The organism is Mesorhizobium sp. M0040 (assembly GCF_040323505.1).
Taxonomy (GTDB): Bacteria; Pseudomonadota; Alphaproteobacteria; order Rhizobiales; family Rhizobiaceae; genus Mesorhizobium.
This window is the reverse complement of sequence record NZ_JAMYVA010000005.1, coordinates 110,556-222,149: the sequence shown is the minus strand read 5'-3', so window position 1 is coordinate 222,149 and position 111,594 is coordinate 110,556. Positions and strand designations below refer to the sequence as shown.

At 61.9% G+C, this 111,594-nt stretch carries 111 protein-coding genes, 1 tRNA gene, 1 other RNA gene and 4 pseudogenes (2 of these 117 running past the window's edge); 75 read left to right on the top strand and 42 right to left on the bottom strand.

The annotated features are described in order from the left end of the window. On the top strand, window positions 1–978 hold the 3' portion of the coding sequence (gene recQ / locus NKJ91_RS07270; RefSeq protein ID WP_352455001.1) for a DNA helicase RecQ. 858 nt of this gene lie to the left of the window's left edge; 978 of the gene's 1,836 nt are visible here — the last part of the coding sequence; its start codon lies off the left edge, out of view; it ends in the stop codon at window positions 976–978. Between the two features lie 45 nt (window positions 979–1,023). Here the strand turns inward: recQ and NKJ91_RS07265 are convergent, their stop codons facing one another. Then, window positions 1,024–2,109: a DUF1186 domain-containing protein gene (locus NKJ91_RS07265; RefSeq protein ID WP_352455000.1), complete on the bottom strand. Its 1,086-nt coding sequence runs from the start codon at window positions 2,107–2,109 to the stop codon at window positions 1,024–1,026. 54 nt (window positions 2,110–2,163) lie between these two features. On the opposite strand from NKJ91_RS07265, the gene NKJ91_RS07260 reads away from it, so the two are divergent. After that, window positions 2,164–3,312, top strand: coding sequence for a hypothetical protein (locus NKJ91_RS07260; RefSeq protein ID WP_352454999.1), 1,149 nt, complete (start codon window positions 2,164–2,166; stop codon window positions 3,310–3,312). Here the strand turns inward: NKJ91_RS07260 and NKJ91_RS07255 are convergent. Continuing rightward, window positions 3,309–3,527: a hypothetical protein gene (locus NKJ91_RS07255; RefSeq protein ID WP_352450887.1), complete on the bottom strand. Its 219-nt coding sequence runs from the start codon at window positions 3,525–3,527 to the stop codon at window positions 3,309–3,311. The genes NKJ91_RS07260 and NKJ91_RS07255 overlap by 4 nt on opposite strands. A 210-nt stretch (window positions 3,528–3,737) precedes the next feature. Next, window positions 3,738–4,655: an alpha/beta fold hydrolase gene (locus NKJ91_RS07250; RefSeq protein WP_352454998.1), complete on the bottom strand. Its 918-nt coding sequence runs from the start codon at window positions 4,653–4,655 to the stop codon at window positions 3,738–3,740. A 723-nt stretch (window positions 4,656–5,378) separates the two neighbouring features. Here NKJ91_RS07250 and NKJ91_RS07245 point away from each other — a divergent pair. The 3 genes from NKJ91_RS07245 to NKJ91_RS07235 all read left to right on the top strand — a co-directional run bounded on the left by NKJ91_RS07245 (window position 5,379) and on the right by NKJ91_RS07235 (window position 7,258). Beyond that, on the top strand, window positions 5,379–5,975 hold the full coding sequence (locus NKJ91_RS07245) for a TetR/AcrR family transcriptional regulator (protein ID WP_352454997.1): 597 nt from the start codon (window positions 5,379–5,381) through the stop codon (window positions 5,973–5,975). Between the two features lie 77 nt (window positions 5,976–6,052). Beyond that, a complete protein-coding gene (locus NKJ91_RS07240) occupies window positions 6,053–6,628 on the top strand; it encodes a DUF308 domain-containing protein (protein WP_352454996.1) in 576 nt (191 codons plus the stop codon). Between the two features lie 453 nt (window positions 6,629–7,081). Beyond that, window positions 7,082–7,258, top strand: a complete 177-nt coding sequence (locus NKJ91_RS07235; RefSeq protein ID WP_352454995.1) for a MerR family transcriptional regulator — start codon at window positions 7,082–7,084, stop codon at window positions 7,256–7,258. 324 nt (window positions 7,259–7,582) lie between these two features. Here NKJ91_RS07235 and NKJ91_RS07230 read toward each other — a convergent pair whose 3' ends face one another. Genes NKJ91_RS07230 through NKJ91_RS07195 form a run of 8 tightly spaced genes read right to left on the bottom strand, consistent with a single transcriptional unit; the run spans window position 7,583 to window position 14,195 of the window. Continuing rightward, complete coding sequence (locus NKJ91_RS07230) at window positions 7,583–8,275, bottom strand: amino acid ABC transporter permease (RefSeq protein ID WP_352454994.1); 693 nt, start codon at window positions 8,273–8,275, stop codon at window positions 7,583–7,585. An 18-nt stretch (window positions 8,276–8,293) separates the two neighbouring features. Beyond that, window positions 8,294–9,010, bottom strand: coding sequence for an amino acid ABC transporter permease (locus NKJ91_RS07225; protein ID WP_352454993.1), 717 nt, complete (start codon window positions 9,008–9,010; stop codon window positions 8,294–8,296). 59 nt (window positions 9,011–9,069) lie between these two features. Next, window positions 9,070–9,897, bottom strand: coding sequence for a transporter substrate-binding domain-containing protein (locus NKJ91_RS07220; protein WP_352454992.1), 828 nt, complete (start codon window positions 9,895–9,897; stop codon window positions 9,070–9,072). Window positions 9,898–9,921: 24 nt separating this feature from the next. Further along, window positions 9,922–10,662 carry an amino acid ABC transporter ATP-binding protein gene (locus NKJ91_RS07215; RefSeq protein WP_352454991.1) on the bottom strand — a complete coding sequence of 247 codons (741 nt, stop codon included), beginning with the start codon at window positions 10,660–10,662 and terminating at the stop codon, window positions 9,922–9,924. A 56-nt stretch (window positions 10,663–10,718) separates the two neighbouring features. Next, entirely contained in the window at window positions 10,719–11,282 is a 564-nt protein-coding gene (locus tag NKJ91_RS07210; RefSeq protein ID WP_352454990.1) for a peroxidase-related enzyme, read from the bottom strand. After that, window positions 11,279–11,764: a CMD domain-containing protein gene (locus NKJ91_RS07205; RefSeq protein ID WP_352454989.1), complete on the bottom strand. Its 486-nt coding sequence runs from the start codon at window positions 11,762–11,764 to the stop codon at window positions 11,279–11,281. Before NKJ91_RS07205 ends, NKJ91_RS07210 begins: the two co-directional genes overlap by 4 nt. Further along, the gene (locus tag NKJ91_RS07200) at window positions 11,758–13,227 is read right to left on the bottom strand and encodes an NAD(P)-binding domain-containing protein (protein ID WP_352454988.1); all 1,470 of its coding nucleotides are present in this window, start codon (window positions 13,225–13,227) and stop codon (window positions 11,758–11,760) included. The genes NKJ91_RS07205 and NKJ91_RS07200 overlap by 7 nt, the downstream gene beginning before the upstream one ends. After that, window positions 13,224–14,195, bottom strand: coding sequence for a LysR family transcriptional regulator (locus NKJ91_RS07195; protein ID WP_352454987.1), 972 nt, complete (start codon window positions 14,193–14,195; stop codon window positions 13,224–13,226). Before NKJ91_RS07195 ends, NKJ91_RS07200 begins: the two co-directional genes overlap by 4 nt. 215 nt (window positions 14,196–14,410) lie before the next feature. Between NKJ91_RS07195 and NKJ91_RS07190 the strand changes: the two genes are divergently transcribed. After that, entirely contained in the window at window positions 14,411–15,481 is a 1,071-nt protein-coding gene (locus NKJ91_RS07190; RefSeq protein ID WP_352454986.1) for an NAD/NADP octopine/nopaline dehydrogenase family protein, read from the top strand. Between the two features lie 147 nt (window positions 15,482–15,628). On the opposite strand, the gene NKJ91_RS07185 is transcribed toward NKJ91_RS07190, so the two are convergent. From NKJ91_RS07185 to NKJ91_RS07175, 3 genes are all read right to left on the bottom strand, one after another. Then, on the bottom strand, window positions 15,629–16,417 hold the full coding sequence (locus tag NKJ91_RS07185) for a hypothetical protein (protein ID WP_352454985.1): 789 nt from the start codon (window positions 16,415–16,417) through the stop codon (window positions 15,629–15,631). A 12-nt stretch (window positions 16,418–16,429) separates the two neighbouring features. Then, window positions 16,430–17,086, bottom strand: coding sequence for a HupE/UreJ family protein (locus NKJ91_RS07180; RefSeq protein ID WP_352454984.1), 657 nt, complete (start codon window positions 17,084–17,086; stop codon window positions 16,430–16,432). Window positions 17,087–17,215: 129 nt separating this feature from the next. Continuing rightward, complete coding sequence (locus tag NKJ91_RS07175; protein ID WP_352454983.1) at window positions 17,216–17,548, bottom strand: hypothetical protein; 333 nt, start codon at window positions 17,546–17,548, stop codon at window positions 17,216–17,218. A 155-nt stretch (window positions 17,549–17,703) separates the two neighbouring features. On the opposite strand from NKJ91_RS07175, the gene NKJ91_RS07170 reads away from it, so the two are divergent. From NKJ91_RS07170 to NKJ91_RS07130, 9 genes are all read left to right on the top strand, one after another. Beyond that, window positions 17,704–17,985, top strand: coding sequence for a metal-sensing transcriptional repressor (locus NKJ91_RS07170; protein WP_352454982.1), 282 nt, complete (start codon window positions 17,704–17,706; stop codon window positions 17,983–17,985). A gap of 8 nt (window positions 17,986–17,993) precedes the next feature. Continuing rightward, a complete protein-coding gene (locus NKJ91_RS07165) occupies window positions 17,994–19,322 on the top strand; it encodes a cation diffusion facilitator family transporter (RefSeq protein WP_352454981.1) in 1,329 nt (442 codons plus the stop codon). A 66-nt stretch (window positions 19,323–19,388) separates the two neighbouring features. Beyond that, a complete protein-coding gene (locus tag NKJ91_RS07160) occupies window positions 19,389–20,711 on the top strand; it encodes an MFS transporter (protein WP_352454980.1) in 1,323 nt (440 codons plus the stop codon). A 9-nt stretch (window positions 20,712–20,720) separates the two neighbouring features. Continuing rightward, the gene (locus tag NKJ91_RS07155) at window positions 20,721–21,161 is read left to right on the top strand and encodes a YqaA family protein (protein ID WP_352454979.1); all 441 of its coding nucleotides are present in this window, start codon (window positions 20,721–20,723) and stop codon (window positions 21,159–21,161) included. A 162-nt stretch (window positions 21,162–21,323) separates the two neighbouring features. After that, window positions 21,324–22,886, top strand: a complete 1,563-nt coding sequence (locus tag NKJ91_RS07150) for an ABC transporter substrate-binding protein (RefSeq protein ID WP_352454978.1) — start codon at window positions 21,324–21,326, stop codon at window positions 22,884–22,886. Window positions 22,887–22,914: 28 nt separating this feature from the next. Beyond that, a complete protein-coding gene (locus tag NKJ91_RS07145) occupies window positions 22,915–23,856 on the top strand; it encodes an ABC transporter permease (RefSeq protein ID WP_352454977.1) in 942 nt (313 codons plus the stop codon). Between the two features lie 4 nt (window positions 23,857–23,860). Then, on the top strand, window positions 23,861–24,772 hold the full coding sequence (locus tag NKJ91_RS07140; RefSeq protein ID WP_352454976.1) for an ABC transporter permease: 912 nt from the start codon (window positions 23,861–23,863) through the stop codon (window positions 24,770–24,772). Next, on the top strand, window positions 24,769–25,782 hold the full coding sequence (locus NKJ91_RS07135; protein ID WP_352454975.1) for an ABC transporter ATP-binding protein: 1,014 nt from the start codon (window positions 24,769–24,771) through the stop codon (window positions 25,780–25,782). The genes NKJ91_RS07140 and NKJ91_RS07135 overlap by 4 nt, the downstream gene beginning before the upstream one ends. Then, window positions 25,775–26,758, top strand: a complete 984-nt coding sequence (locus tag NKJ91_RS07130; RefSeq protein ID WP_352454974.1) for an oligopeptide/dipeptide ABC transporter ATP-binding protein — start codon at window positions 25,775–25,777, stop codon at window positions 26,756–26,758. Before NKJ91_RS07135 ends, NKJ91_RS07130 begins: the two co-directional genes overlap by 8 nt. Window positions 26,759–26,951: 193 nt before the next feature. Here NKJ91_RS07130 and NKJ91_RS07125 read toward each other — a convergent pair whose 3' ends face one another. Beyond that, window positions 26,952–28,853 carry a heavy metal translocating P-type ATPase gene (locus NKJ91_RS07125; RefSeq protein ID WP_352454973.1) on the bottom strand — a complete coding sequence of 634 codons (1,902 nt, stop codon included), beginning with the start codon at window positions 28,851–28,853 and terminating at the stop codon, window positions 26,952–26,954. A gap of 541 nt (window positions 28,854–29,394) precedes the next feature. Between NKJ91_RS07125 and NKJ91_RS07115 the strand changes: the two are divergent. Then, window positions 29,395–29,838 (top strand): annotated as a pseudogene (locus NKJ91_RS07115) (YqaA family protein). Window positions 29,839–30,043: 205 nt separating this feature from the next. Here the strand turns inward: NKJ91_RS07115 and NKJ91_RS07110 are convergent. The 4 genes from NKJ91_RS07110 to NKJ91_RS07095 form a co-directional block, all read right to left on the bottom strand. Then, window positions 30,044–30,817: a sulfite exporter TauE/SafE family protein gene (locus NKJ91_RS07110; RefSeq protein WP_352455035.1), complete on the bottom strand. Its 774-nt coding sequence runs from the start codon at window positions 30,815–30,817 to the stop codon at window positions 30,044–30,046. Window positions 30,818–31,032: 215 nt separating this feature from the next. Next, complete coding sequence (locus NKJ91_RS07105) at window positions 31,033–31,920, bottom strand: DUF1259 domain-containing protein (RefSeq protein ID WP_352454972.1); 888 nt, start codon at window positions 31,918–31,920, stop codon at window positions 31,033–31,035. A 39-nt stretch (window positions 31,921–31,959) separates the two neighbouring features. Continuing rightward, window positions 31,960–32,430 (bottom strand): chromate resistance protein ChrB domain-containing protein, encoded by a 471-nt coding sequence (locus NKJ91_RS07100; RefSeq protein WP_352454971.1) that lies wholly within the window; start codon window positions 32,428–32,430, stop codon window positions 31,960–31,962. Continuing rightward, the gene (locus tag NKJ91_RS07095; protein ID WP_352454970.1) at window positions 32,427–33,401 is read right to left on the bottom strand and encodes a Fe-Mn family superoxide dismutase; all 975 of its coding nucleotides are present in this window, start codon (window positions 33,399–33,401) and stop codon (window positions 32,427–32,429) included. The genes NKJ91_RS07100 and NKJ91_RS07095 overlap by 4 nt, the downstream gene beginning before the upstream one ends. Window positions 33,402–33,511: 110 nt before the next feature. Here NKJ91_RS07095 and NKJ91_RS07090 point away from each other — a divergent pair, with 110 nt between their 5' ends. The 4 genes from NKJ91_RS07090 to NKJ91_RS07075 all read left to right on the top strand — a co-directional run bounded on the left by NKJ91_RS07090 (window position 33,512) and on the right by NKJ91_RS07075 (window position 38,289). Then, window positions 33,512–34,489 carry a chromate resistance protein ChrB domain-containing protein gene (locus NKJ91_RS07090; protein ID WP_352454969.1) on the top strand — a complete coding sequence of 326 codons (978 nt, stop codon included), beginning with the start codon at window positions 33,512–33,514 and terminating at the stop codon, window positions 34,487–34,489. A gap of 15 nt (window positions 34,490–34,504) precedes the next feature. Continuing rightward, window positions 34,505–35,920: a chromate efflux transporter gene (gene chrA, locus NKJ91_RS07085; protein WP_352454968.1), complete on the top strand. Its 1,416-nt coding sequence runs from the start codon at window positions 34,505–34,507 to the stop codon at window positions 35,918–35,920. A gap of 101 nt (window positions 35,921–36,021) precedes the next feature. Beyond that, complete coding sequence (locus NKJ91_RS07080; RefSeq protein WP_352455034.1) at window positions 36,022–37,239, top strand: MFS transporter; 1,218 nt, start codon at window positions 36,022–36,024, stop codon at window positions 37,237–37,239. Window positions 37,240–37,761: 522 nt separating this feature from the next. Beyond that, on the top strand, window positions 37,762–38,289 hold the full coding sequence (locus NKJ91_RS07075) for a hypothetical protein (protein ID WP_352454967.1): 528 nt from the start codon (window positions 37,762–37,764) through the stop codon (window positions 38,287–38,289). On the opposite strand, the gene NKJ91_RS07070 is transcribed toward NKJ91_RS07075, so the two are convergent. After that, window positions 38,290–38,871, bottom strand: a complete 582-nt coding sequence (locus tag NKJ91_RS07070) for a TetR/AcrR family transcriptional regulator (protein WP_352454966.1) — start codon at window positions 38,869–38,871, stop codon at window positions 38,290–38,292. It abuts the gene before it with no gap. A gap of 211 nt (window positions 38,872–39,082) precedes the next feature. On the opposite strand from NKJ91_RS07070, the gene NKJ91_RS07065 reads away from it, so the two are divergent. The 5 genes from NKJ91_RS07065 to NKJ91_RS07045 all read left to right on the top strand — a co-directional run bounded on the left by NKJ91_RS07065 (window position 39,083) and on the right by NKJ91_RS07045 (window position 43,569). Beyond that, window positions 39,083–39,907 carry a class I SAM-dependent methyltransferase gene (locus tag NKJ91_RS07065; protein ID WP_352454965.1) on the top strand — a complete coding sequence of 275 codons (825 nt, stop codon included), beginning with the start codon at window positions 39,083–39,085 and terminating at the stop codon, window positions 39,905–39,907. Window positions 39,908–40,022: 115 nt separating this feature from the next. Beyond that, the gene (locus NKJ91_RS07060) at window positions 40,023–40,667 is read left to right on the top strand and encodes a DUF1007 family protein (protein WP_352454964.1); all 645 of its coding nucleotides are present in this window, start codon (window positions 40,023–40,025) and stop codon (window positions 40,665–40,667) included. Window positions 40,668–40,688: 21 nt separating this feature from the next. Next, window positions 40,689–41,402: a HoxN/HupN/NixA family nickel/cobalt transporter gene (locus NKJ91_RS07055; protein WP_352455033.1), complete on the top strand. Its 714-nt coding sequence runs from the start codon at window positions 40,689–40,691 to the stop codon at window positions 41,400–41,402. Window positions 41,403–41,876: 474 nt separating this feature from the next. After that, window positions 41,877–42,026, top strand: a complete 150-nt coding sequence (locus tag NKJ91_RS07050) for a hypothetical protein (protein WP_352454963.1) — start codon at window positions 41,877–41,879, stop codon at window positions 42,024–42,026. A 196-nt stretch (window positions 42,027–42,222) separates the two neighbouring features. Beyond that, window positions 42,223–43,569: a hemolysin family protein gene (locus tag NKJ91_RS07045; RefSeq protein ID WP_352454962.1), complete on the top strand. Its 1,347-nt coding sequence runs from the start codon at window positions 42,223–42,225 to the stop codon at window positions 43,567–43,569. A gap of 94 nt (window positions 43,570–43,663) precedes the next feature. Here the strand turns inward: NKJ91_RS07045 and NKJ91_RS07040 are convergent. The 5 genes and pseudogenes from NKJ91_RS07040 to NKJ91_RS07020 all read right to left on the bottom strand — a co-directional run bounded on the left by NKJ91_RS07040 (window position 43,664) and on the right by NKJ91_RS07020 (window position 49,008). Continuing rightward, window positions 43,664–44,394 (bottom strand): annotated as a pseudogene (locus NKJ91_RS07040) (amino acid ABC transporter ATP-binding protein). A 67-nt stretch (window positions 44,395–44,461) separates the two neighbouring features. Further along, the gene (locus tag NKJ91_RS07035; RefSeq protein ID WP_352454961.1) at window positions 44,462–45,553 is read right to left on the bottom strand and encodes an amino acid ABC transporter permease; all 1,092 of its coding nucleotides are present in this window, start codon (window positions 45,551–45,553) and stop codon (window positions 44,462–44,464) included. Window positions 45,554–45,555: 2 nt separating this feature from the next. After that, window positions 45,556–46,671: an amino acid ABC transporter permease gene (locus NKJ91_RS07030; RefSeq protein ID WP_352454960.1), complete on the bottom strand. Its 1,116-nt coding sequence runs from the start codon at window positions 46,669–46,671 to the stop codon at window positions 45,556–45,558. Between the two features lie 65 nt (window positions 46,672–46,736). After that, window positions 46,737–47,777: a transporter substrate-binding domain-containing protein gene (locus tag NKJ91_RS07025; RefSeq protein ID WP_352454959.1), complete on the bottom strand. Its 1,041-nt coding sequence runs from the start codon at window positions 47,775–47,777 to the stop codon at window positions 46,737–46,739. A 22-nt stretch (window positions 47,778–47,799) separates the two neighbouring features. Next, window positions 47,800–49,008, bottom strand: a complete 1,209-nt coding sequence (locus NKJ91_RS07020) for a trans-sulfuration enzyme family protein (protein WP_352454958.1) — start codon at window positions 49,006–49,008, stop codon at window positions 47,800–47,802. 79 nt (window positions 49,009–49,087) lie between these two features. Here NKJ91_RS07020 and NKJ91_RS07015 point away from each other — a divergent pair, with 79 nt between their 5' ends. The 3 genes from NKJ91_RS07015 (at window position 49,088) to NKJ91_RS07005 (ending at window position 53,112) form a co-directional block, all read left to right on the top strand. Then, window positions 49,088–49,984, top strand: a complete 897-nt coding sequence (locus tag NKJ91_RS07015) for a LysR family transcriptional regulator (RefSeq protein WP_352454957.1) — start codon at window positions 49,088–49,090, stop codon at window positions 49,982–49,984. Between the two features lie 757 nt (window positions 49,985–50,741). Beyond that, a complete protein-coding gene (locus NKJ91_RS07010; protein WP_352454956.1) occupies window positions 50,742–52,316 on the top strand; it encodes a hypothetical protein in 1,575 nt (524 codons plus the stop codon). Between the two features lie 505 nt (window positions 52,317–52,821). Continuing rightward, window positions 52,822–53,112, top strand: a complete 291-nt coding sequence (locus NKJ91_RS07005) for a hypothetical protein (RefSeq protein ID WP_352454955.1) — start codon at window positions 52,822–52,824, stop codon at window positions 53,110–53,112. A gap of 373 nt (window positions 53,113–53,485) precedes the next feature. Here the strand turns inward: NKJ91_RS07005 and NKJ91_RS07000 are convergent, their stop codons facing one another. After that, entirely contained in the window at window positions 53,486–53,692 is a 207-nt protein-coding gene (locus NKJ91_RS07000) for a hypothetical protein (RefSeq protein ID WP_352454953.1), read from the bottom strand. A 659-nt stretch (window positions 53,693–54,351) separates the two neighbouring features. Between NKJ91_RS07000 and NKJ91_RS06995 the strand changes: the two genes are divergently transcribed. The 4 genes from NKJ91_RS06995 to NKJ91_RS06980 all read left to right on the top strand — a co-directional run bounded on the left by NKJ91_RS06995 (window position 54,352) and on the right by NKJ91_RS06980 (window position 58,375). Continuing rightward, on the top strand, window positions 54,352–54,753 hold the full coding sequence (locus NKJ91_RS06995; protein ID WP_352454952.1) for a hypothetical protein: 402 nt from the start codon (window positions 54,352–54,354) through the stop codon (window positions 54,751–54,753). A gap of 430 nt (window positions 54,754–55,183) precedes the next feature. Beyond that, on the top strand, window positions 55,184–56,770 hold the full coding sequence (locus NKJ91_RS06990) for an AAA family ATPase (RefSeq protein WP_352454951.1): 1,587 nt from the start codon (window positions 55,184–55,186) through the stop codon (window positions 56,768–56,770). After that, window positions 56,767–57,543 carry an ATP-dependent metallopeptidase FtsH/Yme1/Tma family protein gene (locus tag NKJ91_RS06985; protein WP_352454950.1) on the top strand — a complete coding sequence of 259 codons (777 nt, stop codon included), beginning with the start codon at window positions 56,767–56,769 and terminating at the stop codon, window positions 57,541–57,543. The genes NKJ91_RS06990 and NKJ91_RS06985 overlap by 4 nt, the downstream gene beginning before the upstream one ends. A 454-nt stretch (window positions 57,544–57,997) precedes the next feature. Further along, a complete protein-coding gene (locus tag NKJ91_RS06980; protein ID WP_352454949.1) occupies window positions 57,998–58,375 on the top strand; it encodes a hypothetical protein in 378 nt (125 codons plus the stop codon). Window positions 58,376–58,516: 141 nt separating this feature from the next. On the opposite strand, the gene NKJ91_RS06975 is transcribed toward NKJ91_RS06980, so the two are convergent. Continuing rightward, window positions 58,517–60,373, bottom strand: a complete 1,857-nt coding sequence (locus NKJ91_RS06975; RefSeq protein ID WP_352454948.1) for a site-specific integrase — start codon at window positions 60,371–60,373, stop codon at window positions 58,517–58,519. Between the two features lie 139 nt (window positions 60,374–60,512). Further along, window positions 60,513–60,602, bottom strand: a tRNA-Ser gene (locus NKJ91_RS06970). A gap of 338 nt (window positions 60,603–60,940) precedes the next feature. Between NKJ91_RS06970 and NKJ91_RS06965 the strand changes: the two genes are divergently transcribed. From NKJ91_RS06965 to NKJ91_RS06955, 3 genes are all read left to right on the top strand, one after another. Then, the gene (locus NKJ91_RS06965) at window positions 60,941–61,648 is read left to right on the top strand and encodes a 50S ribosomal protein L21 (protein WP_352454947.1); all 708 of its coding nucleotides are present in this window, start codon (window positions 60,941–60,943) and stop codon (window positions 61,646–61,648) included. 98 nt (window positions 61,649–61,746) lie between these two features. Beyond that, a complete protein-coding gene (gene rpmA / locus NKJ91_RS06960) occupies window positions 61,747–62,016 on the top strand; it encodes a 50S ribosomal protein L27 (protein ID WP_023678077.1) in 270 nt (89 codons plus the stop codon). Window positions 62,017–62,131: 115 nt separating this feature from the next. Then, window positions 62,132–62,719, top strand: a complete 588-nt coding sequence (locus NKJ91_RS06955) for a GNAT family N-acetyltransferase (RefSeq protein ID WP_352454946.1) — start codon at window positions 62,132–62,134, stop codon at window positions 62,717–62,719. A gap of 10 nt (window positions 62,720–62,729) precedes the next feature. Here NKJ91_RS06955 and NKJ91_RS06950 read toward each other — a convergent pair whose 3' ends face one another. After that, window positions 62,730–63,599 (bottom strand): endonuclease/exonuclease/phosphatase family protein, encoded by an 870-nt coding sequence (locus tag NKJ91_RS06950; protein WP_352454945.1) that lies wholly within the window; start codon window positions 63,597–63,599, stop codon window positions 62,730–62,732. A gap of 171 nt (window positions 63,600–63,770) precedes the next feature. Here NKJ91_RS06950 and obgE point away from each other — a divergent pair, with 171 nt between their 5' ends. The 5 genes from obgE (at window position 63,771) to NKJ91_RS06925 (ending at window position 69,639) form a co-directional block, all read left to right on the top strand. Then, window positions 63,771–64,802: a GTPase ObgE gene (obgE, locus tag NKJ91_RS06945; RefSeq protein WP_352454944.1), complete on the top strand. Its 1,032-nt coding sequence runs from the start codon at window positions 63,771–63,773 to the stop codon at window positions 64,800–64,802. A 2-nt stretch (window positions 64,803–64,804) separates the two neighbouring features. Beyond that, the gene (gene proB / locus NKJ91_RS06940; RefSeq protein ID WP_352454943.1) at window positions 64,805–65,959 is read left to right on the top strand and encodes a glutamate 5-kinase; all 1,155 of its coding nucleotides are present in this window, start codon (window positions 64,805–64,807) and stop codon (window positions 65,957–65,959) included. A 13-nt stretch (window positions 65,960–65,972) separates the two neighbouring features. Further along, the gene (locus NKJ91_RS06935) at window positions 65,973–67,259 is read left to right on the top strand and encodes a glutamate-5-semialdehyde dehydrogenase (protein ID WP_352454942.1); all 1,287 of its coding nucleotides are present in this window, start codon (window positions 65,973–65,975) and stop codon (window positions 67,257–67,259) included. A gap of 250 nt (window positions 67,260–67,509) precedes the next feature. Continuing rightward, window positions 67,510–68,097 carry a nicotinate-nucleotide adenylyltransferase gene (locus tag NKJ91_RS06930; RefSeq protein WP_292664887.1) on the top strand — a complete coding sequence of 196 codons (588 nt, stop codon included), beginning with the start codon at window positions 67,510–67,512 and terminating at the stop codon, window positions 68,095–68,097. Window positions 68,098–68,349: 252 nt separating this feature from the next. Continuing rightward, window positions 68,350–69,639 carry an MFS transporter gene (locus NKJ91_RS06925; protein WP_352454941.1) on the top strand — a complete coding sequence of 430 codons (1,290 nt, stop codon included), beginning with the start codon at window positions 68,350–68,352 and terminating at the stop codon, window positions 69,637–69,639. Window positions 69,640–69,668: 29 nt separating this feature from the next. Here NKJ91_RS06925 and NKJ91_RS06920 read toward each other — a convergent pair whose 3' ends face one another. After that, a complete protein-coding gene (locus NKJ91_RS06920) occupies window positions 69,669–70,526 on the bottom strand; it encodes a mechanosensitive ion channel family protein (protein WP_352454940.1) in 858 nt (285 codons plus the stop codon). A 240-nt stretch (window positions 70,527–70,766) separates the two neighbouring features. On the opposite strand from NKJ91_RS06920, the gene rsfS reads away from it, so the two are divergent. The 8 genes from rsfS (at window position 70,767) to NKJ91_RS06880 (ending at window position 79,008) form a co-directional block, all read left to right on the top strand. Beyond that, the gene (gene rsfS, locus NKJ91_RS06915; RefSeq protein WP_023678068.1) at window positions 70,767–71,144 is read left to right on the top strand and encodes a ribosome silencing factor; all 378 of its coding nucleotides are present in this window, start codon (window positions 70,767–70,769) and stop codon (window positions 71,142–71,144) included. Window positions 71,145–71,205: 61 nt separating this feature from the next. Then, entirely contained in the window at window positions 71,206–71,688 is a 483-nt protein-coding gene (gene rlmH, locus NKJ91_RS06910) for a 23S rRNA (pseudouridine(1915)-N(3))-methyltransferase RlmH (RefSeq protein ID WP_352454939.1), read from the top strand. A gap of 151 nt (window positions 71,689–71,839) precedes the next feature. Further along, window positions 71,840–73,183 carry a murein hydrolase activator EnvC family protein gene (locus NKJ91_RS06905; RefSeq protein WP_352454938.1) on the top strand — a complete coding sequence of 448 codons (1,344 nt, stop codon included), beginning with the start codon at window positions 71,840–71,842 and terminating at the stop codon, window positions 73,181–73,183. After that, window positions 73,184–74,509 (top strand): S41 family peptidase, encoded by a 1,326-nt coding sequence (locus NKJ91_RS06900; protein WP_023678065.1) that lies wholly within the window; start codon window positions 73,184–73,186, stop codon window positions 74,507–74,509. 203 nt (window positions 74,510–74,712) lie between these two features. Then, window positions 74,713–75,909 (top strand): divergent polysaccharide deacetylase family protein, encoded by a 1,197-nt coding sequence (locus tag NKJ91_RS06895; protein WP_352454937.1) that lies wholly within the window; start codon window positions 74,713–74,715, stop codon window positions 75,907–75,909. A gap of 1 nt (window position 75,910) precedes the next feature. After that, complete coding sequence (locus NKJ91_RS06890; protein WP_352454936.1) at window positions 75,911–76,432, top strand: RNA pyrophosphohydrolase; 522 nt, start codon at window positions 75,911–75,913, stop codon at window positions 76,430–76,432. A gap of 29 nt (window positions 76,433–76,461) precedes the next feature. Further along, window positions 76,462–77,613 carry an alanine racemase gene (gene alr, locus NKJ91_RS06885; RefSeq protein WP_352454935.1) on the top strand — a complete coding sequence of 384 codons (1,152 nt, stop codon included), beginning with the start codon at window positions 76,462–76,464 and terminating at the stop codon, window positions 77,611–77,613. 138 nt (window positions 77,614–77,751) lie between these two features. Continuing rightward, window positions 77,752–79,008: a D-amino acid dehydrogenase gene (locus tag NKJ91_RS06880; protein WP_502903560.1), complete on the top strand. Its 1,257-nt coding sequence runs from the start codon at window positions 77,752–77,754 to the stop codon at window positions 79,006–79,008. Window positions 79,009–79,046: 38 nt separating this feature from the next. Here the strand turns inward: NKJ91_RS06880 and NKJ91_RS06875 are convergent, their stop codons facing one another. Next, window positions 79,047–79,928, bottom strand: a complete 882-nt coding sequence (locus tag NKJ91_RS06875; protein ID WP_023678060.1) for a LysR family transcriptional regulator — start codon at window positions 79,926–79,928, stop codon at window positions 79,047–79,049. Window positions 79,929–80,306: 378 nt separating this feature from the next. On the opposite strand from NKJ91_RS06875, the gene NKJ91_RS06870 reads away from it, so the two are divergent. The 3 genes from NKJ91_RS06870 (at window position 80,307) to NKJ91_RS06860 (ending at window position 83,115) form a co-directional block, all read left to right on the top strand. Continuing rightward, window positions 80,307–81,803, top strand: coding sequence for a CoA-acylating methylmalonate-semialdehyde dehydrogenase (locus NKJ91_RS06870; RefSeq protein WP_023678059.1), 1,497 nt, complete (start codon window positions 80,307–80,309; stop codon window positions 81,801–81,803). Between the two features lie 397 nt (window positions 81,804–82,200). Beyond that, entirely contained in the window at window positions 82,201–82,497 is a 297-nt protein-coding gene (locus NKJ91_RS06865) for a hypothetical protein (RefSeq protein WP_352454934.1), read from the top strand. A gap of 303 nt (window positions 82,498–82,800) precedes the next feature. Then, window positions 82,801–83,115: a hypothetical protein gene (locus NKJ91_RS06860; protein WP_023678057.1), complete on the top strand. Its 315-nt coding sequence runs from the start codon at window positions 82,801–82,803 to the stop codon at window positions 83,113–83,115. A gap of 13 nt (window positions 83,116–83,128) precedes the next feature. Here NKJ91_RS06860 and NKJ91_RS06855 read toward each other — a convergent pair whose 3' ends face one another. Then, on the bottom strand, window positions 83,129–83,719 hold the full coding sequence (locus NKJ91_RS06855; protein ID WP_502894516.1) for a GntR family transcriptional regulator: 591 nt from the start codon (window positions 83,717–83,719) through the stop codon (window positions 83,129–83,131). Between the two features lie 166 nt (window positions 83,720–83,885). Here NKJ91_RS06855 and NKJ91_RS06850 point away from each other — a divergent pair, with 166 nt between their 5' ends. From NKJ91_RS06850 to NKJ91_RS06790, 13 genes and pseudogenes are all read left to right on the top strand, one after another. After that, window positions 83,886–84,779, top strand: coding sequence for a dihydrodipicolinate synthase family protein (locus NKJ91_RS06850; RefSeq protein WP_352454932.1), 894 nt, complete (start codon window positions 83,886–83,888; stop codon window positions 84,777–84,779). Between the two features lie 48 nt (window positions 84,780–84,827). After that, on the top strand, window positions 84,828–86,078 hold the full coding sequence (locus NKJ91_RS06845) for an NAD(P)/FAD-dependent oxidoreductase (protein WP_352454931.1): 1,251 nt from the start codon (window positions 84,828–84,830) through the stop codon (window positions 86,076–86,078). A 28-nt stretch (window positions 86,079–86,106) separates the two neighbouring features. Continuing rightward, window positions 86,107–87,108: a 4-hydroxyproline epimerase gene (locus NKJ91_RS06840; protein WP_352454930.1), complete on the top strand. Its 1,002-nt coding sequence runs from the start codon at window positions 86,107–86,109 to the stop codon at window positions 87,106–87,108. A 333-nt stretch (window positions 87,109–87,441) separates the two neighbouring features. Beyond that, window positions 87,442–88,344, top strand: coding sequence for a branched-chain amino acid ABC transporter permease (locus NKJ91_RS06835; RefSeq protein WP_352454929.1), 903 nt, complete (start codon window positions 87,442–87,444; stop codon window positions 88,342–88,344). Window positions 88,345–88,348: 4 nt separating this feature from the next. Then, window positions 88,349–89,977 carry a high-affinity branched-chain amino acid ABC transporter permease LivM gene (gene livM / locus NKJ91_RS06830; RefSeq protein WP_352454928.1) on the top strand — a complete coding sequence of 543 codons (1,629 nt, stop codon included), beginning with the start codon at window positions 88,349–88,351 and terminating at the stop codon, window positions 89,975–89,977. After that, window positions 89,977–91,137, top strand: a pseudogene (locus NKJ91_RS06825) (ABC transporter ATP-binding protein); the annotation flags it as partial. The gene livM and the pseudogene NKJ91_RS06825, both read left to right, overlap by 1 nt. A gap of 8 nt (window positions 91,138–91,145) precedes the next feature. Further along, the gene (locus NKJ91_RS06820; protein ID WP_352455032.1) at window positions 91,146–91,874 is read left to right on the top strand and encodes an ABC transporter ATP-binding protein; all 729 of its coding nucleotides are present in this window, start codon (window positions 91,146–91,148) and stop codon (window positions 91,872–91,874) included. A 19-nt stretch (window positions 91,875–91,893) separates the two neighbouring features. Beyond that, a complete protein-coding gene (locus NKJ91_RS06815; RefSeq protein WP_023678048.1) occupies window positions 91,894–92,241 on the top strand; it encodes a DUF6867 family protein in 348 nt (115 codons plus the stop codon). A gap of 138 nt (window positions 92,242–92,379) precedes the next feature. After that, window positions 92,380–93,510, top strand: coding sequence for a branched-chain amino acid ABC transporter substrate-binding protein (locus tag NKJ91_RS06810; RefSeq protein ID WP_352454927.1), 1,131 nt, complete (start codon window positions 92,380–92,382; stop codon window positions 93,508–93,510). Window positions 93,511–93,741: 231 nt separating this feature from the next. Continuing rightward, complete coding sequence (gene pyc, locus NKJ91_RS06805; RefSeq protein ID WP_352454926.1) at window positions 93,742–97,200, top strand: pyruvate carboxylase; 3,459 nt, start codon at window positions 93,742–93,744, stop codon at window positions 97,198–97,200. Between the two features lie 160 nt (window positions 97,201–97,360). After that, on the top strand, window positions 97,361–97,621 hold the full coding sequence (locus NKJ91_RS06800; RefSeq protein ID WP_023719653.1) for a DUF2312 domain-containing protein: 261 nt from the start codon (window positions 97,361–97,363) through the stop codon (window positions 97,619–97,621). A gap of 61 nt (window positions 97,622–97,682) precedes the next feature. Further along, the gene (locus NKJ91_RS06795) at window positions 97,683–98,123 is read left to right on the top strand and encodes a hypothetical protein (protein ID WP_352454925.1); all 441 of its coding nucleotides are present in this window, start codon (window positions 97,683–97,685) and stop codon (window positions 98,121–98,123) included. A gap of 71 nt (window positions 98,124–98,194) precedes the next feature. Next, window positions 98,195–98,509 (top strand): hypothetical protein, encoded by a 315-nt coding sequence (locus NKJ91_RS06790; RefSeq protein ID WP_023678043.1) that lies wholly within the window; start codon window positions 98,195–98,197, stop codon window positions 98,507–98,509. A 3-nt stretch (window positions 98,510–98,512) separates the two neighbouring features. Here the strand turns inward: NKJ91_RS06790 and msrB are convergent, their stop codons facing one another. The 5 genes and pseudogenes from msrB to NKJ91_RS06765 form a co-directional block, all read right to left on the bottom strand. Then, a complete protein-coding gene (gene msrB / locus NKJ91_RS06785) occupies window positions 98,513–98,917 on the bottom strand; it encodes a peptide-methionine (R)-S-oxide reductase MsrB (protein ID WP_352454924.1) in 405 nt (134 codons plus the stop codon). Window positions 98,918–99,026: 109 nt separating this feature from the next. Further along, entirely contained in the window at window positions 99,027–99,848 is an 822-nt protein-coding gene (locus tag NKJ91_RS06780; protein WP_352454923.1) for an MBL fold metallo-hydrolase, read from the bottom strand. Then, window positions 99,849–101,038, bottom strand: a pseudogene (locus tag NKJ91_RS06775) (vWA domain-containing protein). An 8-nt stretch (window positions 101,039–101,046) separates the two neighbouring features. Then, on the bottom strand, window positions 101,047–101,493 hold the full coding sequence (locus tag NKJ91_RS06770; RefSeq protein WP_352454922.1) for a GNAT family N-acetyltransferase: 447 nt from the start codon (window positions 101,491–101,493) through the stop codon (window positions 101,047–101,049). A gap of 116 nt (window positions 101,494–101,609) precedes the next feature. Then, window positions 101,610–102,449, bottom strand: a complete 840-nt coding sequence (locus NKJ91_RS06765; protein ID WP_352454921.1) for an AAA family ATPase — start codon at window positions 102,447–102,449, stop codon at window positions 101,610–101,612. A 175-nt stretch (window positions 102,450–102,624) separates the two neighbouring features. On the opposite strand from NKJ91_RS06765, the gene ssrS reads away from it, so the two are divergent. The 6 genes from ssrS to NKJ91_RS06735 all read left to right on the top strand — a co-directional run bounded on the left by ssrS (window position 102,625) and on the right by NKJ91_RS06735 (window position 105,862). Next, a non-coding RNA gene (gene ssrS, locus NKJ91_RS06760) (6S RNA) lies at window positions 102,625–102,780 on the top strand. A gap of 141 nt (window positions 102,781–102,921) precedes the next feature. Continuing rightward, complete coding sequence (locus NKJ91_RS06755) at window positions 102,922–103,509, top strand: 5-formyltetrahydrofolate cyclo-ligase (protein ID WP_352454920.1); 588 nt, start codon at window positions 102,922–102,924, stop codon at window positions 103,507–103,509. A gap of 81 nt (window positions 103,510–103,590) precedes the next feature. After that, window positions 103,591–104,415, top strand: coding sequence for a TIGR00282 family metallophosphoesterase (locus NKJ91_RS06750; RefSeq protein WP_352454919.1), 825 nt, complete (start codon window positions 103,591–103,593; stop codon window positions 104,413–104,415). Window positions 104,416–104,485: 70 nt separating this feature from the next. Next, the gene (locus NKJ91_RS06745; RefSeq protein WP_352454918.1) at window positions 104,486–105,253 is read left to right on the top strand and encodes a TerC family protein; all 768 of its coding nucleotides are present in this window, start codon (window positions 104,486–104,488) and stop codon (window positions 105,251–105,253) included. A 53-nt stretch (window positions 105,254–105,306) separates the two neighbouring features. Beyond that, window positions 105,307–105,594, top strand: a complete 288-nt coding sequence (locus NKJ91_RS06740; protein ID WP_352454917.1) for a BrnT family toxin — start codon at window positions 105,307–105,309, stop codon at window positions 105,592–105,594. Further along, a complete protein-coding gene (locus NKJ91_RS06735; RefSeq protein WP_352450852.1) occupies window positions 105,575–105,862 on the top strand; it encodes a BrnA antitoxin family protein in 288 nt (95 codons plus the stop codon). The genes NKJ91_RS06740 and NKJ91_RS06735 overlap by 20 nt, the downstream gene beginning before the upstream one ends. Before the next feature lie 42 nt (window positions 105,863–105,904). Here the strand turns inward: NKJ91_RS06735 and NKJ91_RS06730 are convergent, their stop codons facing one another. The 3 genes from NKJ91_RS06730 to NKJ91_RS06720 are packed head-to-tail and all read right to left on the bottom strand — an operon-like array spanning window position 105,905 to window position 107,266. Next, window positions 105,905–106,372 carry an SRPBCC family protein gene (locus tag NKJ91_RS06730; protein WP_352454916.1) on the bottom strand — a complete coding sequence of 156 codons (468 nt, stop codon included), beginning with the start codon at window positions 106,370–106,372 and terminating at the stop codon, window positions 105,905–105,907. A 32-nt stretch (window positions 106,373–106,404) separates the two neighbouring features. Then, window positions 106,405–106,767: a VOC family protein gene (locus NKJ91_RS06725; RefSeq protein WP_352454915.1), complete on the bottom strand. Its 363-nt coding sequence runs from the start codon at window positions 106,765–106,767 to the stop codon at window positions 106,405–106,407. A 16-nt stretch (window positions 106,768–106,783) separates the two neighbouring features. Beyond that, window positions 106,784–107,266, bottom strand: a complete 483-nt coding sequence (locus NKJ91_RS06720; protein WP_352450849.1) for an SRPBCC domain-containing protein — start codon at window positions 107,264–107,266, stop codon at window positions 106,784–106,786. Between the two features lie 51 nt (window positions 107,267–107,317). Here NKJ91_RS06720 and NKJ91_RS06715 point away from each other — a divergent pair, with 51 nt between their 5' ends. From NKJ91_RS06715 to NKJ91_RS06705, 3 genes are all read left to right on the top strand, one after another. Next, the gene (locus NKJ91_RS06715; RefSeq protein ID WP_023678030.1) at window positions 107,318–107,641 is read left to right on the top strand and encodes an ArsR/SmtB family transcription factor; all 324 of its coding nucleotides are present in this window, start codon (window positions 107,318–107,320) and stop codon (window positions 107,639–107,641) included. Between the two features lie 237 nt (window positions 107,642–107,878). Further along, a complete protein-coding gene (locus tag NKJ91_RS06710) occupies window positions 107,879–108,628 on the top strand; it encodes a YebC/PmpR family DNA-binding transcriptional regulator (RefSeq protein ID WP_023678028.1) in 750 nt (249 codons plus the stop codon). Continuing rightward, window positions 108,625–108,936: an Rdx family protein gene (locus tag NKJ91_RS06705; RefSeq protein ID WP_352454914.1), complete on the top strand. Its 312-nt coding sequence runs from the start codon at window positions 108,625–108,627 to the stop codon at window positions 108,934–108,936. Before NKJ91_RS06710 ends, NKJ91_RS06705 begins: the two co-directional genes overlap by 4 nt. 27 nt (window positions 108,937–108,963) lie before the next feature. Here the strand turns inward: NKJ91_RS06705 and NKJ91_RS06700 are convergent, their stop codons facing one another. Next, complete coding sequence (locus NKJ91_RS06700) at window positions 108,964–109,443, bottom strand: anthrone oxygenase family protein (protein WP_352454913.1); 480 nt, start codon at window positions 109,441–109,443, stop codon at window positions 108,964–108,966. A gap of 142 nt (window positions 109,444–109,585) precedes the next feature. On the opposite strand from NKJ91_RS06700, the gene NKJ91_RS06695 reads away from it, so the two are divergent. Continuing rightward, window positions 109,586–110,227 (top strand): TetR family transcriptional regulator, encoded by a 642-nt coding sequence (locus tag NKJ91_RS06695; protein ID WP_352454912.1) that lies wholly within the window; start codon window positions 109,586–109,588, stop codon window positions 110,225–110,227. A 68-nt stretch (window positions 110,228–110,295) separates the two neighbouring features. Here the strand turns inward: NKJ91_RS06695 and rpmE are convergent, their stop codons facing one another. Next, complete coding sequence (rpmE, locus tag NKJ91_RS06690) at window positions 110,296–110,517, bottom strand: 50S ribosomal protein L31 (protein WP_006327661.1); 222 nt, start codon at window positions 110,515–110,517, stop codon at window positions 110,296–110,298. A 204-nt stretch (window positions 110,518–110,721) separates the two neighbouring features. Between rpmE and NKJ91_RS06685 the strand changes: the two genes are divergently transcribed. Next, window positions 110,722–111,594, top strand: partial view of an ABC transporter transmembrane domain-containing protein gene (locus tag NKJ91_RS06685; protein ID WP_352454911.1) — the beginning only. The gene runs 930 nt beyond the window's last position; 873 of the gene's 1,803 nt are visible here — the first part of the coding sequence; its start codon is at window positions 110,722–110,724; its stop codon lies beyond the right edge, outside the window.

Genomic DNA, 111,594 nt, shown 5'->3' with positions numbered 1-111,594 from the left:
GGCGTGGTGATGGTGGCGACCATCGCCTTCGGCATGGGGATCGACAAGCCGGACGTCGCCTATGTCTTCCATACCGACCTGCCGGGCAGCTTGGAGGCCTATTACCAGGAAATCGGGCGGGCGGGCCGCGACGGGCGGGCGGCCGAGGCACATTTGCTCTTCGGTCTCGGCGATATACGCATGCGCCGGCTTTTCATCGAAGACGAGAATGCGCCGGCTGAGCACAAAAGGCGCGCGCATGGCCGGCTCGAAACGCTGATCGGTTATTGCGAGACGACGCAGTGCCGCCGTCAGATCCTGCTTGGCTATTTCGGCGAAAGTGCTTCGCCTTGCGGCAATTGCGACAACTGCCTCGACCAGGCGCCGCATGCGGATGGCGAGGCGGAGGCGCGGATCATCCTGGCGGCGATCGCACAGACCGGCGAGCGCTTCGGCGTCGCCCATGTCGTCGATATCCTGCTCGGCCATGAGACCGAGAAGGTCCTGGACAGGAACCACCACAGGCTTGCCAGCTTCGGCACCGGTGTGGCGCATAAAAAGAGTTTCTTGCTGTCGCTGCTCCGCCAACTCGTCGCGGGAGGGTTCCTGACATTGGACTCAGCCGGCCATGGCGGCCTCGCCATTGCCGAGAAGGGCCGTGCGCTGGCTCGGGGCGAGGCTTCGTTCCGGTATCGCGTGGACGCGCGCCAGTCATCGCGAGGCAAGATACGTCCTGAGGATACCGCAGCGGGCACGGAAGGTCTGGATTCGGTGCTGCTGGCCGCGCTCAAGGCTGTACGGCTGCGTCTTGCCCGAGAACGCCAGGTGCCGGCCTTCGTGATCTTTTCGGATCGTACACTGATCGATATGGCCGAACGCTGCCCGCGTGATCTGGACGCCTTCGCCGCGGTCAACGGCGTCGGCGCCGCCAAGCTCAAGGATTTCGGCGAGATATTCCTCGGCGCGATCGCTGCGCATCAATCCGCTGGATCGGCGTGAGGGTAGCCAAAAATCAAACTCGCAATTGCGCGACACTGCAACAGGTTAGTTTGCCAGGCAGCATTTCTTTGCTTTCTTGCCGCTTCCACAGGGACACGGATCATTGCGTCCGACATGGCGCCAAGGATTTGTGACCGGCGCTGTCAATCTCGACAACTCGTCGAGCCAAGTTTGTTCCGGCAAGGGCGATTGCCAATCTTCCTCGCCAAAATACTCAAGGTGGCTGGTCCATTCCAACGCTTCAAGCACGTCGTCGATATAGCCGAGAGCGGCGCGCTCGAATCGATCGATGTCGTTTGGGCTTTGCTCGGCGGCCAGGAGATCGTCTTCGAAATCGCGGCGATCGATTACCCCTTCGGGGATGCGGCCGTCGTTCCATGCGCTGTGAACAAGTGACGCCAGATCGCGCAAGCCAAGCAGGGCGATCGCCCCCAGCCAGGCGATCCAGGCGAAATCGTCGTCATCGGCCAGCCTCTCGGTGTGGAATCGCTCGAGAAAATCTCGCATTCGTTCACGCTCGATGCGGCCTTCCCAGGTCAGGAAGGTCGCTGCGCCCAAAACTGCATCGCGGACGAATTCATCGACGGAGCGGTCGCTGATCAAGCTGAACAAAGCGTCGGCGTCGCCATCAAATACGCCGGCGACGATACGCGCCATGCTCTCGGTCACCACGTCGCCGAGCAGGTCATCGAGGTCGCGTCCCGGCCGGCGCAGCAGGCGCAACAAGGGCCCGAACGTTCTAGTGTCGCGAGCGCCGCCCAGAATGTAGATGCCTCGCAAGAGCAGCATCTGATCATCCCGCGACAGAGCCTCTCCTTCGGCCGCTCTTGTGACGACGGCACGCAGCGCGGGAGCCGATTCTTCAATCCTCGCTATGCAGTGAATGATTGCGACATCCGGCAATTGCTGCTCGTTTGCCACGGCATGTAGTTGATCTTCTATCGGACCGAGATCGAAGCCGGGCTTGCCCCGTCCAAGGACGGAGTCCAGTTCTTCCTTCTTCATGGCATCCTCGCTGCCGTTCGCGCTTGCCAAATCTACGACAGGCCGGCTGCCTTTCAACAGTTCATCCGCACAGACGGCAAATTCCTGTGCAGAAAGTGCCAGACGGGGCGAGTTCGATCTCGACACAGCTCTATCCTGAACTGACCTGTGGGACGAGGATCGGCCAGCAGCCAAGCAACCATGAGCGAATATCAATACTACGAGTTTCGGGCGGTCGACCGCCCACTCAGCGAAGCGGATCGCCGGGACTTGCGCGATGTGTCGACGCGGGCGCGGATTACGGCCACGAGCTTCACGAATTTCTACGAGTGGGGCGACTTTAAAGGCGATCCGGTCGCGTTGATGCGGCGTTGGTTCGATCTTCATCTCTATTTGGCGAATTGGGGCACCCACCGGCTGATGATCCGGTTTCCAGCGCGATTAATCGACCGGCAGCGTCTCGAGGGATTCCTGCATGCGGTCGATTGCCTCGAGATCAGCACGTCCGGCGAGAACCTGATCGTCGACATCCTGTGCGAAGAACTGGAACCTGCGGACGATTGGGATAATTGGGACGACGACTCGCACTGGCTCGAAGCACTGGCGCCGCTGCGCGCCGACGTGCTCGGCGGCGATCTGAGGCTTTTCTACCTGCTGTGGCTGAAGGCGGCCGAGATCGGTTCCGTCAAGCCGGACGAGGCGGAGCCTTTGCCGGGGATCGGCCCGATGACGCCCGCGCTCGACGCTTTCGCGCGCTTCTTTCAGCTCGACGCCGACCTCGTCGCTGAGGCGGCCGAGCGTCCCGCCGGCACGACAACGGAATTGTCGCCGGATATGGTCCGGCGTTCAGTCGGCGCCTTGTCCGATCATGAAAAGACGACGCTGCTCGTTCGTCTCGTCGACGGCGATCGGCATGTTGAAAACGAGCTTCGGGCGTTCGTCCGGAATCGCTCGATGTTGAAAGTCTCTGTTGGAAGCCCCATGGCCACTGTTCCGCGCTCGGCCGGCGAACTGCGAGCCCGTGCCGAGGCGATCCGTCAGGCCCGCGAGCGCGCGCAGGAGGAGCAACGAGAGGCTGAAAGAAAACGGCAGGCGGCGGAAGAGGCGCGCGCTCGCCGTATTCGGCTCGATGCGCTCTCGCGACGCGGCGAAAGCGTCTGGCGTGAGGTGGAGAGCGAGATCGAACGCCGCAACCCTCCCGGCTACGATGAGGCCGCCAGCCTTCTGCTCGACCTCAAGGCAATCGCCGAGGAATGTGGCACGACCCACGATTTTGCTCGCAGGCTGCAGGCGATCCGCGATCGGCATATCCATAAGAGGCGTTTTATCGAACGGCTAAGAGACGATTAGCACCGGCTTCGTCTCGCCGCGGCAATCGCAGCCTCCTGCTGCCGCAAGCGCTCGATCTTCGCACTCTGGCGGGCAGCCACGGTCGAGGCGACACGCTGCCCTCCCAGCAGCCAGCCCGGAATGTTGGTGTGGACGACTTTGCCACGAGCGATGGCTGTCGCCGACATTTCGTCGGCGACAGCGCCGATCGCCACGTTGAGCTCGACGCAACTCATCTTGTCGTATTTCGCAGCATCAAAGGATGCCGGCAAAGGCGATGCGCAACTTCCGACAAACATGAGGCTGCATATCAGAGGCGTGGACGTGGAGATCGCCTTCATTCCCTTATCAAGCACATTGATGCCGGACGGGCGGATTTTCGGAGGGTTCTCGATCTAGGGCCGCGAAGCACTCGCGAGGTTCCGCGTAACTGAAGCATGTGACCTCTACAATACTCTGTGCTGACCGACCTGTTTGTCTTCGAAGAATTCCGAGAGAGCCGCTGCCGTCTTGTCGGGGTGCTCTTCCGGGAAAAAGTGCCCGCCTTGGACAGCGCATCCTGCCACTCTGTCGGCCCATTTCCTCCAGATGGCCAGCGGCCCGCCTTCTTGCGCATACCAGTTCTCCAGGGCGACTTCGCCACTCCATAGCGCCAGTAGCGGACACTCGATGCGACGACCGTTTGCGCGGTCCAGCGCGTCATGTTCACGATCGATCGTCGCAGCGGCGCGATACTCTTCGCAGATGGCATGAATATGCGCGGGATCGCGAAGCGCATCAACATAGGCGTTCCTGACCTCTTTGGAGACCATTTTCGCCGACGATCCCCAGTGCGTAATTGCATCGTCGACGACAGCATCGGGAGCCGCGCCGATCAGACGCTCCGGCAGGGGCTCCGGCTGCGCAAGAAGGCTCCAGGGCCAGAAGCCGAGCGCCAGTCTGGCATCCGCCCGATCCCACGTTGCGGCGGTGGGGATGATGTCGAGGACGGCGATTTTGAGCACTTTGTCGGGATGGTCGAGCGCCAGGCGATAGGTAACCCGCCCGCCGCGATCATGCCCGGCAACCATGAACCGCTCAAACCCCAGCTGCTTCATGGCCTGAACCATGTCGCCGGCCATGGCGCGTTTGGCGTATGGGCTATGATCGGCAGAGGAAATCGGACATCCGCTTTGCCCATAGCCTCGAAGGTCGGCGGCGACCACCGTGAAGCGGAGCGCCAAGGCTGCGGCGATATCCCTCCACATCAGATGCGTTTCTGGAAAACCGTGAAGAAGCAGCAGCGGCGGACCGGTGCCTCCGACCCTTGCGAAAATCGTCGTATCGTCCAGTCGTAGGCTGGTGGCTCTGAACCCTGCAAACACCGTCAGCTTCCTCCGCGCCCTTAGGAAAGCTCTCTAAGGGCGCTAACGGCCGCCTGGGGCGAAAACCCCGGCCGCGATGGCCAGGGTTCAAGCCGGCCAGTTGCTAGAATCGAAACCAGACCCAGACGCGCCTGCGGAAGCACCGCCTGCGCCGATAGCCGTTTCGCCAGTAAACGCGACAGACCCTTCTCCAGGCGCGCCGGCGGCGCCGGCGCGGCATGTGCCACCGGCGATGATAGACTGGTTGCAACTCTGCTTGAGTTTCGTCGTCGTCGAAGGTCTCGACATCCGGCGCCTCGAGTTCATCGAGAATGCCGCTTCTGGCAGTTGGAACGCCGGCCACTGCGTTGATTGGCCGAACTGTGCTTGCAAGGGCCGCGGCCCCGGCAATGCCAAACATTCCTGTCAAAAATAGTCGCCGATCCATGGAAACCTCCCAGTCTTCAACCAGCGATAGAACAAGCTAACGATGGTGAGATAGCGCAGTCGGTGCAAACGCCTAGTGCCGCACGGCGATTGGCGGTGGTCCGGTCGGCCGGAGGGTGTTGCCTCGTCCTCGAAGTGGGATGGCTACCTCGATCGACAAACACCGGAGCTGTCTGAATGGATGGCGGGCCGAGATCAATTAAGATCGAATGACGTCTACGCCATAGCCACGCAATTTCACGCTACTCGCGTTGCAAGGAGGCTTGACTGCCATCCTACCAGAAGGTAGGTAAAAGCGTGAGCAACTTGTCTACCACCTCTGATGACATCCTAGCTTGTGCACGTTCACTGATCGTCGCTGGCGGCTACAACGGTTTCAGTTATGCCGACATTGCTGAAGTGGTCGGGATCCGTAAGGCGAGCATCCATCACCATTTCCCAAGCAAGGTCGATCTGGTTCGGACGCTGGTTGCGCGGTATCGCGAAGAAACTGAAGCGGGGATGGCGAATGTCGAACTTCACGAATCCGATCCGCTCGAACAGTTGCGGATCTATGCCGGGTATTGGGAAGCCTGCATCGCGAACGCCAGCGCCCCGTTTTGTATCTGCGCGCTGTTGGCAAGCGAGCTCCCCGTGCTGCCCGAGGAAGTTGGCCTTGAGGTCCGGGCGCATTTCCGCTCGCTGTCAGCGTGGCTGACATCGGTGCTGGACCGCGGTGCGCGGCACGGCCAATTTCGACTGATGAGTACCCCTCGTGCCGAGGCTGAAGCGTTCATGGCGACCGTTCACGGCGCGATGCTTTCAGCACGGGCCTATGGCGATCCGAAGGCATTCGCCGTCGTGACGGGCCCGCTCCTGGAGCGGCTCCGCGCTTCCCCCCGGATGCGGGCCTAGATCTCAACTAACCATAATAGCAATCACTCTGCGACGTTCGTCGAGAGTCCCTACCTACTAGTCGAAAGGACGATCCAATGACGGTTCACAGTGGCGATCTTTCCCGCGCCAGCCAGGAACAATGGCTCAAGCTTTATTACTTCGCTCGGACGGCGTTCTCGGCTGTCTGGGTGGCGGCTGCCTTTACGATGGGACAGCATTCCGGGGTGGTCGCGGCGGTTTTGCTCGTGGCTTATCCTGCATGGGATGCTCTCGCCAATTTTGTCGACGCATCGCGCAGCGGAGGATTGGGACAGAATCGCACCCAGACCATCAACGTCGTGGTCAGTGTGGCGACAACGCTCGCGGTCGTTTTTGCGCTGAAGATGAGCATGAATTGGGTGCTGGGCGTGTTCGGCCTATGGGCCATCCTGTCCGGCCTGCTTCAACTCGGCACCGCCGTCCGCCGTTGGAAGAGCTCTGGTGCGCAGTGGGCGATGGTCCTGAGCGGAGGGCAATCAGCACTGGCAGGCACGTTTTTCATCGCGCAGGCGCGGATGCCGATGCCGCCATCGATCACCAACGTGGCCGGCTATGCCGCAGTAGGCGCCCTCTACTTCCTGGTTTCGGCGGTGTGGCTGAGCGTGAGCCAATTGCGGCGGAAGGCTGCATAGGCCCGCGATCTTAAGCCATTACCGGCGCGATGAGAGATGCTGTTACCTATGGGTCCGGAATGGACCATTCCGAAGTGGCGGAGAGGGAGGGACTCTAACCCGCATTCGGGCAAAACACCGGATTCCCGCCAGTTTCCAGGCGGCTGGCCCTTCCAGCGATACAATCAGCGATGCATAGCACGATACATGGCTCCTGGGAGCCCGGTTTCTCACAGCAAGCGATCGCCGCCATTCGGTGCTGCTGTCTAACGTTGCCCCGCGCGACACGACGTACGGGCGGCCGGCAACGCTCGACGAGTTCGAGGAATGATTGAGCGTGTGAGTGATCAGCACTTGCGTCGATCGCGCTGCTGTGATGTGCGCGGGGGTCAAACGTCTCGATGGCGAGACACGCCGCCTCGTCCTCTTGGACGGAGTCGCAAACGTGATGTGCTAACACGATGATGAGAGGCAATGTTTGCCTACGCATGGGTCATTGCGAAAGCCAAGCTCATTGGGATCGACAGGAAGATCGCCGAACTGATCGAATTGCGCGGCCTGATTCATCACCTGGTCGAGCACTGCCACGGCGACGAGCGGCCGGATTGCCTGATCATCGACGAGTTGGCAGGACAAGGCATGGCCCAGTGAGGCGAACAACCGCCCCAGCGGTGCTGTCGCTTGTTGCGCCTCCGGCACCGTCCGGCTGCCGACGTTGGACTAGCCTACGAAGCCACAGAGGGCGACACGAGCGGTTTCGAAGGCAGCGGCGAACGTCTGTGCGAGCATGCACATCGTAGCGTCGTCGGGCGGAATGGTGATAGCGGGGGACCGCTGTCTATGGAATCGCGTCAAATCACCGGTACATACATCGGCTATTTGAGGTTCGCCTCAAGCTTTTCATCCCCAAAAGAATTGTCTCCCAGGTGCGGCTCGATATCCGAAGCTTGGCGATCCTGTTCCACATACTTGCCCTCACGTCCGTACCCTCAGCGCCTGCTCCAGCCTGTCGGCAATCTGGGTGACGATATAGGCAATCACCATGTAGATCACGACGGCAATCACGAAGGCTTCGAGGTAGTAGTAGTTCAGCGCGGCGGTCAACTGGGACTGGGCGAAGATATCGACAACCTCGATGGCGAATCCGAGAGAAAGCGCCTTCATGATGACCATCATCGAGGTTGTGAGGTCGGGAATTGCCGTGAGAGCCACCTGGGGAAACAGAATCCGTCGGAACAATTGGCCGTTCGTATAGCCAAGCGAATGGGCGGCGTCTGATTGACCGGTGTCGAAGGCGTTCAAGGCTCCCTTGATAATCTCGGATTGGAACGCAGCGATACAGCCTGTGACCGCAATAATAAGTATGACCGAGTTGGGTGTTTCATGGGCGTTGAAGTTGACCCCTAGCAACGAGAGCAGGAACTGGAATGCCGGCGGCAGACCGAAATAGGCGAGGAAAATCACGATGACCATCGGAACGCCCTTGAAGACGATCTTGTAAGCCATGATGAGCTCTCGCAGCACCGGAACTCGTCTATATTCGACGAGTGCGAAAATACTGCCGACTATCGTCGACAAGACGAAAATCGTGAGCGCCATTCCAAGCGTTACAGGTACGGCGCCCAGAATTTCCTGGGTGTCCTGGAGCAAAATATCGGTCTCGAACATGGTTGAATACCCTTTAGGTCAGACGCTGGCGATGGCCGCGTTCTTGATCTGAGCTGTTGTCGTGGCCTCAGGCGCCTGCATCGGCGAGCGAAGCTCGAACAAGTGCACGATGAACCAGGCAATCAGGCACATCAGCGCATAGACGACAGCCAGGACGAGGTATGTTTCGAACTGGTACTGGTTATAGTCGCGCTCCATGATCAAGTGCGCGGTCGCCATCACGTCGGCCGCCCCAATGTACATGACCAGCGCAACGTTATGGATCAGGTAGATGATGGAGTTTCCATAGCCCGGCAATGCGAAGTGCACCGCTTGCGGGCCCACGATGCGGGTGATCTTCTGGCGAAAGGTATATCCGAGACTGTCGGCTGCATCATGCTGGCCGCGATCGACGGCCAGGTATGCGGGCCGCAGGACTTCCGACAGATAGCCGCCATGGTAAAAGCTCAGTCCGACCATCGCAGCGATCGTCGGCGAGAAGAAATCTGCGGAGCCGAACAGCGCCACCAATAGGGGGAGCCCGTAGAACGCGACGAACAACTGGAGGACGACGGGAACGCTGCGGGCATAGGATACGTAGAGGTCGGTGAGGTGGCTGACCACTGGTATCCTGCGAATCCGCAATGTTGTCGCAACGAGCGCCAAGCAAAAGCCGACCAACATGGCGGTAAACGTGATAGCGAGCGTCAACGGCAATGCCGAGAGCAACTCGGGAATCATAGCAGAAACATCCACTTTGAAACACTCCTTCTTGCAATTCAGCCTCGCCGCTGACGATATCTACTCAGATCGCATCATTTCATATACTTGACGATGCCTTCGCCAAACCACTTCTGCGAGAGCTTTTCGATCGTGCCGTCGTCTTTCAACTCCTTGAGAACTTTGTTCACGTCATCGACCAGAACCTTGTTTTCATCTGACCTGTGAATAAGCATATAGGTGTTGTTGCTGAAGACTGGTTCGGACGCCACGACGTCGAGCTTCTTTTCATCGATGACGGTCTGCTCACCAAGATTTGAAGGCAGGACCAGCGCGTCGAACTTGCCGTTCTGAACCTCATCCAAACGGTTTGGATACGGGATTCCGGCGCTCGACGCCGTGACGTCAAGCTTGTATTGCGGATTTTCTTTTTGCCAGTTCATGATGAACTTATAGGTTCCGCCGCCAGCCGTGGTCGGAACGATCCTCTTGCCGACCAGATCTTTCATTTCTTTGATGCCGCTGCCTTTTTTGCTGTAGATCTTCATCAGGCTGGCGCCCATGGGGTTTTCCGGAATGAAGAACTGCTTGGCGCGCTCGGGTGACTTGTAGTAACCACCGACCGCGATGTCGTATTTGCCTGTGGCCAGACCGGTTTCCTGCGCGATGTCGGAGACACCTTCCATTTCGAACTTGTATTGCGGCAGCTTTGCGTTGATCGCCCTCAGCAGATCGGGTTCATACCCTTGCGGCTCGACGCCGAGCGCGCCCCAAGCCAATGGCTTGGATTCGGCAGAGGTCGCGATCTTGATTGTCCGAACGGTCTGACCATAACTGATCCCTGCTGTCGCAAGGGCAATTGCGATGCCGCCGGCGACGGCCAGGCCATAACGACGCGAAAAACTGGATTTGATTACAGACATTTCTTGGGTTCCCTTCTTGTTGGATTATTGAAAAGCGAGTTCAGACTGCAGGAATTGAGCAAGTCGTGGGCTGGAAGGCGCATCGAAGATCTCAGCCGGACTGCCGTCGGCGGCAACCACGCCACGATCCATGAAGACGATCCGGTTCGAGATGTTCTTTGCGAATTGCATCTCGTGGGTCACAAGCAGCGAGGTGATGCCGGACGACGTAACGTCCTTGATCACCTTCAGGACTTCACCGACCAGTTCGGGGTCCAGCGATGATGTCGGTTCGTCGAAGAGCATCACGTCCGGCCGAACCGCCAGCGCACGTGCGATGCCTGTACGCTGGAGCTGGCCACCTGAGAGCTGGGACGGATAGCTGTCCCGCTTCGCTGAGAGGCCGACCCTTTCGAGCTCTCGCAGCGCGATTTCACGCGCCTCGTCCGTGGACTTGCGTTGCACGACGACCAGCGGATCCATGACGTTCTGGAGGACGGTCATGTTCTTGAAGACGTTGAATTGCTGAAAGACCATCGCTGTCCGGAGCCGGATCGCCTGGATGGCTGCCTTGTCGGCGCGCTGATAGTCCATCCGAATCTGGTCGAACGCGATGGTTCCAGATGCAGGCTTAACCAGGTAGTTGATGCATTTCAGCAGGGTGGTCTTGCCGGTGCCGCTTGGGCCGATGATTGACACAACGTCACCTCGCTTTACCGAGAGATTGACACCGTTCAGGACCTGCGTGCTTCCGTAGGACAGCTTTATATCTTTGAGTTCAAGCATTCTGATTGGTGCCCTTCAGAGTGTGGGACGGAGTGCCTTGATCGCATGCGAAATCATCACCCGCTCTCCGCATGGCCGAGAACGTGCATGAGCCGGTTTGCCCAGCCGAAGATCGATATGGCGTGGATCAGGTCGATGATCTCGCGGTCATCCATGCCGACTGATCGAAGCCGGGCGATATCGTCTGCCGTCGCTTCCGGCGGTGCCGCCGACAGGCGGCGGGCAAAGCTGTAGATTGCCGCATCGCGTTCGCTGAGCGCTTCAGGTTTGTCGAGATAAAGTGCGGTGACCACTTGGTCGCTCTTGGTCAGCTCTGCATGCCTGCGGGCGTGGACAACGGCACAGAATTTGCAGCCATTGACGATCGAGGCCCCCAATGCGCCAAGTTCGCGATCGGGACGGGCGAGCCCACCCTCGACGTACATGATCGCGTTGAACAAGATGGTGCGGGCAAGATAGCTTTCCGGATCATGGACAAGGGTCCGTACATATTCCGAAACTTTCTTGGCGGAGGGTGTAACCTTCATCGCATCGAGCTGTTCCGGCGTGGCCTCGGACAGCTCGACCGGCGCGATGTATGGCTGCCAGTTCAGCGGCTTCAGGCGCACCGAGGAAATCATGCCGACCTCATCAATCGCAAGCCGGTCGCTACCCGCGTCTGGAAGTTGACGAAGGCAATCAGTTCGGAGAGCGCGACGATCTGAGGATTGCTCAATCCGGCCTGGGCGAGCAGGGCGATGTCGCTCGCCTGCGCCTTTTTCGGCGTCAACGTGACCAGGTCGGCGTGCCGGGCGATAGTCGCCAATGGCTCTTTCAGAGCCGTTTCGCCCTGGGCCACGGCCAGAAGCTGCTCTGTCGCATCAAGCTGAGCCAATTGCGTGTCAAATTGCTCTACCAAGGCAGCATCGCCATTCAGGGCGGCCATGCGACGAGCAAGAGCAACGCGCAAAATCGGCGCCAATCCTTGGTCGTGGGCCGGGTGCAGTACGGAGATGCGACATTCCTCGGCCCCTTGCACGAATTCCGGCCGAAACCGACGCGCTCTGAAAAGCGCATCGTCCGGCGAAAGACCGGCGGCTTTGTCAATTGCGTCGATCACCACGCGGCCTCCTTCTGCAGCAAGGGTGTTGAATCGACCCATTCGTCGCCCAGAAGTTCGGGCGTGTCGTAGGCGATCAGATTGGCGAAGTGGGTTTCGACATCCTCGGCAAACAGCGATGCGGCAATGCCGCGGACGAGACGGTCGGCCCCGGCGCTGACGGCCGGGATATCGCCGGAGACCTTGCCATGGGTCAGCATGGCGGCGTCGTTGAAGCAGTGGATATGCGCCAGCATCGGGCAGGAGCCGGGGACGCGTTCGCGAAACTCGAAGGCGGGACCGAGATCCGGCGCGTCCGACATGCCTGCACGAGCCGGCCCCATATCCGGCCTATATCGGCCATCCGACCACGTGCGGATATGTGGGGCGATCGCCGCAAATTCCGGGCGGCCGCTGAAGTCATTTGAAAAGCCGGTTGCCGCGATCAGGAAGTCGTAGCGCATTGGCCCCTGCGTGGTTTCCACCAGCAGGGTCCCTGCCTCCTCCTTCACTGCAACTATGCCGCAGTCGAGAAGGAACCGAGCATTGGGGTGGCGAGACACGCGAAGTGTCGATGAACGCGGGGGCGGTGTCTGGGTCGAGGCGGTATAATCGAAGAATTTCCACTTCCAGGGGTCGGGCAAGTGATGCATACCGAGTACAACACCCGGGCTGCCAATACCGGTCAGCTTGTTGATGCGCGGCATTTCCTTGCGCCGGATCAACATGTCGACAGAGCCGGCTCCCGCCTCGAGTGCGGTTGCGGCATTATCCATGGAAGAGGCACCGGCACCGATCACCGCCACGCGCTTGCCTTTCAGCGCATCGAAATCGATGTCGTCGGCAGAATGGGCCCAATAGGCGCGATCGATGCCGCTGAGGAAATCGGGCACGGCAAAACCGCCCAAACCGGACCGACCGGTGGCCAGAACGAGACGACGGGTGAGGACCTGGCCGGTTTCCGCGCCCTCGATATCGATCGCAATCAGATCTCCAACGGGTGTCAGTCCGGTCATGCGCACACTGTTGCGCACCGGCAGACCGAGAACCTTGCGGTACCAGACCAGGTAGTCCATCCACCGGCCCTTGGGGATTTTGTCCAGCGACCGCCAGGCCTCAACGCCCCATTGCGCCGTGAACCAGGCGCGGAACGTCAATTGCGGCAGGCCAAGCGACGGGCCGTTGAGAGTCTTCGGTGACCGGAGTGTTTGCATGCGGGCAAACGTTACCCATGGTCCCTCGAGCCCGGCCGGAGCCGCATCATAGGCCACGACATTGGTTATCCCGGTCAGCACCAGCTTTGCCGTGGTAGCAAGTCCGCACATGCCGGCGCCGATCACCACGACATTACGGACCGGCACGCCATCGTGCGAACGCGCGGGAACCCATGGCTTGGCGGGCAGTTCGAGAAAATCGAGATCTTGCGCGAGCTGTGCTTCGAGCGCAGCAAGACCTGTCGGCGTTGGCGCGGCGGGGGTATGCTTCATATTCCTGTTCCGTGATTTGTGCCGGATGCAGGATCGCTCACCAATTGGCCAGCGAGGATCGGATCTAGTTTCTTGAAGCCGACGATCGACCGTTCAGCCACCGCCTCGACCGCATCCATCAAAGCTTGCGCGACTGGACGAAGGGGGCGTTTCTCGGCAGCCACAACGCCCCAATAGAAAAGAACGGTCACGTCGATCGGGCGAATGACGACCCCAGGCAGGGCCACGCCATAGGCGGTGAGGGGATCAATCACAGCCGCAACGCCAGTCCGCCGAACGATCTGCAACGCGCCATATGCAGTATTAGTCCGGATCACTGGCCCTGTATCGATGCCCCTGGCCGCCAATGCCATGGAAACATGCAACTGGAAACGCAGGGGGTTGAGCAATGTGGCGACGCGGCGACCGGCAAAGGCGGAAAGCGGTATGACGTCAAGTTCAGCCAGCGGATCGTCCTCCCGCACGGCAGCAACATCAGGCGCCGAATAGAGCCGCAGGACATCCAGACCGGGCGTATCGAGCGGCAGGCTCGAAAACCCGATCTCGGCACGTCCGCTGCGCACCTCCTGGGCGACGATCGAGGGGAGAAACTGCCCCAGATGCGTCTCATGCGGAAGTTCGACACCTTTGAGCTCGGCCATGGCCGTCGGGATCAAGCCAGTACCGATGGCGGAAGTGGTGACAATCTGCAGGATTCGCCCCCGGCCGGCGGCAATCATCTTGGCCCGCGCGGCAAGCTCGGTGAAGGACATCAGCAAACGCCGCGCCTCCTCCTCGAAGGCCACACCCTCCTCGGATAACTGCACCCGCCGACCGACACGGTGCAGCAATTCGAAGCCGAGCTCGGCCTCTAGATCCTGAATGGTACGTGTCACTGCGGGCTGGGAACGACCGAGCATGTCAGCCGCCTTGGTAATGCTGCCGCTGGCAGCAACCGCAAGGAAGGTCTGAAGGTCGCGGGTTTCCATGTTATCTCTACATGCACAATCCGTATGATTGACATCGTCTCATTCATTTTTGATATATGTCAAGCGGAAACGAATATTCGTTGCGGCATGTTGCAATCGCGGGCTCAGGCCAGAACCCAAAGAATCCGACGATGGCAGATGCGGCTCCGATTTGTGGAACCTCCTAGTGAGAAATGGAGGCTGACCCGGTGCAATGTCCGCAACAGGAGGGAATTATGCGGGTCAGTATTCTAGGCGCCGGAGCGATTGCTTATGGCCTTGCCGCCTATTTGGCGGAAGCTGGGCACGACCCTATGCTTTGGTCGCCGTCCGGGGAGCGCACCAAGGCGCTGGCCGCAGGCGAATTGCTGAAGGCCACGGGGGCTATCGAGGCAAGGGTACCGGTGCGCATCGCTAAGGACTGTAAGGATGCCATTGCCAATGCGGACGTCGTCATGATCGCGCTGCCGGCTAACGGCCACAAGATGGTGATGGATGCTGCCACGCCTCATCTGAGCGAGGGTTTGCCGGTCCTCATCAGCTCTCACAGTTCCTTCGGAGCGCTGTATCTCTCCAAGCAGTTGGCGGAGCGCAACGTCAGCCTGCCGATCGTCGTTTGGGGCACAACGCTCGTAAGCGGCCGCCAGCGCGGACCGATTGATGTCGATATTGCCAGCGTTCGCCAGAAACTTGATGTTGCGACGCTGCCTTTCGATGCGCTGGACCAAGGGTTCGAGCTTTGCACGACCTTGTTCGGCGATCGTTTCGTCAAGCGCGACGGTCTGCTTGCGATCGCGCTCAGCAACCTCAATCCGCAGAACCATCTGGGAATTGCCCTTCTCAATCTCACACGCATGGAGAAGGCCGAGCAGTGGAGCCAGGGTGGAAACGTCACCCCGGCCGTTGGCCGCTTTATCGAAGCTCTCGACGTCGAACGATTGGCGATCGCTGCCCATTTTGGCATAGCCGTGCGCACCGTCGAAGAGCATTTTTCATTGTCGTTTCACGTCCCTATGGGTACCGTTTCGGAAATGAACCAGGAGATGGATCGCCAAGGCCGCGGCGGCTTGGGCCCGTCAACTATCGAAAGCCGCTATGTTCTGGAGGACGTTCCTTTCGGGCTGCTGCCGACGGTACTCTTGGGGAAGATCAGCGGAAACCCAGCGATCCTCCATGAGGCTGGAATTTCGATATTCTCTGCAGCCTATGGTCGCGATCTTAAGGCAGACAATGATATCCTTCCTGCGCTCGGCATCGAAGGAATAGGAAAAGTGGATCTGGAGAACCTTTGCCGTAAGGGTTTTTAGCGACTCTTCACACGTGAGGCAATCGGCTGTCAGCGACACTTCCCGTGGCGCGTCAATCAAACCGCTCTCATCTCTGATCAATCCGCTGCAAGTTGTTGCGGAAGCCGACGGATCGGCTTCCGTTCTTATATCGGGGGCGCGCAGGGGCTAGATCACGCGCTTGATGTCGATGTAGTTCCCTTCTGTCGTGATCGTCAGCGTTACTTCTCTGTCACCGCGATTCCGCCAGAACCAACCGTGATTTCCGTCGAAGGCGGCTTCAATGGCACCTTCGTCAGCGGGAACGCTGCGACCTTTTTCGTAGCTGACGGACTGACCGCCGCCATCGCCGTGCGTCTCGAAGTTCACCACGCCACCGTCAGCTGTCCAGGAAAAGTTTGCCTTGGCGCCCTGCCGCATCACGAGCTTGACTTCGGCACCTTGGCCTGGCGCCAACGTGAAGGATAGCTCGTCTTGCCTTCCATCTGGGCGGATCGGGGCTTCCGAGGTTGCTTCGGCGACAGGCGCTGCAGCAATGGCCGGAGCCTCGGCAGGAGCAATCTCTCCAACCGTCACATTATCTTGGGCAACGGCCTCCCCAGTTGGGGATGGCTGCGACGCGGGCTGTTCGGCGGTAAGGGCAACGAGGAGGTTTTCAATTCGGTCCATGCGCGCCATCAACTCGGCCGGAGGGACCATTTGCGTCATCCGCTCGGCCGAAGCCTTCGCGCTGGCCATTTCGTCCTCTGCCGCCTCGGCTGCCAACTGTGTCTTGATTTCACCCATATTGGTGAGGCCGAGCAATCTGCCTGCTCCGGTCGGGTCGATCGCATACTCGGACGGCATGACGACCGTGACGAGCAAGGCAAGCGCCGTCAGCGCGGCAATGAAGGTGGAGCGCTTCAGCTGCGCTGACGTCGGCAAATCGGCGCGGCTGGGAAGGTCGGTGTTGTACATGATTTCGATTCCTTATGCTGCGACAAACAGGCCGGTGAGCTGATATCCGATCAGCAGGAAACCGGCCGTCATCATGATGACGTTTGCGGTATAGGCGTGGCGCCAGAAGCTTCGTGTCCGGCGCCAGTAGCCCATCACGATCAGGATGGCGCCAAGGGCCAAGAGCTGCCCGATCTCGACACCGACATTGAAGGCCAAAAGGTTGGGCACCAGGCCGTCCGACGAGATGTTGTATTCGATGATCTTCGTCGACAGGCCGAAACCGTGGAAGAATCCGAAGACCAGCGTCGCGACCTTGGTGTTCGGCTGGAAGCCGAGCCATCGCTGGAACGCGCCCATATTGTCGAGTGCCTTGTAGACCACGGACAAGCCGATGATCGCGTCGATGATGTAGCTGTTGATGCCGACGTTGAAGTAGACGCCAAGCAGCATGGTCGTGGAGTGGCCGAGCGCAAACAGGCTGACATAGATGCCGATATGCTTCATCCGGTAGAGGAAGAAGATCACGCCGAACAGGAACAGGATGTGGTCGTATCCGGTCACCATGTGCTTGGCGCCGAGATAGATGAAGGGCAGCACGTTGATGCCCGAGATTTCCTGGATATAGCCCTTGTCGCCCTCGGCCACGGCGTGGGCGAAGGCAGCCCCGCCCAGGAGCGGCAGGGTCATGAGAGCGATAAGCAGGGGCAGGGTGGGTCGCCAACGCGCGCGGCGCGAGCGTGACCGACCCCGGTCGAAGGGTCCTTGCATAAGATTTCCAATCTTCGTCGTTGAGGGTAGCCGCGTGAGCGGCCGCGATCATGCGGCGAGGAACGGTCTCGGCGGTCGCTCGAGCCGGAATGTCGTGCCCGGATCGACGAAAGTCGGCGGATAGTTCAGCCAGCCCCGTTCGAGCTGTGGAACGGTCGGTGCGAAGTCGGCGGGCGTACTCGCTGTCTCGTGCGAGTGGTCTGCCGCATTGTGCCCGTGAAAATGGTCAGAGCTCTGCTCGCCGGAAACGCCATCATCATGTGCGTGGCCATGATCTTCGATCTGCGCGGCGGCTCCGCCTTGACGTTCAACCGCGGTGGCAATCGCGATCGGATCGTGTGAGGTCGAATAGCCGAAAGGACGCAGCACGCCGAACATCATCGCTAAAGCGATGACCAGGCAAAAACCCGTGCTGTGGATCCGATTCGGCATGAACGGCGATTATTCTCTAAAATCCTAACGAATGGTTTTTGCTACATCAGAATCGAGGCCTCTTTGAGACTTGCATATCCCCTCCAGGAGGATAGTATCAAGCTATGAGCGACCAATCCCACACCCACGAAACCCACCCCGATATCGTCAAGCGCCTGAAACGGGCCGATGGACATCTCAAGGGCGTAATCGAAATGATCGAGGCGGGCCGGCCCTGCCTCGACCTCGCCCAGCAGCTCCATGCTGTCGAGAAGGCCATCTCGCAGGCCAAGAAGACCCTGATCCAGGATCATCTCAACCATTGCCTTGAAGACGTCGTCGGGCCGTTGGCGCGCGAGCAGCGCCGCTCGATCGACGAGTTCAAGGACATCACCAAGTACCTGTGAGAAGCGCCATGATGGACAAAGTTCGCGATTGGTTTGGGTTTGGCCCGATGACGCATGGCATGGGGGGCCACGGACATGATCACGGTGATGGTGGCCACGGCCACACCCATGGCGTCATAGATCCGACGATCGCCACGACGACGCGCGGCATATGGGCGATCAAATGGTCATTCGTGGTTCTGGCCATCACGGCGGCGCTTCAACTCGTGGTCGTGTTCCTCTCCGGCAGCGTGGCGCTGCTGGCCGACACGATCCACAATGTCGGCGACGCGGCCACTGCCATTCCGCTGTGGATCGCGTTCGTGCTGGCCCGCCGCAAACCGAGCAAGACGTTCACCTACGGGCTGGGCCGGGTCGAGGATCTGGCCGGGATCGTCATCGTTCTCATCATCCTCTTCAGTGCCATCGTCGCCGGCTACGAGGCGATCGACCGGTTGATCAATCCGCGTCCCATCACGTTTCTTGGCTGGGTCGCCATCGCCGGCCTCATAGGCTTCATCGGCAATGAAGCGGTCGCCGTATTTCGTATCCGCGTCGGGCGAGAGATCAACAGCGCTGCGCTGATCGCGGACGGCTACCATGCCCGCACCGACGGCTTTACCAGCCTGGCGGTTGTCCTGGGCGCTATCGGCGTCTGGCTGGGCTTTCCGCTTGCCGATCCGATCGTCGGGCTGCTGATCACCGTGGCGATCTTCGCCATCGTCTGGCAGTCGTCGAAAGCAGTGTTGACCCGCATGCTCGACGGAGTCGAGCCCGCCATCGTCGATGAAATCCATCATTCCGCCGAACACGTGTCGGGCATCGGGCGCGTTGAAAGCGTGCAGGCGCGCTGGATCGGACATCGTCTGCATGCGGACGTTGCCATCAGTGTTCCGGGGATGGCAACCGCCAAGGACGTGCTGGGCGTAACCGAAGCCCTCAAGGAGGAGCTGTTCGCCCACTTGCCGGCGTTGGCGGAAGCCAATGTCCGCCTGATGAGCCCGGCCGGGCCGGCCGCGGAAACCTCTCATGCTCACCATCATGCGCCAGAGCCATTCAAGGTAGTCTGCGATCTGGCTGAAGGGACATTGGAAATCGTCGATACACCGGCCGGCGAGCGGATGCGGCTGACTATCGATCGTCACGCCGATGACTTGGCGGCGACGGTGATTATCGATCGACCCGAAGGGCCAGAGACGCTTCGCCTCGATCCCGTTGCAGACAACCATCATCGGCTTGAGAGCACCGTCGCCCCTGCTGAGCCGCATGAGTTCCAGGCGAGGTTGATCCTGGTCGCGAAGGGTCGCGAGCAGGTGCTGCCATTCAAGATGGTCGAGCCGGAAGGCCACCACCACTGAGACAGGCGGGCTGTCGCGCTACTTTCCTGGCTCGACGACCCCGAATCCGCTGCAAGAAGGCAAAATATGCTTCAGGTCCTGGCCGATCGCACCTACCGTCATCTCTTCCTGGCCCAGGTCATCGCCCTGATCGGCACTGGCCTTGCCACCGTAGCACTCGGGCTGCTGGCCTATGATCTTGCCGGCGCCGATGCAGGCGCGGTGCTCGGCACGGCGCTCGCTATCAAGATGATCGCCTATGTCGGCGTGGCGCCTGTCGCCGCTGCGTTCGCAGAGCGCCTGCCACGCCGCACCATGTTGGTTTCGCTCGACCTCATCCGGGCAGCAGTCGCGGTGTTCCTGCCCTTCGTCACCGAAGTCTGGCAGGTATATCTTCTCATCTTCGTCCTGCAGTCGGCGTCGGCAGGCTTCACTCCGGCCTTCCAGGCCTCTATTCCTGACGTGCTGCCCGAGGAGAAGGACTACACGCGAGCCCTGTCGCTGTCGCGACTGGCCTACGACCTGGAAAGCGTCGTCAGTCCCATGCTGGCGGCGGCGCTGCTTTCCGTCATCAGCTTCCACAGCCTGTTCGCCGGTACAGTTATCGGCTTTCTCGCCTCGGCGACGCTGGTGGTGTCGGTGGTCCTGCCGAGCCCTAAACCGTCGCAGCCGCGCGGCGTTTACGATCGTACCACGCGCGGATTGCGCATCTATCTGGCGACGCCGCGATTGCGCGGGCTGCTGGCCCTTAACGTTGCCGTCGCGGCGGCAAGCGCGATGGTGATCGTCAACACGGTCGTCCTGGTTCAGGCACAGTTCGGCCTCTCGCAAAGTGACACGGCGCTGGCGCTCGCAGCGTTCGGCGGCGGATCGATGATTGCAGCTCTTGCCCTGCCGCGGCTGCTGGAGAACGTCCCGGACCGGGTTGCGATGCTCTCGGGCGCCGCGATCCTGGTCGTGGGCGTGCTGGTGGGACCTCTCGCCGGCAGCTACTATCTGCTGCTGGCGCTCTGGTTCGTGCTCGGGCTCGGCTATTCGCTGGCGCAGACGCCTTCGGGCCGATTGATCAGGCGTTCCGCCGATGCCGTCGACCGGCCCGCTCTGTTTGCTGCCCAATTCGCGCTTTCGCATGCCTGCTGGTTGATCACGTATCCCATTGCCGGGCGCGTCGGTGCGGCGATGGGATTGCCTTTCACATTCATTCTGCTCGGCATCATTGGCGCCGCTGCCCTGCTTGCCGCGGTCTGGCTCTGGCCGAAACATGATCCCGACGTGCTTGTGCATACGCATGTCGATCTGCCTGAGGACGACCGGCACATCGGCGACGCAGTATGGTCGGAAGCGGGGTATGAGCATTCGCATGGCTACGTCGTCGATGATCGGCACCCGAAATGGCCCAAGACAAGCTGAGAACTCAACATGCTTGGCGAGCTCGCCATCTATGGCGGTTTATTTCTGACCGCGTTCGCGGCGGCGACCATCCTGCCGATGCAATCGGAAGCAGCCCTTGCGGGACTGCTTCTGACAGAAAGCTATGCCCCGACTCCGCTCATCGCCTCCGCAAGCGCCGGCAATGTGCTCGGCTCGATCGTGAACTGGTGGCTCGGCCGGGGCGTCGATCGCTTTCGCGACCGCAAATGGTTCCCGGTGAAGCCCTCCGCGCTGACGCGCGCGACGCGATGGTATCAGCGCTATGGACGATGGTCGCTGCTGTTGAGCTGGTTGCCTCTCATCGGCGATCCGCTGACGCTTGTGGCGGGAGCGCTGCGGGAGCCGTTCTGGAGCTTCCTTGCGATTGTCACGATTGCGAAGGTCGGCCGCTATCTAGCGCTGGCGGCGATGACACTGAACTGGATTTAGTGCTGGTCGAGACCCGTGTGCCGGCACCGCGACAGTACGTGCGACGGCACTTTCCTATGCCAAACGCAGCATTGCACGCCAAACTGGATTGCTAGATATGTCTATACAAATGGAAATGCATGTATACAATCGTCACCAATCAATCAAAAAAGGGGAACTGACATGATCACTCTCGACCGCCGCAATTTTCTCGCTTCCACCGCTGGCCTCGCCTTCGTCGCCGCCCTTCCGCGCAGCGCCTTTTCCCAAACGCATGAAACGCTGAAGATTGCCATCGCTGCGGAGACCGGCGATCTAGACCTGCTGCAGAATGTTTCAACGCTGAGCACCTACACCATCGTCTTCGATGCGCTGATCCACTACGGCCAGAACGGTGCGCTTGAGCCGGGACTTGCCACCAAATGGACAGTCGCCGACGATCAGCTTTCGATCGCCTTCGATCTGCGTGAAGGCGTGACCTTCAGCGACGGCACGCCCTTCGATTCCGCCGCAGCCGAATGGAACCTCAAGCGCTGGATGGGGGTGAGCGACTTCTCCTGGATCGGCATCTCCGACGCGTTCGACAGCATCGTCACGGACGGACCGAACAAGCTGACGGTCAAGCTGAAGCGGCCGGTGCCGGCGGCACTCCTCGAACTCACAATCGTGCGGCCTGTCCGTTTCCTGTCGCCCAAGGCAGTCGACAAGGATGGCAAGCAGACTGCGCCGATCGGAACCGGTCCATGGATCGTCGAAAAATACGATTCGAGCGGCACCAGCCTCGTTCGCAACGACAAATACTGGGGCGAGAAGCCGCTTTTCAGCCGCATGGTATTGAAGGTGGTTCCCGATGAACTCGCTCGCGCCAACGGCCTCCGCTCAGGCGACCTCGATGTCATCGGCGGCGACTGGGTGGCGACGCTGTCGCCGCGCCGCGCTCGCGCGCTGGAAAGCGACGGCATGAAGGTCGTAGCCGAGCCGGGCACCGCGACGATGCTGCTCGGCTATTCGCCGAAGTCGAAGATCATCGCCGACAAGGCCGTCCGTGACGCCGTCTATGCATCGGTCGACCGGGCGGCGATCGCCAAGGTCCTATTCGAAGGCTTTGCCGACCCGGCCGCCGATCTGTTCCCGGCGAACGTGCCTTCGTCGGGCAAGCGGCATGACGTGCCGGTGCGCGACGTGGCGGCGGCCAAGAAGATACTCGCCGATGGCGGCTGGGTCGACAGCGGCGGTGCTTGGACCAAGGCTGGCTCTCTTCTGACCATCGACTTTCTGGTTTCCGAAGAATCCCTGCCGGGATCGCGGCGCATCGCCGAGATGATCCAGGGCCAGTTGTCCGAGGTCGGTTTCCAGGTCCAGGTCTCTTCTGTCGATAACGCCACCATGCATGAACGGCGTCCGGCCTTCGACTATGATCTCGCTTTCTTCACCACCTATGGCGCTCCCTATGACCCTCACGGAACCCTTGGCAATGCCTTCGTCTCGACGGCAGACAGCGGGCCTGACGGCAAGATTTATGTCTCGGACGCGCTCGATGGCGTGGTCAAGGCTGCGCTTGACGCGAGTGGCGCCGAACGCGACCTGAAGATGCAGGCCCTCTACGATTGGCTGCACGACAACACCGCCATCTGTCCGCTTGTCGTCAGCCAGCGGCTGTGGGCTCACAATCCGCGCGCAGAGAACTTCTCGCTTCCGGCGACCGACTACGACTTGCCGTTCAAGGCGATCACCCTAAAGGCTTGAAGACTTCGAGTCCGAGTGAGGCCTGACGATGAAACGCACGATCCTGCGACGGATGCTGCTTGCCTGCCTTTTGATCCTGGCGGCATCCGCGCTGACATTCGCCCTGGTTGCGGCGGCTCCGGGCAATGTTGCGGCGCTGATTGCCGAGCGCGCGGCAGGTCCCGGCGCGGACGCCCAAATGATCGCCAAGATCGGCAACGAGCTCGGGCTCTACGACCCGTTGCCGATCCGCTACGGACGCTGGCTTTCCGGCGCGTTGGCCGGCGATTTCGGCATCTCACTACGAACGGGAAAGCCGATCTCGTCGGAGTTTGCCGCCCGCATCCCGATGACGGCTGCTCTGCTTGCCGGCGGCGGCGTTCTCGCCTTCATTTTGTCGATCACGCTTGGCATTGCCGGGGCCGTCAGCAATGGCGGCTTCATGGACAGGTTTCTGCACGCATTTTCGCTGATCGGCGCATCGACCCCCAACTTCTTCGTGGCGGCGCTGCTGGTGATCGTGTTTTCGGTCATGCTCGGCTGGGTGCCCACCTTCGGCACGAGCGGCTTCACCTCATGGCTTCTGCCATGGGTGACGATCGCGCTGTTCCCAGCCTCCGTTCTCAGCCGTGTCGTTCGGGTCAACCTCCAGGAAGCGATGTCGCGGCCGTTTGCGACCACTGGCTTCGCAAAAGGCTATACCAGAACGCAGGTGCTGCTGCGCGAGGCGCTGCCCAACATCGCCGTTCCGTTCCTGACGACATTCGGGGCGCAATTCACGCTGATGATCATCGGATCGATCGTGGTCGAGACGGTATTTGCATTGCGCGGCGTCGGTGCCTTTTTCATCGAGGCGATACGCTTTCGCGACTTCATCGGCATGCAGTCGGTGCTGCTGCTGTTTGTCGTCTTCTTCGTCATGGTCAATTTCATCGTCGACATGATCTGCATCGTCGCGGATCCGCGAATGCGCCGGGCGCGGGGAGCATGAGGCAATGAACATTTCTGCTATCAGGGACATCAAGGACTGGCCGTGGCTGGTGCTGCTCCCCGTAATCGGCTTTGTGCTGATCGGCATCTTCGCTCCTGCGATCATGCCTTACGATCCGAGTGCGCAGGACTATTCGGCGACACTGGAGGGCATGAGCTGGAGCCACTGGCTCGGCACCGACTATCTCGGCCGAGACGTCTTCAGCCGCATCGTTGGTGGCGCCCGCATTTCCCTGGTGGCGATGGTCATCGTGCTTGTCGCCGCTCTGGCGATCGGCGTGACGATCGGCTCCTTCGCCGGCTATGTCGGCGGCCGTGTCGAACTCGTGCTGATCAGCATCATCGACATCGCGCTGGCGCTTCCGAGCCTGGTGATCGCGCTGGCGCTGATCGGCATTCTGGGCACCGGCTACTGGTCGATGATCACGGCGCTCACCCTGGCGTGGTGGGCGAACTATGCCCGCATGAGCCGCGCCGTCGTCACCGCCGAGCTGCAGCAGCCCTATATCGAGGCGGCCCGCGTGATGGGCGCCGGTCATCTCTGGATTTTTGCCCGCCATATCCTGCCGCATGTGCTTGCTCTCGTCGTCGTCTACGCAAGCGCCGACGCCGGCGCGCTTGTGCTGGCCATCGCGACGCTCAGCTTTCTCGGACTTGGCGTCGCGCCGCCGACACCGGAATGGGGCCAGATGCTGGTCGACGGCATGAGCTACATCGAGGAGGTGCCGCGCCTCGTCGTGCTGCCCGGGCTGGCGCTGACACTGGTCGTGGTCAGCTTCAACCTTCTGGGCGAAGCCTTCGCATTGCAAAAGGTGCCGCGGCCGGTTCGCGGCGCGACATTGCGCAAGCGCCGTAACGCGCGTGCTCGCGAAGAAGCGGAGCGTAACGCCGTCGAAACAGGAACGACTTCAGCATGAGCGACGCTCAGCCGATCTATTCGATCGAAGATTTGGTCATCGACCTCTACGCCACCACCGTTTCGGTGCGGGCGGTGGACGGGGTGTCGTTCAACGTCCGTCCCGGAGAAACGGTCGCGGTCGTCGGCGAAAGCGGTTCGGGAAAGACCGTCATGACACTCGGTCCGCTCGGCCTGCTGCCCGAGGGCGTGACCGTGGACATGAAAGGGTCAGCGCGAGCCGACGGAAGCGAACTGCTCAGCATCGGTTCCCGGCAATTATCGGACCTGCGCGGGCGCTATTTCGGCGTGATTTTCCAGGACCCGATGAGCGCGTTGAACCCGATGCTGAAGATCGGCCCGCAGCTGGCACGCCAGGCGCGCCGTTTCGCTGGCCTGTCGCATGAGGCAGCGCGCAAGGAAGCGGTCTCGCTTCTGGCGCGCTCCGGCATTCCGGACCCCGAGGATCGCTACGGCCGCTATCCTCACGAAATGTCGGGCGGCATGCTGCAACGCGCGATGATCGCGCTGGCGCTTGCGGCCCGGCCGCGCGTGCTGATTGCCGACGAGCCGACGACGGCGCTCGACGCCACCGTCCAAGCGCAAATCCTGGAGCTCATCCGTCAGATCCAGCGCGAGGATGGCATCGCGGTCGTGCTGATCACGCACGACATCGGCGTGGTCGCTTCCGTCGCCGATCGCGTCATCGTGCTTTACGCCGGCCAGGTGGCGGAGGAGGGGACGGCGATGGATGTGCTGACCCGGCCGGTCCATCCCTATACGCGCGGGCTGCTCGCATCGGTGCCGGATTTTCGCGCCGACGAACGCGCGGCGACCCGCGAGATACCTGGCCTACCACCAAACCAGATCAGGCTGGAACCGGGTTGCCGGTTTGCCGAGCGCTGCGAACTGGTCGAAGCCGGTTGCCGGCAGCACCGGCCGCCGCTGCAGACGATATCCGCGTCGACGAGCCCGCACCGTGTGGCTTGCCCGGTCGTGCTGAAACGAGAGGGGATCGCCGTCCATGTCTGATGCCGCGGCGATCGAAGTCAGGGGATTGAAGGTCCATTTCGCCAACCGTTCGGGTGTCGGCGCGGTGCGGGCGGTCGACGGCATAGACCTGACGGTCGCGCGCGGCGCGTTCCACGGCATCGTCGGCGAGTCCGGCTGCGGCAAGACCACGCTGGCCCGTACCATCGTCGGTTTGCAGACGGAGAGCGAGGGCACCGTCCTGATTGGGGGAAGGAATCGCGCCGAATGGCTGAAATCGGACAGGAAGTCGTTCAGCCGCGAAGTCCAGTTCGTCTTCCAGGACCCATTGGGGTCGATGAGCCGCCGCCAGTCCGTCTACCAGACACTGGAGGAGCCGCTGCAGATCCATCGCTTCGGTTCATCAGTCGAGCGCCGGCGCCGCATCGCCGAGCTTCTGGATCTGGTTGCTCTGCCTGAGACGGTGCTCGACCGTTTGCCAAGGTCGCTCTCCGGTGGCCAGCGGCAGCGAGTTTCGATTGCGCGCGCGCTTGCGCTGAAGCCGTCCATACTGGTCTGCGACGAACCGCTAAGTGCGCTCGACGTTTCGATCCGGGCGCAGATCGTCAACCTGTTCACGTCGTTGCAGAAGCAGCTTGGTCTGACCATTGTCATTGTCGCGCATGATCTGGCGATCGTGCGCGAGGTCTGCTCGAACGTGACGGTGATGTATCTCGGCCGTATCTCGGAAGCCGGCGTGATCCGCCCGCTGTTTCGCGAACCGGCCCATCCCTACAGCCAGGCGCTGCTGTCGGCGGTTCCTTCTCCCGATCCCCGCATCGAAGCCGGGCGCCGCCGGATCATCCTGGCCGGCGATCCGCCAAGTCCGAGCGCGCCACCTCCGGGGTGCCGGTTCAACACGCGCTGTCCGATGGCGATCGATGTCTGCCGGGTCGAGGAACCGATGCTGCGATCCGTGCCGCATGGCGGCGTTGCCTCCTGTCACCTGGCCGATAAAGACCGCCGGCCGGTCATTTGAAAGATGGGCGTTTCAGCCGCGATCGGGACCTAGGTATTGCTTGTGATCGGGTATGCGGCTGGGTGGTTGCCACCAGCGCCACAGCAGTAAGCGTGCGCTCTGGTTGCGGTTGCCCCGGTTTCGTGGACGATGCAAATTTGGACGCATTTGCCGTCCAAAGTACTGCAAGCGCCTTGGGCTCCAAAGAGATGCGCTAAACATCTTGGATTCGAACGCGCAGCAGTTTTGCCGAATTCAGGAACACCAGGACATCCGGTCCCAAGTGCAAAATCGCTGCCTGAATGGGGCCGATCCAGCCCATCAGCGCCGCGGTAATGCCCAAGACGTGCACAACACCGACGCCGACGAAGATATTTTCCTGAATTGTCCGGTAAGCACGTCGAGCAATCGCGCGCGCGCTGACAATTTTTGCCAGATCATCCTTCATCAATGCAATGTCGGCGGCTTCCAGTGCCGCCTGCGTGCCGCCGCCGCCCATCGCAATGCCGACATCGGCGCGTGCCAGCGCCGGCGCGTCGTTGATCCCGTCGCCGACCATCGCCACGCGATGGCCCTGCTTTTGCAGTTCGGCGATGGCGGCGACCTTGTCCTGCGGCATCAGATTGGCACGCACTTCATCCACGCCGAGCTCGTTGGCGATGGTCCGCGCTGTGGCCTCATTGTCACCCGTCACCATCACCATGCGCTTGACGCCGGTTGCACGGAGTTTTGCCAGCGCTTCGCGCGCACCTGGTCGCAATGTGTCGGCAATAAAAATCACGCCCGCGAATTTCCCATCGACCGCGACGTGAACCGGCGTCTGTCCGCCCTTTTCGATCGCATCGGAAAGCGGCACGCCGGCTTCGCGCAACAACGATGCATTCCCGACCAGCACGGTGCGTCCGGAGACTGTCGCCTTCACACCGCGCGCCTGCAACTGCTCGTACTGCTCCGGTTCCGGGACATCGATCTTCATCCGGGCGGCATAGTTGACGACCGCTTTCGCCAAGGGGTGAGCGGAGCGCCGATCGGCGGCGGCGGCAAGGCTGAGCACATCAGCTTCCGAAAGCGTGCCGTCCTGTATCTCCACGCCGACAACCTCGGGCTTGTTCGCCGTCAGGGTGCCTGTCTTGTCGAACACCAGGACGTCGACCTTGGCCAAAGACTCCAGATAGACGCCCCCCTTGACCAGAATTCCACTGCGTGCGGCTCGCGCAATGGCGGCGATAATCACCAGAGGAGTCGCCAATCCGAGTTCGGCAGGCGATGTGAAAATCAGCAGAGTAACGATCATCCGAACGTCGCGGGTATAAAGATAAACCGCAACGAGGAAGATCAGCACGACCGGGATCAGCCATGACGCGACCTTATCCGCCAGTTTCTGGACGGGTGCCTGTTCCGCTTCGGCATTCTCGACCAGACTGATGATGCGGGCAAAGGTGGTGTCGGCACCAACCTTCTCGGTCTCGATGTCGAGGGCGCCGGATTCGACGATGGTTCCGGCAAAGACATCGGCGCCATCGCTCTTGTCCTTCGGAATGCTCTCTCCTGTGATCGATGCTTCGTTGACCGAAGCAGCTCCACCGACGACGGTGCCGTCGACAGGAATCTTCTCGCCGGCGCGCACCAATACAACGTCGCCCGCGCGCAAATTTTCGATCGGGACCATGCGTTCGCCACCTGGGTCCCGCACAAGTGCCACCTGGGGCACCGAGCCGATCAGGTCTTTGATCGAGGCTCGCGCACGATCCATATTCACATCGGCAATGAACTCTGCGATGAGAATGATCACCATGAGGACCGCGCCGGCGACGGTCTCGCCTCCGATCAGCGCTACCACCGTAGCGATGGCGACGAATATCTCGGTACCGATCTTGCGCTCTTTTACGAGGTCAACGGCGCCGGTTTTGACAAGCGGATACAAGCCGATGGCAACCGCCCCCCACAAAGCTTGAATGGGAATCAGCTGTTGCCAGTACAGAAAGGCCATCAGCCCGGTAAATATAATGCGAGCGACTTCGGTCCAACGTTCGCGTGTCATCAACACTCGCCAACCCGATGGAACAGCCTTAGGCGCCGGCTCAACGCTTTCGGTGGCTGCTGTCTCGGATTTCATGATTGGCTCGCTATCTCGGATTGCGGTCTTGGCTTGAACGTGAGCGCATCAGGCCCCCCGCCGCGGCTATAGTCCTGTCCAGCCATGGTATCCGACATAGAGGCCCACGGCGATGATGAGAATGCTGGAGAAATAGGGAGCCCAGCGCGCGACGGTCGAGAATCAGGACCAACGCCTGTTCGCGTGCAGGACGCTCAGGGCAGCGGCGGCCCCAACGTGACGAGAGTGATCGTAAGTCCGATCGAGAAGCACAGCACCAGCGAGTGCATGAAAGCTTTCGACACAATTCCGCGCTCGACGGTGGAACAGGCAAACAAGTACGCCCGGCACCACAAGTGCCGGGCGTACTCGTACTGCTTTAGATCATGCGCTTGATGTCGATGTAATCGCCTTCGGTCTGGATCGTCAGCGTTACCTCGCGGTCACCGCGATTGCGCCAGAACCAGCCGTGGTTCCCGTCGAAGGCAACTTCCAGCACACCTTAGTCGGAAGGAACGCTGCGACCCTTTTTGTAGTTTACGGACTGACCGCCGCCATCGCCGTGCGTCTCGAAGTAGATCTCGCAGCCTATGCTGGTTTGTTCCTGGCGGCCTTGATCGCCGCTACGATCCTGCCGATGCAATCGGAAGCAGTGCTGGTGGGGCTGCTGCTTGCGTATTACTCGCCGTGGCTGCTCATCGCAGTCGCGAGCGTCGGCAACGTGCTTGGATCGGTGATCAACTGGCTACTCGGGCGAGGCATCGAGCGCTTCCGGGACCAGCGGTGGTTTCCGATGAACCAAGCGCAATTGGAGCGCGCGCAAGTGTAATATCGCCTCTATGGAAAGTGGTCGCTCCTGCTGAGTTGGCTGCCGGTAGTCGGTGATCCGCTAACCGTCGTCGCGGGCGTCGTGCGCGAGCCTTTTCGGGTTTTCCTTTTGTTGGTCACTGCCGCCAAGGTCGGCCGTTATCTTGTTCTTGCCGCCGTGACGCTGAGCGTCATCTGACCTCGCGAAGCTTCTCCAAGGTGAGCGGGTTAGGCCCGGCTGGTTCGAAGGAACCAGCCCAAGAGCCACGTCTGATACAGGCGGATGGGAAGCCTAGCCCTTCTTGGCGGCGACCTTGTCGAGGGGCCGCGCGCAGTCTGCTTCTGCGCATCGCGGGACCGGTCAACCAAGTTACGCCGCAGCGCTCCGGCCAACGTCGACATTGTTAGGACATTCCTGTGGCCGCGCGCCACGCCTGCACAACGAAGCTGTGCTGGTTCCAGATCATCAGCGCTCCACTCACAGCCATGAGCGCGACCACAAGGCCGCGGAACTGTCGTCCACTTAGGCGTTCGAGCCAGCGCTTGGCAAGCAGATTGGCAAGCGCAGCGCCCAAACCCGCGGCTGTGCCGTACATGACCGACTGACCACCGAGCGCGCCGAGTCCGGTGAATACCGCGATCTTGACGACATCGGTCACAAACGAGTTCACCGATTTCGTGGCGACCAACGTCTCCTTCTCCGAACCGTAGTTCAGATAGAGCGAATTCAAGACGGGTCCCACCGTGCCCATCAGCGCCGACAACAGCGCGACGATCAGGCCGGCCGGGAGGAACCACCAGCGGCGGGCTCGGTAGCTCCGCTCGCGCGCGCCGCCGCGAAATTCCCAGACTGCGCTGATCAGATAGATCCCTATGAGTATCTGGAGCCATTCCGCCCGACTGTTGGCGAAGAGCCAGGAGCCCGCAGCGGCACCGGCGATGGCGCCGGGCAGGTACCAACGGACCAGGCTCCAATCGATGTCGCGCCGGAAGGCCAGGGCGCGGATGGGATTGCCGATGAGCTCGGTCAAGGTGATGACCGGCGCAACCGCCGCGCTCCCTGTGATGAAAGTCACGGCGGGGATCAGCAATAGACCTCCGCCTCCGGCCGAGAGGGTGTTCAGTGTCCAGGTGAGGAACCCCGCCAACGCCAGGAGGCCTAGTCTAATCCAGTCCATCCGATCAGAACGAAGCGGACCTTTGATCGTTCCGAACGCGTCGGTTCGCAAAAGCCCGGCCCGCCCCTTGAGTCTCGTGTGCGATGGAAAGGTGATCTCAGGCGCAATGCTGGTGGCGGAGAGACGCCGTGCCAGAGAACCATTCCCGAGGCGGCAGGAAAAGGCCGGCGATCGCTCCCAGCCACCGAACTCCGCCGTTGGACGGGCCACCCAATCTAGCTCTTCTTGACGGCGACCTTATCGAGGGCTGCGCGAAGTCCTTTCGCCAGCTTCTGCGCATCATCGTTCGCCCAGAAATGCATGAAGAACAACCGGGGCTGCTCATCGAGCATGTGGCTGTGCAACGCCGTGATCTCGATGCGGTTGTCCTGCATGGCTTTGATAACCTGATTGACCTCCTTGGCGGTCAGCACAAAATCACCCGTGATCGCCGCCTTGCCGCCACCTGTCGATTGGAAGTTGATCGCTGTTGCCGAGCCCATGGCCGCCGGCACTTCCATTCCATTTTCCTCGACCGGCTCAGCGCGCGGGATCGTGAACTGGTAGACCGCGCCATTGGCCTTACCTTTATAACCCATGGTTTGGTCGACACTGGCCGTGTCGAAGTCGATCTGCGGTGCGGCTTGCGGCTGGCCGCCGCCTCCCATCGGTGTTTTGCTCAGCGCCAATCCGGCATGAAGCGCTGTTGCGAGCGTAACTGGGTCGCCTTGGCCGAGGACGTGCATGTAGAGCGTCATCGGCTCCGCGCGCAGCAAGTGGTTGTGCACCGCGGTGATCTCGATCCCGCTTTCTTCAAGCTTCTTCATGACCGGGTTCACCTCGTCCTGTGTCAGAACGATGTCGCCCATGACCATTGCCTGGTTCCCCATTGGTTCGAAAGCGATCCAGCCTCCGAGCGCAAACCCTGGCTTCAGGGATATCCCGTCGAGCGATACCTTCAGGTCGGTTCGTGGCAAGCCCACCCGGTAGACGCCGCCGGGCGTCTCGGTGCCGGATTTGCCGAGCGCCTGTGCGATTGTTTGCCAATCGGGTGCCGCCGATGCCGGTTGGAGCAGCGCCGACATCGCAATCAGCATTGCTCCGGTCACGAGTTTTGCATGCATGGGGTTTCTCCTTGTGATCTGCCCCCATTGCCCATTTCGTCATGCGGCCGCCGGCTTGATGGCGGGTGGCCAGCTATGCGTTTCCGCCTTGCGGCCCGAAGCCCACGCGTAGAGCGCGTCATAGATGACGAAGCCGTGCTTCAGCACCTCGTGGTCGTCGGGCGTCAGGTCCCGCAGACCCATGGAGATCGCCAGCAACCCTGCCGACTGTGGCGTGAGATCGTGCCGGTCCGTGTCGGCGCCGCGCACGATCGCGGCAATGGTCACGATCGCCGGGTCGCACTCAAGCCCATTTTTGGAAACGAAGGTGTCGAAACTGCAGCCGTCGCCGACATGCGTGAATTCGACGCCGGGCACGTCGTAAGGCGTGGCGCCCGTTTCCTGGGCAACGCGGATCACCTGATCGGGCGGCACGAAGAGGAACTCAGGCTGCTTGTCGATGAAGCGCGCAATCAGCCAGGGGCAGGCGATGCGGTCGATGACCGGACGTTCGCGGGTAACCCATTTCATGGCGCAATCCTTTCTTCGTTGATTATCAGAGGGACAGTGCGCGCGCCGATCGCATGCCAGGCGGCAATGCCGCCCGAAAGCGCACTTGCGTCGACGCCGCGGCGGCGCAGTTCGGCGACGGCGTCGCCGCTGACCTGGAAGCCATAGAGGCAATAGACAATGACTGGCCTGTCCTTCGGCAGTTCATCCGCCCAATCGACGATCTTCTCTGGCGCGCGGAGCTTGGCCCCCGGCAGCATGTCGCCGCGCTTTGCCAGATCCTCGGCAAGGCAGACGTCGAGCACGACGAGATCTTCTCCTTGATCCATGAGCGCCCGCAGTTCCTCCGGCGCAATCGCTGGAACCGTTTCGTCCGATGCCGATCCTGTTGAAGGATCACGCTGCGCGACGGCCCGACGGTGGCGGGCAGCCACCCGTTCCCAATGGATGTTCTTCATGAAGGCATCGACATAGGCGCCGGCCTTGGTGCCGAAATCCATGTGGTAGGCGTGCTCGTACATGTCGAACGCGAGGATCGGCATGCCGCCGGCAAGACAGTTGGTGTGGTCCGCCGCCCATTGGATCGTCAGTCGGTCGCGCCGCTCCGACCAGGTGAGCAGGGTCCATCCCGAGCCTCCGGCCTGCGCCTTGGCACAGGCCATGAACTTGGCGCGCCAGGAGGCCACGCTACCGAAGTCGCGCTCCAGAGCCGCAGCGAGATCGCCTCCGGCATCGCCGGTGCCACCGAGTCCGTCGAAATAGATTTCGTGCAGGATCGCTGAATTGGCGGCAACCAGTTCCTCGCGCTTCAGACCATTGATGTCGAAAACTGGCGCCGCGCCCCAGTCGAGCCCGTCGAGCCGCTGTTCGATGGCATTGAGGCGACGAACGGCACCGCCATAGTTGTTTTCGTAGTGGCTTGCCAACAGCCGCTCGGAGAGGCCGACGAGCCGAGGCGGCTTGAATGGCAACGGCATGATCTGGTGTGGCATCGGTTTCCCCCACTCTGCGGGCACGGCCATCCGTGAAGAGGCGAACGCTATGCCCGAATGTAAAATGATACAAGTGTTGCATTTGTCTTTGTTCGTGATACGGTTCACTTATGAGTGAGGGGCAATCACAGGAGCAGCGCTGGCTGCTCCTGATCCATCAGCTGCCAAGCAAACCCGCCTACTTCCGGGTGAAGATCTGGCGACGCTTGCAAGGCATCGGCGCGGTCGCAGTCAAAAGCACAGTTTACGCCCTGCCGGCCAATGCCGAGATGCAGGAGGATTTCGAATGGCTCCTCAGGGAGATCGTCGCTGGCGGCGGCGAGGCGATGATGTGCGAGGCGCGCCTCGTAGATGGTTTGTCCGACACCCAGGTCCGGGCGCTCTTCGACGCAGCCCGTGACGCCGACTATGCGGAGATAGTCAAGGAAGCGCGCGATCTGGCCGCAGCGATCAAGACCGACGCGACATCGGAAAAACATGCGGAAGCGCGTCCGCAACTCGGCCGCTTGCGCAAGCGGCTCGCCGACGTGGTGACGATCGATTTTTTAGGCGCCAGCGGGCGCCTTGCTGTCGAGGGACTGATCGCCGAGCTCGAGGCACAGCTTATAGAGGACAACGCCATGACCAAGGAACCGAAGAAGGCGGCCGAGCCGGGTGAGCTCAAGGGCCGGACCTGGGTCACGCGCAGGGACGTGCATGTCGACCGCATCGCCTGCAGCTGGCTGATCCGTCGCTTCATCGATGCCGATGCAACAATCCGCTTCGTCGCTGGCAAGGGATACGTGCCAAAGGAGGGCGAATTGCACTTCGACATGTTCGAGGGCGAAATCACCCATGAGGGAGACCGCTGCAGCTTCGAGGTGCTGCTGGCCCGCGCCGGCATTACGGATGCGGCTTTGCAGGCCATCGCCGAGGTCGTCCACGATATTGATCTCAAGGACAGCAAGTTCGGCCGCGAGGAAACCGCGGGGATTGCCAGCCTGATCTCCGGTATAGCGATGGCGCAGGCGAGCGACGAGCAACGGATCGCCGAGGGCGCTTCGGTGTTCGACAACCTCTATCGATATTTCCGCTCGAAGCGCGGCTGATCCGAGGAACTAACCATGGCCAATGCAGAGAGCACCGTGACAGCACCGAACCGACCAGACGACACGCCCGGTCCTGGCATTTCGTTCGCTGAGGCTACGCGGGTGTGGGCGCGTGTGGCCGCCCTCAGCTTCGGCGGTCCGGCCGGTCAGATCGCCATGATGCACCGCATCATCGTCGAGGAAAAACGCTGGATCGGCGAGACCAGGTTCCTGCATGCGCTCAATTACTGCACGCTGCTGCCCGGACCGGAGGCACAACAGCTTGCCATCTACATCGGCTGGCTCATGCACAAGACCAGAGGCGGCCTTGTCGCCGGTATCCTGTTCGTGCTGCCTGGTGCGATCGCCATCATGGCGCTCAGCTGGATCTACGCCATCTTCGGCAACGTCGGCGCCGTTCAGGCTCTCTTCTTCGGTTTGAAGGCGGCGGTCCTCGCGATCGTGCTTGAGGCGGTCTTGCGGATCGGCAGACGGGCGCTCAAGAACAACGTAATGGTCGGGCTCGCGGCGGCAGCCTTCTTCGCTCTCTTTTTCTTCGATGCGCCGTTTCCACTGGTCATCTTGATCGCGGGCGTGATTGGTTACGTGGGGGGAAGAGCTGGGTGGGCTGCATTCCAGTCGGGCAATGGACATGGCAAGGTCGGCGGCAAGCAGGTCGATGATGCCGATACAGCGCTCGGCGAAGGGGCGCCGGCGCACGCCCGGCCGTCCGTCAGTTGGTCGCTGAAGATCGCGGCAGTTTTTCTGGCACTGTGGTTGGTACCCGTCGTCGGGCTGCTAGCGCTGTTAGGGCAAGGCAATGTCTTCACCGACATCGCGATCTTCTTCTCCAAAATGGCGATGGTTACCTTCGGTGGTGCCTATGCGGTGCTCGCCTATGTCGCGCAACAGGGCGTGGATCACTATGGCTGGCTCAAGCCGGGAGAAATGCTGGACGGCCTCGGTATGGCCGAGACCACGCCTGGCCCGTTGATCATGGTCACCCAGTTCGTCGGCTTCATGGGCGCCTACCGGGCGCCGGGCGTACTCAACCCGCTGGTCGCCGGAACGCTCGGCGGTCTTCTCACGACGTGGGTAACATTCGTTCCGTGCTTCCTGTGGATATTCCTCGGCGCGCCGTTCATGGAGACGATGCGCAGCAACAAGGCCCTGTCGGCAGCGCTGTCTGCCATCACGGCGGCGGTGGTCGGTGTGATCCTGAACCTGGCAGTATGGTTCGCGCTTCATGTGCTGTTCCGCGACCTGCGTGAGGTCAGATGGCTGGGCACGACGGTGGATGTGCCGGTGTTCAGCTCCGTCAACCTGCCGTCGCTGGTGCTGACAGTCGGTGCGCTGCTGGCCGTGTTTCGTTTCAAGATCGGTATGATCCCCGTGCTCGCGACATGCTCTGTCCTGGGCGTGCTTTATGGCGTTGCCACGGGATCGATTTAAGCAGTGCCATAGGCGCAACCACTTTGCGGCAGGAGGCATACCTGGCAGCCCAGACGCCGACGAATGCTTCGCGCGAACCTTTAGCCAAACAGAGGTTTTCGCTGCTGCCTGCCGGTGCCAGGCCGGCAGCTGCCCTTCTGTTGACGTCCAGGGGATTGAGGGCATTCGGCGACGGACTCGTCAGTCTTCTGCTTCCCGCCTATTTGGCCACGCTTGGTTTCAGCCCTTTCAAGATCGGGGTTCTCGCCACAGCGACGCTAGCTGGTTCAGCGGCGCTCACTTTGACCGTCGGGTTTGTCGCACACCATTTCTCTCGCCGCTCCCTGCTGATCGCAGCTGCCGTCCTGATGGTCGTCACGGGGAGCGCCTTCGCGTTGGTTCAGGATTTCTGGCCGCTGCTCCTTGTCGCATTCGTGGGAACGTTGAACCCATCCTCGGGCGACGTCAGTGTGTTTCTGCCGCTGGAGCATGCGCAACTTGCCCATAGTGTCACGGACCGCGACCGCACCGCGCTCTTTGCACGCTACAGCCTTGTCGGCTCACTTGTAGGGGCGGTCGGTGCTCTTGCGGCCGGAGCCCCCGACATTCTCCGACAGGTTGTCGGCCTGGACATCAAGCAAGCTCTCCAGATCGCCTTCCTGCTTTATGCCTTTCTGGGACTCGGAGCACTGCTCCTTTATCGGAAACTGCCGGATGAGCCGCTCGATGCGAGTGCGGTACCGGCGGAACCACTACGCAAATCTCGAACCATCGTCCTCACGCTCGCTGCACTTTTCAGCCTTGACGCTTTTGCGGGCGGTTTCGTGGTCCAGTCGTTGTTGGCTCTTTGGCTTTTCCAACGGTTCGGCCTATCGCTCGCCGCGACGGGCGCAATCTTCTTCTTGACGGGCATCCTTTCGGCTGGGTCGTATCTGGTGGCCGTGCAAATCTCTAAACGGATCGGGCTGGTGAACACGATGGTGTTCACGCACCTGCCGTCCAGCCTTTGCCTTTTGCTCATCCCCTTCACGCCGAGCCTCGGTCCCGTTATCGTACTTCTGCTGATCAGGAGCGCCTTGTCGCAGATGGATGTTCCGACCCGCACCTCCTACGTCATGGCCGTGGTATCGCCTGGTGAGCGGGCCGCAGCCGCGAGTGTCACCGCTGTCCCGCGCAGCCTCGCGGCAGCCGCCAGCCCGATGCTTGCCGGCTCGCTGCTCGCAATGTCCGGTTTCGGTTGGCCGTTGCTCATCGCTGGCGCCTTGAAGATTGTCTACGACATCCTTCTGCTTGCGATGTTTCGCAAGGTTCGCCCTCCAGAGGAACGACGAGATGGCTAGTAGCGGCGCAGCATGCCGAGACAGCATGAGCCGCGCGCGCCTGTTATTCCGCAGGTGCACGTTCTGCCGACGAGTAGTGCATCAATTGAAAAGCCCGCCACGGTAGCGACCACGGGCGGGCTTTCAATGGGAGCGGCTACATTCCTGAGAAATCGACCGCTATGACCATAATGCATGACCAGTGGAACGGTTCCAGACGATTTTTAACCATTGGACATGCGGTCAAATCGGGACAACTGCCTTTTTCGCGCAAGATTCTCGAACTCTTTCGAAAACGCAAGGTCAGGCGCGTGAAACGACGGTTGCCCGTGCGCATCTTGAGGATTATTCGCTCAGTATGGCGTGCTGACGTGCGCTATATCGGGCGCCTTTGATACGGCACTTCTTGACGCCGGGGCAATCGGCAGGGCCTGTAGCGCCCCTTGGCGCGATCCGGCGAGGCGCCGTAAATCTTGACCAGCGTGCCAACCGCTCCATCTTATTCGTACCGGTGCTCGCTCTTCAGCGCGAGGTGTAACTGATATGTCGAGAGCTCTCTTCGCTTTTGCGCTCGCAGGCGTCTGCCTGACATCGACACCGGTGTATGCCGACAATGTCGATCTGGGGCTAGAAACTTTTCACCAAACCTGTCTTGCCCATGGCCCCGACTTCGAGCGAACCGTCGCTGTGGCGAAGACGCGTGGATGGACGCCGCTATCCGGTGACGCAGCGCTTGCTCCAGTCGATGACGTGGATGCCTTTCAGGGGTGGGCGGTGACTGGCAACGATCTACCTGCCGGAACCATAATAGCGGTGACCAAAGCCACCTTGAACGGCAAGGCCGTGCAGACCTGTTCCATCAGACTGTTCGACGTCGACCGCGCAACATTCGAGCAACGCTTCTTCGCCCGGACGGACGCCGAAAAAATCAGCGAGGACCGGAATGGAGATCAGGTCTCCAAAGTTTACATATTGATTGCAGGCAATCGAAAACAGCTCGTCCATTTGACATCGCCGGTCGGCACGGAGCGAACGAATTCGATCATTGCAAGCTCGATAGCCGACGAATAATCAGGCGCCGATGCCTCTTCCCGCCATCTTCTGGAACAGCTCGTCTGCCTGCGCCGGTGAAAGGTCCATGTCAGTAACGACCCACCAGGCGAGGACCGCAAGAAATGCTCCGGCGATGAACTGAATGGCGAATTCGGCAGGCATGCCGCGATCGCCGATCCGTTTCTCGACGAGTTCTTCCCGGACGGCTCGCCGGATACGCTCACGCAATTCGTCGTGGATCGTATCGCCGCTGCTTGCAAGCAACGCGTGGTGAAGCGGTCGGAATGCATGGGCGTGCTCGAACATGGGCAGGCTGAACTCGAACAGGCGGCTACCTGTTTCTTGACTTGCCGCCTCGCGCCTGCGGCCGATTGACCGCAGATGCGCCTCGATGGTCGCGCTGCGCAGAGCATCCTTGTCGGCATAGTGGGTATAGAAGGTCGACCTGCCGACATTGGCCCTCTGGCAAATGTCGTCGACGGTGATGGCAACATATCCCTGCTCCGGGATCAGGGCGATGAGCGCGTCCTGCAGCAGGCCGCGCGTCCGCGCGACGCGTCGATTGATCGTGTTCCGCTCGCCCGCTCGTTCGATTTTCATGGTCATGACCCCTGCAGTGCCCGGTTTCGGACATTCGGCGGTCCGGTGTCCGACAACATCATTTCCAGACAATGTGTCCATTATGATACGCCAAGTCCAGGAGCTCAAATCGGGTTTGGGCATGCCGCAATGAAGCAGAAGGTCGCCAGACATGCACTCATCTGATCATCACGCCGGCAACGGACCGCATTCGCGTAAGAGGGTGATAGCGTTGGCGCTGCTTGCTAAGCTATCGCTGGTCGCCGGCTTCCTCGTCCTCGCCAAATTGGGCATGGGCTATGTTCAGGCCGGCGCCTGGACGGCGGCATTCCACGGCCTCGTCCTCGCGGTGATCGCGGGATTGGCGCTGTGGGGCAGCCTGCGTCACAGGGCGCTCGTCGGCAACAGTGCGCAGAGCGCGAGCGATAGGGGCATCGGCATCGTCCTGCATCGGGCGGCGGCCTATGACTTGCTTGCGCGCGTTCTGACCTTTGGGCGCGAGGGCCGCTTTCGCGAGCTCATGCTTCGCCTGGCAAAGCTCCAGCCCGGCGAAGCGATGCTCGATGTCGCCTGTGGAACGGGAACCCTTGCCATTGCCGCGAAGCGGCTGGTCGGTTCGGACGGAACCGTCACCGGCGTCGATGCGTCGGCCGAAATGATCGAGAGGGCACGCGCCAAGGCCGAGCGGTCCGCTCTCGATCTGACTTTCGTCAACGGGACGGCGCAGGAGCTTCCCTTCAAGGACGCGCAATTTGACGTCGTCGTCGGCACGCTGATGCTGCATCACCTGTCGAAGCCCGTGCGATCGGCCTTCATCCGCGAGGCGGCACGCGTCTTGAAGCCAGCAGGCCGGCTGTTGCTCATCGATTTCGGCAGGCCGGTGCGCAAGTCTGGATTGCCCAGGCTCCACAAGCATGGTCATATCGAGATGCAGTCGGTCGCCTCGCTGTTGACCGAGAGCGGATTCCAAGTCGGCGATATCGGCGCCGTCGGAACCAAGAACCTGAACTATATTCGCGCAACGATGAAAAAGGACCAGCCAAGCCAGGCGTCGTGATCATGCTCAGACGCTAGTTGCATGACGACCTGTTCTGGTATGTCCCATTTCGGCCTGCTTGCAATGGCAGGTGTCCTACCTGATCTGGAATCGACGAGCGAAATGTGAGCGAAAAATGCAGCTGACAGGCATAGTATCAGGCGCGGCGCTGTTGCTCGCTTCCGCCGCGGCGGCGAACGCCCATCCGCATGTGTTTGCCGAAGCGAAGCTGGACCTGACCGTCGGTCCAGACAGAACGGTCAAGTCGCTTCGGCATTCCTGGCGCTTCGACGACCTCTTTTCCAGCACTGTACTGATGGAATTCGACAAGAATTCCGACCTTGTCCTTGATGCCAAGGACCTCGATGAAGTCGCTCTCACCGTCCATGCGTCGCTGGCCGAGCACAACTATTTTCAGATGGTGACCTTGAACGGCAAGGACGTGACGATGGCGCCACCGCCGAAGTTCAGCGTCAGCTATGAAAACGATCGACTCGTCGTCCAGTTCGAAACGCAGCCGAAGGACCCGTTGGCCCTTGCTGGAAAAGTCAGCATCGGCGTGTACGACCCGACCTTCTACACGGCGATCGATTTTACCGACGACGACAAGATTGCTGTGGCTGGCCGGCCTCAAGGCTGCTCACGCGCGGTCGTGCGTCCGGATCCGGATACGGCCATCGCGCAGAACCAGAAGAGCCTGACAGACGCGTTCTTCAGTGACCCAACGGGGACCGATCTCGGCAAGATTTTCGCGACGCGCCTTGAATTGACCTGCGGCTGAAGCGGAGCCGGTTCGATGGCCATGTTCCAGACGCTGGTCGACTTCCAGCGCACGATCTACCTAACGCTTGCCGAGCAGATCAAACTGCTTTCGGCTGGCGGCGGCTGGTTGGCCTTCATGGCCTTTCTGCCAATGGGCGTGCTATTCGGTGCGGCGCATGCCCTGACGCCGGGTCACAGCAAAGCCCTACTGGCCACGTATTTGGCCGGTTCGGACGCAAAGGTTTCGCGCGGTCTTCGGGTATCACTGGCACTTTCCTTCACGCATGTGACAATTGCGGTGCTGATCGCGGCGCTCTCGCTACCGTTGGTGTCTATAGCCCTGGGCAGTGTTGGCCGCGCGCCGCTACTAGAAGACGTCAGTCGCGGGCTGCTTGGACTCATAGGCGTCTGGATGCTCTGGCGCGCATTGAGCCACGGCCATCACCACAAGCATGAGGGCGAGGCCGTCGGCGTCATGGCCGGCTTGATCCCATGCCCGCTGACGCTTTTCGTGATGACCTTCGCAATATCCAGAGGCGTTCCGCTCGCCGGTATCCTGTTTGCAATCACCATGATGGCCGGCGTGGCGCTGACGCTGTCTTGCGTTGCGGTGTTGTCGATCCTGTTTCGGGAGCGCCTGGTGCATTTTTTCGACAGCCGGCCACGCCTGTTCGATGCCATTTCGCGGACGATCGAAGGCGCTGCCGGAATTGTTCTAGCCGGGGTAGCCGTTTGGCAAATCACGTCTCCTTAACGCCGTTTTGGAAAAAGGGACCATGCGACTAGAACCCAATCTCCAAGAAACTCCGGACCCAACTCTGCTTTTGGGGAAACAGAGTTGGGCGCATGACCGACGAGCCGCCTGCGACGACCTACGTTGTGAGCGTGTCGAGGCACCGCACTGGCGCAAAGTGTTGACGACCAAGGACAAGGCCAAAGCTCTGGCGACAGCGAGAGAGATGGGCGACAAGGTGAGGGTCGCGACGAATGCGCCGCAAGTCTAGCCAGGACAAAGGGGTGGTCGCACTCAAACCGCGCTGCTATCACGGCAAGACAAAGAATCTTCAGGCGTTCGCCATCGCAGAGCGTGTGGCTAGTGAGGTGTGCCCTTGCGTCCTTCAATTGCCGAACGGATTGCAATCCGCGAGCAACATACTGGATTCGCCTTCAGCCGACGATACCGGTTGCCCATTGCCGTGAGGGTTGTGAGCTCCTGGGGAGATCATGAGTGACCGACCGTCAAAAGATCGCTTGGATGATAGCGCTAGCCATACTTGCGGGCATTGCGGTGATTTTGCTCGATCACTGGATCAAGGGCGATCTATCCATGGCGCTGCCATTGACTTCGGTCGACAAGACCAACTCGTCTTCTGTCTGATCTCGTCCGCCGGTCGATGTCGGCCGGCTTTTGTTCGGTCGAGTTCGCAGCGCGAATTTGGGTTTGCTAGCCTTGATTGAGCAGGCCCCGGCGCTGCGGTAGCAGCTCCGGTTTGACGATCTTGGCCTAATGCGGTTGCGCAATAGCGCCAAATACGCTTCAGAGATGGCCCCAGTGAGATCAAGCAGAGGATATCATGCCGGCGGACGATGGTAGTCTACGCGACATTCTTGGAATTCTATTGGTTCTCGTACTCGTTGGCGCAAATGGCTTCTTTGTCGCTGCCGAATTTGCGTTGGTGGCGGTCAGGCGGAGCCGAGTCGACGAACTTGCTACCGCTGGACGCTTGAACGCCGGGTTGCTTCAAAGAGCCTTGGCGAATCTCGATGCCAATCTTGCCGCGACCCAGCTGGGTATCACCATTTCGTCGCTGGCGCTTGGCTGGGTTGGCGAACCTGCACTCGCCCATCTGATCGAGCCACTGCTGGTTGGAGCGATGGGGTCTCTTGCCACCGCCGGATCCCATACAATCGCCGTCGCAATTGCTTTTATTATCATCACTGCTCTCCACATCGTTCTGGGCGAGTTGGCGCCGAAAAGCCTGGCGCTTCAGCGTAGCGAGGGCACGGCACTCTGGGTGGTGCGGCCGCTAGGCCTGTTCCTGTTCCTGCTCAGGCCGGCGATCCTCGCTTTGAACGGTCTTGGCAATCTGGTGTTGCGTCTCTGCGGGCTACGGCCAGGGACGGGCGAGGAGTCCCTGCATTCGCCTGAAGAGCTGAAACTGCTTGTCGCGGCGAGCCAGGAGGCAGGGCTGCTTCACCAGACCCAGCAGGAGCTCGTCGAGCGCGTCTTCAACATTGGCGATCGGCGCATCGCCGATATCATGACGCCGCGGCGCGATATCGACTGGATCGACACTGAGGACAGTCCAGACGAGATTCTGCGTACCATCCGTGAATGTCGCCATGAGCAGCTTCTGGTCGGCCGTGGCGGGATCGATGAACCAATCGGCATGATCCTGAAGAAGGATCTCCTCGACCAAGTGCTCGACGGGAAAACGCTCAATCCAATGGCGGTCATCCGCGACCCCGTGATCGTTCATGAAGGAACGCCGATATTCCGCGTTCTCGATCGGTTCAAGAGGGCACCGGTACGCCTGGCGATCGTCATCGACGAATATGGCGCTCTGGAGGGGCTCGTCACCCAGACCGATCTGCTCGAAGCCATCGCAGGCGACCTTCCGGATCTGGACGGTGAGGACCCCGACGTCGTCAAGCGTGAAGACGGCTCCCTGCTGATCGACGGTATGATGCTGGCGCACGATGCTTTCGCTCTCCTCGGCTTTCGATCAGGGGCGGCAGAGGGTGATTTTCACACGATCGCCGGGTTCGCCCTGTCCCGGCTTGGGCATCTTCCGGAAGCTGGCGAGCACTTCGACTACGAGGGCTGGCGCTTCGAGATTCTCGATATGGACGGAAGGCGGATTGACAAGCTGCTCGCTCGCCGTGAGCCGCCTACATTCCACGGGAAGTCGCCCGGATAGTGGTCTTCGACGCCCATGACGAGAGGCGTATATGCGAGCAAAATTGAGACAGAGTAGTTGAACTGAACTAGTCAAAGCAGACGCGTTCAACTGCTTAATTCAGAATCTGGCTGAGAAACAGCTTGCTGCGTTCATGAAGCGGGCTTGTGAAGAACTCGACCGGAGTGTTCGTCTCGACAATCTCGCCCTGGTCCATGAACACAACGCGGTCCGCAACCTGGCGGGCGAATCCCATCTCGTGGGTGACGCACAGCATTGTCATGCCATCATCGGCCAACGACGCCATTGTATCTAGCACCTCCTTGACCATTTCGGGATCAAGTGCCGAGGTCGGTTCGTCGAACAGCATAATTTTCGGGTTCATGCAGAGTGAGCGAGCAATGGCTACGCGCTGCTGCTGGCCGCCAGAGAGCTGACCCGGATATTTGTGCGCCTGATCCAGAATCCCTACGCGCTCGAGATAGTGGATGGCGGTCTCTTCAGCCTCCTTGCACCGCAGTCTACGCACCCAGATTGGCGCCAGTGCCAATTTTCCAACACGGTCAGATGCGGAAAGAGGTTGAAATGCTGGAACACCATGCCGATGTCGCGGCGGATTTCCTCGATCTTCTTCAGATCGTTCGTTAGCTCAGTGCCGTCTACGACGATATGACCTTTCTGATGCTCCTCCAACCGGTTGACGCAACGGATCATCGTCGACTTGCCAGAGCCAGACGGTCCACAGATCACCAGCTTTTCGCCGCGACGAACGGTGAGATTGATGTTCTTCAAGACATGGAAGGTCCCATACCACTTGTTGACGCCAATCATCTCGACGGCAGCCATCTCGGCAGTAGAAGATCCAGGTTCAGCATGTCGCGTGCGAGGAGTGGAAGACAACATGTTCTTGTTCCTAGTGCGATGTCGGACCGCGCCGTTCGAGGAAGTCGGCGAAACGGGCGAAGGAGAAGGAGAGCGCAAAGAAGATCGCGCCGATGAATAGGAAGGTCTCGGCCGCCGGCGATGGCCATTCGGGATCCGCAAGCGCTGCCTTGCCGGAACTGATCAAGTCGAATAGGCCCACGACTAGGACAAGACTGGTGTTCTTGATCATGACGATGATTGTGTTGGCTAATGCAGGGATGGCCACACGGATGGCCTGTGGCAGGATAACGAGGTACTGGGTGCGCCAGAAGGGAAGGCCGAGCGCGGCGGCGGCCTCGTATTGCCCATTGGGGATAGCCTGAAGCCCGCCGCGGATGACCTCGGCCAGATAGGCCGCCGCAAAAATGGTCAGAGCAACCAGCGCGCGCACGAATTTGTCGGGCAGCAGCGATTCCGGCAGGAACAGCGGCATCATGATCGATGCCACGAACAGGATCGACAAGAGGGGAAGGCCGCGCACTGATTCAATCAGTACCACCGCGCCGATCCGCACCGCAGTCATGGAAGAGCGTCGGGCCAGCGCAAGCAGAATGCCGACCGGAAAGGCGACACCGATGGCAACGACGGTCAGTATCAACGTTACAGGAAGTCCGCCCCACAAGGACGTGGGGACTTCGACCAGGCCAAGGCCACCACCCATCAACCAGACGATCAACGCGAATGCTGCCAACCAGAGCGCGAGTAATCGGGGTCTCCAGCTAGTCGGGCGAACAGACCAGCCCAGCAGCGCCAGGATGAGTATGCACACAATGGCGGGACGCCAGCGGTCATCAATCGGATAGATGCCGAACAGGAGCTGGCCGGACTTGGCGTATACGAAACTCCAGCAGGCTCCAGCCGCCGCACGACAGGCGTTCGGGTCGGGTTCGAACAGCACTGCGTCTATGACGAGCCAGTGCAGCACTGGCGGGACGGTGACCATCAGCAGAGTGCCAAACACCAGCGTCAATGCGGCGTTGAGAGGCGTACCGAATAGGAGCCCGGCAGTACGCTGCAGGACTGGGAAGCGAATACGTCGTTCCAGGGGCTCGACGGGTAACGGGAGAGAAACGGCCTTCATGATTATCGCTCCACGATGGCGATGCGGCGGTTGTACCAGTTGGCTGCGCCCGACATGGTGAGATTGAGGGCGAGATAGACGCCGAGAATGATGAAGACGCCTTCAATGGAGTGGCTGGACTTGCTGATGGTTGTATTCATGACTGCAAGGAAATCCGGGTAGCCAACCGCAATTGCCAAGGTCGAGTTCTTGACGACGTTGATGTACTGGCTGTTGAGCGGTGGCACGATTACCCGCAGCATCTGGGGGATGACGATCAGGCGCAATATCTTGCCGCGCGGAAGGCCAAGCGAATGGCCAGCGTCCCACTGGCCGCGGCCGATCGACAGGACACCGCCACGCACGATTTCTGCTACGAAACCCGTTGTGTAGAGGGTCAATCCGATGAGGATCGTGCTGAGCTCCGGGGTCAGTTCTTTGCCACCTTCAAAGTTCGAGCCGGTGAAGACCGGCCAGTCGATGGTGAACCGCGCGTCAGCGAGCCAAATTCCTGCGGCGCTAACTGCCAGCACACTGGGCACGACAGCCTTCGGCGACCAACCTTTGCGTACTGCGATCCAGCCTGCGATAGCGAGCGCGATGGCGCACAAGATCATGAGGAGACCGGTCATGCCTACGTCGATGCCAACGGCTGGCACCACGAAACCGCGCATGGAAGCATAGACGCCAGGCAGCGGGTTGAGCGCTTCGCCGACTGGCGGCAACATTTTCCACCACAGCGAATAGAGGAAGATCAGAAGGACGATAGGGGGCGAATTACGCGCCAGTTCCACCCACACGCGACATGTGCCCGCAGCCAGTGGGTTGCTGCTCAGCCGCGTGATGCCCACGATCAGTCCGAGAATGGACGAGAAGACGATGACCAGCGTGGAAATGAAGACTGTGTTGGTCAGCCCGACTACAATGGCCCAGTAGTACGGATCCCGCGACTTGTATGTGAGGATTGCCTCGGAGATGACGATCCTGGACGGCATGGACAAGAAGTCAAAGCCTATCGGGATACCGCGCGCCTCAAGGTTGGCGAAGGTGGTGCTGACGAGTAGCGCGGCGAACGCCAGGAAAGCAGTCGCCAAGGCGGCCTGAATGATGATTGATCTGATTTTGGCGTCACTCAACATGCTGACCTCGGATCCACATCGCTATCGGAAGCGAGGAGCGCGCTAGGCGCTCCCCTCGACGCGCCTCAATCCCACGGGAAAGGGTAGTTCAAGCCGCCATCTTTCCACAGGGCGTTCAAGCCGCGTTCGACCTTGAGCGGGCTATCCTTGCCAAGATTGCGATCCCAAATCTGGGCGTAATTGCCGGTCTGCTTGATGACGTTGTAGACCCAATTGTCATCCAGCCCGAGGGGCTTGCCGAAGCCGGCTTCCTTGCCCAGCACTCGCTGGACCTCCGAATTGCCCCCAGCGAGCTTTTCGTCGATATTTTCCGACGTGATGTTGTTGGCCTCTGCCCAGAACAGGGCGTTTATCGTCCAGCGAACGATGTCGAAGAGCTGTTCATCGCCGCGCGCGATCGCCACGCCATTGGGCTCGGCAGCCTTTCCGACTTTGATGATGTCGTAATCGTTAGGATTCTTTGCGACCGAGGCACGCTGCCCTGCTGCCGCGGTTCCATCGGTGACGTAGGAATCGCAGCGGCCGCCGAAGAAGGCATCGCGGGCCTGGAGGGTCGAGTCGTAGTAGACCTTCTTCATCGAGATCCCGAACTCCTCCTCGGTTTCCTCGATCGCCTTCTCGGTCAAGCTGCCGCCGCCTTGAAGGCAGACTGTCTTTCCGTCGAGCAGCTTCGGCTCGGTGATTTTGTCCGCTTTGCGGACGAGGATGCCATCCGTGTCATAGAGGTTGATCCAGACGAAACGGACCACGGCATCACGCGTGTAGGTGATCGTGGACGTGCGCGACAGAATATCGATTTCTCCAGTCTGTAGCGCAGGAAGTCGCTGAGCAGCATTGAGCGGCACGTATCGGATCTTATCCTTGTCCCCAAGAATGGCGACCGCGAATGTACGACAAATGTCGGAATCGAAGCCGCGATAATACCCCTTTTCGTCGGGGCGAGAGAGACCGGGCACTCCCTGGCTCGCGCCGCAACTGACGTAGCCGCGTGCCTTTATCTTTTCGACGACGCTTTGCGCGGCCGCATCTCCCGCGCTTGAAGCCAGGCCGACCAGCCCGATCGCTAAGGCGGCAAGCCATTTATGCTCTTCGCATTTCATATCCATTCCCCTTTCGTTGAAGTTGTTGTCATTCTGCAGCCTTGGCCTCGCCAACTGTCGTTCGTCGCGTTTCCGCAAAGTGCTCGAAGGCCTGTGACAGATCGGCGAGAAGGTCGCCGACGGCCTCCAGGCCGATAGAGAGCCGCCAAACTGGGCCAGGCTTCAGCCAGTCGAGGCCACTGCGGCCCTTTCGAGGATCACTGACGGAGATCAGCGAGTGCACCCCGCCCCAGCTTGCACCTAGCCTGAACAGTCGCATGCGACGCAGAGCCTCGGATTGGTGGGGCGCTAGTTCCGGCTGCAACACAAACGAGAAGACACCTGCCGATCCGGCGAAGTCACGCTTCCAGGTCAAGTGGCCGGGATGGTCGGGCTCACTCGGATGCAGGATCTGCGCAACCTCGGGGCGCTCCGACAGCCACGATATGATGTTCTGCGCGGTGCTGTCGGCTTGGCGCATTCGCACCGGCATGGTCATCAGGCCACGCTCGCACAATGCGCAATCCTCCGGCGAAACGCCGTAACCGAGAAAACGCGCGGTATCCTTTAACCGCCGGAACAAGGTCTCGTCGTTCACCGCCACCGAGCCCATCAGCAGGTCGCCGTGGCCGCCGGCATGTTTGGAAAGTGCCTGCATCGAGATGTCGACACCATGCTTGAGTGGTTTGAACAGCAAGTGTGAGGCCCAGGTGTTGTCGACCGCGACAAGCGCGCCAGCCTCGTGGGCCGCAGCCGTGATTGCCGGCACGTCCTGTATCTCGAAGGTCGCGGAACCCGGCGATTCCGCCCAGACCAGCTGCGTCCTGCCATCTATCAACGCCGAAATGCTTCCATCGAGCTTGGGGTCGTAGGTCACCGCATCGATGCCAAGGGGAGCGAGAAGGCGGGCGGCCATTTCGCGTGCCGGCCCATAGAACGTCTCCGGGATCAGAACCCGATCGCCACCATGGCAGACGGTCATGGTCGTCAGCGTTATGGCCGCCATTCCTGAAGGGACGACGAGCGCCCGAGATCCGCCTTCCAGCGCAGCGATATGGTCTTCCAACTGGCGGCTGGTCGGAGTCCCGTAAAGTCCGTAACTGAAGCCATCGTACAGTCGCTCGACGCGGCGCTCGAAGGAGTCCAGATCGTCGAAGACCACCGTGGAGGCGCGTTCAACTGGCATCGCCAACGACCTGAATGGCTCCTCCGAGCGCCTGGGAGGATGGATATGTGAAGTGTCGTCGTGTCGGGTCATGGGCGGACTTTAACTGGCTCGCCCATTGCCATCTATGACCGTGGCGATAAAGATAATCCACTTTTGATATGGACCGCCAATGAACCCGCGCGACATCGATGTGTTCAACGCAATCATGATCACGGGTGGCGCCGGCGCAGCGGCGACGCTGCTGGATACTTCGCAGCCCGCGATAAGTCGCTCTCTGACGAAGCTGGAGTCGGAGCTCGGTTTCAACCTGTTCGATCGTATCCGCGGCAGGCTGGTGCCGACCCGGGAAGGAGAACTTTTCCACACTGAGGTAAAGGCCAATCTGGTGGGGCTGGATCGGCTCAGGCTGCGAGCGGCCCAGATCAAGGAAGTCGGGACGGGGACGATCCGCGTTGCCAGCCTCTCGGCACTCGGCCACGGTCTGGTGCCACGTGCGATCGTGGCATTCTCGAACAAACATCCACAGGTTCGCATCAGCTATCAGGTGCGCACGTCCAACGTCGTGCGCGACCTAGTGGCATCTGGCAGTTTCGACATCGGTCTCGCTGCCGACGAGATCGATACGACAGGGGTGCTGCACAGCATCTTCACCACCCCGCGAGCTGTATGCGTGATGCCGAAGAACCACCGTTTGGCTCGCAAGCCCGTTGTCACGCCTGCGGACCTTGATGATGAGGCCTTCCTGGCACTGTCGCCGGAAGACACGGTGCGGCTCGCCATGAACAGGATCTTTGCCGAACACCGCGTAAGGCCGCGCATCTTGATCGAAACACCTTACGGTCTGACCATCGCCATCCTTGCCGCCAAAGGCATGGGTATCGGTCTGGTCAATCCTTCCGTCATTGCCGACCGCATGATCGACAGCATCGTCGCCAAGCCATTCGAGCCAGCCGTCCATTTCCGAGCACTAATTTTGCGCCCGCCAGACGGCATCAATTCGACACTGACAACCGATTTCATCGCCGAGCTCTATGCAGCGCGCAATGTGCTATCGAGCGAGGACTAGGCGAACGAACTGTCGTCATTGTGACCTCAACCTCGATGGCCTCCGAAGGTGCTTGGTGATGGCCTTGAATTCAACTCGCTGCCTGCTTCCGCCTGACCTGGCTCAAACAGATATGAGACAGATTGATTGAAGGGAGGGGTTCTCCGAAGCTCGGGTTGCTGACACTAGTACTGGCATTGAATATTGGCGGAATAGCATTCGTCGATCTGCCGTCGTTGATCCCGTACGCGTGTCTGGCCTAGCGCGGAACGGCTTGTGTCGGTCTCCGAGGGATAGGCAAACATTGCCCGCGCCGTGGGAGCGGGAGTTTGAAAAAATTGTGATGGCGCCAGCAGGCTTATGGGCGGCAGCTTCGCACCGATGGCGGCAACCGAGATATTTGGAACTACGGCCTTACCCGGAAGCCGGTAAAGCGCGGCATCTTTTTGTGCGCCGCGGCGTTGCACAGAGTAGGTGTGTGGTGTCGGTGGACGTTATGCTTGTGCTTGCAAGGTATTACTCTAGCCGCTTTCGGGTGCGCGCGGTCAGAAGCCGATGCCCCCGCGAGCTTTCTGATGAGGTCTTTATGATGTTCCAGTTTATTGGCTATATGTAAATATATCACAAGCAAGATAATCTAATACTAAGAAAGATAATTTATATGTACATATATTTTAGCAGCGTAAGCGCGACTCGCATAGTATTAAAGCATGAATGTTTCCGGTCGCTAAATACGGTAGATTGGACACAAGAGTTATCTTAGACTATACTGTTTTTGATGCCTGCAGAAGTGTTCTGTTTTGGCAGTGACTGTTTATTTTGGAAAGGAATTAGCATGAAAAACTCAAACTTTACGGGCGCCAGCATTATTCCTTCTGCCTTCCTGCCCGAGGCTATCGCAGAGACGTCCGTGCAGGAACAGGAACCTGCACGTGGGAAGGGCAAGACTCCCGGGAGCAAAATTAAGAGGGTCGCCAAGGCATCCAGACCGCCGGCGACGTATGAAGAGCTCGGCATCCCTGCCGAGAAAATCCCCGTGCTCGTGGAATGCGAGAATATGTTCCGCGGGTCCGAACGCGTCGATGCCGAGCAGGTCTTCGTTAAGGGTGAGGCAGTAGCCAAGCCCAGACAGGCCTGTCCATCCCAGGAGTCGTTCGCGACGTGGTTGAAGGGTTGGTGCGGGCAGTCACGACGCACCGGCGATAACTTCATAGCGGTTCACGAACGGCTCGGCCAGTACCGGACGCTGTTCGTCGAACACAATGTGCAGCGTGTCGCGCTTTATGCGCTGTGCGCGGCGTCGCCTGAGAAGATCGAGGCGGTGGCGAACCGGTTGCGAGCGGGAGAGCGCCCGTCGGCTGCCGAGATCAGGGCCTTCGCCAGGGATGGCGCGACCAAGGCAGCTCCGCTTGAGCCAGCGAACATCGCCGGTCCCGAAGGCGTCAAGGCGTTGATCCGCGAGAAGACCGCCGCCGGGTTGCCTGCCCTCATCGGCCGCCTCTGCCGCATGCTTGAGGTTGTCCAGGAAGCCGTCCTCCGTCACGCCGGGGGTAAACCCCTGGTCAAGAAGAAGCTCGCCGATCAGTTGGTCCAACCAGCCCGCCGAGCCCGCGCCGAACTGGAAAACCTGGCGGCATTCGTCGAGCCCAATTCCAATGGCCCGGACTGGCTTGTGCATACGGCAAGATTCCCGGCCGATACCGGCTGGAGCCTGGTCTGGCACGTTCTCTATACGATGGCCGGCGCCGACGACTGGCCGAAGGACGACAGGTTCAGGCCATGGTTCTTGGAGAAGGTTCTGCCAAGTCTGGAATGGGCGGTCGGTCCGAAGCTTGCCGCGGCAACGGCCAAGGCCGTCAAGGCAAAGTTGGAAACTGAGGCAGCCACGCTGTCGGAGCGAAAGGTGGTGAAGCCGTCGAAAACACCACGGAAATTGAAGGGTCTCGCACAGGAGGGGAGGGACGCAGCTGAAGCGTTGTCCCCGATGTCCAAGCCGGCGCCGAAGTCGCCGGCTGCGAGCCGGAAGGTCGTCGAGGGCCCCATGAAAACGGCGGCACTGCTGAACGGCGAGCCCGCCGCACCGGGCGGGGTCGCGGGTGAAGCCGCCGGCACGCCGGAAGAGGCGATCGCCCCGAAGCGCGCGGCGAAAGCCGCTGCCAAAGGCACGCCGGCGGAGGCTTACGGCGAGAGGAAGCCGATCGGACCGGAAGAGCGCGTCCGCCGGATAAAGGCGACGCTGCTGGACGTCGCGGTGCCAGCGTTTGCCGCAAGGCCGCCACGGGAAGGATTCGTCAAGCCTCCCTTCCTGAAGGACATTCGCGAAGATAAAGGCGGATCGCCGAAGATGGGCTGACGCCGGTTTCCGAACCTATCGAACCTCGAAGGCCCTCGCCACAAGCGGGGGCCTTAATTTTTGGAAACTGTTTCGGGAACCTCTGACAGTCGCTGGGCGCAAGCAGCGACCGCATCGGCACGGGAAAGATGATAATGGCCCAGCGACGCTCGTGCGACCGATTGCGCGAAGGCAAGGCAAGGGTGAGCACGCCGGCGACCTCGCGAAGCGAGCAAGACCATCCGCACAACCTGCTTGATGACTATCGCAGTAGGCCGGCCCGCCGCGACCCGGCTCAATCGAATGCCAGAGCCTTCCAGAAGCCCTTTGGGCGGAAGCTATGGATCAATAGGACAGCCTTGTCTCGCGGTGTCTTCGATTGCCTGGGAGTTCGAAGCAAGGGTTCGCCGCGAGAAACGAAAATGTCTCTCGGTGGTTTGTGGCTTGCAAGGATCACCCTCACCTTTGTGGGAGGAGGCCGATCCCCGCGCCTGCCGCCGCTATACCCTGGACAACGGAGCATCAAATGAAACTCGCACTGACCCCACCGCCGTTCCTCGCCAGGTTCGCAAGCCTCCCCTCGCGCTACCGGATCGCGCAGGACCGGCTACTCGAGCTCGACCGGACTGGCCGGCTGCGTGCCATCACCGGGCTAGAGTTCGTCCAGCGGCTGATCGACGCCCGTGCGGAACTCGACAATCCGCAGAACGGTAGAAACGCGCGAACAATACAGCTGGCGCTGCAGCAATTCGAACGTGAGGTCGCAGCCTTCGAAGAGAAGCTTGTGGAAATCGACGCGAGGCTCCAGCTGAACTGACGATTGCCCAATCACATTCCGATGAGCGTCGGCAGTCATGATGAAACTCGTGCCGATGACACGCGCATCACCGCCCAACAGAGATCCTCCTGGAATTCGGAGCCCGGAATTAACCTTGCGATCGTTTGGAGGCGATCCACGCGATTATGGGGATTGAGATCTGTTCCGGATCCGTTCACATAAGGATCGTTCCGGCCATGTCCGGGATAAGTCGGCCCTCGACGGTGCTGGTAACACCGACGAAGGCCTGACCCGCAACCTGGATAAGAGGTCTTGGGCTATGAACAGCACTATCGTTTTTGTTTCCTTCGGGAAAGAATCTTCTCGCTTTCGGATGGCGGTGAGCCGCGCCGATTGCCGCCGGCATTGCGCGTCACACCAATTGCCGCCGCAGCTTGCGCCCCAATAGCGGCGCGCTGAGCGTAGCCTTCCCACCCGAGACGATCGATATCCGACCGGCGGACGCCGTGCGCGGATCGATCGGGCAAACATTGCCCATTGCCGCCATGGCGTGATCGTCGCAGGCATGAGCCGTGCTTCCGGCGCCGATCGCCTCCATCGTCATCAAGGAGAATTCCATGAGCCACAATCCTGTGCTCTCGACTTCATCGTCGGCATCAGCATTTGTCTATTCTGCCGTCATTGCCGATCTCGAACCCGATTTCGCGCGCATGGTCGACAGGGCAATGGCTGCGGTGCTTTCCGGCGACACCAAGCCGGACACTGTCTTCGGCAACTGTGCAGGCCTGAGTGGAGGGGGAACATGTCGGTCCGGCGGTTGTCCGTCTCGGCGAAGCCCGTGTCCGGCGGACGCCTGAGAGCGATGCGCGGGTAAAAGTCGGCTTCGCCCGGACGCGCGCCAGCCCCTGATTGGTAGGGCGGACCGACAGCCCGATCCGCGCCCACCATCACCCCAGACAACCACACGATCAAAAAGCCCGCCTCGCCGGCGGCTCGGAGAATTTTGTCATGAGCACACGCACATCCATCAGCAAGCGAAGCCTCACCAAAACAGCCGCCAGCGCCGGGCAAGGCTTGCGGTCCGCGACTGACGCCCAGGGGAAAACCTCCTTTGCCGGAGCTGGCCGCAAGATCGGCTCCGAGTCCCGCGTGCATGCCGATCAGGGTCGGCCTTCCCGACCGCTCGCCAGCAAGAGTGCAATCTCTCGGCATACGCCGGACCCGATGACATCGAGCACGAGCGTGTCCACGACAGCGCGGCCGGAGTGTGTCCCGCCCATGATTGCCAAGGCCGATGCGGTCGACGGCGCGGGCCTCGGTCTCGCAGCGCTCGACTGGCAGTCACCTCCGGTCCTAGCTCCAACAGCGAGGGCATCGAACGCGCTCCTCGGCATTCTCGGTCACAGCGAGCAATGCATTGGCCTTGCAATGAGCGGTCAGATCGCGGTCTGCGACTGCCGGACAAAGCCGATGGAAGATCCAGCTGTCGCTGTCGCACTGGCGATGCACTATGCGCGCACCGCGATCGATCGGGGGATTCCAATCCCGGAGGTCGTTCTGGAGCTTCTTGCTCTGCGCGTGCGGGAAGGCGACCTGGCTTGTCGGGCCGTCGGCGAGTGGCTCGACGAGCGTGGTTTGCTCGATATCAGATTCCCACCCAGCGTAGGGAGAGATCGGTGATGGCTGCGCGTCTGGGCAAACATTTTCTCTGGCGGCTTCGCCACAACGCCGAAGCCTCCGCGCTCGACCGCGCAGTCGGTGCTGGCATTCTCGTCGATGACATCCGCATCATCGACGGATGCAGGGTCGGCTCTTTACGCCGCATCTCACCATGCTGGAAAAATCCGAGGCCGAACTCGCGCGCTTGCTCTTTCGCCTGGGCGGCATTGTCAGAGGTTCCGAGCGGGAGGAGAGCTTCACGGAATGCGAAGACGAGGACGGACTTTCGCAATCGCGCGTGGTTCTGTCCTCGAGCAAACGGGGTAGCGCGGCGCGGCCAGCTTCCTCGAAAAAGAGGGGTGCGGGGGCCTTCCGGACACATCATTTGGATTTGAGGACAAGCCTGCTCCGCCGCATCCGCCAGACAATCGAACCGCCGCGGGCGGCGGAGGTGGCAACACTTCTGATGCTGGCGCAGGCGGTTGCCGACGATCCGGCCGCGCTCGCCGAGGTGCTTCGGATCCTGAAACTGCCAAGGCCGATCATCACCATCGTCGGCAAGGTCAGGGGCTTTGAGGGCTGCTTCCTAGATATGCTTCGCAGCGGCATGATTCTTCCGGGAAAGGTCGCTATCGCGAGCGGCCATGAGATTCATCGCGACGGCAGTCTTCGGTTCAGCCGCGACGAAGACGTCAGATCGCGAGCTGTTGCATTCGCCAGCCGATGGTTCGATCCCGACGACGCTGACAAAACCGACTGGCGCGTCGGTCGGGCGGCGATGGACGCTTTCCCGATCCTGGGCGTCGCCGAAGACGAGAGCCGCCTGCCCGAGAGGCTGAGACGGGCGGCCCAACTCAACCTCGCATGCGGCCCGTTGAATGGGACTATCATTGGAGACACTATGGCTGCCGTGCTCGGTGAGGAGACTAAGGACGGACTCAGCCAGGTCGACTGCTCCCTGCTGACGCTCTCCGATCTCGCCATCGCTATCAGGCCTGGCGTCTCAGTCACATCGGCTTGGGACGTGCTTGCAAATATCGCGGGGGAAAGGCGAAAGTCGGTCGGAGCCGGAGAGGGATCCAACGGCGGTAATGAGTCAACCAGCAGCTCCAGCTCCAAGACCCAAGCCAGCAACGCGACCAAGACAGGCCGCGGCAAGGAGCAGAGTTCTGGCAGCGAGATCATCCAGCCTGCGAAACTGACCGGCGGCGAGCAGGATCGTTTCATCCCGCGCGTCGAGACGCTGACAGGGTACGGCGAAGCCCGGGACTGGTCGCTGTCGTTGCAGGCTGACCTGGCATTGTGGCGCGAGGGCAGGCTCGCATGGGAGGTGATGACCACAAAACTGCTGTTGGCTGGCCCGCCCGGGACGGGCAAGACGAGCTTCGCCAGGGCCCTTTGCAACACGCTGCAGATCCCGCTGATCGTCACTTCCGTTGCGACCTGGCTGGAACCCGGCTATCTCGGCGACGTGCTCCGGCGCATGAAGGCGGCATTCACGGAAGCCGAAGCCAACAAGCCTGCGATCCTTTTTGTCGACGAGATCGACGGCATCGGCAAGCGGGGAAACGCGTCCCGCTCCTATGACGAGTACTGGACCTCTTTCATCAACCAGGCGCTGACGCTGCTCGACGGCGCGTCGAAATCTTCCGGCGTGATCATCGTCGGGGCGACCAACAATCCCGACGCCATCGACCCGGCGCTGCTGCGCTCGGGCAGGCTGGAAAAACACATCGTCATTCCGCGGCCCAACACCGATGCGTTGATCGGTATTCTGCGCCATCATTTGCGAGCTGATCTCGATGCGGTAATTGCGAGTGCGCCGACACAGGCCCCCGCCCGGGCGGCAACCGCGGCGTCTGTCTCTGAGCCTGGGGTTGACCGTGCCCAGGCTTCGATTGCCAGCGACGGCAGGACGACAGGGCCGAAGAGGGACACCGTCATGACTGATCCAGTCGACGACGAAGCGCCTGCCACGTCGCCTCAGGTCACGGCGAAACAGGCGCGGGCGAACAGGCAGGGCAGGAGAGGCGCATGAGCAGTCCCGTGCAGAACACATCATCCCCTTACGCACCAGCTCACGACGTGTTGCGCCGCCTTGCGATGAAGGCGAATGGACTAACCGGCGCCGATATCGAGCGGCTCGTGTGCGAGGCCCGGCAGAAGGCAAGGCGAGAACAGAGACCGTTGGAGTGGCGCGATCTCGAGGCCATTCTCACAGTTGCCAAGCCCGCAAAGCCTGAGAGCTTGCGGTGGCGCGTGGCGCTGCACGAATCCGGCCATGCCGTCGCCCGTCTGGTGCTGAAGCTCGGCAGGGTGACCATGATCACCATCGACGGATGGGACGGCGGCGGCATGGTCGAGACCGACCAGCCAGCAGTCGATGAGGAGACGGAGGAACGCGCCGAGGCTCTGCTGCAGATCAGGCTCGCAGGCCGCGCGGCGGAGAAAGAGCTGCTGGGCTCGGTCACGGCCGGATCAGGTGGGACTTCGTCCAGCGATCTTGCAGGCGCCACAGAGTTGGCCCTTGCGATGGAGACGTCGCTGGGCTTTGCCCGGAATGCGCCGCTGCTCTATCGCGCGACCGACGACAGGGCTTCGCTGCTGATCTACAATCCCGACATTGCCAACCGCGTCAACGCTAGGCTGGAAGCGGCCTACGCCAAGGCGTGCGAACTGATCCGGCGGAATCGGATGGCGATCGAGACGCTTGCCCGCGCGCTCATGGACCACGACACGCTGGAGGGCGGGGAACTGGGCAGCATCTTTCAGCAACTCGAAGAAATGCTGGCTGTTCTCCCGAATCCATAAAGCCCGCGGCGAACGGTGGCATTCGGAGCGGCAGCGCTGAACCCGCCGATGCAGGGGGTGCGAAGAATGGCGGCGAGGCCATGTCGAAGGCAGCGTAGGTCGATTGCACGTGCAGCCAACTCGATCCGATGGGCCAGCAACCCAGGTCAAATCAGGAAAACTTATGCTAATCCGATTCAGCGTCCCCGCACCGCGATTCAGAGTTCTGTGTTGGCGATTCACACGTGTCAGGAAACGATTCCGGACTCCTGACCAGCGTTACAGCCGCAAACGCCGTGCGCGTTCGGGCAGCTCGTAAGCCTGCCTGCACGTCATGACGCGTTGCAGGCAACGCATCTCGCATCGAGAAAATTTACGCTAATCCGATTCACGCGGAGGGAATTGCGATTCAGTTCCGCGGGCAATCGATTCCAACGTCGGAATCGCCGCCCGCCAAACGGCGTTTGTCGCATGCATGGACCGGCGCCAGACTCTCGAGGTGGAAACCTTGGAGAAAGAAGATGGCACAGTCGCGGCGCGAGAAACTGGACAAGCAGCGGGAACGCCAGCGGCCGTTCGCGTCGCCCGCAAAGCCGAGAGAAAGCCTTCGCGTGACGACATCGCCCGCGCGCTTCTGCATTACGCGATCGTGCAGAACCTGAAGCTTGGACGCGGGCGGGAACTCGATCGGCTGCAGGCCTCCATCGTGGAGGAACTGGCTGCCCAGGGCTTTGACCGAAAAGCTGCAGACGCTGCCTTTGAGGACCTCGTCGACAAATACGGCTCCGGCTGGACCTTCCAGCGCAAGCGTCATCTGCGCGGTGACAGTAAAATCGACGAGGCTGGCGGCTGACCCGTGCCGTTGTCTCCCCAGGTCTTGGCAGCTTTGGCCGATCGACATGCTTTCACATCAAACGCCGTTTTCAACCGCTGTCCCGTGTTCTCCCCATTACTTTACCAAACGCCGTGTGCGACTAAATCGCCCGCAAGACGACTATTTAGGTCGCCGCCCGAACGTGCGCTTGGCTTGGGCGAGCTTATCGAAGTCAAGGCCATAGAAGGCGGAAAAATCCACGCCATCGACGAGATCTGCGCGGGCGATGCCGCGCGCGCGGATCTCGCTGATCGCCCTGAAGCCATAGAGGTCGTGCTCGTCATCAAGCCTATGGCCAGCCTGCAGCTTGCGGTCCCGCGAGTCCACCTTGTTGTCGCGCATCTGGTCGATGTTGCCGCCCCGCAGCGAGTGGAAGACTTCCTTCCGTGTCGTAGTGACGCCGGCCTTCTCGAAAAGGCGGTTCATGTAGGAACTGGCGCTCTTGCTCGGGTCCGCGAGCCGGATGAGTTGCGGGAACAGGAACGAGTCACCCTGGTTTTGAGCCCATTCGATGAAGCCGATCTTGCGGAGAAAATCATGCAGGACGAAGAATGTAGCGCTGGCGTCGGTCTTGATGGGAACGCGCTGCCAATGCCCCTCCCTGTTGAGCTGAATGCCTGATGTCTGGGCAACCCAGACGTCAGGATATTTCTCGCGGATGTCATTGCCCGTGAGGTGGACCAGCAATCCGAGACGGCGCCCGGTCAGGTGGCCGAGCAGCGGCAACATAGTCTCGTCCAGCAAGCCTCTCTCAACGCCCTTGCGGAAAATGCGGCTGATCTGGTCGGAGCTAAGCGGCTCCGCCGACTCGCGCGGGGCCGCGGTATCCGGGTAAAAAAGTATTACGCCCGAAAGCGGGTCCGGGTAGTCCAGCTCGGTGATCTTGGAACGGATGATCGTCTTGACGATGGTGACATAGCCATCCTCCAGCGCCGATCGTTTCAGGGGTTTGGCCGTAAGATCGGCATTTGCGGCCAGGATCTCGCGCGCCGTCTTGTCCTTCGGCCTGTCCTTCTCCTTCGCCGGCCAATGCGTCAGGAGATGGACATAGGCCTGAAGGTCGGCCCCCGTATAGGTGTCGACGGGATGGTCGCCGATCAGTTCGATGAAGACGCCCACTCGCATCCGCGCGGTGGCGATGTCCCTGTTCTTCTCGCCCGATCTCACGGCACGGCGTTCGAAATAGTCCTCGGCGACTTCGCTCAGCAGCGGCTTCGTCGATGGCTTGCGCTCGACATAACGGCGGTCAAGCTTGAAGGCCACGGTCTTCCTGACCGAGCTGTTCTCAACCCGCCGCGCTGGCTCCGGATGGACGACGGGAGCTGAGGAGCTTGACTGGGCATGCGCGGCGGGGTCGGTCGTCACGCGAACGGCAGGCAAGGCGTCAAGAGGCCCGGCACCTCTTTGCTTTGCCGTTTGTGGGAAGGTGGAAGCCGAACCCGTCTGGACCTCGCCCGCGATCTTGGCGACCGACTGCGCCCTTAGCATGTCAGCATTCTCGATGATGAGCGCATTGCCCTCGGCGCCCTTCGCCAGTTCCCTGCCGATGCTGACCAATCCCCGGAAGCCAGCGAACACGGCCTCCTGGTGCGGCGGCGTCGGAGGTGCGGGTTGCGAGACCATCGAAAGCATGGCCTTGAGGTAGCCCTTCACCTCTGCCGCGGTCAGTTCGGGGCTGTCATTGGCGAAGTCCGGAGCATCCTCGCCTTCCTTTTCGCCCGCGTTCTTGGTGCCCTCGTTTTCCAATCTGGCCGTCCTGATCTGGTCGAAGCGGTTCCTGGCGAGCGCCGCCAGCAGTTCAGCCTGGACGCGCGCCTGGCGCGCAGTCAGCGCGCCCAGCCCGAGCCGGACGAAGTGCGCGCCCCTTCCACCGAGGTCGCCGGGCAGTCTAATCTGGAATAGATAAACGGAACCTGACCGGACGAGGTAGCGGCCGGGCGAAGCGCTGCCGCTCGATCGCGGCGCATTTCCTTCCAACGATGCATCCAATGATACGTCGCGCGATACATTCAACGATACACGCACCTGACGAACTCCCATTCTCGGGAGCCGCAAGGAGACTTTTCAGAACGGGATCAGGCGCTTGCGAGGCATGTGGGTTCGAGTCCGAGACCCCTGGCGGAGAGGGAGGGATTCGAACCCCCGATGGGCTTGCACCCATGCCGCATTTCGAGTGCGGTGCATTCGACCACTCTGCCACCTCTCCGCGGTCATGGTCCGCCGTTGCCGGCGCGGCGCACTAGATAACGGCTGGACAGGCAGGTTACAAGGGCCAATCTGCCCCGGCGCCGCAGCTTCTGTCCGTGCTTCCTTCGAGGCTCCGGTAGCCGCTGCTCGATATTTGCAAGGACTGGGCTCAACCCGTTTGCAGCTTGCCCGCGGCGCTTGCCTTGACTCAAGCCGAACCTTCGGTTAGGGACAGCGCGCAATCGGCGTGGAGGGATCTTCCGCGCCGCTTGTTTTTTGAACCCGCAGACTGACAAAAAGACGGCCGAACCGCCTGTGGCGGTTCATCAAGGCCGACCGAACAGCGAAAGGCAAAAAATGTTCGCAGTCATCAAAACGGGCGGCAAGCAGTATCGCGTTGCCGCCAACGATCTTCTGAAGATCGAAAAGCTCGAAGCCAATGTCGGCGACATCGTCGAGATCGGTAGCGTGCTCGCGCATGGCGAAGGCGAGAACGTCACGTTCGGCGCGCCGTTCGTCGATGGTGCGATGGTCACCGCCGAAGTCGTCGAGCAAGGCAAGAACCGTACCGTCATCGCCTTCAAGAAGCGCCGTCGGCAGAATTCGCGCCGCAAGATCGGCCATCGCCAGCTTTTGACCACCGTCAGGATTGCCGAGATCCTGCTGGGTGGCGCCAAGCCGGCGAAGAAGGCCGCCGCCAAGACCGAAGCGAAGGCCGAGGTCGCCGCCAAGACCGAGGCGAAGGCTGAAGCCGCGCCGAAGGCCGAAGCGAAGGCAGAGGCTGCGCCGAAGAAGGAAGCCAAAGCCGAGACGACCGAGGACAAGGCTGCCGAAGCCGCCGCGCCGTTGTTCAAGGCGCCGAAGGGCGAGCCGGACGACCTGACCGTGATCAAGGGCATCGGCCCGGTCGCCGCCGGCCAGCTCAACGAACAGGGCATCACCACCTTTGCCCAGATCGCCAAGCTGTCCGACAAGGACGTCGCCAAGATCGACGAGCACATGCCGTTCAGCGCCGACCAGATCAAGGACTGGCGCGAGCAGGCCAAGGAATTGGCGAAGAAGTAGAACGAACCGGCGCAATCGTCGCCGGATCGGACTTGAAACGGAACGCGAACGCGTTCATAAGATCGTTTAGGCGCCTCGCGGCGCATCGGAGTAGTTAGATGGCACACAAGAAAGCTGGCGGATCGTCGCGCAATGGTCGCGACTCCCATTCCAAGCGGCTCGGCGTGAAGAAGTTCGGCGGCGAAGCCGTGATTCCGGGCAACATCATCATTCGTCAGCGTGGCACGACGTGGCATCCCGGCACCAATGTCGGCATTGGCACGGACCACACGCTGTTTGCGCTCGAAGCTGGCGCAGTCACCTTCAACAAAAAAGCCAATGGCCGAACCTACGTATCGGTGAACCCGATGACGAAGGCAGCGGAGTAGCCGGTTCCGCAAGAGAACACCGGCACCCATCTCGGGACCGGTGTCTGGCCAAGCCAGGAAATGGATCAGGGGAGATGGGTTTCCATCTCCCTTTTTTCTTGCCTGGAGGACTGACATGGTTGCCGAAGCGGAAGCGACAGACGACGAAAGTTACGCGATAGATTGCCCGGTCCTGATCACCGAGCGGCTGGTCATGCGGCCCCCGCGTGAGAGCGACATCGAGCAATTGGTGGCGCTCGCGGATAACCGCCATGTCGCGGAAATGCTGGCCCGCATGCCGCATCCCTATGGCGAGGCCGAGGCACGCGCTTTCCTGGCCATGACGGCATCGCGCCGGGCCGGAATCGCCTATGCGTTGACGCTGGCCGGCACCGAGACCTTCGTCGGCTGTGCCGGGCTCAACACTACGGATCGTGGGCTGGAGCTCGGCTACTGGATCGGCGAGCCGTACTGGAAACGCGGCTACGCGACGGAAGCAGCGCACGCACTGGTCGATCTTGCCTTCCAGAGAACCACGATCCAGGTGCTGCACGCCTCGACCCGGGTTATCAATCCGGCCTCGCGCCGGGTCATCCACAAATGCGGCTTCCAGTATGCCGGCCAGGGCATGCTGAACTCGATCGTTGCCGGTCAGGCGCCGGTCGAGCGCTACCGCCTCGATCGCAAGACCTGGACCAGCCTGCGGAACTGGGTGCATTTTTGATGGATGCGGCTCACGTCATCTCGAGCCAGACCGGCAAGTGGTCCGAACCGGCCGCTTGCCGGTCGACCCACAGGCGCCTCAGCGATTTGGCAAGCGAGGCGCTGGTGAAGATGTAGTCGATGCGCTTGTAGCGGCTGGTATCGCCCGGCCGCTTGGGGTCGACCCAGGTGACGAGATCGGCGCCGGCAGCGCCGAGGCGGGTGGCAGCATCGATGGCGAGGTCGGCGGTCACCGGCATGCCGAATTCATGGTCAGCCTGGCCGGCGAGTTCGACATGTTCCGGCGATCCGGCCAGCATGTTGAAGTCGCCCATGACGACGAAGGCTTCGGGACAAGGCAGGTCCGGCAAGCCGATCTCGGCGACGCCGGAGAGCCCGCCTCCCTCGAGCGGGTATTTCAACAGACGCTGGCGCAGAAAGCGGATCTGGCTCAGCCGTTCAACCGGGCTGCGGTGGTCGAGATGGGTGGAATAGAAGCGGATCGGACCAAGCGGCGTTTCGATCAGCGCTTCCAGCGCGCCGCGCTGGAAGTTCATCGCCTCGACACTGCGGCTGCGCGGCAAAAGGAGATTGCGCGACAGATGGATCGGCGTCCTCGACAGCACCATGTTGCCGAGCTGGAAGGTGGTCGTGATGGCGCGGCCGTTCTCCAGGCGCGAGCCGGCGTCGGCCTCGAAATTGCTGCCGTAGACGGCAAAATAGTCGGGCAGCGCCTCGCCGAGGTCGGCCACCATGTCGCGGCCGCCATTCTTCGGGTTGGCGCGGGTGACCTCCTGTAGCGCGATCACGTCGGCGCCGCGCACGGCATCGGCGATACGGCCGATATCATAGCGGGCGTCGAGGCCGACGCCGTAGTGGATATTGTAAGTTACCAGCTTCATTCCGACATCTCGCGCTTGGAAAGCCGAGGATCGATTTTCGGCAAGGGTCAACCAAATGGTACGCGTCCAGAGCTACGCGCGACGTTACAGTAGCAAAAACGGCCCTCGCCCTTCGACCCGCCTTGGTTTAGAGCAATCCCGCAAAGCCAATAGCAGAAACCATACAATCCGATGAAATTTCTCGATCAAGCCAAGGTCTACATCCGCTCCGGCGACGGCGGCGCCGGTTCGGTGTCGTTCCGGCGCGAAAAGTTCATCGAGTTCGGCGGCCCGGACGGCGGCGACGGCGGTCGCGGCGGCGATGTCTGGGTCGAGGCGGTCGATGGGCTGAATACGCTGATCGACTATCGCTACCAGCAGCATTTCAAGGCCAAGACCGGGACGCACGGCATGGGCCGCAACATGACCGGCGCCAAGGGTGCCGACGTGACGCTGAAAGTGCCGGCCGGAACACAGGTCTTTGCCGAAGACAATGAGACGCTGATCTGCGATCTGACGGTCGTCGGCCAGCGCTTTCTGTTGGCCAAGGGCGGCAATGGCGGCTTCGGCAACCAGCATTTCAAGACCTCGACCAACCAGGCGCCGCGCCGCGCCAACCCCGGACTGCCGGGTGAAGAGCTCAACATCTGGCTCAGGCTGAAGCTGATCGCCGATGCCGGCCTTGTCGGGCTGCCCAACGCCGGCAAGTCGACCTTCCTGGCGGCGGTCACCGCGGCCAAGCCGAAGATCGCCGACTATCCCTTCACCACGCTGCATCCGGGCCTTGGCGTGGCCCGCATCGACGGTCGCGAATTCGTCATTGCCGATATCCCCGGCCTGATCGAAGGCGCGCATGAAGGTGTCGGCATCGGCGACCGCTTCCTTGGCCATGTCGAGCGCACGCGTGTTCTTCTGCATCTTGTCTCGGCGCAGGAAGAAAATCCGGCCAATGCCTACAAGACCGTGCGTGCCGAGCTCGAAGCCTACGGCAATGGGCTGACCGACAAGGTCGAAATCGTCGCGCTTGCCCAGGTCGACATACTCGATGCCGACGCACGCAAGAAGAAGGCCGCCTCGCTGAAACGCGCGGCCGGCCGCGCGCCGATGCTGCTTTCGGCAGTCACCGGCGAAGGCGTCGAAGCGGTGTTGCGCGCGCTGATCGCTGTGGTGGCCGATGCACGCGAGGCTGTCGCTGCGCCGGTCGAGACGCGCTGGAACACATAGCCATGGCCGCGCAATCGCTGAAAAATTATCGGCGCATTGCCGTCAAGATCGGCTCGGCGCTGCTTGTCGACCGCACGACGGGCCTGAAGCGCGACTGGCTGGCCTCGCTTGCGGACGACATCGCCGTGCTGGCCAATGGCGGCGCCGAAATTCTCGTCGTGTCTTCGGGCGCGATTGCACTTGGCCGCACCATTCTCGGCCTCGGCAAGCGGGCGCTGAAGCTCGAGGAGAGTCAGGCGGCGGCCGCCGTCGGGCAAATCGCGCTGGCCGGCGCCTGGTCGGATGCGCTCGGCAAGAATGGCTTGAAATCGGGCCAGATCCTGCTGACGCTCGGCGACACCGAAGAGCGCCGCCGCTATCTCAACGCGCGGGCGACGATTTCGACACTGCTCAAGATGAAGGCGGTGCCGGTCATCAACGAGAACGATACGGTGGCCACCTCCGAAATCCGCTATGGCGACAACGACCGGCTGGCGGCGCGCGTCGCCACCATGATGGGCGCCGACCTTTTGGTGCTGCTCTCCGACGTTGACGGGCTCTACACGGCACCGCCGGCGCGTGACCCGCAAGCTCGATTCATTCAGGTCGTCGACCGCATCACCCCCGACATCGAGGCGATGGCGGGTGCCGCTGCTTCGGAATTGTCGCGCGGCGGCATGCGCACCAAGCTCGACGCCGGCAAGATCGCGACCGCCGCCGGCACCGCCATGATCATCACATCGGGCACGCGGCTGTCGCCGCTGCTGGCAATCGAGCGCGGCGAGCGTGCCACCTTCTTCCGGCCGAGCGCCAATCCGGTCAAGGGCTACAAGACCTGGATCGCCGGGCAGCTCGAACCGGCCGGCCGGCTGACCGTCGATGCCGGCGCCATCGGCGCGCTGCTCTCCGGCAAGTCGCTGCTGCCGGCCGGGGTCAAACTGGTCAGCGGCAATTTTGCGCGTGGCGACACGGTGGCGATCCTGTCGCCCGAGGGCCGCGAGATCGCGCGCGGGCTGGTTGCCTATGATGCCGCCGATGCCGTAAGGATCGCTGGCCTGAAGACGGCCGAGATCGAAACCGTGCTCGGCTACGAGGCGCGTTCGGCGATGATCCACCGCGACGATCTTGTGGTGAGCCATGCCGGTGGCGAGCAAGTAGTCGGTGACCAGGTTACATAGCGGAGGATGAGCCATGCTGACGCTGCATGAAAAATCCCGGGATGATACCGTGGCGCTGATGGCCGATATCGGCCGCCGCGCGCGTGCCGCGGCCCGCCCGCTGGCCATAGCTGCGGCCGAGCGCAAGCACGCGGCGCTGATCGGCATGGCTCAGGCGATCCTTCGGCATGAGCAGGACATCCTCGACGCCAATGCCATCGACATCAGAAATGGCAGGGAGGCTGGCCTATCGGCAGCGTCGATGGATCGGCTGAAGCTCGATCCCGCCCGCATCCGCGCCATGGCAGACGGTATCAGCGAGATCGCCGGGTTACGCGATCCGGTCGGCGATGTCATTGCCGCATGGGACCGGCCGAACGGGTTGCATATCGAACGGGTGCGCACGCCGCTCGGCGTCGTCGGCGTCATCTATGAGAGCCGGCCTAACGTGACCGCCGATGCCGGCGCGCTCTGCCTCAAGGCGGGCAATCCGGTGATCCTGCGCGGCGGCTCGGATTCGGCGAATTCTTCCGCCGCTATCCATGCCTGCCTGGTCGAGGGGCTGAAGGCAGCCGGGCTGCCGGAGGATGCCATACAATTGGTGCCGACCACCGATCGCGCCGCCGTCGGCGAAATGCTGAAAGGACTTTCCGGCAATCTCGAGGTCATCATTCCGCGCGGCGGCCGCAGCCTGGTCGAGCGTGTGCAGAACGAGGCACGGGTGCCGGTCTTCGCGCATCTCGAGGGCATCTGCCATCTCTATATCGACCGATCGGCCGATCTCGACATGGCGGTCAAGATCGCGGTCAATGCCAAGATGCGGCGCACCGGGGTGTGCGGTGCTGCCGAGACGCTGCTGGTCGACCGTGCCGCCGCCGGCACGCACCTGGTGCCGATCCTCGAGGCCCTGCGGGCGGCGGGCTGCGAGATCCATGCCGATGCCGAGGCGCTGAGGCTTTATGCCGATGCCCAGCCCGCGACCGATGCAGACTGGGTGACCGAGTATCTCGATGCCATCATTGCGGTGAAGCTGGTCGACGGCATTGGCGGCGCCATCGAGCATATCGAGACGTTTTCCTCGCATCACACCGAGGCGATCATCGCCGAGGACGCCTCAGCGGTTGACCGGTTCTTCAACGAGGTCGATTCGGCGATTCTTCTGCACAACGCCTCGACCCAGTTTGCCGATGGCGGCGAGTTCGGCATGGGCGCCGAGATCGGCATCGCCACCGGCAAGATGCATGCACGCGGGCCGGTCGGCGTCGAGCAACTGACCTCGTTCAAATATCGCGTGCGCGGGTCGGGACAGGTGAGGCCTTGAATCCGTCCACAGTCCGAGCCTGAGAGGCGTGCGCCCAGCCACCCCCCTCTGTCCTGCCGGACATCTCCCCCTCAAGGGGGGAGATCGGATGTCGCATAGACTTCCGCCAATCTTCGATGTCGCACTAAGGGCGCCAGGGATGAAGCTGACAATCTCCCCCCTTGAGGGGGAGATGCCCGGCGCGGCAGAGGGGGGTGCCTGACGCATGCTTGCCTTGTCCGAACATGCCATATCCTCCCGCTATCTCAAGATGCCGCATGCCGGGAAAGGCGTGGCGGTCGGGCTGTTCGGCGGTTCGTTCAACCCGCCGCATGCCGGCCATGCGCTGGTCGCCGAGATCGCACTCAGACGCCTTGCGCTCGATCAGCTGTGGTGGATGGTGACGCCCGGCAATCCGCTCAAGAATGCCGGAGACCTGGCGCCGCTGGCCGAGCGGCTGCAGCTATCCGAAAAGATCGCGAAGAATCCGAAGATCAAGGTCACCGCATTCGAGGCGGCCCACCGCGTCCGCTTCACCGCCGACACGCTGGCGCTGGTCAAGGCGCGTAACCCGGGCGTCGATTTTGTCTGGATCATGGGCGCCGACTCGCTTCGCGACTTCCACCGCTGGCAGCGCTGGCGCCGCATCGTGATGACGTTTCCGATCGCGGTGGTCGACCGGCCGGGTGCGACGCTGTCGTTCCTGTCGTCGGTGGTCGCCAAGACCTTCGACTATGCCCGCGTCGACGAGGGCGATGCGCCGCGGCTCGCCCGCATGGACGCGCCGGCCTGGACTTTCATCCACGGCCCGCGTTCGTCGCTGTCGTCGAGCGCGATCCGCAAGGTGGCAAAGGGATAGGAGTCTCCTTCTCCCCTTGTGGGAGAAGGTGGCCGAGCGAAGCTCGGTCGGATGAGGGGTGCTGGAATGATCGCTATCTTGAAGAACTAAGCACTTAAAATCCCTCGGTCTTTTTACGCTGCATTTCTTCCAGCACCCCTCATCCGTCTCGGCGCTGCGCGCCGATCCACCTTCTCCCACAAGGGGAGAAGGCAAGTCCGGTGATGTCGCTTTTGCCGCTGCCTTGATCTGCTTGATGGGCGATCCTCGGTCATGACGATTCTCGAGCGCGACCAGGACAAGAACGGTCTAGGGCAGCCGGCGCCGTCGATCGCCATTGCCAGCATCCTTTTGTCGATGGCGCTGATCGCCGTCGGCAATGGGCTGATGTTCGCCTATATTCCAGTCCGGCTCGGCGCCGAGGGCTTCGATCCGACATGGGCGGGGCTGATCGTCACCGGCCTTTCGGCTGGCGGCCTCGCCGGCTGCATCCTGACCGGGCCGCTGGTGCGGCGTGTCGGCCATGCCCGCGTGTTCATGGTGCTGTCGGCGCTGATCGTGCTGTCCAACGCCGCGGTCGGCGCCGGGCCGCACCCATTGCCATGGATCGCTGCACGGGCGCTCTACGGCTTTGCCATATGCGGCCTGTTCATTGTCGCGCAGAGCTGGCTGAACGATGTCGTCGCCAACGCCATCCGCGGCCGGGTCATGGCTATCTTCTACGTTGCCTATGTCGCCGGACTCGGCGTCGGCTACTCGACGCTGGCGTTGATCGATATCCGCGCGGCCGACGCGCCGCTGATCGGCATTGCCTTCACCGCGCTGTCGATCCTTCCCGTCGGGCTGACGCGGCTCGCGCAGCCACCGGCGCCGCAAGCGGCGTCCGTGGCGCTTGGCCGCGCCTGGCGGATCTCCCCGGTCGGAGTTGCCGGCATGCTTGCCGTCGGCGGCCTGTCGATGACGATCTCGGGTTTTGCGCCGATCCATGCCACGGCCAAGGGCTACAGCCAGGCCGACGTCGCCTTGCTGCTTTCGGCAATGCCGGTCGGCACGCTGATCCTGCAGATTCCGCTCGGCTGGATTTCCGACCGCACCGACCGGCGCTTTGTGCTGATCGCTGCGTCGGCGCTTGCCGCCGCGGCGGGCCTGTTTGCCCTCGGTTTCGACGGCGGCGCGCTGGCGGCGCTGCTTGTCATCTATGTGGTCTGGGACGGCGCCTCGGAATCGATCTACTCGCTGGCCAGCGCCCATGCCGGCGACCGCGCCGGCAAGGACGACATGGTGGCGCTGTCGAGCTCGCTTTTGTTTGCCTGGTCGCTGTCCGGCTTCGTCGTACCCGGCATTGTGACCGGACTTTCCGCCGTCTACGGCACGCAGGCCTTCATCTATGTGGCAATCGTCATTGCCACCGCCTACTGCCTGTTCGTTCTCTGGCGCGTCGTCATGGTGCGGCCGGTGCCCGCCACCGAGACCGGCAGTTTCGCGCCGATGACGGCGCAGGCGCCGTTGCCTGTCGATCTCGCCTTCGCGCCCGAAGATCAGCGCGGGCGCAGAGAGCTTTGAGGGCCATCTGCCGGCCGGCTTAAAATGCTCTATTGCCGCGTGGCAGAGGCATCCGGCTGCGGCGCTTTCGGCGCCGGCGCCGGGATTGAAAGGCCTTCGGCATCGAACGCCTGCTTGACCCGCTTGGTGAGGTCGATCTGCGCGGCGAAGAAATCGGCAGCCGCCGTCCAGTAGCGCAAGGTGATGGCGACGGTGCTGTCGCCGACAGTCGCGACAAAGGCGATCGGCGCCGGCTGCCGCCTGACGCGCCGGTCGGCGGCGGCGACACCGAGCATGGTCTTCTGCGCAAAATCGATGTCGTTCCAGGAGCCGATGCTGAGCGTGATGTCGCCGCGGCGCACACCGTTGCGGGTGAAGTTGCGGACCGGCTGGTTCCACAGGGTCGAGTTGGGTGCAAGCACGTAGACGCCTTCGACCGTCCTCAGCGTTGTGGCAAACAGCCCGATCTCCTCGACGGTGCCGGATATCGCGCCGACTTCGACATATTCGCCAATGCGGAACGGCCGCAGCGCCAGGAGCATGATGCCGGCGGCAATATTCTGCAGCGTGCCTTGCAGCGCCAGGCCGATGGCCAGGCCGGCGGCACCGATAGCGGCAATGATCGAAGCCGTCTGCACGCCGAACTGGCCGAGAACCATGATCACGACCAGTCCCAGGATGGCGTAGCGGACGACCTGCGAGAAGAAATGGCGGAGCGTTTCGTCGAAGCCGCTGATATGGCCGAGGCCGGCATAGATCGAACGCTCGGCGAGGCCGGCGACGATGTAGCCGATGACCAGCAGGATGACGGCGCCGACCGCCGAAAGCGAGTAGGAGACGATCAGCGTGCTGAGTTGCGCCAGGCCGGATTGCACGGTGAGGAGGGCGTTCTGGGGATCGATCGGCATGTCGAGATTCCGGTTCGTGGATGAGCCGATAACCGCTGCGGGACGAGGCGGTTCCGAATTTCTGGCCCGGAAAAGCCGCAAATTCGGCCGTTACCGGGCGTCTGCTTGTGAGCGGTGTCTTGAAACTGCAACCTAACTCTGCCTATCTAAGCAGTGTCACCTGATTTCAGAGGTGATTTGGTTGTTCTTGCTGCGAAAGGAAATACACTGAGAACAGCACTGCGGAAGAAGGCCGACATCGTGCCTTCGCCGGCCGGGATCAGCGTAAACGACGCCGTGTCCCGCGCCATCAAGACAGTCCTTGCCAGTCTGGAAGACTCCAAGGCCGAAAACATCGTCTCAATCGACATTCAGGGGAAATCGAGCCTCGGCGACTACATGGTCGTCGCATCGGGCCGATCGCACCGTCATGTCTCGGCTGTTGCCGATCATCTCCTCAAGGCGCTGAAGGATGCCGGGCTCGGCACGGCGCGCGTCGAGGGGTTGGCTGGCGCCGACTGGGTCCTGATCGATTCGGGCGACATCATCGTCCATGTCTTCCGCCCCGAGGTCCGCGACTTCTACAATCTCGAAAAGATGTGGCAGGCGCCTGATCTCGAGGAGGAGACCCTCCACTGAGCCGTACTCGTCTTGATGCATGTCGTTGTCCGACATGCATCAGCGGCTCTTCGAGGCAGGGATGAAGATTACGGTTCATGCCGTGGGCCGAATGAAAGCCGGCCCCGAGAAGCAGTTGGCCGACCGCTATTTCGAGCGTTTTGCCAGGAGCGGTCCTGCCGTAGGCCTCGAATTCGCCGGGATCGTCGAGATTGCCGAAGGTCGCGCGCAGACGGCCAATGAGCGCCGGCGCGAGGAAGGCCAGAAGCTGCAGACGCACTTGCAACCGGGCACGGCGCTGATGCTGCTGGATGAGCGCGGCAAGAACCTTTCCTCCGAGGATTTCGCCGGCCGCGTAGGTTCGCTGCGCGATGGCGGGCGCAAGGCGCTGGTGATCGCCATTGGCGGCGCCGACGGCCATGACCAGTCACTGCGCGACCTGGCTGATCTGACGGTGTCGCTCGGCGCGCTGACCTGGCCGCATCAGCTGGTCCGCGTGATGCTGGGCGAGCAGCTTTACCGGGCGGCCACGATCCTTTCCGGTCACCCCTACCATCGTTCATGAAGTCGGCTCCGTCGGCGAATTGATGCCAGCCGCCCGGATTTTTGCCCCAATGCTCATCGACAGTTTGGGCTCATGGGGTTTGTCGATGACGGCCGGGGCTCGAACATGGTTGATGGTTCGTTAACGAAGCCGCGCATAGAGTTAGGCTTCAATGTCTGAAGACTGGAAATCACGAACGAGCTCCTGGCGCGTGCGCTGCGGCATCGCCGTGGCGACGATCGCGCTTTCGCTCGGCGTCGCGCGGGCCGAGAACACGCTCGACCTGGCGCCCGACCCGGACCAGAGCCGCGCCGAATACGAAAAAGTATCGAAAGAGATCACGCTGTCGTCCGAGCGGCTGGCCAAGCTCGCCGCCGACATAGCGGCTGTCAAGAAGGACCACGCCTCGATCACCGCGGCGCTGATCCAGTCGGCGATGACCGAGCAGAAGCTCGGCCAGGACATCGAGGACATTGGCGGCAAGCTGGAAGGGCTGAAGGCGCAGGAGCAGAAGATCCGCGCCTCACTGGCCACCAGACGCGACGTTCTGGCCGAAGTGCTCGGCGCGCTGCAGCGCATGGGGCTCAATCCGCCGCCGGCGATCCTGGTCAAGCCGGAGGACGCATTGTCGTCGGTGCGCAGCGCCATCCTGCTCGGTGCCGTGGTGCCGGAACTGCGCCAGCAGACCGACATGTTGCTGGCCGACCTCAAGGAGCAGTCGCGGGTGACGGCCTCGATCGAGGCCGAGCGGGCGCGGCTGACGGCAGCTGTCGGCGAGCAGGCGGCGGAAAAAAAGCGGCTCGGCATGCTGCTCGAAGCCAAGCAGAAGCTCGCCGCCGATACGCAAACCGCGCTGGCCGCCGAAAAGCAGCGGTCCGCGACGCTGGCGGCCAAGGCCGGCAGCCTGAAAGAGCTGATCGCCTCGCTCGAGGCCGACAGAGCCCGCAAGGCGGCGGATGCGGCCAAGGCAGCCGAGCAAAAGACGGCCGACGCCGACAAGGGCCCGGCATCGGCTGCGGCGCCGACGGAATTGGCCTCGCTGCCGGTGCCGGAGAGCAACAGGCTCACCGCCGCCGCGCCGTTTTCCGCGCTTCAAGGGCAGATCGCGCTGCCGGTCACCGGCAGGATCAAGCGGCGCTTCGGCGCCAACGACGGTAACGGCGCGGTGATGCTCGGTGACATGGTTGCGACACAATCGGGAGCCATCGTCACAGCGCCGGCGGATGGAAATGTGCTTTATGCGGGGCCTTTCCGCTCTTACGGTCAACTCTTGATCCTGAATGCGGGTGACGGCTATCATGTCGTCCTGGCGGGGATGAGCAGAATCAGCGTCGCGTCTGGCCAGTCGGTGCTCGCAGGTGAGCCGGTCGGCGCGATGGGAGAGGCCCGGGTGGCGAGCACCTCGGCATCGAAGAATGGAAATGCCACGCCGGAGCTCTATGTCGAGTTCCGCAAGGATGGAAAACCCGTCGATCCGGCCCCATGGTGGGCGGACCGTTTTTCTGGAAGGACGTGAATGATGCGGAAACTGTCGCTTCTGTTTGCCGGTGCGCTGATGGGTGCATCGGCGATGAGCCTGGTCTATGGCGCGCCCGGCTCGACAGCGAAGGCTGCGGGCTCCGAGACCTATAAGCAACTGGCGATCTTCGGCGATATCTTCGAACGGGTAAGGGCGAATTATGTGACGCCGCCCGACGACAAGTCGCTGGTTGAAAATGCCATCAACGGCATGCTGTCGTCGCTCGACCCACACTCCTCCTACATGAATGCCGAAGAAGCGCAGGACATGCGCGTGCAGACCAAGGGCGAATTCGGCGGCCTCGGCATCGAGGTCACCATGGAGAACGACCTGGTCAAGGTGATCACGCCGATCGACGATACGCCGGCCGCCAAGGCAGGCGTGCTCGCCGGCGACTATATCGCCAAGATCGACGGCGAGGAGGTCCGCGGCCTGACCCTCAACGACGCCGTCGAGAAGATGCGCGGGCTGGTCAATACGCCGATCAAGCTCACCATCCTGCGCCAGGGCGCCGACAAGCCGATCGAACTGACCGTCGTGCGCGATATCATCAAGGTCAAGGCGGTCAAGTTCCGGGTCGAAAACGACATCGGCTACATGAAGATTACCTCCTTTACCGAAAAAACCTATGACGACCTCGAGAATGCCATCGACACCATCAAGAAGCAGGTGCCGAACGACAAGCTCAAGGGCTACGTGCTCGACCTGCGCCTCAATCCGGGCGGTTTGCTCGACCAGGCGGTGAGCGTGTCGGATGCCTTCCTCGACCGTGGCGAGATCGTCTCGACGCGCGGCCGCGACCCGAAGGACGTCACCCGCTTCGACGCGCGGGCCGGCGACGACATCGGCGGCAAGCCGCTGATCGTGCTCGTCAATGGCGGCTCGGCCAGTGCCTCGGAAATCGTCGCCGGCGCGCTGCAGGATCTGCGCCGCGCCACGGTGGTCGGCACGCAATCCTTCGGCAAGGGTTCGGTGCAGACCATCATCCCGCTTGGCGAGAACGGGGCGCTGCGGCTGACGACGGCGCTCTATTACACGCCGTCCGGCAAGTCGATCCAGGGCAAGGGCATCACGCCCGACATCAAGGTCGACCAGCCGCTGCCGGCGGAACTGCAGGGCAGGGACCTGACGCGCGGCGAATCGGACCTCAAGGGCCATATCAAGGGCGCCGACGAAAGCACGACCGGTTCGGGTTCGGCAGCCTATGTGCCGCCGGAACCGAAGGACGATTTGCAGCTCATCTATGCCGAGCAACTGCTGCGCGGCCAGAAGACGGATCCGGCGTTCCCGCCGAATCCGCAAAAGGCCGTGTTGAACCAGTAAGGGCGGGCAAGCCGGGCCAAACAGGTCTGGCTGCCTGAGCGAAGCGATGCGATGCTGCCGGGGCCGCGAGGCTCCGGCAGTTTGATTCGGGGGCCGCGGCCGGCATGCTGCGCGTCCAGTGAAGCAAGGGGACGCGCCGACATTTTGGATTTTGCGCCTCCGGAGAAGGTTTACTTCGGGGATGCACGCCGGGGGGTGCGGGCTTGGCTGATATCGGCAAGGACATAGAACGACCTCTTGGACAGGCGATTCGGCTGCCGCGCTCAGGCAGCGGGATCAGCGCCGGTGCGGTCGCGGCCGCGCTTGTCGTGCTGTCCGTGGTCGGCGTCTCCAGCGCCATCGCCTTGCGAGACAAGCCGTTCCGGAAGCTGCAAGAAGTAGCCGTTTCGACGCCGAAGACGCCGGCGGCGGATACCGCCGCCGCGCCCGTCAAGGCGACGCCCGAAATGGCTGCGCCAAGCAACGCAAGCGGGGCCAACATAAGCGGGCCGAAGACGGGCGGTCCGCAGATCATCCATGTCCAGACCGAGGGGGGCGACGCTCCACCCGAGGCGGCCATAGTCATTCGCGACCCTTCGACGATCGGCCAGAACCTCAGGATCGCGCATATTCCCGACAAGGCGCTGGTCGAGGCCAGCGAAACCGGTCCGTTGCCGATCCGCGCCGCCGACGGCAGGCGCCCGTTCGATGTCTATGCGCGGCCGTGGTCCGGGGCTCGCGGTGCACGCGTCGCGCTCGTCATCGGCGGGCTTGCCGTGTCGCAGACCGGCACGCAGGCAGCCATCGCCAAGCTGCCGGCGGAAGTGACGCTGGCCTTCGCGCCGCAAGGCAACAGCATCGGCCGCTGGATGCAGGTGGCGCGGCAGAGTGGCCATGAGGTCATCATGCAGGTACCGCTTGAGCCGTTCGACTATCCGAACGTCAATCCCGGCCGTAACACGCTGACCGTGGCTGCAACGCCGGACGAGAATTTGAAGAATTTACGCTGGGCGCTGTCGCGAACGACCAACTACACCGGCGTCATGAACTATATGGGCGCCCGCTTTTCGGCCGACGCGACGGCGATGGGGCCGTTGATGGCCGAGCTTGGCAAGCGTGGTCTGGCCTATGTCGACGACGGTTCGTCGGCGCGCAGCCTGGCGCCCGAACTGGCGCTGAAGGACGGCGTGCCGTTCGTCGGCGGCGATACGGCGATCGACGCGGTGCAGGACCGCGGCGCCATATTGAAGAAACTGGATGGGCTGGAAGCGACGGCACGGGCGAAAGGGTTTGCCGTCGGCATCGGCTCGGCTTTCGACCTGACGGTGGATACCGTGTCTTCCTGGGTGACCGAGGCCAAGAAGCGTGGCATCGAGATCGTGCCGGTTTCGGCGGTGGCAATAGATCCGGAAAAAGGCTGAGATGGCAAAGAACAAGCTCGTTGAGCCCGAGACGCTGCCCTACCGGCCCTGCGTAGGGGTGATGGTCCTCAATGAGGCCGGCCTGGTCTGGGTCGGCCGTCGCATTGCCGAGCCGGACAGCGAATTCGCTGGAACGACGCAGCTCTGGCAGATGCCGCAGGGCGGCATCGATGATGGCGAGGATCCGCTGCCCGCGGCGGCGCGTGAACTTTACGAAGAGACCGGCATGCGCTCGGTGTCGCTGCTGGCCGAGGCGCCGCACTGGATCAAATACGACCTGCCGGCGCATCTGGTCGGCGTCGCCTTCAAGGGACGATATCGCGGCCAGACGCAGAAATGGTTTGCCTTCCGTTTCCACGGCGACGAAAGCGAGATCGCGATCAATCCGCCGCCAGGTGGCCACAAGGCCGAGTTCGACCGGTGGGCGTGGCGGCCGATGCTGGAATTGCCGGACCTGATCGTGCCGTTCAAGCGCAAGGTCTACGAAGACGTGGTGGCGGCGTTCCGGCACCTGGTGGCGTAGCCGCCGGCCTTCCGTTAAAACAGGTCGGCATGAACGACATCTCAAGCAAATCTCTTCCGCCGACCGTCACCCTGGGCGAACCGATCAGCGAAGCCGCGGCAGGGGCGATCCTGACCATCGATCTCGGCGCCGTCCGTGAGAACTACCGGCGGCTGAAGGCGCGGCTGGGCGGCGTCGGCTGTGCTGGAGTGGTCAAGGCCGACGGCTATGGGATTGGCGCGGCGCCGGTGGCGGCGGCGCTGATGGGTGAGGGCTGTAATACTTTCTTTGTTGCGCATTTGGCCGGCGGCATCTTGCTGCGCAAGGCGCTCGGCTCAGACCCGGCCATTTATGTGCTGAACGGCATTCCGCCGGGTGCGGAAACGGAAGCGGTTGCGGCAGGGCTTTGCCCAGTACTCAACAGCGCCAGCCAACTCGCGGCATGGCGCGAGATGGCCGGGCGGGTGGGCCGTAAGTTGCCGGCCGCCCTCCAGGTCGACAGCGGCATGTCGCGGCTCGGCATGATGCCATCCGAGGTGAAGGCAGTCGCGCAGGATCCGCAGGCTTTCGACGGTGTCGAACTGACGTTCGTGATGAGCCATCTCGCCTGCGCCGATGAACCCGAGCAGCCGGCCAACGAGCGGCAGCGGCTGGAATTCGAACGGCTGCGCCGGATGCTGCCGGAAGCGCCGGTTTCCCTTGCCAATTCATCAGGCATTTTTCTCGGGCAGCGCTATCACTACGACCTCGTTCGTCCGGGTGCCGCTCTCTATGGCGTCAATCCGACGCCGGCGAAGGACAATCCGATGCTGCCGGTGGTGCGATTGCAAGCCAAGGTCATCCAGACGCGGATATTGGAGGCCGGCGCCGGTGTCGGCTACGGTCACACTTTCCACGCCAAGGCTCCGCTTGCCGCGGCGACGATTTCGCTCGGCTATGGCGATGGCTGGCATCGACGCGCCGCTTCCTCCGCCTGGCTCGAAAATGTGCGGCTGCCCTTCGTCGGCCGGGTTTCGATGGATTCGATCATCCTCGACATTTCCGCATTGCCGCCCGGCAGGCTGAAGGCCGGCGACCTCGTCGAACTCATCGGACCGTCGTCGCAGACGGTGGACCAGGTAGCCGGCCAAGCCGGCACCATCGGCTATGAGGTCTTGACCAGTCTCGGCCACCGTTTCCACCGGCGCTATGTGAATGGCTAGGACGCAAGGTTGTTGTCCTCACGCATGTCTTTTCCCTAAGCATCGGCACTTGGCTGACGCCACAGAATCCGGCAGACATGAGGCGGCGATGATCCCGGTCTCGAATCCCGACGAGATGCCGCCGCGGAGAACCAAACGATGAAGATCTTCGTGCTGGGCGGCGGCGTGATCGGGGTCACCACCGCCTATTTTCTTGCCGAGGCCGGTCATCAGGTGACGGTGATCGATCGCCAGAAAGGCCCGGCGCTGGAAACCAGCTTTGCCAATGCCGGCGAGATCTCGCCCGGCTATGCCTCGCCCTGGGCCGGGCCCGGCGTTCCGCTGAAGGCCATCAAATGGCTTTTGATGAAGCACGGTCCACTGGTGGTGCGACCGGCCCTCGATCCGCATATGTGGATGTGGCTGGTCAAGATGCTGCGCAATTGCACGGCTGAACGCTACGCGCTGAACAAGGCGCGCATGGTGCCGCTGGCCGAGTACAGCCGCGACACGCTGAAGGCGCTGCGCGAGGCGACCGGCATCGCCTATGACGAGCGCGCCAAGGGCACGCTGCAGCTCTTCCGAACGCAAAAGCAGCTCGACGGCGTCGGCGGCGATGTCGAGGTGCTGAAGGCCTATGGCGTCCCCTACGAGGTCCTCGACCCCGACGGCTGCATTGCGGCCGAGCCTGGGCTGGCCGGCGTGCGCGAGAAATTCGTCGGTGGCCTGCGGTTGCCCGGCGACGAAACCGGCGACTGCAAGATGTTCACCGACAGGCTTGCCGAGCTTTGCGCGGCACGCGGCGTCACCTTCGAATACGACACGGAGATACGGCGCGTCGTCAAGAAGCGCGATCGCATCACCAACATCAGCACCAGCAAGGGCTGGATGGTCGCCGATGTCTATGTGATGGCGATGGGCAGCTATTCGGCACGGTTCATGCGCATGCTGAAGCGGCCCATCCCGGTCTACCCGGTCAAGGGCTATTCGATCACCCTGCCGATCAAGGACGCCGCCGCCGCGCCGGTCTCGACCGTGATGGACGAGAGCTACAAAGTAGCGATCACCCGGCTCGGCGACCGTATCCGGGTCGGCGGCACGGCGGAGATTTCCGGCTTCGACCTGCGGCTGCACGAATCGCGGCGGCGCACGCTCGAACATTCGGTCGGCGACCTGTTTCCGGGCAGCGGCGACATGCGATCGGCGACCTTCTGGTGCGGGCTGCGGCCGATGACACCGGACGGGCCGCCGCTGATCGGCCGCACCGATTTCTCCAATCTCTATCTCAACACCGGCCATGGTACACTCGGCTGGACCATGGCCTGCGGCTCGGCCAAAGTTCTGGCCGACATCATCTCCAGCCGGGTGCCCGACGTCGACGTCGGCGATCTCGGGCCCGGACGGTACGCCAAGTAAGACGCCCACCAGCTAAGACAGCCAGCGGCCGGCAGGGCTCACGCGAACAAACCCCTGTCCCGTTCGACGGCCTTGGTAATGAAGCTCGCGACGACCTGGACGCGGCGCAGCGGCCTGACCGATTCGTGGTAGACCAGCCAGTAGGCCCGGCGGATGGGCGCAACGATATCGAGAGGCACCAGCTCCGGCATCGAGCGGGCAACGAAGGTGTGCAGGATGCCGATGCCGGCGCCGGAGCGCACCGCTTCGGCTTGGCCGAGCGCCGAGGAAATGGCGAAGCTGGTGCGCCAGTCGGGGCTGAATTCGGCCGCGTAGTCGAGCGAGCGACTGACGATCAGGTCCGGCACGTAGCCGATCAGCGTATGCTGGCCTAGCTCGGCGGCGGTTCCGGGCAGGCCATGGGTGTCGGCGTAGGCCCGCGACGCGAACAGGCCGAGCGTGTAGTCGACCAGCTTTCCCGCCACCAGGCGGCCTTCCGTCGGCCGTTCGACGGTGATGGCAATGTCGGCCTCGCGCCGGGACAAAGAGAAGGAGCGTGGCACCGGCACCAGCTGGATGGTGAGCTCACGGTGCAGAGCGGTCAGCGCGCCGAGGCGCCTGGCCAGGAAGGCGACGCCAAAGCCGTCCGGCGCGCCGATGCGCACGGTGCCCGAGACGTCGTCGCCTTCGCCTGAAACGGTCGAGCGCGCGGCGATCATGTCGCCCTCCATGCGTTCGGCAATCTCGAGGAAACGCTCGCCCGCCGGCGTCAGCTCGCTGCCGGTGGTAAGCCGGCGAAACAGTTTTGTCCTGAGCGCATCCTCGAGGGCGGCAATGCGGCGCGAGACGGTCGCGTGATTAAGCTCCAGCCGCCTGGCGGCGCCGAGGATCTGGCCGGCCCGCGCTACGGCAAGGAAGATACGGGCATCATCCCAGTTCATGAGGGTGGTCCTGGCGATAACGATCAAAACCGCGTTCCTTCGCGCCCCCCTCTGTCCTGCCGGACATCTCCCCCTCAAGGGGGGAGATTGGCAGTTTCGCCGCAGGCGTCTTTCTTGCCGCGGTGAAGATTTCCGAAGGCGGGCGTGACAGCCAATCTCCCCCCTTGAGGGGGAGATGTCCGGCAGGACAGAGGGGGGCGGTGAAGGAACTCAATCTCAATCCTTGCTGCTGGGGACCTGCATTCTTCCTATTTGCGAGAATTGATGCTCTGCCGTCAACCGCTATCTATTCTCCGCACAACGGTTGCGTTTTCACTCGCGTTGCCATCGCTCCCGCAAAGGCGGACAATGCCTCATCACGAACCAGGGAGAGAGACCATGATCGAATACGGTCATTTCATCGGCGGCAAGCGCGTCGCCGGAACCAGCGGCCGCAAGCAGGACGTCATGCAGCCGATGGACGGCACGGTGCGCGGCACGGTGGCGCTGGCTTCGCAGGCGGAATTGCGCGCGGCGGTCGAAAACGCCAAGGCCGCACAGCCCGGCTGGGCGGCGACCAATCCGCAGCGACGCGTACGCGTCCTGATGCGGTTCCTCGAGCTGGTCGCCAAGGAGTATGACGCGCTGGCCGAGATATTGGCGCGCGAACACGGCAAGACCATCGCCGACGCCAAGGGCGACATCCAGCGCGGCCTCGAAGTGGTCGAGGTCTGCATCGGTGCGCCGCATATGATGAAGGGCGAGTTCACCGATGGCGCCGGCCCCGGCATCGACGTCTATTCGATGCGCCAGCCGCTCGGCGTGGTCGCCGGCATCACGCCGTTCAATTTTCCGGCGATGATCCCGTTGTGGAAGATCGCGCCGGCCATCGCCTGCGGCAATGCCTACATCCTCAAGCCGTCGGAGCGCGATCCGGGCGTGCCGATGCGCATTGCCGAACTGTTCATCGAGGCCGGTCTGCCGGCGGGCATCCTTAATGTCGTCAACGGCGACAAGGAAGTGGTCGACGCCATCCTCGACGATCCCGACATCAAGGCTATCGGTTTCGTAGGCTCGACACCGATCGCCCAGTACATCTACTCGCGCGGCTGCGCGGCCGGCAAGCGCGTGCAGTGCTTCGGCGGCGCCAAGAACCACATGATCATCATGCCGGATGCCGACATGGACCAGACCGTCGACGCGCTGATCGGCGCCGGCTACGGCTCGGCCGGCGAGCGCTGCATGGCGATCTCGGTCGCCGTCCCGGTCGGCAACGACACCGCCAACCGGCTGATGGAAAGACTGGTGCCGCGCGTCGAGAGCCTGAAGGTCGGTCCGTCGACGGATTCTTCCGCCGATTTCGGCCCGCTGGTGACGGCGCAGGCGCTGGAACGGGTCAAATCCTATGTCGACACCGGCGTCAAGGAAGGCGCCAAGCTGGTCGTCGACGGCCGCGGCTTTTCCATGCAGGGCTACGAGAACGGCTACTATATGGGCGGCTGCCTGTTCGACAATGTGACCGCCGACATGCGCATCTACAAGGAAGAGATCTTCGGGCCGGTGCTCTCGGTCGTTCGCGCACCGACCTACGAGAACGCCATCAAGCTCGCCAACGAGCACGAGATGGGCAATGGCGTCGCCATCTTCACCCGCGACGGCGATGCGGCGCGCGACTTCGCCTCGCGGGTTCAGGTCGGCATGGTCGGCATCAACGTGCCGATCCCGGTGCCGATCGCCTACTACACCTTTGGCGGCTGGAAGGCGTCCTCCTTCGGCGACCTCAACCAGCACGGGCCGGACGCGTTCCGCTTCTACACCAAGACCAAGACGGTAACGTCGCGCTGGCCGTCCGGCGTGAAGGATGGTGCCGAGTTCGTCATCCCGACGATGAATTAGCCGGACGGTTTTCTGTCTGCGCGTCCTCGCCTTCGGCTTGGTGCGCGCGGGCCGGCGTGAAGGATGGCGCCGAATTCGTCATCCCGACGATGAATTAGCCGGACGTCTGCGCGTCCTCGCCTTCGGCTTCAGGCGCGCGGGCCGGCGTGAAGGAGGGCGCCGAATTCGGCATTCCGACGATGAACTGATCCAAATCGCAGAAAGCAAGAAAAGGCCCGGGCTCCAAGCTCGGGCCTTTTTGTCGCGGTCTTCATCGGCATGAACACTAATGTGATGGAACCAAGAAGGCAGCAATCTTCTTAGGTTGCAGTCCTGCCGCGAAGGAGACGCTGGCAGATCAACCAACGGCGCTGGTGACGGCTCCGGGGGATATCGTCCGGCGCAAAGGAGGTGTCAAATGACACGTCTCATGGCGACTGTCGCTTGCGCTGCGATGGCGCTTTCCGCCATCCCGGCAATGGCTGCCGAGCAATGCGCGGCTCGCGCCGATATGGTCAAGGCGCTCGGCGAGAAGTTTCATGAAAACCCAAGCGCGGTCGGCGTCGTCAATCCGAATGTGGTGCTTGAAGTCTTTGTTTCCGACAAGGGCACCTGGACCATCCTCGCCAGCGACACAAAAGGTCAAAGCTGCGTAATTTCAGTCGGCGAAGGCTGGGAAAGCGCGATGACGACAGCGGCGCTGCCAGGCACCTGAACGATTTATCACGGGTCTGCGCGCCTCGGCATGGCCGCACAGCCTGTAGCCCATTCTTTCGGCGACAACCGTAAAACGGATCTGCAGGCGCCCGCTTGGGCGCCTGCTTGCGCTTTTCCATTGCCGATACCATATATCGAGAACATAATGGGAACATCTGGAATCGTTCCCACCAATGGCAGACCGGAACACAGAAAGGAACGACGCGATGATGATGACGTCGGAACCGGCCTGAATCGCTCCGGCAAAATGAGGCCGTCAAACCCCTCCTTTGCCGGAACGTGATGGCAAAGGAGGTGCCCTATGGCACGCAAATCGCTGTTGAGATGGGTGAAAACCCTAGTTCTTGCTGGCGCATTGGCGGTGGGTACGAACACCGCAGGCGCGCAATATCAATACTGCGTTGAACATGGCGAGATCGTCGCCCATTTGAGCGAGAAGTTCCAGGAAAGGCAGTTTGCTTTGGGGCTGATCGGTCATGAGGCGGTCATGGAAGTCTTTGTCGCCGAGACCGGAACCTGGACCATCGTCGTCACCGATATCGCCGGCAGAAGCTGCATCGTCGCGGCCGGCGACAATTGGGAAAACGTGATGGCCCTGCCCGGCCAGGGCGCATGACGAAATGGCAGGCTCAGCGCGTAGCAGCCGCCTCGGCATGGCCGCGCAAAAGCGCCATCAGCCGCTTGGCGTCCTTGGCCGCGGCCTCTTCGTCGCCGGCGAGGATCGAGCGGATCAGCGCGACATGGTGCTCGGCGGATTCGGCCAATCCGGTATCGGCCTTGTAGCGGAACCAGAAGCGGCGGCTGTGGGTTTGCAAGGGCGCCGCCAGGCGCGCGGCGAACGGGTTGTCGGCAGCCAGCGCCAGCGCCTCATCAAGCGCCTTGTCGGCCTGGATGAAATAAAACACATTTTCCGAAATCACCGCTTTCTGCATGGCCAACGCTGCGTCATGAAACAGGTCGGCGGCCTCGCGGGTGACGAAGCGGGCGGCCGAGCGGGCAAGCACCACCTCGATGCCACGGCGGGCGTCGAGGACACGCAGCCAGTCGCCAGGGTGAAGCGGGGCAATGGCAATGCCGGCACGCGGCCGGACCTCGAGCAGCCCCTCCCAGGCCAGCCGCTGGATCGCTTCGCGCACCGGGGTGCGGCCGAGGCCGAGCCTGTCGATCAGCGCCCCCTCGGTGATGAAGCTCGCGGGCGCCAGTTCGAGAGTTACGATCATGTGCTCGAGCCTGCGGTAGGCCTTCGCGGTCGCCGGCTCGGAGCCCGGTCTGTCATATACCAATGCGACATCTCCTGATATATTGTTGATATATCATATCAGATTCAACGTTGACAGCCGGCTACTTAAGAAATATACGACTGATATATCAGATGGAGCGATCGACATGTGGGCCGGAGTCTTCCCCGCCGTTACGACCAAATTCACCGAGGACGACGGCCTCGACCATGCCGAGATGGAGCGCTGCTTTGCGCTGCAGATGGAGGCCGGCTGTGACGGCATCATCGTCTGCGGGTCGCTCGGCGAAGGCCCGATGCTGTCGCACGACGAGAAGATCGCGGTGCTGAAGAACGCGCAGAAGATCGCCGGCAAGAAACCGGTGCTGTTGACGGTCAACGAGGCCGGTACACGCGAGGCGGCGGCGATCGCGCGCCGCGCCGCCAAGGAAGGCGCCAACGGTTTGATGGTGGTGCCGAGCCCGATCTACCATACCAATGCCGAGGAGACGGTCGCGGCACTCAGCGCCGTCGCCGCGGCCGGCGACCTGCCGGTGATGATCTACTCCAACCGGCTTGCCTACCGCGTCGACGTCACCGTCGACCAGATGGAGGAGTTGGCGAAGGACCAACGCTTCGTCGCCATAAAAGAGTCCTCCGACGACATCCGCCGCTCGACCGAGATCATCAACCGCCTCGGCGACCGCTACGACCTGTTCACCGGCGTCGACAATCTCGCCTTCGAGGCGCTGTCGGTCGGCGCCATCGGCTGGGTGGCGGGCCTGGTCACCGCGTTCCCGCGCGAGACCGTCGCCATCTACCAGCTGATGAGACAGGGCCGCCGCGAGGAGGCGTTGAAGATCTACCGCTGGTTCCGGCCGCTGCTCGACCTCGACGTCTCGACCTATCTGGTGCAGAACATCAAGCTCGCCGAAGTGTTGGCGATCAACACCAACGACCGCGTGCGCATGCCGCGCCAGCCATTGTCGGGCGAGCGGCGCAAGGCAGTCGAAAAGATCGTCAGGGATGCGCTGGCGGTGCGGCCAGAGCTGCCGACATTCTGATCCAGTCGCTTTGAAGGCATTTGCAGATGTGCAGCGCGGCGCATGGCAATGAATGATAATGCTACGCTCGATGTCGCCATCATTGGTGGCGGCATCATCGGCATCTGCGCCGCCGCCTTTCTGGCAGAGGCGGGCCAAAATGTCACGATCTTCGATCGGACGGGGATCTGTGAGGAAACCAGCTCCGGCAATGCCGCTGCCTTTGCCTTCTCCGATGTGCTGCCGCTCGCCCACAAGGGCATGATCAAGCAGTTGCCGAAATGGCTCGCCGACCCGCTCGGCCCGCTCAGCATCCCACCCGCGTATCTGCCGAAGCTGCTGCCCTGGCTGGTCCGCTTCTGGCGCGCCGGCCGAAGCGACCGCTATGAAGCCGGCCTTGCCGCGCAGGCCGGGATGATGAAGCTCGCCGAGGCGGAATGGATGGGCTTGCTCGACCGTTCCGGCACACGGCCGATGCTGCATGAGGACGGCTCGCTCGAACTCTACGACAGCGAGGCCGAGTTCAAGGCTTCACTGCCCGGCTGGGCGGCAAGGCAGCGCTTCGGCATCGGCTTCAGCCATGTCGAGGGGAGCGCTCTCACAGCCCTGCAGCCCGGTCTGTCGCCGCGCTTCGTCAAGGGAACGTTCGTGCCGGGGTGGAAAACCGTTGCCGATCCCAAGCTGCTTGGAAAGGCCTTGTGGGCCTATGCCGAGAGGTTGGGCGCCGGGTTCGAAAGGGCCTGGATCGAGCGTGTCAAGGCGGGACAGGACGGCGCGATCTTGACCACGGCCGACGGCACGCGGCGACGGGCGAAGCACGTCGTCATCGCTGCCGGGGCCTGGTCGCATCTGCTGGCGAGACATCTCGGCGACGGAATCCCGCTGGAGACCGAGCGTGGCTACAACACGACGTTGCCGAAGACTGCCTTCGACGTAAAGCGGCAATTGATCTTCTCCGGGCATGGCTTCGTCATCACGCCGCTCGAGACGGGCCTGCGCGTCGGCGGCGCGGTCGAACTCGGCGGCCTTGAGAGGCCGCCCAATTATGCGCGCTCGAAAGCGCTGCTCGAAAAGGCGCAGAAATTCCTGCCGGGACTGGATCCGGCCAATGGACGCGAATGGATGGGGTTCCGGCCGTCGCTGCCGGATTCGCTGCCGGTGATCGGGCGGTCGCAACAAACGCCGTCGGTGGTGTATGGTTTCGGCCACGGTCACCTCGGCCTGACCCAGGCTGCGGCGACCGGGCGCTTGATCCGCGAGCTCGTTCTCGGGCAGAATCCATCGCTCGATCTCGGCCCGTTCAGCCCGCAACGGTTTTGAGTTCGAAGACATTCAGTTGGGAGCCGGCATGGCCAAGAATTCCTTCTTCTGCATAGACGGCCACACCTGCGGCAATCCGGTGCGGCTGGTCGCCGGCGGTGGGCCTTTGCTCAAGGGCTCAACGATGATGGAGCGGCGAGCGCATTTCCTGGCCGAATATGACTGGATCCGCGCCGGGCTGATGTTCGAGCCGCGCGGCCATGACGTGATGTCCGGCTCGATCCTCTATCCGCCGACGCGTGAAGATTGCGACATCGCCATCCTGTTCATCGAAACCTCGGGCTGCTTGCCGATGTGCGGCCACGGCACCATCGGCACGGTAACTTTTGCCGTCGAGCATGGGCTGATCAAGCCGAAGACACCGGGCGTGCTCAGGCTGGATACGCCGGCGGGCGTGGTCGTGGCGGAGTACAGCCAAGTCGGCGACTATGTCGAGGAGGTACGCATCACCAATGTGCCTTCCTTCCTCTATGCCGAGGCACTGACGGTCGAATGCCCCGGGCTCGGCGAGATCAGCGTCGATGTCGCCTATGGCGGCAATTTCTACGCCATCGTCGAACCGCAAAAGACCTATCGCGACATGGCCGACCATTCGGCCGGCGAACTGATCGCCTGGAGCCCGGTGGTGCGGCAGCGGCTCAACGAAAAATATACCTTCGTGCATCCGGAGAATCCCGGCATCAATACGCTGTCGCACATATTGTGGACCGGCGCGCCGACCAATCCGCAAGCCGATGCCCGCAACGCCGTCTTCTACGGCGACAAGGCAATCGACCGGTCGCCCTGCGGCACCGGCACCTCGGCGCGTATGGCGCAGCTTCACGCCAAGGGCAAGCTTGGGGTTGGCGACGACTTCGTCCACGAATCGATCATTGGTTCGCTGTTCAAGGGCAGGGTCGAGGAAGAGGTCATCGTCGCCGGCAAGCCGGCAATCATTCCGTCGATCGGCGGCTGGGCACGAATGACCGGATTGAACACGATCTTCATCGACGACCGCGACCCGTTCGCGCACGGCTTCGTCGTCAAATAGAAAAAACACTGACGCAAGGGAAAGAGAGAGCGCAAGCGGATTGACGTCAACGGCGCAACGATCCCGCTCATCAACTTATTTTGACGGCGATTTCTTCGAAATGGAGCGCATGCTGCGATTGAATCGTCAAAGACATTGCGTTAGGCCAATGGTAGGGTCCGCGATGGTCCAGGGGGCGGACGGGAACAAAACGGGCAATCGAACGGCGTGCGGCGAAAACACGCATAATGATCGAAAAATCACGTTGCAATCCGGGCTCGAAACTTTACGACTAGGGGAAATACGAAAAGGAATGCGTCTGCATGGGCGACATTCCAGGGGAGCCACGACAGCATGCAGTATTTTGTCCAGCAGCTTATCAATGGGCTGACGCTGGGATCGATCTATGGGCTGATCGCGATCGGCTATACGATGGTCTACGGCATCATCGGCATGATCAATTTCGCCCATGGCGACATTTTCATGATCGGCGCTTTCACGGCGCTCATCGTTTTCCTTATCCTCGGTGCGTTGTTCTATTCGCTGCCGATCGTCGTTGCGCTGCTGATCATGATGATCGTCGCGATGCTGCTGACCAGCCTGTATAATTGGACGATCGAGAAGGTGGCCTACCGGCCTTTGCGCGGTTCATTCCGGCTGGCGCCACTGATCACCGCGATTGGCATGTCGATTGCGCTGTCCAATTTCGTCCAGGTGACCCAAGGGCCGCGCAACAAGCCGGTCCCGCCAATGGTGTCCAAGGTCTACAACATCGAAGGCATCAGCGTCTCGCTGAAGCAGATCATCATCGTCCTGGTCACCATAGTCCTGCTGGCGCTGTTCTGGTACCTGGTCAACAAGACCTCGCTCGGCCGGGCGCAGCGCGCCTGCGAGCAGGATCGCAAGATGGCCGCACTGCTCGGCGTCGACGTCGATCGCACCATCTCGATCACCTTCATCATGGGCGCCGCCCTTGCCGCCGTCGCCGGCACGTTGTTCCTGATGTATTACGGCGTTGTGGTGTTTTCCGACGGCTTTACGCCCGGTGTGAAGGCGTTTACTGCCGCGGTGCTCGGCGGCATCGGCTCACTGCCCGGCGCCGTGCTCGGCGGGCTGATGATTGGCTTCATCGAAAGCATGTGGTCGGCTTATTTCTCGATCGACTACAAGGACGTCGCCGCCTTCTCCATCCTGGCGATCGTGCTGATCTTCCTGCCTTCCGGCATTCTCGGCCGGCCAGAAGTCGAAAAGGTCTGAGATCATGGCGGTTACCGTGTCTCCGGAAAGCACCGTCGTCGCCACCCCGGTCCAGCGCGCTTTTCGCGAAGCGCTCTATGCCGGCGCCATCTCGCTTGGCTTGTTCGTGCTGTTCATCGGCCTGAAGACCGACCAGAACATCTCCAACGAACTGATCCTGGTGCAGCGCTGGGGCTTGCTCGCCGGCGTCGTGATCGCCACCATGGCCGGACGCTTCCTTTACGTCGCCTATGGCCAACCCTTCCTGGCGAACCAGAAGATCGTCGACGTCGCCACCGGCCTGCTGCCGGTCAGCCTGGCTTCGCGATTCTTCCGCTTTCGCGCGTTCATCGTGGCGCTCGCCGTCGCCGTTATTCTGCTCGCGCTCAGCGGCTTTCTGACCGAGGCCTTAGGGCCGGAACTTTCCGATTTCGTGCGGTTCGTGCGGGCGCTTGCAATCATCTATGCGCTGGCCTGGCTGATTTATCATTTCCGGGCCTTCATTCATGCTCATTTCTCGGCATTGGGCATAACCGCACTGGCGCTCTACCCGATCGTGGTGGTGTTGGTGCTAGCGCTATATGCCGGGTCGATGGCCGCCGGTTTCCAGGGCTCGCTGAAATATGTCGACAATTACGGCATCCAGATCCTGATCTACGTGATGCTGGCCTGGGGGCTGAATATCGTTATCGGCTTGGCCGGCCTGCTCGATCTCGGCTATGTCGCCTTCTACGCCGTCGGTGCCTACGCCTATGCGCTGCTCGGCACGCATTTCGGCCTCTCCTTCTGGATCCTGCTGCCCGCCGCCGGCCTGATGGCTGCGTTCTGGGGGGTGATGCTAGGCTTCCCGGTGCTGCGCTTGCGCGGTGACTATCTGGCGATCGTGACGCTCGCCTTCGGCGAAATCATAAGGCTGGTGATCATCAACTGGCGCGAGGTGACCAACGGCTCGGCCGGCATTTCCGGCATCCCGAAGGTGTCTTTCTTCGGCCTGATGTCGTTCAACGTCTCCGACCCGAACTACATCTCGAAGGTGCTCGGCATCGCCCAATCGGGTGCCTACTACAAGATATTCCTCTACTATTTGATCCTCGGGCTCTGCCTGCTGACGGCCTTCGTCACCGTGAGGCTCAGACGGATGCCGGTCGGCCGTGCCTGGGAAGCGCTGCGCGAGGACGAGATCGCCTGCCGTTCGCTCGGCATCAACACCACCACCACCAAGCTCACCGCCTTTGCCACGGGCGCGATGTTCGGCGGCTTCGCCGGCTCGTTCTTTGCCGCGCGGCAAGGCTTCGTCAGCCCGGAATCCTTCGTCTTCCTGGAATCGGCGATCATCCTCGCCATCGTCGTGCTTGGCGGCATGGGCTCGCTGGTCGGCATTGCCGTCGCCGCCATGGTGATGATCGGCGGCACCGAAGTCCTGCGCGAACTGGATTTCCTCAAGACCGGCCTCAGGTGGGGCAACACTACGGTCATACCCGGTTTCGGGTCCGGCTTCACGCCGGAACTGTATCGCATGCTGCTGTTCGGCATGGCGATGGTCATCGTCATGCTGTGGAAGCCGCGCGGCTTCGTCGGCAGCCGCGAGCCGACAGCTTTCCTCAAGGTGCGCAGGGCGGTGTCTGGGTCCTTCACCAAGGAGGGACACGGCTGATGAACGCGAGCCCCTCCGTGAACAATGCCATCCTGCAGGTCGAGCATTTGTCGATGAAGTTCGGCGGTCTCGTCGCCATCGGCGACCTTTCCTTCCAGGCCAAGCGCGGCGAGATCACCGCGTTGATCGGTCCCAACGGCGCCGGCAAGACCACCGTGTTCAATTGCATCACCGGTTTCTACAAGCCGTCGGAAGGCATGATCACGCTCAACCGGCGCGACGGCTCCACGTTCCTGCTCGAACGCTTGCCCAACCATGAGATCCCGGCGCGCGCCAAGGTGGCGCGCACCTTCCAGAACATCCGCCTGTTCTCGGGCATGACGCTGCTGGAGAACCTTCTCGTCGCCCAGCACAACAAGCTGATGAAGGCCTCCGGTTACACCATTCTCGGCCTGTTCGGCTTCAGCGGCTACAGACAGGCCTCGGCGGAATCGGTTGAATTGGCCGAGCACTGGCTGGAGAAGGCCGATCTTGTCGACCGCGCCGACGATCCGGCCGGCGATCTGCCCTATGGCGCGCAGCGGCGGCTCGAAATCGCTCGCGCCATGTGCACCGGGCCTGAGCTTCTGTGCCTCGACGAGCCGGCCGCCGGCCTCAATCCGAAAGAATCGGCGGGGCTCAATGCGCTGCTGATGGACATCAAGGACAACACCGGCACGTCGATCCTTTTGATCGAGCACGACATGGCGGTGGTGATGCAGATTTCAGACCATGTCGTGGTGCTCGAATACGGGCGCAAAATCTCGGACGGCAACCCGCAATCGGTGCGAACCGACCCGCGCGTCATCGCCGCCTATCTTGGCGTCGACGACGAGGAGGTCGAGACGGTGCTCACCGAAGTCGGCGACGAAGATGTCATCGAGCAATTGGATACGGGCCCGGATGCCGCCCACGGCCCAGGCACATCGGCTTCGTATCTCGCCGGACCGGTTGCCGACACGGTCGGCCACAGCGAGGGCGAGCGCGTCACCGTGTCGAAAGGTGCCTCGAAAGCCGGGCAGTTCGATGCGAGGTCGAGTGCCGCAGCAAGCAAGGCGGCAGCGCAGGCCAAAGCCAAACCGACGGCGAAATCTTCTGCCGCGAAATCCTCTGCAGCAAAGCCGGCCACCAAGGCTCCGGTGAAGCCGAAGACGCCGCGCGTCTCCAATCGGCGCGGAGGGCGTAAATGATGGCCGGTACAACGCTGCTCGATATCAAGGGCGTCCAGACCTACTACGGCAACATCAGGGCGCTGAACGGCGTCGACGTCACCGTCAGGCAAGGTGAGATCGTAGCGCTGATCGGTGCCAACGGCGCCGGCAAGTCGACGCTGATGATGACCATCTTCGGTGCTCCCCGCGCCCGCGCGGGTACCATCACATTCGCCGGTACCGACATCACCCAACTGCCGACCCACGAGATCGCGCGCATGCGCATCGCCCAGTCGCCGGAAGGGCGCCGCATTTTCCCGCGCATGACGGTGATGGAAAACCTGCAAATGGGCGCCAGCCTCGACAACCTCGAGCATTATGACGAGGACGTCGAGAAGGTGTTCACGCTGTTTCCACGCCTGAAGGAACGCATTGCCCAGCGTGGCGGCACGCTGTCCGGCGGCGAGCAGCAGATGCTGTCGATCGGGCGCGCGCTGATGGCACGGCCGAAGCTGCTCTTGCTCGACGAGCCGTCGCTCGGCCTGGCGCCGCTGATCGTCAAGCAGATCTTCGACGCCATTCGCGAGCTAAACCGCACGCAGGGACTGACGGTGTTCCTGGTCGAGCAGAACGCCTTCGGCGCACTCAAGCTCGCCACGCGCGGCTATGTCATGGTCAACGGCAATGTGACGATGAGCGGCACCGGCAAGGAGTTGCTCGCCAATCCGGAAGTGCGCGCCGCCTATCTCGAAGGCGGCCATCACTGAGTTTCAGGAGACATCAATCATGCAGGGCATTCTCTATGAGGAACCCTCGATCTGGCAGTTCTTCTTCGTCACCTGCCTGCTCGGCGGCTGGGCGGCGTGGATGACGGGCAAGGCGTGTGCGCAGACGTGGCGCAGCTTCGCCCAGTTGTTCGCCTTCATGCTGGGGCTCGGCATCGGCATAAGGTTCATTCATCACGCGCTGTTCGGCGGAACGATGTTCTCGCTGCATTACTACATCGTCGATACCATTGTGCTGATGATCTTGGGCTTCATCGGCTACCAATACACGCGCACCAACCAGATGGTAACGCAGTATAATTGGCTTTACGAAAGAGCCTCTCTTTTGAGCTGGAAACCAAAAGGTTGACATTTATCATTAACGGCGTTTCAGGGATGAATCGGCGTGACAAGTGCCTGAAAATCGGCAAAGTACTCTTTCTGCGAGCAAGAGTGGGCATCGCATGAAAGCAACATCCACGCCCACTCGGTAAATGGGAGCGTTTCAATGAAAAAGTCACTTTTGTCCGCCGTCGCCCTGACCGCGCTTGTCGCGTTCAGCGGCAACGCGTGGGCTGACATCCTGATCGGCGTTGCCGGTCCGATCACCGGCCCGAACGCAGCGTTCGGCGCCCAGCTTCAGAAGGGTGCCGAACAGGCAGTCGCCGATATCAATGCGGCGGGCGGCGTTCTTGGCCAGCAGCTCAAGCTTGAAGTCGGCGACGACGTCTCCGATCCCAAGCAAGGCATCTCGGTCGCCAACAAGTTCGTCGCCGACGGCGTCAAGTACGTCGATGGCCACTTCAACTCCGGCGTCTCGATCCCGGCCTCGGAAGTCTACGCCGAGAACGGCATCCTTGAGATCACGCCGGCCGCGACCAATCCGAAGTTGACGGAACGTGGCATGTGGAACACCTTCCGCACCTGCGGACGCGACGATCAGCAGGGCAAGGTCGCTGGCGACTATCTCGCCGCGAACTTCAAGGATGCCAAGATCGCTGTCATCCATGACAAGACGCCTTATGGCCAGGGCCTCGCCGACGAAACCAAGAAGGCGCTCGCAGCCAACGGCGTGACTGAGGCCATGTATGAAGGCATCAATGTCGGCGACAAGGATTTCTCGGCCCTCATCGCCAAGATGAAGGACGCGGGCGTCTCGGTCGTCTACTATGGCGGCCTGCACACCGAAGCCGGCCTGATCATACGCCAGCTCGCTGACCAGGGCCTCAAGGCAACCTTCATGTCCGGCGACGGCATCGTGTCGAACGAATTGGCCTCCATCGCCGGCGACGCCGTCGAGGGCACGCTGATGACGTTCGCTCCGGATCCGCGCAAGAATCCGAACGCCAAGGAACTCGTCGAGAAGTTCCGTGCGGCCGGCTTCGAGCCCGAGGCCTATACCCTCTATTCCTACGCAGCGATGGAAATCATCGCGGCCGCCATCACCAAGGCCGGTTCAGCCGATGACGCTCAGAAGGTAGCCGAGACCATCAAGTCGGCCGGCCCCTGGAAGACCGCGATCGGCGAGATCGGCTACGACGCGAAGGGCGATATCACCCGTCCTGACTACGTCATGTACACCTGGAAGAAGGGTGACGACGGCAAGTACACCTATGTCGAGAACGCACCCGGCAAATAACCGGACGTTGCTACATGAGAATGCCCGGCGCCTCGCGCCGGGCATTTTTTATGAGAGTTCCCGAAAGCCTGGATCGGAACTGCCCAGGCGTTCTTCGGATCGACACGCAATGTGTCAGCGCGATAGATCAAATTAAATCGGTTTAATCCTCTTTTCGATTTTGTTTGCACTGCAGCATTTTCGCGCTAATCATGTCCGGCAGTTCCCTTCCCCGCGTCCGGAGCCCTGTCCTTGGCAATCTCGAAGATCCTTGTCGCCAACCGCTCCGAAATAGCCATCCGCGTCTTCCGCGCGGCAAACGAGCTCGGCCTCAAAACCGTGGCGATCTGGGCAGAGGAGGACAAATACTCCCTGCATCGCTTCAAGGCCGACGAAAGCTACCAGGTCGGGCGCGGGCCGCATCTGGCCAGGGATATGGGGCCGATCGAAAGCTATCTGTCGATCGAGGAGGTGATCCGCGTCGCCAGGCTATCGGGCGCCGATGCCATCCATCCAGGGTACGGCCTGCTGTCGGAAAGCCCGGAATTCGCCGAAGCCTGCGCCAAGGCCGGCATCATCTTCATCGGGCCAAAGCCGGATACGATGCGCAGGCTGGGCAACAAGGTCGCCGCCCGCAATCTCGCAATCGAAGTCGGCGTGCCGGTAATTCCCGCCACCGATCCCTTGCCGGACGACATGGCGGCGGTAAAGGAACTCGCCAAGACGATCGGCTACCCGGTGATGCTCAAGGCATCCTGGGGCGGCGGCGGCCGGGGCATGCGCGCCATCCGGTCCGAGGCCGATCTCGCCCGCGAGGTGATGGAAGGCAAGCGTGAGGCGAAGGCGGCTTTCGGCAAGGACGAAGTCTATCTCGAGAAGCTGATCGAGCGCGCACGCCATGTCGAGGTGCAGGTGCTGGGCGACACGCATCGCAACGCCGTGCACCTGTTCGAGCGCGATTGTTCGATCCAGCGCCGCAACCAGAAAGTGGTCGAGCGGGCGCCGGCGCCCTACCTCGAAATGTCACAGCGCGAGGAGCTTTGCGGCTACGCGCTGAGGATCGCGCGTGAGACCAGCTATATCGGCGCCGGCACAGTCGAGTTCCTGCAGGATGCCGATACCGGAAAATTCTATTTCATCGAGGTCAATCCGCGTATCCAGGTCGAGCACACCGTCACCGAACAGGTGACCGGCATCGACATCGTCAAGGCGCAGATCCACATCCTCGACGGCTTTGTCATCGGCACGGCGGAATCGGGCGTTCCGGCGCAGAAGGACATCAGGCTCAACGGCCATGCATTGCAGTGCCGCATCACCACGGAAGATCCCGAGCACAATTTCATCCCCGACTATGGCCGCATCACCGCCTATCGCGGTGCCACCGGCTTCGGTATCCGCCTTGATGGCGGCACCGCCTATTCGGGCGCGGTCATCACCCGCTTCTACGATCCGCTGCTGGAAAAGGTAACGGCGTGGGCGCCGACGCCGGCCGAGACCATCGCCCGCATGAACCGGGCGCTGCGCGAATTCCGCATCCGCGGCGTGGCGACCAACCTCACGTTCCTCGAGGCGATCATCAATCACCCGAGCTTCGCCGACAATTCCTACACCACCAAGTTCATCGACACGACGCCGGAACTGTTCGCCAGTGTGAAGCGGCAGGACCGCGCGACCAAGCTGCTCAACTACCTTGCCGACGTTTCGGTCAATGGTCATCCCGAGACGCGCGGCCGGCCGCAGCCAAAGGCCGATGCGGCGCCGCCGGTGGTGCCATATCTCAACGGCAATGTGCCTCAAGGCAGCAAGCAGAAGCTCGACGTGCTCGGGCCGGAGAAATTCGCCGCGTGGATGCGCGAGCAAAAAGAGGTGCTGGTCACCGACACGACAATGCGCGACGGGCATCAATCCTTGCTCGCGACGCGTATGCGCACCTATGACATCGCCGGAATTGCCGGCACCTATGCGCGCGCTCTGCCGCAGCTTCTGTCGCTCGAATGCTGGGGCGGCGCTACATTCGACGTCGCCATGCGCTTCCTCACCGAGGATCCGTGGGAGCGGCTGTCGCTGGTGCGCGACGCCGCGCCCAATCTTCTGCTGCAGATGCTTCTGCGCGGCGCCAATGGCGTCGGCTACACCAACTATCCCGACAACGTCGTCCAGCATTTCGTCAAGCAGGCAGCAAGCGGCGGCATCGACCTGTTTCGCGTCTTCGATTGCCTCAACTGGGTCGACAACATGCGCGTCGCCATGGATGCGGTCGGCGCCGAGGGCAAGCTGATCGAAGCAGCAATGTGCTATACCGGCGACATTCTCGACCCGGCGCGGGCCAAATACGACCTGAAGTATTATGTCGGCCTGGCCGCCGAGCTGGAAAGGGCCGGTGCGCATATCATTGCGGTCAAGGACATGGCCGGGCTGTTGAAGCCCGGCGCCGCGCGCGTGCTGTTCAAGGCGCTGCGCGAGGCAACCGACCTGCCGATCCACTTCCACACCCACGACACATCCGGCCTGTCGGCGGCAACCGTGCTGGCGGCGGTGGAGAGCGGCGTCGACGCCATCGACGCGGCGATGGATTCGCTATCCGGCAACACCTCGCAGCCGTGCCTCGGTTCGATCGTGGAGGCGCTGAAGGGCACCGAGCGCGATCCGGGCCTCGACCCGCAGTGGATCAGGAACATCTCGTTCTACTGGGAGGCGGTGCGCAACCAGTATTCAGCCTTCGAAAGCGACCTGAAGGGGCCGGCATCGGAGGTCTATCTGCACGAAATGCCGGGCGGTCAGTTCACCAACCTCAAGGAACAGGCGCGCTCTCTCGGGCTGGAGACACGCTGGCACGAAGTGGCGCAGACCTATCACGACGTCAATCTGATGTTCGGCGACATCGTCAAGGTGACGCCGTCGTCCAAGGTCGTCGGCGACATGGCGCTGATGATGGTGAGCCAGGACCTGACCGTCGCCGACGTCGAGAATCCGGCGAGGGACATCGCCTTCCCGGATTCGGTGGTGTCGATGTTGCGCGGCGATCTCGGCCAGTCGCCGGGCGGCTGGCCAAAGCCATTGCAGAAGAAGGTGTTGAAGGGCGAAAAGCCGATCACGGTGCGGCCGGGTTCGCTACTCAAACCGGCGGACCTCAAGGCCAGTCGCACGGAGGTCGAGGAAAAGCTCGAGCGCAAGCTCAGTGAGTTCGAGTTCGCGTCGTGGCTGATGTATCCGAAGGTGTTTTCCGATTTTGCCGCCGCGCAGGAGACCTACGGGCCGGTCAGCGTGCTGCCGACGCCGACCTATTTCTACGGCATGAAGCCGGAAGACGAGATTTTCGTCGACATCGAAAAAGGCAAGACGCTGGTGGTGCGCTGCCTTGCCATCGGCGATGTCGACGAAAAGGGCATGGTCACCGTGTTCTTCGAGCTCAACGGGCAGCCGCGCCGGGTGAAGGTGCCGGACCGGGCGCATGGCGCGTCCGCTGCCAAGGCACGGCGCAAGGCGGAGCCGGGCAATGAGGCGCATGTCGGCGCGCCGATGCCTGGCGTCGTCTCGGCGCTTGCGGTCGCTGCCGGCCAGGCGGTGAAGGCCGGCGACGTGCTGCTGTCGATCGAAGCGATGAAGATGGAAACGGCGTTGCATGCCGAACGCGACGGCACCGTAGCCGAGGTGCTGGTCAAGGCCGGCGACCAGATCGATGCCAAGGATCTGCTGATCGCGTTCGGGTGAAATAGGCCGGCGTCAGACAGCCTTGTCGGCGCCTGGCAGCAGCCCTTCATGCCGCATCGATAGCACCTTGACCCGCCGCGCCCGGTCGGGCATCGAACCGCTGCAATTCGCCGCTCGGGTCACCCCGAGTCGCGGCGAGAAACGACGCGGAGAGAAGACTATGGCCGACGACATTACCGAGACCAGCCAGACTGTTGCCGCCGGCCAGTTGCGCGCCTTCATCGAACGCATCGAGCGGCTCGAGGAAGAGAAAAAGACGATTGCCGACGACATCAAGGAAGTGTTCGCAGAGGCCAAGGGCACCGGCTTCGACACCAAGGCGATGCGGTCGATCATCCGGCTGCGCAAGAAGGACCAGGCCGAGCGGCAGGAAGAGGAATCCATTCTCGATCTGTACAAGGCCGCGCTCGGCATGGTGTAAAGGCCGGCCTCGGCGCCGGAGACGATCGCGGGAGAAGCGGTTCTGACCATGGATTCCAGCCATGAGCGAATTCGATTTTGGCGCCCGCCGCGCCTCTGAATTCCGCCAACGCAGCTTCTGGACGCTGTTCGCGGAACGGCATCCGGATGAAAGGGCTCTGCTGGCGAGGCGCGGACCGTGGTTCTGGCAGCGTGGGCTGCCCGATTTCGCATTGGTCCTTTCCATGTACGTCGCGCCTGCGCAGAATCATGTCGGCGTCTTCTTCGGCCGCAACGAGAAGTTCGGTGCCACGCAAGCCTGGTCGCGGTTGAAGCCGTTCCAGCCGGCCATCGAAGACAGGCTGAAGCTCAGGCCAGAACAAAGTTGCGACGGCCTCGGCATCAATTCGATGTGGCGGGTGAATTGTTTTGCCGAGGACAATTGGCCGGCGATGACCGACTGGCTGGTGACGGAAGCCTCACGTTTCGAGCGCGCGATTGCCGAAGTTCTGGGTCAGGGATAAAGCAGGGTTTCCAGACGCAATCCTTGTTGAAGGGTTGCTCTGGTGAGCAGAGCGAGGGAGCCGGTGGATCGATGACGATCATGTCGCGCGTTGCCGCCTTCTTCCGCTCACGCTGGTTCGGCGGCGTGCCGCTCGATCGGCTGTTCTGGCGCGACCTGGTCGTTGTCGGCACAGCGATCAACGTCGCGTCGTCGGTGGCGGCACTCATTCTGCTCGGGCTGAAGCTGCCGCTTGCGCTCGTCCTGGCGGTGCATTTCGCGCCGGTGCCCTACAATATCTTCCTGACCTTTGCCGTTTGGCGAACTGCCGGAAAATCGAGTGGCGTCATGGCCTCGCTGATGACGCTTGGCGCCACGTTGTGGCTGATCCTGGTGGTCGTGGCCTGACGATCAGGCGGCCGGCTCGAATTTGAGCGCCACGCCGTTGATGCAATAGCGCAGGCCGCTCGGCGGCGGGCCGTCGTCGAAGACATGGCCGAGATGGCTGCCGCAGCGGGCGCAATGGCACTCGGTACGGACCATGCCGTAGCTGCGGTCGACGGTGGTCTCGACCGAGCCCGGCACGGGATCGTTGAAGCTCGGCCAACCGGTGCCGCTCTCGAATTTCAGCTTGGATTCAAACAAGGACTGGTCGCAGCCGACGCAGGAGAAGGTGCCGGCGCGCTTCTCGTGCAGCAGGGCGCAGCTTCCCGGCCGCTCGGTGCCGTGGTTGCGCATTACCGCATATTGCTCGGGCGTCAGCCGGGCGCGCCATTCGGCATCGGTGCGGGTAACGGGGTAGGTGTGGCTGTCCATTTTTTCCTCTTAGCTTATCTCGCTATTTGGGTTGCCTTCCCAACTTCGCCTGAAATAGGCATTTGTTACGGCGTTTGCCCGTATTTCCAACCCTGTTGCAAAGAATTCCTCAGGCGATGGCCGCGAGATAGCGCGCAACCGATGCTGAAAATGCCGCCTTTGCATCTCCGATGACGTTCTGGTTCCACCATGCGCCGTAGATATGGTCGAACGCGAAAGGCTCCAGCGCGGCCTTGATGCCGCGCACTTTCGTTGCGTTGAGCGGGATATAGTTCGGATAGCTGTACATGAAGCTGACATGACGACGGGTCGGCGTCACCTGCAGGATGTCGCCGGCCAGGATGGCATTGCCGCCGTCGCGCTTCCAGTGCAGCACCTGGCCACCGGCAAAGTGGCCGCCGCAGCGGATGAGCGTCAGCGACGGGTTTATGGCGCGCATCTCGCCTTCCCAACTGATGATTGCCGGATGCGGCCGCATGATCCACTGACGATCATCGGCGTGCAGATAAATCGGCACGCCGCCAAACGCCGCGCTCCATTCGACCATTGCCGAATAATAATGGCAGTGCGAAATGGCGATGGCGGCCAGGCCGCCCCGGCGGTTGATCTCCGCCACCGCCTCGTCGCTGACCATCGAGATGCAGTCCCACAGCACATTGCCGTGCGGCGTTTGCGCCAGCAATGCGCGCTGGCCGATAGCGAAGCGCGGCTCGATGCCGAAGGCGAGCACGCCGACATCATCCTTGATCACGACCCGATGCCCGGCGGCGAGCTCTTCCGGCGTGGTCCAGGCCTGGCCCTCCCAGCGCACATATTGCCGCTCGTCCTCGCAGATCGGGCAATGTCGCGGCGGCGTCGCTGTCGCCGCGAACTGGACACCGCACTGCAGGCAAAGGAAACAGGTCGACCGTCCTGTTTTGCGTGGATCCATTCAGTGCTTCCTTGAAAGTTGCTTCGTCGCGGCTTCCAGGCCGGCGAGCGTCAGCGGAAACATGCGGCCGCCAAAGATATCGCGGATCATGGCAATCGAATGGGTATAGCCCCAGTTCTTCGCGTCTTCCGGATTGAGCCAAATGGCGTTCGGCCATTGCTGCAGCAGCCTGCCGAGCCAGACGGCACCGGCCTCCTTGTTCCAATGCTCGACCGAGCCGCCGGGTTGGGCGATCTCATAGGGGCTCATCGAGGCGTCGCCGACGACGATCACCTTGTAGTCGGGGCCATATTTATGGAGGAGATCGAAGGTCGGAATCACCTCGGCATGGCGGCGGCGATTGTCCTTCCACACGCCTTCGTAGAGGCAGTTGTGGAAATAGAAATATTCGAGCTGGCGGAACTCGGCGCGGGCGGCCGAAAACAGCTCCTCGACGCTCCTGACATGGTCGTCCATCGAGCCGCCGACATCGAAGAACATCAGCAGCTTCACGGCATTGCGACGTTCGGGTTGTGTCTTAACGTCAAGATAACCGTGCTCGGCGGTGGCGTGGATGGTGCCGGGCAGGTCGAATTCCTCTTCGGCGCCTTCGCGCATCCAGCGGCGCAAGCGCTTCAGCGCGACCTTGATGTTGCGGGTGCCGAGTTCGACGGCATCGTCGAAATTCCTGAACTCGCGCCTGTCCCAGATTTTTACCGCGCGGCGGTTGCGGCTCTCGTGCTGGCCGATGCGCACGCCTTCGGGATTGTAGCCATAGGCGCCGAAGGGCGAGGTGCCGCCGGTGCCGATCCATTTCGAACCGCCCTGATGCCGGCCCTTTTGCTCCTCCAACCGCTTCTTCAGCGTCTCCATCAGCTTTCCGAAGCCGCCCAGCGCCTCGACAAGTTTTTTTCCTCGTCGGAGAGGTGCTTTTCAGCGAGCCTCCGCAGCCATTCCTCCGGGATGTTTGCGACATCGACCGCGTTTTCGCCGGCCAGCGCCTCGACACCTTTGAAGATGTGCGAAAAGACCTGGTCGAAGCGGTCGATGTGGCGCTCGTCCTTCACCAGAGCGGCGCGGGCGAGATAGTAAAAGCCCTCGACATCATAGTCGACCAGCCCGGCCTCCAGCCCCGCCAGCAGCGACAGATATTCGCGGAGCGAGACCGGAACCCGCGCTGCCTTCAGTTCGAGGAAGAAGGGGATGAACATCTCACCGTCTACAGCAGATCATATTCGATGAAGCCGGTCCTGCGCGCCACGTGGTCGTAGAGCTTGCGTGCGGTGGTGTTGGTCTCGTGGGTCATCCAGTAGACGTTCTTGACGCCGATCTTGCCGGCTTCCTGCTTGACCGCTTCGATCAGGGCGGCGCCGACGCCCTTGCCGCGCACATCGGGGTCGGCGAACAGGTCCTGCAGATAACAGTTGTTTATCTGCGACCAGCAGGAGCGATGGTAGAGATAGTGCGTCAGGCCGACGGCCTTGCCGTCGAGGGCAGCGATGAAACCCTTCGGCTCGAACTCGCCCGCCGTGAACAGCCGCTTCCAGGTGACGGCGTAAACCTCTTCCGGCAGCTTGGTTTCGTAGAAGGTGAGATAGGCGGTCCAAAGACGCCGCCAATCGGCGTGGTCGGATTGCACAAGCGGGCGGACGGTGATCTCGGTCATTTCGTTTCCCTCTGAAGTCGGCAACCTGAAGCTGCCTCCGTGCCCGGCTGGAGGCAACGGTCCAGCACCGGGAAAGCGCTGTCCGGTGACTTCGTGGGCTTCCGGCCGACCGGCCCTCACCCCTGCCGTCTCGCCATGAAGGCCAGGCGCTCGAACAGATGCACGTCCTGTTCGTTCTTCAGCAAGGCGCCGTGCAGTTTCGGCAGCGCGTTCTTCGGGTCGGCGCGCAGGTCCTCGGGCGCGATGTCGTCGGCGACCAGCAGGCGGATCCAGTCGAGTGCCTCGGAGGTCGACGGCTTCTTCCTGAGGCCCGGCACGTCACGGATTTCATAGAATTGCGTGAGTGCGGCGCGCACCAGGTTCTGCTTGATGCCGGGATAGTGCACGTCGACGATTTTGTGCAGCGTCTCGACGTCGGGAAAGCGGATGTAGTGGAAGAAGCAGCGGCGCAGGAAGGCGTCCGGCAGCTCTTTTTCGTTGTTGGAGGTGATGATGACGATCGGCCGGACGGTGGCACGAATGGTCTCGCCGGTCTCGTAGACGAAGAACTCCATCCGATCCAGTTCCTGCAACAGATCGTTGGGGAACTCGATATCGGCCTTGTCGATCTCGTCGATCAGAAGCACGACTTTCTTGCCGGCAGCAAAGGCGTCCCACAGCTTGCCGCGCTTGATGTAATTGCGGATGTCGTTGAAGCGCTCGTCGCCGAGCTGGCTGTCGCGCAGCCGCGAGACGGCGTCGTATTCATAGAGGCCCTGCTGCGCCCGCGTGGTCGATTTGACGTGCCATTCGATCAGATCCAGGCCGAGCGCCGCCGCCACCTGGCGGGCAAGTTCGGTCTTGCCGGTACCGGGCTCGCCCTTGACCAGCAACGGCCGCTCCAGCGCGATCGCCGCGTTGACCGCCACCATCAGATCCTTGTCGGCAACATAGGCTGCCGTGCCTTCGAAACGCATTTTTGCTCCCGGGTTCATCGCGCGACCCTAAGGACGCGGCCTTCGCTGTGCAAGGCGCTGCTGGCAAAGCGGGGATCTTGCGGCGCGACCCTCGTCGAGCGGTCCTGCGTCGATTTAAGACTCGAAACATGTCGTCTCTCTGGCGCTTGGTCTGCCGTCTGCCTATATTGGCGGAGACGGTCTGCGCTTCCCGGCAGGAGAACATTTTCCCCGGGGCCTTAATGATCCCTAGGGAGCTGTCCCTGGGAAGACCCGTGGGTTTTCTCATACGGCGCCCACCTACTTTGTAGGTTCCCGGGATCGCTCTCTCCACCGGTTGTGTGGATCGTCACCTGTCGAAAAGGCCATGTCTGGCGGATCTTGTCGTCGCGCCGCTTTGTGCGGTGCTCTCACGAACGAAAAGTTCGCCCCGCTCCTCCAAAACGTCGCTCGTAAAACTCCATTCAAATCTGACTTTTTCTAGCGTCGGCGCATGACATCCCCAAAAGACCTGAAAAAAAATCTCCGCAACCAAGCCCTCGGGCGCCGCGACGCGCTCGATCCTTTCTGGCGGGTGGAGGCAGCACTCGAAATGGCCGAGACGGCGCGCGACCGGATCACGGTCGAGCCGGGCCAGATCGTCTCAGGCTTCTGGCCGATGCGCTCGGAAGTCGACGTCCGGCCGCTGATGTTTGCCTTGCGCGAGAAGGGGGCAAGGCTCTGCCTGCCGGCCATTCTGGACAAGACCACCATCGTCTTTCGCGAGCTGGTGCGTGGCGCGCCGATGATCGACATGGGCTTCGGCACCGTCGGGCCGCATGAGGAAGCCGAGGTACTCGACCCCCAGGTCATGCTGGTGCCGCTCGCCGCCTTCGATGCGCGCGGCCACCGCATCGGTTACGGCGCCGGCTATTACGACCGGGCGATCGCGCGGCTGGCCGACAAGGGGCAGCAGCCGCGGCTGATCGGCATTGCCTTCGACTGCCAGGAGGTGGCCCTGGTGCCGGACGAGCCGCATGACGTGATCATTCCGGAAATACTCACCGAGAGCGGGTTGCGCCGGTTCGAGCCGAAATTGTAGATAAGTTCCGGGACGCATGGTCTTTTTCGAAAGTCATGCAGCTTTTTGCTTCGCTGACCTTCGGTTCGGGATCACGCTTATATGAGACTTCTCTTTCTCGGCGACATGGTCGGCAAGACAGGACGTACGGCGGTGTGGGAACAACTGCCCGGCCTGATCTCGGATTTCAAACTCGACTTCGTCATCGTCAATGGCGAGAACGCCGCCGGAGGCTTCGGCATCACCGAGGAGATTTTTCGCGAGACGATCTCGGCCGGCGCCGATGTCGTCACGACCGGCAATCATGTCTGGGACCAGCGCGATGCGCTGATTTTCGCGCCGCGCGAAGAGCGCTTCCTGCGTCCGTCCAATTTCCCCAAGGGTACGCCGGGGCGCGGCTCAGGCGTCTACATCGCCAGGAACGGTGCGCGCGTGCTGGTCGCCAACATCATGGGTCGGGTGTTCATGCATCCCGAGCTCGACGATCCGTTCCAGGCCGGCGAGCGCGAACTTGCCGCTTGTCCGCTTGGCGAGCAGGCCGATGCGATCGTCATCGATTTCCATGCCGAGGCGACCTCGGAAAAAATGTGCTTCGCTCATTTCGTCGACGGCCGTGCCAGCCTTGTTGTCGGCACCCACACGCATCAGCCGACCGGCGATCACCAGATCCTCAATGGCGGCACCGGTTATATTTCCGATGCCGGCATGTGCGGCGATTACGATTCCTCGCTCGGCATGGACAAGGAGGAGCCGCTCAACCGGTTCTTGTCCAAGGTGCCGAAAGGCCGCTTCGAGGCGTCGACCGGACCGGCGACATTGTGCGGCGTCGGCGTCGACATTTCCGACGGTAGCGGCCTGACCGAACGGATCGCGCCGTTTCGCCGCGGCCCGCGGCTGGAGGAAACGGCTCCATCCTTCTGGTCGTGACATTGATATGGACGCTTGCAGTACCCAATTGCCGGCGAAACTGCTCTAGATCGTAGAGGGGACGACCTCCATGCAGCTAGTCGAATTCCTGGCGCCGCATTTCGCCTTTGTCTCCGACCCGACGGCATGGGTCGCGCTGCTGACTCTGGTCGTGCTGGAGGTCGTGCTCGGCATCGACAATCTGATCTTCATCTCGATTTTGACCAACAAGTTGCCGGTAGCGCAGCGGGCCCGCGCCCGGCGGCTCGGCATATCCGCCGCGCTGGTGATGCGGCTGATCCTGCTGGCCACCATCTCGATCATCGTCCAACTGACGACGCCGATATTCACCGCCTTCGGCCACGGGTTTTCATGGCGCGACCTGATCCTGATCGCCGGCGGACTGTTTCTCGTCTGGAAGGCGACCAAGGAGATCCACCACACGGTCGATCTCGATGATCACCAGGACACCATGATGGGCGAGACGCTGCAGCTTTCGCTGGCCGGCGCGATTTTCCAGATATTGCTGCTCGACCTCGTCTTCTCGATCGACTCGATCATCACCGCCGTCGGCATGACCGACGAAATCGCTATCATGTACATCGCGGTGATCGTGGCGGTGAGCGTGATGATGCTGGCGGCCGGGCCGCTAGCCGATTTCATCGCCAGGAACCCCAGCATCGTCATGCTGGCGCTCGGCTTCCTGCTGATGATCGGCATGACGCTGATCGCCGACGGCATGGGTTACCACGTGCCGAAAGGCTACATCTACGCCGCCATGGGTTTTTCGGCCTTGGTCGAAGGGCTCAACATGCTGGCTCGGCGCCGGAAGAAGGCAAAGGGCGGGGGCGGGCATTGACTTGACTCTTACAGAATTGTGCGTACAATTTTGTAAATAACGGTGCCGCCATATTGCGATTTGAATGGGATCCCGAGAAGGCTAAGCGCAACCGTGCCAAGCATGGTGTTGCGTTCGATCTCGCCAAAGATGTCTTCAAGGATCCGCTTCATCTGATTGTGCCTGACCGGTTTGAAGATGGCGAGCAAAGGTGGCATGCGATCGGGATGATCCAAGGGCTGGTGGTACTGCTCGTTGTTCACACTTATCCCGATCTCGAAGATGAGGAACGAATTCGGATTGTCGGTGCCCGGAAAGCAACGCCGCATGAAAGGAGGCGCTATGAGCAGGAAGGAACTTAGCCAAGATCAGCGCAACCAGCTCGCCAATTTGGCAGATTTGCCTGACAGCGAAATTGACACGTCCGACATTCCGGAAACTTCGGCCGAGAATTGGGTTCATGCTCGCCGAGGGCACCTCTACCGGCCACTAAAGCAGCCGGTGACCATTCGGCTTGACGCTGATGTGCTGTCCTGGTTCAAGGAGCATGTCGAAGGCGGTGGCTATCAAACGGAGATCAACCGCGTGCTCCGCCGTCATGTGCTAGAGCAGGAAAAGCGGCGTTCCTGAGCATTCGCGGTCTGTTGCCATCCGATGTTGGCTCGCCGTTGCTTAATTTGCTGGAACGTCCTTCGGGTGGCGGTCGCCGATCAGGCCGAGCATCACGCCTTGCTCCAGCCACGCCTTGGCGCCGGCGAGCACCAGCGCAAAACCGCCGGTCGAGCCGATCGCCTGCTTGACCTGCTCGTCAGGGCTGCCGGCAAAGCCGAAATTGCGGACCTCGACAAAGGTCGTGTTGCCCGGCATCTCCTCGAAAGTCCAGACCACCGTAGTCGGCGGATCGCTCCATTGCATGACGATCTTCTTGTTATCGACGATCTCACTGACATTGACCGTCGTCGAGACGCCATACATGCGCCATTCCCAGCGAACTTTGTTGCCGCTGTCCAGCCTGTCGCTGCCATGAGTGAACCAGAATTTTGTCGTGATCGCCGGATCGACGATAGCTTCGAACACGTCGGCGACCGGCCGCCTTATCAGCATGCCGGCTTCGGCGGTCGGTGTTTCACGGATAGCCATATCGTCCTCCTTTCCACGGCGCCGCCGCCTGTTCACCAAGCATCGGGTTCGCGCACGAGGTGAATGATGTTCGCCGGGTTGGTGATCCAGCCGCCGCGGAAGCCTTCACCCAGTGCCTCGATGGCGTCGCAGCGCACGACGCCGGCCTTGGCGAGATGGTCCGCAGCGCCTGGAAAATCATCGGTGAACAGTTCCAGCCAGATCTCGGCCTGGCTAAGCGTCGGCGCTTCGTCGATCCACAGGCGATTGGGGCCGAGTTCGAAGCCGACGGCCGGCGGCTTGGCCGTGAATGGCTTCAGGCCGATGACGTCGCGATAGAAGGCGATCGTCGCCTGGTATTGATGCGGCGGGACTTTCATGGCGATGTTGATGCCGCCGGTGATCTTCGCGGTCATTCTTACTCCATTGCTCTCAGATGTTGTTCTCGTTAGCCGGCTCGCCCTTCATCTCGCTGCGGTAATAGCCGTCGCGCAGATTGATGCCGTATTCGACATAGGCCTTCATGCAGGCCAGCATCTGCGACCAGCCCTCGCAATTGAGGTAGGACTTCTTCAGGCCGACCGCGTCCTCGTGCCAGCCGGTTTCGGCGATGGTGACAAAGGTGCCGCCATCGTCGAGCGGTTCGAAATTCATTTCGATGCGGGTCTTGTAGGTCGGCTTGCCGTCGGCGTCGGTGGCATCCCAGCGCAGCACGATGCGGCTGTCTTTCTTCACCTCGTCGACCTCGACGGGAACCTTGCCCCACCAGATGACGGTGGCGCCCGCCTCCAGCAGTGCGCTGGCGCCGCCGATCGTGGTGAAGTAGCCGCTAAGTTTCTTCGGATTGACGACCGCATCGAAGACTTCGGCGACAGGTTTGCCGATGCGGCCAGAAACCCTGAATCCAAGAGACATATCCACAGCTCCTTCCTTGAATGGCTCAAGGATATGTTATAGAAATATAACATGTCAAGCCAATCGCGAGACGACAATGTTTTCAAGGCGCTGGCGCATCCGCGCCGGCGTGCGTTGCTAGACCGGCTGAAGGATGCGCCGCAGACCACCGGCATGTTGTGCGATGCCTTCCCCGACATGGACCGCTGCACGGTCATGCTGCACCTGAAGGTGCTGGAGGAGGCCGACCTGGTCGTGGCGCGGCGCGAGGGGCGCGAACGCTGGAACCATCTCAACGCGCTGCCGATCAAGCACATCCACGACCGCTGGATCAGTCAATATGCCACGCACGCGATCAGCATCCTCGACCGGCTGAAATCCGATCTTGAGGGATGAAAGGTTTGCCGAAGCCTGCCGATTTTCGGATCTTGAAACCCTTGCGTGCCGGCAGCAATGGCGCGGCTGGACGAATTGAGCCGATTTATCTATAAGCCGGCCATTCCGACAGCGAGCGCCGTCCGTCCGTCAGGGACGCAGCAGGACGTTCTGAAATTTTGAATTCGAGCATTTTGCAAGATGCCGGGTGGTTCACCAGGCGGCAGATGCTCTAGCCGAGAAGATGACAGGGGTGCCATGGCTGGCCATTCACAGTTCAAGAACATCATGCACCGCAAGGGCCGCCAGGATGCGGTGCGGTCGAAGATGTTTTCCAAGCTGGCGCGCGAAATCACCGTCGCCGCCAAGAGCGGCACGCCCGATCCATCGATGAACCCGCGCCTGCGCCTTGCGGTGCAGAACGCCAAGGCGGTGTCGATGCCGAAGGACAATATCCAGCGCGCCATCAACAAGGCGTCGATGGGCGATGCCGAGACCTACGAAGCCGTGCGCTACGAGGGTTACGGGCCAGGCGGCGTCGCGCTGATCGTCGAGGCCCTGACCGACAACCGCAACCGCTCGGCGTCGAATGTGCGCGCTGCCTTCACCAAGGCGGGCGGGGCGATGGGCGAGACCGGCTCGGTATCGTTCATGTGGGACCGCGTCGGCGAGATCTACTATCCGGCATCGGCCGGCAGCGCCGAGAAGGTGATGGACGCGGCGATCGAGGCCGGTGCCGACGACGTCCAGTCGGACGAGGAAGGCCACACGATCTACTGCGCTTTCGAGAATCTCGGCGAAGTGTCGAAGGCGCTGGAAGGCGCACTCGGCGAGGCTGAATCGGTGAAGCCGATCTGGAAGCCGCAGACCAATATCGCGGTCGACGAGGAGCGGGCACAATCGCTGATGAAGCTGGTTGCGACGCTCGAGGACGACGACGACGTGCAGAGCGTCTACGCCAATTTCGAGGTCGACGAGGAGACCTTGGCGAAGCTCAGCGCGGCATGATCCAACACGCGCTGCCCACAGTCCGCATCACCTATTGCACGCAGTGCCAGTGGCTGCTCAGGGCCGGCTGGATGGCGCAGGAGCTGCTGTCGACCTTCGGCACCGATCTGGGCGAAGTGACGCTGGTGCCCGGTACCGGCGGCATCTTCACCATTTCCTGCAATGACACGCTGGTCTGGGACCGCAAGCGTGACGGCGGTTTTCCCGACGCCGCAAAGCTCAAGCAACTGGTTCGCGACGTCATCGATCCGGATCGCGATCTCGGCCATGCCGACCGCAAGGGCCATAAGTCAAAAGACCCTGCCTGACGGCCTTTTAGGACTTCCGTCCTGCATTCACCGCCATGCGAAGATGAAGCAGCCCAGCGCCATGATGGCGGTGATGGTGCGGACATGGTTCCACATCACCCAGTCCTTGAGATAGGTGGCCCACACGGCGGCGCCGTTGGCGCTTGCCGGATCGACGGCGGCCAGGGCGTTGTTGAGCGGCACGTTGAACATCATCGTCACGATCGGGTTGCCGACGAGATAGATCAGGGCGCCGGCGAGGAGCCAGAATGCACCCGGTTGGCTCCAGCCGATAAGAGCGCCGGCGGCAAGGACAAGGCAGACCAGTCCGGTGCCGAAAAGCGCGGTCATGAATGCCGGCGTAATCACGGTGATGTTGATCGAATTCATGGCGGCGATGCCGCCTCCGGCAGGCAAGCGGGCGAGCGCCGGCATGATAAAGTTGGAGAAGGCGAAGAAAACGCCGCCGACAACGCCTGAGCCAATGGCAGCGACGAAGGTGAGGGTTGGAAGCAGTTTCATGATCATGTCAGTTCCTCCGGTTTCGGGGTTCGAGCAATTTGATTGGCACGTCCACAAAATGTGAATAATCCTCATGTTTGCAAAACGTGATAAACCCTCGTATTTTGCGAGTCAAGGCAATTTGTTGATTGTTCGTCTGGAGACAGTCATGGAAGGCACCGCTGCACCGGGTTCCCGCAACGAGCAGATCGCATCGCCGCGCCGGGCGCCGAGCCAGCAGCGCAGCCGCGAGCGGGTCGAGCGCATGCTGGCCGCCGCCTCGGCGCTGATCGCCGAGCAAGGCAGCGACGCCATGCGCATGGGCGAGGTGGCCGAGAGGGCCGGCGTGTCGATCGGCTCGCTCTACCAGTTCTTCCCCGACAAGAGGGCGATCATCTGGGCGCTGGCCGAACGCTACACCGCCGAAAGCCAGGCCTGCATTGCGGCAGCGCTAGCCGAGGTCAATGACGCCGAAGGCCTGCGCCGGGCATTTTCGGAACTGGTGGATATCTACTACGGAATGTTCCTGGCGGAGCCGGTGATGCGCGACATCTGGTCGGGCACGCAGGCCGACAAGGCGTTGCGCGAACTCGAGCTTGCCGATAGCCGGGCCAACGCCGAATTCCTTACAGCCGTGCTGAAACGGCTGCGGCCATCCGCCGATCCGGAAGCGCTCGAAACGACGGCGTTTCTAATCTGGCAGATGGGCGAGGCCGCAATGCGGCTGGCGATCTCGGTCGGGCGGCAAGAAGGCGACCGGCTGGTTGCCGCCTACAAGCGGATGGCTCTGCGCGAGCTGGTCGGCGAATAGGGCCGTATTTCGCAACAAAAAACCCGCCACGAAGGCGGGTTTCTCGATCTGCGAAACGCCAATGCGGCTTAGAGGCCGAAGCCTTCGAAACGCTTCTTGAACTTCGACAGGCGGCCACCGCGGTCGAGCAGGGTCTGCTGGCCGCCAGTCCAGGCCGGATGGGTGGTGGGGTCGATATCGAGGTTCATCGTATCGCCTTCCTTGCCCCAGGTCGAACGGGTCATGTATTCGGTGCCGTCGGTCATGACGACCTTGATGGTGTGGTAATCGGGATGAATATCGGTCTTCATGGGTCTGTTCCTGGCTTGCCGGGTGCTGCCGACGGGCTAAAGCCTGCGTCGATGCGCCCCTTTTTAAAACTCGAAGCCGCAGCTATTGAGGAGCCACGGCTTCTAAAACGGTCGGCGAGCCTATACATCAGCCGGAATTGAATCACAAGGCCGCGGCAAGCGCATATTGATGGCGCAAGCCTCAAAGGGCCAGAGGAAACGGTCATGGCGAACATCAGCGGCGATGCAGACGAGCGCAGGCGCTCGCTGAGGCCGCTGCAGCGCCTGTTTCCCTACATCACGCATTACCGCAAAATGGTCATCGGCGCGATCGTCTCGCTGGCCGTCGCTGCGGCGACGACGCTGGCGCTGCCGCTGGCGGTGCGGCGGATGATAGACCACGGCTTTTCCGCTTCCGATTCCAGCTTCATTGCCGAATATTTCGCCATGCTGGTGGTAATGGCCGCCGTGCTGGCGGCGGCGTCGGCCAGCCGCTACTATTTCGTCATCACGCTCGGCGAGCGCGTCGTTGCCGATATCCGCCGCGATGTCTTTGCCCACGTCACAACACTGTCGCCATCCTTTTTCGACACGGCCCAGTCGGGCGAGATCGTCTCGCGGCTCGCCGCCGACACGACACAGGTCAAATCGGCCGTCGGTGCCACCGCCTCGGTGGCTTTGCGCAACGTCATCCTCGGCCTTGGCGCCGTGGCGATGATGGTCTTCACCAGCCCAAAACTGTCCGGCCTGGTCATCGCGGCCATTCCGCTAATCGTGCTGCCGCTGGTCGCCTTCGGCCGCTCGGTGCGGCGCAAGTCACGGCTGGCGCAGGATACTCTGGCCAATGCCACCGCCTACGCCAGCGAGCAGATCGGCGCGGTGCGCACCCTGCAGGCCTTCACCAACGAGAAGCTTGTAACCGGGTATTTTTCATCCGCCGTGGAAGCAGCGTTCGAAGCGGCGCGGGCCTCGATCTTTGCCCGCTCCTTTCTCACCTTCTTCGCCATCTTCATGATCTTTTCCTCGGTCGTGGCGGTGCTGTGGTTCGGTTCGCGCGACGTGCTCGACGGGACGCTGTCGCCAGGCACGCTTGGCCAA

Excerpts from the sequence above, each read along its gene's own strand:
- NKJ91_RS07070 (WP_352454966.1), bottom strand. The coding sequence starts at position 38,871 with ATGAAAATCGAACGAGCGGGCGAGCGGAACACGATCAATCGACGCGTC.
- alr (WP_352454935.1), top strand. The coding sequence starts at position 76,462 with ATGAACGACATCTCAAGCAAATCTCTTCCGCCGACCGTCACCCTGGGC.
- NKJ91_RS07025 (WP_352454959.1), bottom strand. The coding sequence starts at position 47,777 with ATGGATATGAAATGCGAAGAGCATAAATGGCTTGCCGCCTTAGCGATC.
- NKJ91_RS07150 (WP_352454978.1), top strand. The coding sequence starts at position 21,324 with ATGATCACTCTCGACCGCCGCAATTTTCTCGCTTCCACCGCTGGCCTC.
- NKJ91_RS06745 (WP_352454918.1), top strand. The coding sequence starts at position 104,486 with ATGCAGCTAGTCGAATTCCTGGCGCCGCATTTCGCCTTTGTCTCCGAC.
- NKJ91_RS07165 (WP_352454981.1), top strand. The coding sequence starts at position 17,994 with ATGATGGACAAAGTTCGCGATTGGTTTGGGTTTGGCCCGATGACGCAT.
- NKJ91_RS07055 (WP_352455033.1), top strand. The coding sequence starts at position 40,689 with ATGTTCCAGACGCTGGTCGACTTCCAGCGCACGATCTACCTAACGCTT.
- NKJ91_RS06700 (WP_352454913.1), bottom strand. The coding sequence starts at position 109,443 with ATGATCATGAAACTGCTTCCAACCCTCACCTTCGTCGCTGCCATTGGC.
- NKJ91_RS06905 (WP_352454938.1), top strand. The coding sequence starts at position 71,840 with ATGTCTGAAGACTGGAAATCACGAACGAGCTCCTGGCGCGTGCGCTGC.
- NKJ91_RS06955 (WP_352454946.1), top strand. The coding sequence starts at position 62,132 with ATGGTTGCCGAAGCGGAAGCGACAGACGACGAAAGTTACGCGATAGAT.
- obgE (WP_352454944.1), top strand. The coding sequence starts at position 63,771 with ATGAAATTTCTCGATCAAGCCAAGGTCTACATCCGCTCCGGCGACGGC.
- rpmA (WP_023678077.1), top strand. The coding sequence starts at position 61,747 with ATGGCACACAAGAAAGCTGGCGGATCGTCGCGCAATGGTCGCGACTCC.
- NKJ91_RS07100 (WP_352454971.1), bottom strand. The coding sequence starts at position 32,430 with ATGAAATGGGTTACCCGCGAACGTCCGGTCATCGACCGCATCGCCTGC.
- NKJ91_RS07045 (WP_352454962.1), top strand. The coding sequence starts at position 42,223 with ATGCCGGCGGACGATGGTAGTCTACGCGACATTCTTGGAATTCTATTG.
- NKJ91_RS06865 (WP_352454934.1), top strand. The coding sequence starts at position 82,201 with ATGACACGTCTCATGGCGACTGTCGCTTGCGCTGCGATGGCGCTTTCC.
- NKJ91_RS06930 (WP_292664887.1), top strand. The coding sequence starts at position 67,510 with ATGCCGCATGCCGGGAAAGGCGTGGCGGTCGGGCTGTTCGGCGGTTCG.
- NKJ91_RS07075 (WP_352454967.1), top strand. The coding sequence starts at position 37,762 with ATGTCGAGAGCTCTCTTCGCTTTTGCGCTCGCAGGCGTCTGCCTGACA.
- NKJ91_RS06810 (WP_352454927.1), top strand. The coding sequence starts at position 92,380 with ATGAAAAAGTCACTTTTGTCCGCCGTCGCCCTGACCGCGCTTGTCGCG.
- NKJ91_RS07185 (WP_352454985.1), bottom strand. The coding sequence starts at position 16,417 with ATGTACAACACCGACCTTCCCAGCCGCGCCGATTTGCCGACGTCAGCG.
- NKJ91_RS06855 (WP_502894516.1), bottom strand. The coding sequence starts at position 83,719 with ATGATCGTAACTCTCGAACTGGCGCCCGCGAGCTTCATCACCGAGGGG.
- rlmH (WP_352454939.1), top strand. The coding sequence starts at position 71,206 with ATGAAGATTACGGTTCATGCCGTGGGCCGAATGAAAGCCGGCCCCGAG.
- NKJ91_RS06985 (WP_352454950.1), top strand. The coding sequence starts at position 56,767 with ATGAGCAGTCCCGTGCAGAACACATCATCCCCTTACGCACCAGCTCAC.
- NKJ91_RS06820 (WP_352455032.1), top strand. The coding sequence starts at position 91,146 with ATGGCCGGTACAACGCTGCTCGATATCAAGGGCGTCCAGACCTACTAC.
- NKJ91_RS06935 (WP_352454942.1), top strand. The coding sequence starts at position 65,973 with ATGCTGACGCTGCATGAAAAATCCCGGGATGATACCGTGGCGCTGATG.
- NKJ91_RS07105 (WP_352454972.1), bottom strand. The coding sequence starts at position 31,920 with ATGCATGCAAAACTCGTGACCGGAGCAATGCTGATTGCGATGTCGGCG.
- NKJ91_RS06880 (WP_502903560.1), top strand. The coding sequence starts at position 77,752 with ATGAAGATCTTCGTGCTGGGCGGCGGCGTGATCGGGGTCACCACCGCC.
- NKJ91_RS07175 (WP_352454983.1), bottom strand. The coding sequence starts at position 17,548 with ATGATGTTCGGCGTGCTGCGTCCTTTCGGCTATTCGACCTCACACGAT.
- NKJ91_RS06755 (WP_352454920.1), top strand. The coding sequence starts at position 102,922 with ATGACATCCCCAAAAGACCTGAAAAAAAATCTCCGCAACCAAGCCCTC.
- NKJ91_RS07135 (WP_352454975.1), top strand. The coding sequence starts at position 24,769 with ATGAGCGACGCTCAGCCGATCTATTCGATCGAAGATTTGGTCATCGAC.
- NKJ91_RS07190 (WP_352454986.1), top strand. The coding sequence starts at position 14,411 with ATGCGGGTCAGTATTCTAGGCGCCGGAGCGATTGCTTATGGCCTTGCC.
- NKJ91_RS07125 (WP_352454973.1), bottom strand. The coding sequence starts at position 28,853 with ATGAAATCCGAGACAGCAGCCACCGAAAGCGTTGAGCCGGCGCCTAAG.
- NKJ91_RS07210 (WP_352454990.1), bottom strand. The coding sequence starts at position 11,282 with ATGATTTCCTCGGTGCGCCTGAAGCCGCTGAACTGGCAGCCATACATC.
- NKJ91_RS07095 (WP_352454970.1), bottom strand. The coding sequence starts at position 33,401 with ATGCCACACCAGATCATGCCGTTGCCATTCAAGCCGCCTCGGCTCGTC.
- chrA (WP_352454968.1), top strand. The coding sequence starts at position 34,505 with ATGGCCAATGCAGAGAGCACCGTGACAGCACCGAACCGACCAGACGAC.
- NKJ91_RS06765 (WP_352454921.1), bottom strand. The coding sequence starts at position 102,449 with ATGCGTTTCGAAGGCACGGCAGCCTATGTTGCCGACAAGGATCTGATG.
- NKJ91_RS06840 (WP_352454930.1), top strand. The coding sequence starts at position 86,107 with ATGGCCAAGAATTCCTTCTTCTGCATAGACGGCCACACCTGCGGCAAT.
- NKJ91_RS07195 (WP_352454987.1), bottom strand. The coding sequence starts at position 14,195 with ATGGAAACCCGCGACCTTCAGACCTTCCTTGCGGTTGCTGCCAGCGGC.
- NKJ91_RS07200 (WP_352454988.1), bottom strand. The coding sequence starts at position 13,227 with ATGAAGCATACCCCCGCCGCGCCAACGCCGACAGGTCTTGCTGCGCTC.
- NKJ91_RS07030 (WP_352454960.1), bottom strand. The coding sequence starts at position 46,671 with ATGTTGAGTGACGCCAAAATCAGATCAATCATCATTCAGGCCGCCTTG.
- msrB (WP_352454924.1), bottom strand. The coding sequence starts at position 98,917 with ATGGACAGCCACACCTACCCCGTTACCCGCACCGATGCCGAATGGCGC.
- NKJ91_RS06735 (WP_352450852.1), top strand. The coding sequence starts at position 105,575 with ATGAGCAGGAAGGAACTTAGCCAAGATCAGCGCAACCAGCTCGCCAAT.
- NKJ91_RS06815 (WP_023678048.1), top strand. The coding sequence starts at position 91,894 with ATGCAGGGCATTCTCTATGAGGAACCCTCGATCTGGCAGTTCTTCTTC.
- NKJ91_RS07170 (WP_352454982.1), top strand. The coding sequence starts at position 17,704 with ATGAGCGACCAATCCCACACCCACGAAACCCACCCCGATATCGTCAAG.
- NKJ91_RS06725 (WP_352454915.1), bottom strand. The coding sequence starts at position 106,767 with ATGACCGCGAAGATCACCGGCGGCATCAACATCGCCATGAAAGTCCCG.
- NKJ91_RS06790 (WP_023678043.1), top strand. The coding sequence starts at position 98,195 with ATGACGATCATGTCGCGCGTTGCCGCCTTCTTCCGCTCACGCTGGTTC.
- NKJ91_RS06780 (WP_352454923.1), bottom strand. The coding sequence starts at position 99,848 with ATGGATCCACGCAAAACAGGACGGTCGACCTGTTTCCTTTGCCTGCAG.
- NKJ91_RS07005 (WP_352454955.1), top strand. The coding sequence starts at position 52,822 with ATGAAACTCGCACTGACCCCACCGCCGTTCCTCGCCAGGTTCGCAAGC.
- NKJ91_RS06950 (WP_352454945.1), bottom strand. The coding sequence starts at position 63,599 with ATGAAGCTGGTAACTTACAATATCCACTACGGCGTCGGCCTCGACGCC.
- NKJ91_RS07215 (WP_352454991.1), bottom strand. The coding sequence starts at position 10,662 with ATGCTTGAACTCAAAGATATAAAGCTGTCCTACGGAAGCACGCAGGTC.
- NKJ91_RS07035 (WP_352454961.1), bottom strand. The coding sequence starts at position 45,553 with ATGAAGGCCGTTTCTCTCCCGTTACCCGTCGAGCCCCTGGAACGACGT.
- NKJ91_RS06875 (WP_023678060.1), bottom strand. The coding sequence starts at position 79,928 with ATGAACTGGGATGATGCCCGTATCTTCCTTGCCGTAGCGCGGGCCGGC.
- NKJ91_RS06925 (WP_352454941.1), top strand. The coding sequence starts at position 68,350 with ATGACGATTCTCGAGCGCGACCAGGACAAGAACGGTCTAGGGCAGCCG.
- NKJ91_RS06705 (WP_352454914.1), top strand. The coding sequence starts at position 108,625 with ATGATCCAACACGCGCTGCCCACAGTCCGCATCACCTATTGCACGCAG.
- NKJ91_RS06695 (WP_352454912.1), top strand. The coding sequence starts at position 109,586 with ATGGAAGGCACCGCTGCACCGGGTTCCCGCAACGAGCAGATCGCATCG.
- NKJ91_RS06870 (WP_023678059.1), top strand. The coding sequence starts at position 80,307 with ATGATCGAATACGGTCATTTCATCGGCGGCAAGCGCGTCGCCGGAACC.
- NKJ91_RS07240 (WP_352454996.1), top strand. The coding sequence starts at position 6,053 with ATGACGGTTCACAGTGGCGATCTTTCCCGCGCCAGCCAGGAACAATGG.
- NKJ91_RS06710 (WP_023678028.1), top strand. The coding sequence starts at position 107,879 with ATGGCTGGCCATTCACAGTTCAAGAACATCATGCACCGCAAGGGCCGC.
- NKJ91_RS06890 (WP_352454936.1), top strand. The coding sequence starts at position 75,911 with ATGGCAAAGAACAAGCTCGTTGAGCCCGAGACGCTGCCCTACCGGCCC.
- NKJ91_RS07230 (WP_352454994.1), bottom strand. The coding sequence starts at position 8,275 with ATGTTCGAGACCGATATTTTGCTCCAGGACACCCAGGAAATTCTGGGC.
- NKJ91_RS06995 (WP_352454952.1), top strand. The coding sequence starts at position 54,352 with ATGATTGCCAAGGCCGATGCGGTCGACGGCGCGGGCCTCGGTCTCGCA.
- NKJ91_RS07090 (WP_352454969.1), top strand. The coding sequence starts at position 33,512 with ATGAGTGAGGGGCAATCACAGGAGCAGCGCTGGCTGCTCCTGATCCAT.
- NKJ91_RS07145 (WP_352454977.1), top strand. The coding sequence starts at position 22,915 with ATGAAACGCACGATCCTGCGACGGATGCTGCTTGCCTGCCTTTTGATC.
- NKJ91_RS07255 (WP_352450887.1), bottom strand. The coding sequence starts at position 3,527 with ATGAGTTGCGTCGAGCTCAACGTGGCGATCGGCGCTGTCGCCGACGAA.
- NKJ91_RS07015 (WP_352454957.1), top strand. The coding sequence starts at position 49,088 with ATGAACCCGCGCGACATCGATGTGTTCAACGCAATCATGATCACGGGT.
- NKJ91_RS06730 (WP_352454916.1), bottom strand. The coding sequence starts at position 106,372 with ATGGCTATCCGTGAAACACCGACCGCCGAAGCCGGCATGCTGATAAGG.
- NKJ91_RS07140 (WP_352454976.1), top strand. The coding sequence starts at position 23,861 with ATGAACATTTCTGCTATCAGGGACATCAAGGACTGGCCGTGGCTGGTG.
- NKJ91_RS06715 (WP_023678030.1), top strand. The coding sequence starts at position 107,318 with ATGTCAAGCCAATCGCGAGACGACAATGTTTTCAAGGCGCTGGCGCAT.
- NKJ91_RS07220 (WP_352454992.1), bottom strand. The coding sequence starts at position 9,897 with ATGTCTGTAATCAAATCCAGTTTTTCGCGTCGTTATGGCCTGGCCGTC.
- NKJ91_RS07130 (WP_352454974.1), top strand. The coding sequence starts at position 25,775 with ATGTCTGATGCCGCGGCGATCGAAGTCAGGGGATTGAAGGTCCATTTC.
- NKJ91_RS06845 (WP_352454931.1), top strand. The coding sequence starts at position 84,828 with ATGAATGATAATGCTACGCTCGATGTCGCCATCATTGGTGGCGGCATC.
- NKJ91_RS07235 (WP_352454995.1), top strand. The coding sequence starts at position 7,082 with ATGTTTGCCTACGCATGGGTCATTGCGAAAGCCAAGCTCATTGGGATC.
- NKJ91_RS06850 (WP_352454932.1), top strand. The coding sequence starts at position 83,886 with ATGTGGGCCGGAGTCTTCCCCGCCGTTACGACCAAATTCACCGAGGAC.
- NKJ91_RS07000 (WP_352454953.1), bottom strand. The coding sequence starts at position 53,692 with ATGGAATTCTCCTTGATGACGATGGAGGCGATCGGCGCCGGAAGCACG.
- NKJ91_RS07020 (WP_352454958.1), bottom strand. The coding sequence starts at position 49,008 with ATGACCCGACACGACGACACTTCACATATCCATCCTCCCAGGCGCTCG.
- NKJ91_RS06980 (WP_352454949.1), top strand. The coding sequence starts at position 57,998 with ATGGACCGGCGCCAGACTCTCGAGGTGGAAACCTTGGAGAAAGAAGAT.
- livM (WP_352454928.1), top strand. The coding sequence starts at position 88,349 with ATGGCGGTTACCGTGTCTCCGGAAAGCACCGTCGTCGCCACCCCGGTC.
- NKJ91_RS06750 (WP_352454919.1), top strand. The coding sequence starts at position 103,591 with ATGAGACTTCTCTTTCTCGGCGACATGGTCGGCAAGACAGGACGTACG.
- NKJ91_RS06770 (WP_352454922.1), bottom strand. The coding sequence starts at position 101,493 with ATGACCGAGATCACCGTCCGCCCGCTTGTGCAATCCGACCACGCCGAT.
- NKJ91_RS07160 (WP_352454980.1), top strand. The coding sequence starts at position 19,389 with ATGCTTCAGGTCCTGGCCGATCGCACCTACCGTCATCTCTTCCTGGCC.
- NKJ91_RS06795 (WP_352454925.1), top strand. The coding sequence starts at position 97,683 with ATGAGCGAATTCGATTTTGGCGCCCGCCGCGCCTCTGAATTCCGCCAA.
- NKJ91_RS07010 (WP_352454956.1), top strand. The coding sequence starts at position 50,742 with ATGCCTGCAGAAGTGTTCTGTTTTGGCAGTGACTGTTTATTTTGGAAA.
- NKJ91_RS07155 (WP_352454979.1), top strand. The coding sequence starts at position 20,721 with ATGCTTGGCGAGCTCGCCATCTATGGCGGTTTATTTCTGACCGCGTTC.
- rpmE (WP_006327661.1), bottom strand. The coding sequence starts at position 110,517 with ATGAAGACCGATATTCATCCCGATTACCACACCATCAAGGTCGTCATG.
- NKJ91_RS07260 (WP_352454999.1), top strand. The coding sequence starts at position 2,164 with ATGAGCGAATATCAATACTACGAGTTTCGGGCGGTCGACCGCCCACTC.
- NKJ91_RS06720 (WP_352450849.1), bottom strand. The coding sequence starts at position 107,266 with ATGTCTCTTGGATTCAGGGTTTCTGGCCGCATCGGCAAACCTGTCGCC.
- NKJ91_RS06920 (WP_352454940.1), bottom strand. The coding sequence starts at position 70,526 with ATGCCGATCGATCCCCAGAACGCCCTCCTCACCGTGCAATCCGGCCTG.
- NKJ91_RS06900 (WP_023678065.1), top strand. The coding sequence starts at position 73,184 with ATGATGCGGAAACTGTCGCTTCTGTTTGCCGGTGCGCTGATGGGTGCA.
- NKJ91_RS07180 (WP_352454984.1), bottom strand. The coding sequence starts at position 17,086 with ATGACCCTGCCGCTCCTGGGCGGGGCTGCCTTCGCCCACGCCGTGGCC.
- NKJ91_RS06860 (WP_023678057.1), top strand. The coding sequence starts at position 82,801 with ATGGCACGCAAATCGCTGTTGAGATGGGTGAAAACCCTAGTTCTTGCT.
- NKJ91_RS06800 (WP_023719653.1), top strand. The coding sequence starts at position 97,361 with ATGGCCGACGACATTACCGAGACCAGCCAGACTGTTGCCGCCGGCCAG.
- NKJ91_RS07060 (WP_352454964.1), top strand. The coding sequence starts at position 40,023 with ATGCAGCTGACAGGCATAGTATCAGGCGCGGCGCTGTTGCTCGCTTCC.
- proB (WP_352454943.1), top strand. The coding sequence starts at position 64,805 with ATGGCCGCGCAATCGCTGAAAAATTATCGGCGCATTGCCGTCAAGATC.
- NKJ91_RS06835 (WP_352454929.1), top strand. The coding sequence starts at position 87,442 with ATGCAGTATTTTGTCCAGCAGCTTATCAATGGGCTGACGCTGGGATCG.
- NKJ91_RS06965 (WP_352454947.1), top strand. The coding sequence starts at position 60,941 with ATGTTCGCAGTCATCAAAACGGGCGGCAAGCAGTATCGCGTTGCCGCC.
- NKJ91_RS07110 (WP_352455035.1), bottom strand. The coding sequence starts at position 30,817 with ATGGACTGGATTAGACTAGGCCTCCTGGCGTTGGCGGGGTTCCTCACC.